The following is a 115343-nucleotide window of genomic DNA, read 5'->3' on the forward strand; positions in this document are numbered from 1 at the left end:
CGTGCCACCGGCAAAAGCGGAAAATCCATCTAACTTATTGTCCGGAATTAGTTGACCACTACACTCCGCACTCACCGTTTGTAGGGTGGGCTCCGCCCACCGGCACAGTTTGTAGGGCGGACTCCGCCCACACAGTTTTCCCGTAGGGTGGGCTCCGCACCCGCCATTTGTAGGGTGGGCTCCGCCCACCGGGCGCAGCAACAAGCACAAGAGATTGAGCCATGACCTCCTCTTTTTCCGACTTCAATCCCACCCGTGTACCATCCCCCTGCTTTGTGGTGGATACCGCCGCCGTGGAGGAAAACCTCAAACTGCTTAACCGGGTGCAGAGCGAAAGCGGGGCCAAGGTGCTGGCCGCCCTGAAGGCGTTTTCCTGCTGGCGTCTGGGAGAACTGACCGGGCGCTACCTCTCCGGCACCTGCGCCAGCGGGCTGCATGAAGCGCGTCTGGGGCGTGAGTACTATGGGGGTGAAGTGCATACCTATTCGGCGGCCTTCAAGGAAGACGATCTCAGGGAAGTATTGCGGATCTCCGACCACGTGGTGTTCAACTCCTTCAGCCAGTGGCGACGTTTCCGCCCCATGGCGCTGGCCGCCCAGCGTGAGCGCCCGCAGCTGCGATTCGGTCTGCGTATCAATCCCGAGCATTCCGAGGGTGATGTCCCGCTGTACGACCCCTGTGCGCCCGGTTCGCGCATGGGTGTGCCCCAGGCCGCCTTTGAGCCCGAGGAGCTGGAGGGGATTTCCGGACTGCATTTCCACACCCTGTGTGAGCACGATTTTCCGCCCCTGGCGCGCACGCTGAAAGCGGTGGAAGAGAAGTTCGGCCCCTGGCTGGCGCAGATGGACTGGATCAATTTTGGCGGTGGCCACCACATCACCCGCCCGGGCTACCAGCTGGACGAGTTGATCGACTTGGTGCGGGACTTTGGTCAGCGCTATGACGTTCAGGTCTATCTGGAGCCCGGCGAGGCGGTGGCCATCCATACCGGGGTCCTGGTGTCCGAAGTACTGGATATCACCTGGAATGGACTGGATCAGGCCATCCTGGATACCTCCGCCACCTGCCATATGCCGGATACACTGGAGATGCCCTATCGCGCGGACATCCTGGGAGCGGGGCAACCGGATGAGCTGGCGCATACCTACCGACTGGGCGGTATGACCTGTCTGGCCGGCGATGTGATCGGGGATTACAGCTTCAGTGAATCACTCAGAGTAGGGCAGAGGCTGATGTTTGACGATATGGCCCACTACACCATGGTGAAGACCACCACCTTCAACGGCATCCCCCTGCCCGCCATTGCGCTGTGGGATTCGCGTACCGACCGGCTTGAGGTGGTGCGCGAGTTTGGCTACGAGGATTTCAAACAGCGGCTTTCGTAAAGTCCACACCACCTCTGGCGGGGTTGTTGCGCTATCAGTGAGGGGCATTTTTTTATACAATGTCATCCTTACGGCCGCTTATTCAATGGGAGCCCAGATGACGCTGGAACAGTTCGAAAGTTGGTCCCTGATTCTCGGCATTGGCGGCCTGATCGCCTTCATGATGTTCATTGTCTGGGATCTGGCCAAGACCTCCAAAGCTGGCCGCTTCGGTACCATCATTCTGTTTCTCGCATTGGCCATGGGCCTGGTCGGCTTTGTGATCAAAACCATTCTGGTCGAAATCATCGATAAATAATTCCGGGAAGGCAGCGCATGTTGCAACTCTTTGTCCCCACCACGAAAGTTCAGAAAGACCGCAAAGTCATGCGCGATACCGACAAGCGCGTGGCCAAGTACAGCCGGCGCGGGTTGGTCGTCAACTTTATTGTCGCCGTGCTGTGCCTGACGATCGGCGATTTTTTCCGCGAGCACCAGAATCTGTCCATTACCCTGATCACCGGCCTGCTGTTGGTGACCTTGCTGCGCGCCTACTTCCTGTTCCGCTTTGATACGCTCTACGGTCGCGCACCGGCGCGCTGGCGCAACCAGTACTTTTTCGCCTCTTTCCTGGGCGCTGCCTGGTGGAGTTTCATCCTGGTAAGCCTCACCTGGCTTAACGGCATGCGCGAAGAGACCATGATCATATGGCTCTACACCGTGGTGTTCTACTCCAGTGTGGCCAACGTGTTCGCGCCCTACCGGCGGTTTCTCACCAGCTATCTGTTTATCGGTCAAGTGCCGGCGGCGGTGACCGCGATTCTCCTGGGGCATGTGGAAGGGTATTTCTACGGCAGTATCATGCTGGTGTTCTACTCCATGCTAAGCCACCAGGCCAGGGTCACCTCCAATACGTACTGGGAGCGGCTGGAAGCCAACCATGCATTGCAGGAGCGGGCCAAGGGGCTGGAGTTCGAGCAGCAGAGCTCGCGTGCGGCCATCGATCTTAAAAACGAGTTTCTGGTCAATCTCGGCCAGGAGTTTCGCGCTTCACTCAACGACATTCTCGGCACCCTTTCTCTGGTGGATGACGACCAGTTGTCCGAGCGCCATCGGGAGTTGCTCCTCTTGGCGAGCAACGCGGCTGAACGGCAACTGGATCTGGTCAATAACGTGGTGGACTTTTCCAAGATCACGACCAAGTCGTTGGTGCTGGAGGAAGCCCCCTTCAACCCCCGCCGCTTGCTGGAAAAGCTGGTTCAGGACTTTGCCCTGGAAGCGCACCAGCAGGGCGTGGAGCTCAATTACCTGTTTGATCGGGAACTGCCGTACCGGGTCAACGGCGATGCGACCCGGCTGGGACAGATTTTCAGTACCCTGATGACCTATGCCGTCAAGCAGTCGGGGATGGGTCAGATTTTCATCGAAGCGGTGTTCCGTCCCGACCAGGATGAAAACGGCGAGCTCCAGGTGGTCATCAGTGACGCCTCGCGCTCGGGCAAAGAAGCCTCCGGGCAGGATTTTGAATCGGAAGAGTCGACCCGCGGTATTGGCCTGTCGATCTGCAAAGGGTTGGCCGAGTGTATGGGCGGTAGTGTCCATCTGGTGGACAACCGGGAGTCGGGCAAACGCATCGTGATCAATGTGCACCTGGAGGTGATTGCCCATCAGACGCAAAGCACATCCCAGGAACAGAAGTTGCGCGGCAAGCGGGTGATGCTGGTTGATATCCCCGAAGTCGTGGCCCTGAGCCTGGTCGACCAACTCGCTGACTGGGGCGTCAAAGCGACTCGCGTGAACGGTCACGATCCGGCGCTCGAGCAGCTGGAGGAGGCGTTTGATAATGACAGGCCCCAGGATCTGGTGCTGATTTACAATAAGTTGAACAGCTTCAGTGCGCTGTCGCTCTCCCGGGATATCGCGGCGCACAAGAAGTTCAGCGGGTTGGGCCAGATCATTGCCATGAGCCTGTTGCAGCGCGACAGTCAGGAAGCCAAGTCCCATCTCGAGGCCTATCCCCAGGTGAGCTGTATCGAGAAACCGATCATGCACCGCAAACTCTACGAGACGCTGTGCCACCGTCTGCTCAACCAGGGACCTCACGAGCTGGCGACAGACGATGAAGATGATGGCACAGCGGTGCTGGCCGGACACCGGGTGCTGTTGGTGGAAGATCATCGGGTGAGTCAGATGGTGGTCTCGGGCATGCTGAAAAAGCTCGGCTGCCAGGTACACGTCGCCAGCAACGGGAAGGAGGCACTGACCGTACTGCGCAATGAAAAATTCGACCTGGTGCTGATGGACTGCGATATGCCGGAGCTGGACGGCCTCTCCGCGACCGAGCAGATTCGGGCCGATGAGGGTGACAACGGTGGCCGACATCTGCCCGTCGTCGCCATGACTTCCTATGTCTCGGACGAGGACAAGGCGCGCTGCAAGGCGGCCGGCATGGATGATCACATCAGCAAGCCCCTGCGTTACGAAGCCTTGCAGAACCAGCTGGAAACCTGGCTGGGCAAAGGCCGCTAGACGCCTGCGAGGCGTCGATTGATAGCGGCGCCCCGCCAGGTGGACTTGACTCGTGTAATCGGTTACCTTTGCGCTCTTTTTGTGGCAGCGGTTGGGGGGCGAGTCAGTATGGTCCGAGATTTGTTGCGCCCGGTCCCCCTGGGCATTTACTTCCTCTCCTTTGCGGTCGGCGTGGTCGGCGCGCTGGTACTGCCAACCTTCAGTGTCTTTCTCGCCAAGGAGCTGGGTGTACGGCCTCTGTTGGTGGGCATTCCCTACACCGGCCTGGCGCTGGCCAGCATCGGCTACAACCAGCTGGTCGGCCATTGGTCCGATAAACTTAATGACCGGCGCCCGCTGGTGGCTGGTTTCTGCCTGGTAGGTCTGCTGTCCTGTGCCATTTTTGCGCTCACCCGGGAGTACTGGCTGGTGGTGCTCTCGGCCGTCGGGCTGTTCAGCCTGGGCATGGTGGCGCACTCGCAGATGTTGGCCTACAGCCTCGACTATGCCGAGCGCCAGCTCCCGGTGGCCCGCATTCCGCTGTTCAATGCCATCGTTCGCGCGCAGATTGCCATCGCCTGGGTGGCGGGTCCGCCGGCGGGGTTTTTACTGGCCTCCTACTACGGCTTCAGTATCATGTACTGGGTTGCCGGCGGGTTGTTCGCGCTGGTGGGCCTGACCAGCCTCAAACTCCTGCCACGATTGGCTCCTTCGTCGACGAATTCAGAGCCAGCGGCAGGAGAATCAGCCGCGGAGGGCGAAACACAGGCGCCGGTGCTGGATGCCCAGGCACGCCGCTCTTTGTTTTTCTGTCTGGTGGCGTTTTCCCTGATGTGGTGTGTGAACAATGCCTACCTGATCAGCCTGCCGCTGCACCTGGATAACAACCTGGGCATCGGTACCGAGTGGGTAGGCTGGATCATGGGGACGGCCGCGCTGCTGGAAGTGCCGGTGATGCTGGCGGCCGGTGTGATGGGGGCGCGCATCAACCTGATGGTCATGGTGCGCCTGGCCGGGATCGCCGGCTTTGTTCTCTATGCCGGGGTGCTGCTCTCGGACCAGCTCTGGCATCTTTTTGCCTTGCAGATTTTCAATGCGATTTTTATCGGTGTGCTGGCCGGGCTGGGGGTTTCGGTGATTCAGGCGCTCCTGCCCGGGCGCTCCGGCAGTGCCTCGGCGCTCTATACCAATTCCACTCATGTCGGCAATCTGCTCAGCAGTGTGCAGGTGGCTCTGGTGGCCGACTTCTTTGGCTACCAGAGTGTTTTTGTGGTGAGCATTGTCATCGTGCTGCTCGCCATGGTGGCGTTTACCGGTGTCCGGATTAAGCGCTAGCGTCCTGGTCTTGCGGTTTGGGTACCAGACTCAGCAGCTTCCAACCAGGCTCCGGCTCGATTTTGGCGCCGGCGGTGAAAGGTATCAGCTTGCCTTTCCCGGTGATGGCAAACAGCAGCAGCGTTCCCTCATCCATCTTCTGTTGGAACGCGTCAAAACCGTACTCTTCGGTCAGCCGGGTCGCACGGATTTCGGCGCCTTCCCCAATCAGGCTGGCGAGCTTGCCGTAAGTGATGCCCTCGGCAAACAGGGTCGCGCCCTTGAGGTCGTCCGCTACCTGGTGTTTGTCGGTGGTATGTTGCTCGGACGTGTGGCGGATGGTGTACACAGAGTCGGCGCCAAACTCGTTGCGAAAGTGCATGCAGGCAATGACGTTCAGCTCCCGCAGTGGCGACAACGCCAGCAGCTTTCCGATGCCCACCAGCTCCAGGCGTTGACTGGCGTATTCGGATGTGGGGTTGCCATAAAAGGTATCCAGTCCGGCCATGCGCGCGGTGCGGATATTGTCCCAGTTGGAGTCGCTGACAATCACCGGCAACTCCTGTTCCTTGAGTGCCTTTGCCAGAGTGCGGGCGACCGCATTGGCCCCCAGAATCAGTGCGCCCCGGGGTTCCGGTTCCACCGCTTTGAGCGCGCGGGCCAGAGGCCTGGAAGTCGCGCTCTGGAAAATGACGGTGCCCAGAATCACGGTAAAGGTCAGGGGCATCAACCACTCGGCCCCCGGGTGTCCCTGTTCGGTCAGGCGCAGGGCAAAGAGCGCCGAGACCGCAGCGGCCACAATACCGCGCGGGGCGATCCAGCTGAGCACCGCCCGTTCGCGCCAGGACAGTGGCGAGCGCAGGGTGGCCATTGCCACCGAGACCGGCCGGGCAATGAACTGGACCACGAGTAGCAGTAACAGTGGGGTCCAGTTGAAGATGTCGTATAACTGTTGCTGCGGAAGTCGGGCGGCCAGAATGATGAACAGCCCGGAGATGAAAAGAATGGTCAGATTCTCTTTGAAGTTGAGAATGTTGTGGATGCGGATGTCTCTCTGGTTACCCAGCCACATGCCCATGACCGTGACCCCGAGCAACCCCGACTCATGGGCGAGGTGGTTGCAGAAGGTGAACACGAAGAACACCAGGCTCAGGGTGCCCAGGTTGTGCAGATAATCGGGTAACCACTGGCGAGCCAGAATCTTGCCCAGGGCGTAGCCGGCGCCCAGGCCGACGACCAGCCCCACGACAATGATTTCGAGAAACAGCAGCAGGCTCTGACCAAACGCCTGCGCCTGGGCCTGGGTGGCAATGAACTCGTAGACAACCACCACCAGCAGCGCCCCGATGGGGTCGATGATGATGCCCTCCCAGCGCAGAACGTTGGCGACCTTGGCGGTGGGCCGGACGCTGCGCAGTAGTGGCGTAATCACCGTGGGCCCGGTCACCACCATCAGGGCACCGAACAGAATGCTGATGTCCCAGCCCAGACCAAACAGATAGTGCGTGGCAACGGCAATGATCGCCCAGGTGATGGGCGCTGCCACGGTGATCATGCGCCGCACCACCGTGCTCAGGCTGCCCAGTTCCTGAAAGTTGAGCGTCAGACTGCCCTCAAACAGGATCACCGCCACGGCCAGAGAAATCAGAGGGAAGAGTAAATCGCCAAACAGCTGATCGGGTGCAAGCCAGCCGGCGACCGGCCCCAGTGCCAGGCCACTGAGCAGCAGAAACAGAATGGCCGGCAGACGAACCCGCCAGGCGAGCCATTGGCAGGCGAGGGCAGCGATACCGATAATGGCGATGGCGAGGCCGGTATTTTCCATAAGCAGTAGGCTCCCTGGAGCGGCGAAGGTGCTCCGGCGAACCACCGGAGTCGTGTGGATCAGTCCCGATCGGAGGTGTCAGCCTCCAGGTCCAGCAGTTGGCGCAACTGCTCCCGGCTCAGGTTGTTGAGCTTGTCTCGCAGCTGTGCCTCCAGCAGCGGCTGTAACTCCGAGAGTAACTCGTTCACCAGCTGCTCACGGTTGATATCGGCCGCTGACCGGTTGAGCGACTCTGCCGTATCAGGAGCTGGGGCCCTGTCGGGAGCAGGGGCCGTGTCGCGCGCCGGGGCGCTACTGTCACTGTCAAAGCCGGGTGGTGGCCGGTTGCCGTGCAGACGAGCCCGGATGTGGGCGGGCAGGAACGGGTTTTCGCCGCTGGCTTTGGTGGGTGCCGGGCGCCGACGGGTTGGAGCCGCTCCGCCGGCTGGTATGTTCGTGGTAAAGAGAGAGCTCTGACGGGGCGCGCCCTGCTCGAGCGGCTCGATCGACTCGATTACTTCGTGCAACACCGGAATGTCATCTTCGGGCTCCAATAGCAGGCCCTTGATGGACTCCAACTCTTCCAGCAGGGTGTCTTTGGTGTCGTCGCTGTTTGTGATGCCGTCGTTCCGGGCCATGACAATGCGCTCAATCAGAGTTTTTGATGATTCACAGGATAACCCCGGGCCTTGTAAAAACCAAAGTGCTCTCGCGTCGTCTTCAAAACATCCGGGGCCTGGATCACAATTTCGGCCAGCCGCTCAAACCGCTCGAAGGCCTCGGGCACGCTCTGGCTCAAATTGACGAGCACGCCGCTGTGCTCGCCCAGATCGTCGGCCGGGGCAATCTCCACCCCGGCGGGTGGCGCGCTGGCATCGCCCAGGACCCGATGAGGCAGAAAACTCTCCTCGGGGCGGGCCCAGAGAAAGTCGTCCAGCTGCCGGGCCGCCTCGGCCGAGTCCACCACAACCAGTACCTGGTGACCCAGGCGGCGCGCCTTGTCCGCGAGGCGTCCGGCAAACTGCCAGCGCGCCTCCGGGTCGTCGTCACGCAGTACGTAAAAGTCGATGCGATTCATGAGCCCTGCTGCAGAAGGTAGTGCATCAACAGGGGCACCGGCCGACCGGTGGCGCCTTTGGCGGCCCCGGTGCGCCAGGCGGTGCCGGCGACATCCAGGTGGGCCCAGGGGTATTTGTCGGCGTAACGGGACAGAAAGCAGGCGGCGGTGACACTGCCGGCTTCTTTTCCGCCGATGTTGGCCATATCGGCAAAGTTGCTGTCGAGCTGCTTCTGGTACTCATCCCACAGCGGCAGACGCCAGGCGCGATCGCCCGAGGTCTCACCCGCACTCAAGAGTGCCTCCGCCAGTTCGTCCTGATTGCTGAACAGGCCGCTCGCCTGGCTTCCCAGTGCGACGATGCAGGCGCCGGTCAGGGTGGCGATATCGACCACGGATTGTGGTTTGTAGCGCTCGACATAGGTGAGGGCATCGCACAGTACCAGGCGGCCCTCGGCGTCGGTGTTGAGCACTTCAATGGTCTGCCCCGACATGGAGGTGACCACATCGCCGGGTTTGGTGGCCCGGCCGTTGGGCATATTTTCCGAGGCCGCCACCACGGCCACAACGTTGATTTTCGGCTGGAGCTCGAGCAGCGTCTGCACACAACCAAACACACTGGCCGCGCCGCCCATGTCGTATTTCATCTCATCCATGCCGGGTCCCGGCTTCAGGCTGATGCCGCCGGTATCAAAGGTGATGCCTTTGCCGACCAGGGCGAATGGCGCCTGGCTTTTGGCCGCACCGCGGTATTCCATCACAATCAGTTTGGCGGGCTGATCGCTGCCGGCCGATACCGAGAGCAGCGCGCCCATCCCCAGCTCCTTCATCTGTTTTTCTTCCAGTACCTTGACCGTCAGCTTGGGTTGTTTGCGTCCCAGTCGACGGGCTTCGGTGGCCAGATAGCTCGGGGTACAGATATTGGCCGGGAGGTCCGCCAGCTCGCGGGTCAGGTTGGCGCCCCGGCCGATGGCCGAACCTTCTTTCAAGCCGGCATCGGCATCGGCCAGCTGCTTCTGCCCGGCGCAGCCAAATACGGCTTTGGTCGGTTTGAACACATTTTTGGTGGGTTTGCTCTTGCACCGGGTGAACTGGTACTGGCTCGCTTCCAGTGCCTGGGCCAATTGCAGGGCCTGCCAGCGGGTGTCGCGCGCTTCGACGTCGACCTCTCCCAGCATGAACGCCAGGCTCTTGCAGGGGGTGTTTTTGAGTGCGTCCAGCGCCTTGCCCAGCGCGCGGACAAAACCGGCGGCGCCGGGTTTTTCGGCGCCGATCCCCAGCAACAACAGACGCTGAGCCTGGGTTCCCGTCGGACTGTGGAGCAGCAGTGTCTCACCCTCCTTGCCATGGAAGCCCTCGCGCTTGCACAATGCCGCCAGATTCGCGCCGTTCTTCTCCAGTGCTTCCGCCGCGGGCGAGAGCTTGCCACCGTTGCTGAGGGTGACTATCAGACAATCACTGCGGTCTTTCTGGGCATTGATGGCTTTGGCCGAATATTGCATGGGTGAACTCCGTGGGTCGGGTCAAGACAAAAGCGGTAGAGTAGGGGATAATGCCCCGGCTCCGGCCGCTGAGCAAAGGCGTCAGTTTACGCCATAAGGGAACATCCTCCAATTTTTACCATAGGTCATAGACAAGCCGATTCAGTGATGATGAAAAAGCGCAGGCATTTCGAGTGATAATATTCCGCTACCTCAGCCGAGAAATCCTGGTCACCACCATGGCGGTCAGCAGTATCCTGCTGCTGATCATCATGAGTGGCCGGTTCGTGCGGTACCTGGCCAATGCCGCCTCCGGTGAACTGGCGGTCGAGGTGCTGTTCAGCATCATGGCGTTCAGGCTTCCGGGTTTTATCGAGCTGGTGCTGCCGCTGGGTTTCTTCATCGCGATATTGCTGGCCTACGGCCGGCTCTATACCGACAGTGAGATGGTTGTACTGTCCGCCTGTGGCATGAGCCCCCAACAGTTGGTGGGTATCACCATGGTGCCCGCGCTGCTCATTGCTCTCATCGTGGGGAGTCTGAGTCTCTGGGTGAGCCCCAACGGCGTGCGTGCCACCGAGACCATTCTGGCGGAGCAGCGCACCCGGAGCGAATTCGACATGATTCAGACCGGGCGATTCCAGTCTCTGGGGCAATCGAACTCCATGACCTATGTCGAGTCTGTGAGCGACGATCGCAATCGCCTTCAAGGGGTATTCGTGGCCGAGGGCGGACGAGAGGCGGGGCGGGACCGGCACTCGGTTCTGGTGGCCGAATCCGCTGAGCAGGCCCTGCATCCGGAATACCAACAGCGCTACTTCAACCTCTACAAGGGTGTGCGCTATGAAGGCCAGCCGGGCGAGGCCGACTACGAAGTGACCGAGTTTGAGACCTACGGTCAATACTTGAAGCCCACCGACATCCGCTCCGGCATGCGTGACAAATCCGATGCCTGGCCCACCTCGCAACTGGTCGGCTCCCAGGAGCCCGAGAGACGCGTGACTCTGCAGTGGCGGCTGTCGCTGCCCATCATGGTGTTGGTGGTCGCTTTTCTCGCCGTGCCCCTGAGTCGCACCGACCCCAGGCGGGGGCGCTACGCAAAAATGTTGCCCGCCATTATTCTTTACATGCTCTACCTGGGTACACTCAGCAGTGTGCGCGGTGCAGTGGAATCGGGCACCTGGCCCGTCATGCCGGGCCTCTGGGTAATTCACCCGGTATTTATCGGTATGGGTTGGTTCATGCTCAACTGGCATAACTTCAAACTCGCGCGACAGCGCCGGCGCCGTGAGCGGGGGGCCGCCCATGCGTAAAATCAGTCGCTACATTGCCCGTACCGTCTTCGCGGCCATCACCCTGGTGCTGTTGGTTGTCTTGTCGCTCGATCTGGTGGGCACCTTTATTGACGAGATGGCCGATCTGCGGGGCGGTTATACCCTCTCGGAGTCGTTGATTTACCTGTTGCTGACCACGCCTGGCCGGGTTTATGAGTATCTGCCCTACGCCAGCCTGATCGGCTGTCTTGCCGGGCTCGGTACCCTGGCCAACGCCAGTGAACTGGTGGTCATGCGCGCCGCCGGGGTTTCGGTCGGACGGATCACCTGGATGGTATTGAAGCCGGTATTCGCTTTTATTCTGCTGGGTCTTGCTCTGGGTGAATGGGTGGTGCCCTACACCGATCAGTTGGGCGAGAGTCGTCGCGCGGTGGCGTTGGGGCACCAGCAGGCGCTGCAGACCGAATCCGGGCTCTGGAACCGGGAGGGCGACGAATACATGTACTTCAACGCGGTGGAGCCCAATGGCGTGCTGCACGGCGTGACGCGTTACCAGTTCAACGACGAGAGGCGGCTTGAAGAGGCCAGTTACGCCCGCCAGGCCGTGCATCAGAATGGCTACTGGCAGGAAGAGGGCGTATCCGCGACCCGTTTTGAGGGGGATGCCACCAGCACAGTGGAGTACGCCTCGCGGCGATGGGAGAGCGAGTTGTCGCCGGCATTGCTGAACATCGTGGCGCTGCCGCCCGAGGCCCTGTCGATCCGGAACCTCGCCTATTATGTGGACTATCTGGACGAGCAGCAGCTGGACAACAGCGAGTATCGACTGGCGTTCTGGCAGAAGGCGCTGCAGCCGCTGGCCACGGTCAGTCTGGTGCTGATCGCCATTTCGTTCATATTCGGGCCGCTGCGCGAGGTCACCATGGGACACCGGATATTCAGCGGCGTTGTCTTCGGCATTGTGTTTCGCCTCAGTCAGACCCTGCTGGGTCCCTCCAGCCTGGTGTTCGGCTTTCCTCCCATTATCGCGGTGTTGATTCCGATCGGCGTGAGCTTTGGTATCGGGTTCTTCCTGCTCAGCCGCACCCGGTAACCGGAGCTGACCCGCACTGCGGGTCAGCCAGCCTTACAGGTTGGCTGCCTGCTTTCCTTCGAGTGCGTCGATTGCGGGCGCACCGTTGGCGGCATCGCGGGTTGCGTCCGACACTGTATCGATTCTGACCCTGTACGCCATCTGGACCCAGTCGTTTTTACAGAACAGAAGTGACCCCTGGGTGATGATCGCGTAGGAGAACAGCTCCAGCCCCTCCTGAATGGCCGATTGGGGGCGTTATTCTTTGGGTAGGAGTAACACTCGTGTGCCCGTCAGGCGACCGTGTAGGCTGTGGTGATCGGGATCGATCCAGACCCAGAAGTAGCCCAGGCCCAGGGCCAGGAGTGAGATTGGCGCCAGCAGCGCGCGACCGATGCGCTGCCCGGTCGAGGCGGGGGCCTGGGTGCGGGCGTCCACCAGCTTCAGCCGCCAGGCGCGCATGCCCAGGGTCTGGCCCGAGCGACCCCAGAAATAACAGTAAAAGCCAACCAGTACGACCAGCAGCCCGATAAACACTGGCAGGCGCCAGAGCCCCCACTCGATGGCTTCCCCCTCCGGGGGCGCGCCCTGGAGCAACACATTCAGGCCGGTGGCCAGAGCGCCGTAGGCCAGGCTGACGGCCATGAGCAGAAAGCTGTCATACACCATGGCGGCCAGGCGCCGGAAAACGCCGGCCGGTGCCGGTAGAGAAGGGGTTGTTTGATCGGTGTGAGTATCGGAGTGAGTCATGACGTGCGACGGGTCCTGATGATGAGTTCCGGTGTGGGCTTGCAGGGCAGGCGGCTCAGGCGCGGTAGTGTATCAACCAGGTGCCCGCTCTCGCCTCGGGCTGCCCGATGGAGATGGTGCCGGAGCCGAGCAACGGCAACTCTTCGCGCCGCAGGTAGATCTCCGGCTGATCCGGGCCCCAGACATAGGTGCCGTTGGTGCTGTGATCCACCAGTACGAACTTGCCGCGGCGAAACAGAATGTGGCAGTGGTCCCGGGAGGCCAGCCCCGATTTGATATGCAGGTGCGCGCGCCCTTCATCACGCCCGATGGTATAGGGCGTCTGCTCTGGGTTAATGGTGATGGACTGTCCGGCGACCTGGAGCAGCAGCTGATAGCGGCTCATATGGCCGGAAATTTCTTCGATGGACATGACCGTGGTGGCGCTGTGGCTCTGGGTGGATGACTCCCATTGCAGCCGATAGATCAGGGTGCGCTGAGTGGAGCCTTTGACCGCAACCCGGTCGAATTCCTGACAGGCGTGGCGCAGGTCACCTTCAAGCCGGTGGGCGAGTGACTGGGTCATGACAATCTGTTTGGCGCGGGCGATATGCGCCACAAAGGCGGCATCGTTCACGGTTTCGCCGAACACATCATCGGCTTCGAGCAGGGCCGGTCCATAGGCCATGCCGATACGCAGGGCCACGCCGCCAGCGCGCGATTGGCGCTGAATACTGACGGCGGCTTTACAGGCTGACTCAGCGTCGTCAAAACGGGCCATGATTTCATCGCCCAGGGTTTTGACCACTTCACCCCCGTAGTAAATGGTGATTTCGGTCATCAGGGCAATGGCGGAGTCGACGGAGCGTTTTGCCTTCAGGTTGCCCAGCCGCTTGTACAGCGCTGAGCTGCCCGATACATCGGCAAACATGATGGCCATTTCCCGGTTGAGCGAATTCATGACCAGCGTCTGGGACTCCCGCGTTTAGGTGGTGACTCATGGATAATAGGCGCATCATACCGCGCTGGTGTGACAAAACACAGTGTTGTGCCGGTGAAAAGGCCACTCAGCCAACCCGGAGGAAGGTGGTAAAGTAGTCCGTTTCCGGTTGCTTGAGAGGAGTGGGTTTATGGTCGGTGCGCCAGTGAAAGAGCGCTACTACCTGGGCGTTGACGGTGGTGGCAGTAAATGCCGAGCCAGCGTGGCAGACGCCCAGGGGCGGGTGCTGGGGTCGGCCCTGGCAGGCCCCGCCAACCCTTTTCACGGTGTCGAGGAGGCCCGGCAATCCATTGAGAGCGCGGCTCGCGGCGCGCTTGAAGAAGCCGGCTTGCACTCCGTTTCTCTGGGCCAGCTGGTGGTTGGCGCCGGGCTGGCCGGGGTGAACCTGCCCGGTCTTTACCAGGTGATGAGAGAGTGGCCCCACCCGTTTGCCGCTTTCTACCTCGCCACCGATTTGCGCATTGCCTGTATAGGAGCTCACCAGTCGGATGAAGGGGCGATCATCGTGACGGGCACGGGATCCTGCGGTTATGTCCGGGTCGGCGGCGAGGAGCGTCTGATCGGGGGGTACGGGTTTTCTTTCGGCGACCAGGGCAGTGGTGCCTGGATGGGGCTGGAAGCCGTCAAGGCAGTGCTTCTCGCGGCGGATGAGCTGGGGCCGGAGACCCGACTCACCGGCGACATTGCGGACCAACTGGGCGTGCGGGGCCTGGCCCTTGTCGAGCGCCTGTCCGGCAAACCGTCCAGCGACTACGCCAGCCTGGCGCCACTGGTATTGACCGCCGCCGAGGCCGGTGACGCGGTGGCGACATCGATTGTCGGGCAGGGCGCAGAATACATCAGCGCCATGGCCCACAGGTTATTGAGCCACAAGCCCCCACGCCTGTCGATAATCGGGGGTCTGGCCGAGCGATTGCAGCCCTGGCTGGAGGCCGATGTCGCCGCCCGCTTATCTGCGCCTCTGGGAACACCGGATGTCGGAGCGATCATGTATGCCCGTCAGGAGGAGGGCTTCGGGAGCTGACACAAAAAAGCCGCGAACTCAGAGTTCGCGGCTCAAGCGGCGCATCAATGCCAAAATCGTATTGCTGATGACTTATTGCTGGTTGAAGTCCAGAGCGGCTTCGACATCGGCTTCAATGGTGACCGAAGCCGACTGTTTGAACTCGATGTCGTCCACAGAGTCGGGCGAGTCGAGGTCCGCCTGGCAAGTCACGGCCACGGTGTAGTCGGCCGGCTCAAGGAAGCCCACTTCGTACTCGTAGTCGCCCTCGGCGGTGACCTCGATATTGGCGGTTGCCAGGGGCTCGTTGTCGCTGCCCAGTTCACCGACCGTGGCATCGGCACCCGCGAAGACATAAACCGCTGCGCCGTTTTCGCATTCCGCATCGGCCATCTCGGCGGCATCCACTTCACCTTCGAGGTGGGTGGCGGTGCTCTCGTCAACGATTCGCAGGGTGGGGCGCAGGATGGTGCCCTGTCCGCCCTGGTCCGCTTGGCCGCCCTGCTCGGGGGTGTCACCACCGGTGGCGATCACCGACTTGCGCAGGTCGAAGTCGATCACGAACTCGCTGCTGCCACCGGCTTCCACCATGAAGGGTCCGTTCATTTTCAGGCCGGTTTCGTCGCCGCTGGGAATCCAAAGCTCGCTCTGGGTACCGTCTTCAAACTCAATGTAGGAGTCCATCTCCCCATCCAGTGCGGCGGTCACCATCAGACGGACCTGCTCGTAGCTACCGGCTTCCAATGTTTCGTTGGTGAACAGGTCGGCGGAGTTGCTGCCCTGCAGGGTCAACAGGTCCAGAATCTTGGGCTCGTCGAACGCGATCAGGCGAGACTCGGTCTCTCCGGAGCCGATGATTTCCACACCGTCGAACTGAACCACGACTTTGGCGGCACTGTCGACCGGGCCGTCGGTCACGTCCATGCTCATGGTGCCGGTATCGGCTTCGGCATCGGAGGCAAAGTTGACCTCGGTGGTGGCATCGGCTTCCACAGTAGCGTTGGTGGTGCCCACAAAGGTCAGGCTGTCTTCTGCTTCCGGATCGTCGTCACTGGCGCCACAGGTGTAGGCGAGGGTGTAGTCACCTTCATCCAGGAAGCCCAGTTCATAGCCATAGCCGCCGTCGGTTTCGCTCACCAGAGCGGTGGTGATCGGGTCGCCCTCGGTGCCGCGCACGTCACTGACAGTGGCATCGGCGCCTGAGTAGACGTAAACCGCCCCGGTCTGGGTGGCCGGGTCCGCACACTGCTCGCTGAGCAGAGTCCCGTCGACGCTGCCGGAGATGTTGCCGGAGGCGGTATTGTCGATCAGGCGCAGGGCCGGCTTCAGGATGGCGCCACCAATCTGCTCGGCGGGCGGCAGTACCACAGACTTGCGCAGGTCGAAGTCAATGGTGAAGTCAACGCTGTCGTTGGCGGTGACGGTAAAGCCGTTCACCAGCTTCAGGCCGGTCTGGCTGCCGCTGGGAATAAACAACTCCAGCTGATTGCCATCGTCCATTTCAATGTAGGAGTCGACCACGCCGTCGGCTTCTGCGTTCACATGCAGACGGATCCACTCATAGTCGCCTGTGGGTACTTCTTCGCCGGAGACCAGCCCTTCGGAGGCGGAGCCCTGCAGGGCCAGCAGGTCGATCTGCTTGGCTTCGTCGAAGGTGAACTCAATCACCTCGCCATCAACCGGCTGAATGGACACACCGGTAAATTCCACAAACACGTTGCTGGCGGAATCGATGGCCGCATCGGTCACGGCCAGGTTGAAACTGCCGGTGCTGTCATTACTGCCATCGGTACCACCGGTGGAGCCGTCACCGCTGCCGCCACCACAGGCGACCAGAGCGGTGAGGGAAGAGGCCAGCAACAGCTGGAGCGGAGTATTTTTCAGGGTTTTCATAAGTCACCTCGTTGTCTCAACTTTGAGCTTGAATGTTTTAAGACCTGCTGGTTAAGGTCTGGAAGGTATTTAAGAACTTAAATGTCTTAAAAACCGTTAAATCCGTTTTCGTCTCACGTGTTTGACACTGTAGTCCCAAAAATGGGTTTATATATATGAAGTGGTTCACATCTCAATACTTTTTTTGACCTGGTAATCCCAAATTTGGCGACAGGTGAACATAAGACCCGGTCGGTCTTGCGCTCAGAGATGCCGGAAAATGGCAATAAAGTGGCGGTATGGAGGGGGCGGCTGCTTTCAACGCCAGGGGTTAGCGAAAGACGCGACAATGAAGTTGGATGGCGCCGGGGACGACGCCGTGGAAGGGGTTTGAGAGGTGCGGCGTCGGTGTCAGTCGAGTGCTGACGGATAAGAGTAAGAGACTGACACCCCGTCGATCCAGCTCTGCCGCACCTGCAAGGGCTCGTCCACCGCCAGCAGGCTGGCCCGATAGCCGGGCGCCAGCCGTCCCAGCTCCCGGTCCAGCCCCAACATCCGGGCCGGATATAGGCTTGCCATCCTGAGCGCCTCCTCCAGAGGCAGGTCGAGCCGCTGGACCGTGTTGCGCACGGCGCTGAGCATATCCAGATCCGAACCCGCGAGCGTGCCGTCGGCGGTGGCACAGCGGCCCCGCTCGGCCCGAATGACCTCCCCTTTGAGGGTGAACTGTTTGTCGCTGGCCCCGACTGTGGGCATGGCGTCGGTCACCAGAATCATCTTGCCTCGCGCCTTGGCGGCCAGTGCGACCTTGAGCGTGGCCGCGTGCACATGATGGCCATCGACAATCAGCCCGCACCAGCTGTTCGGGTCCTCCAGTGCCGCTCCCACCACGCCGGGCTCCCGGCTGGTCATGGGTGTCATGGCATTGAACAGATGGGTAAAACTGCGCACGCCGGCGGTCAGGGCGGTGCGGGTCTGTTCATAGTCCGCGCCGGTATGACCGGCCGCGACCATCACCCCGCGCTCGGTGAGCGCCCGGATCAGCTCCGGTGTGGTACGTTCCGGAGCCAGCGTCACCAGGGTGAAGCCGTTGTCCAGGGAACTGAGCAACTCCACCGCCTCGGGCGTCAGACGGCGGAACTTGTGCTCGTCGTGGACGCCCTTGCGGGCCGGGTTCAGAAACGGGCCCTCCAGGTGAATGCCCAGTACACCGGGGACCTTTTCCTTTATGGCCTGGCGCACCGCTGCAATGGCCTGCTCGACCACGGACAGATCATCGCTGATCAGGGTCGGCAGAAAACCGGTAGTGCCAAAGCGGCGATGGGCCTCACCAATCTGGCGCAGTCTGTCCACCCTGGGAGCATCGTTAAACAGAACGCCACCCCCGCCGTTGACCTGGGTATCAATCAGCCCCGGCACCAGTCGTGTCCCCTCAAGATCGACGGGTTCGTAGCCGGAGGGCCGCTCCGCCAGAGGCACCAGCGCCTCAATCCGGTCGTCTTTCAGTAGCAACGCATGGCCGTTTACCCATTCATCACCGGTAAAAACGGGAGCGTTGATCAAAGCCTGCTTCATCGGTGGGTCTCGCGGTCAGCTGTGGGAATTTGGAGTCAATGATAACCGACAACGTAGCATCAGTCCCGTAGGGCGGATAAGCGTCAAGCGCATCCGCCAGAACAAACCCCTGTGCCCAGCGCACCCACCCCAACCTTATGGCAACCCCCACAACTTCGGTACACTCCCCCGTTGGCACCGCATTCTCGATTCAAACAACAGGGACCGGCCCCATGCCCCGCTTTCTACACACCGCCGACTGGCAGATCGGCCGCCAATACAACCGCTTCGCGGAAGAGGACGCCTCGATTCTGGCCGACGCCCGCTTTACGGTCATCGAGCGACTCGCAGCCCTGGCCACCGAACAGGCCGTCGATGCCGTGCTGGTGGCCGGGGACGTCTTCGACGCCCAGACCGTCTCCGACCGCACCATCCACCGGACCTTTCAGGCCATGGCCGGCTTTACCGGTCCCTGGCTGCTGTTGCCCGGCAACCATGACGCCGCCCTCGCGGAAAGCATCTGGACCCGGGCCCAGCGCCTGGGCGCCGTGCCGGACAATGTCGACCTGTTGCTGACACCAGAGGTGCGCGTCTACCAGAACCTGGGTTTCGTCGTGCTGCCCGCGCCCCTGACCCAGCGGCAGACCTATAACGACCTCACCGAATGGTTTGATCGTGCCGATACCCCCGAAGGCCTGGTGCGCATCGGCCTGGCCCACGGCAGCGTCGAGGGCCAACTGGCCGAAGAGATTGACTCCACCAACCCCATTGCCGCCGACCGGGCGGCGACCGCCCGGCTGGACTATTTAGCCCTGGGGGACTGGCACGGCTACAAAACCATCGACGCCCGCACCCGCTACAGCGGCACCCCCGAGCAGGAGCGATTCAAAGACAACGGCGCCGGCCAGGCACTGATTGTCGACATTGAGCAGCCCGGTGCCGAGCCCCAGGTGCAGCCCCATACCACCGGCCAGTTCCAATGGATAAAACACCAGAGCACCCTGGCCGTGGCCAGCGATATCGAGCGGCTGATGAGCGAGCTGGATGCGCTGCCGCCGCGCTCAGTGGTGGATCTGACGCTGGACGGCGAAGTGGACCTGGCCGGCTATCAATCGCTGTTGCAATATTTCAGTGCCGCCGAGGCCCGGCATCGCAGCTTTCAGACCCATCTGTCCGGCCTGAACCTGGTACCCACCGAGGACGATATCGCGGCACTGCACGCGGACGGTTATGTGGGCGAGGTGATTGGCGAGCTGCGCGAGCGTCAGGAAGGCCAGGGTGACGACCCGGACACCGCGCGCACGGCCCTGGCGATATTGACCGGCATGCTGCGCGACACTAGCCCGGTTGCTGAGAACGAACAGCCGGAGAGCGCCCAATGAAGTTGACCCGTCTGCACCTGGAGCAACTCAAACAGTTTCGCCAGCCACTGGAAATCCGTGACCTGACCGACGGCATCAACCTGTTTGTCGGCCCCAACGAGTCCGGCAAAAGTACCCTGGTGCGCGCCATTCGCGCCGCCTTTTTCGAGCGTTACAAATCCAGCAGCGTGGACGATCTGCAGCCCTGGGGCGACACCTCCGCCACCCCGGAAATCGAGCTGGAATTTGATTGGCAGGGCGAGCACTGGACGCTCAACAAACGTTTCCTCGGCAAAAAGCGCTGCGACCTCAAAGTCGGCCGCCAGCACTTCAGTGGCGAAGAGGCGGAAGAAAAACTGGCCGAGATGCTCGGTTATCAATTCCCCAAGCGTGGCGGCAGCAAAGCCGAACACTGGGGCATCCCCGGCTTGCTGTGGGTGGAGCAGGGCGCGGTGCAGGACATTCAGGGCCCGGTCAACCACGCCGGCGAACACCTGCAGTCGGCACTGGGCCAGAGCCTGGGCGAAGTGGCCAGCAGCGGTGGCGACGAGCTGATCGCTCGGGTGGAAAAAGAGCGCGCGGAATTGCTGACCGGCACCGGCAAGGAAACCAAAAAATACAAAAAAGTGCTGGAGGACTACCGACACAGTCAGGAACGCCTCGACGCGCTCAACCAGTCCGTCGAACAGTATCGTCAACAGGTGGATCAGCTCGGCGTATTGATCGAACAGAAACAGAGCATTGATGCCGCCCGCCCCTGGGAAGAGCAACGCCGCAAAGCCGACACCGCCAAAAGCCAACTGAGCGAAGTCCAGCGCTGGCAGAGCGAACAGCGACAGGACCAGCAAGCACTGGACAACTGCCGCCAAAGCCAGGCGGTGTATCGCCAGCAACTGAAAGACTTTGAAAACCAGCAACACCAACTGACCCAGCGCGCCGAGGACAAAGCCAAGGCCGAAGCCCAGTTGCAGGAGTGCCGCGACCGACGGCCACAGCTGGAGCGACGCCGTGCCGACGCCGAGCAAGCCTACGAGCAGGCCCGGAACCGGCGCGAGCAAGCCCGCCACCAGGCGGAGCAAGCCCGCCACCAGGCGGAGCGAGCCCGGCTGCAACAACAGATCGATCAGCTGGCTGAGCGCCAAAGCCAGCAAACGGATACGCTCAAGCAGGCCACCGAGCTGCAAGAGGCCTTGAAGGCACTGCAATCACAACAGCCCTCTAAAGACATCGATCAGACCGCGCTGGCCCAACTGAAACGCACAGAGCAAGCACTGGCGGAGCTGGTCATCCGACAGAAAGCCCTCGCGACCCGGTTGAACTATGAGTTGGAGCCGGAACAATCCATCACGGTCGGCGCCGAGACCGTCACCGGGCAGGGAGAAACCCTGCTGGTGGAGGCCACAGAGCTGCGTATTCCCGGTGTTGGCCGTTTGCACATTCAGCCCGGTGGCACCGACGTGGCGGACCTACAGCGTCAACAGGAAGCACTGCAGGCCGAGCAGAGCAGCCTACTGCGTCGCCTCGATGTTGCCAGCCTGGAAGAGGGCGAGCAGCGCGCTGCGGAAAGTCAGCGGCTGGCCCAAGCCATCGAGCGCGATCAGGCGCGGCTGGATATCCTCGCCCCCAAAGGTGTCGACGCCTTGCGCTCGGCCGCCGAGCAGGACGACGCACGCCTGGAAGCACTGCGCGAGCAGCTGGGAAAATTGCCCGAAGTGCAAGGGGACGTGACCTCGGAAGAAAACGCCGAGGCGGACCTGGAAGCCGCCCGCGCTGAACTCAAACGAGCCGAGGACGCGCTCAACCAACACCAACAGCAACAGGGCCTGGCGGAGCAGGCCAGCACCAACGCCAATGCGGAATGGGACAAACTCAACGCCGAACTGCAAGCACCGGATCGCAAGGCACGCGAAGAACAAGCTAATAAGAAGCTGACCGAGCTCAAAGCCCGGGAGCATCAACTCACCGCCGCCATCGACGCCCGGCAACGCCAGATCGACGCCGCCCAGCCCGAGCTGCTTGAGCAGGACATCGAACGTTTCACCGCCTCCGCCCAGGCCATGGAAACCCAGGCGCGCGAGCGGGCGCAAAGCATACGCGACCTCCAAGTCCGCCTGGAGGAACAGGGCGCCCAGGGCCTGGAAGAAAAACGCGATGAAGAGGCGCAGATCAACCAACGCCTGGCACAGCGCCGGGATGAACTGACCCGGCGCGCCCAGGCGTTGGACCTGTTGCTCAACCTGCTCAAAGACAAACGCCAGGCCCTGACCCGTCAGTTGCAGGCGCCCCTGCAGAGACACCTGAACCACTACCTGAAACTGCTGTTTCCCCAAGCCCACCTGAGTGTGGATGAAAACCTCATGCCCACCACCCTGACGCGCCCCCAGGGCACGGGGGAAGAGCAGGGCGACCTGCCATCGCTAAGCTATGGCGCTCGGGAACAGATGGGCCTGATCAGCCGCCTCGCCTACGCCGACCTGCTACGCGAAGCCGGCAAACCCACGCTCATCATCCTGGACGACGCCCTGGTCCACAGCGACGCCCAACGCCTGGACCAGATGAAACGCATCCTGTACGACGCGGCGCGCCGACACCAGGTGCTACTGTTTTCTTGCCATCCGGAGAATTGGAGAGATTTGGGGGCCACGCCGAGGGATTTGCAGACGTTGAGGTTGGGGGGTCGGGCATGAAATATCCTGTAATAAGCAATTACTTGCCTATATGGCCAGCCTATTTCCGTAGAATGTCCTACACGAGGCAATTATCCGTATTTTGTGCTACTGTTTTCATCGCTATACGTTCTAAGCTAGGGAAGGCGGAAATTTCCGGGTTTAAATATGGAGACGTTCCGGCTAATAATACTGTTAGTGCAACTAAAATCAGAGAGGGAAATTAATTTTGAAAGATCTCAAGCATAAACCAGAAACGGTCGTTGAAATTCAAGAGTACTTGAGCCATTTGTACGGGGAAGTGAATAAGAATCGTGATGTAGAGTATCTATTCTCATATTTATTTAGAAATGTTTCATATCTTTCACGATCCATACCGAGAGAGTTGAATTGTGTTCAGAATTTTATCAAAACATTTTCTTGGTTATTTGCAATAGCAAACAAGTTGGAAATAAATCTTCAAGATTCATATCTGAAGAAATACCCTGACGTATGCCCTTATTGTATTGCAAAGCCATGTGTCTGCTCCAAAACTAACAAAAAGCCAGTTTCATACGTAATGGAATGGAAAATACAAGAAGAGCTGGGCTTCAAATACAATATTGCCAAGTCAGCGAACCCGAATCCATCTATGGATTCTCTGGTCGAAAGCACTAATGACCTGTATCCCGCTAACACACATATTTGGAAAGCCTCTGGGCCGACTTTTCATTTTTTTAGGCTTCTTGAAGAGCTCGGGGAAGTTCATGAGGCCTATACCTCGTTTTGTAAAGGAACGAAAAATAGAGCTGAAATTGAAAATGAGCTCGCCGATTGTTTCGCGTGGACTTTATCAGCTTGGGGAATCTACTATTTAGGAGAAAGCTTACAAGATAGCTTTATCACGTATTACTATAATTCGTGCCCTGTGTGTAATTCAGACCCCTGCAGCTGCGAACCGTACTCAGATCGAGGCGAAATGCTTGTTAAGATTGACGAGTTAAGGCTATATCGAGAAAAGGTGGCCGAATTAATCAAAGCTGCTCCTGACCACAATGATCTCTTGCAAAGCATATTGAAAGATTTAGAGTTTGCAGAAAAACAAGGTAGTACCACTGTAGCTGTTAGTGCAGTTAAGCAAAGTGATTCTGCTCTAGAGAAGCTCTCAGGAGAGCTAAATCACGCGGATAGTTCTGCAAAGTCGATAAAATCAATTATTGGATCCGCTAATGCGATAGTCCAAAGTTTCAATTGGTTTTCTTAGCTGGTGGATTAGCTGCAATGGACTTGATGTCAATTATAAGCTGGATGATTTTCCTTTGCTTTCGAAGCTAAAAACCTGTCCGGAGAAGATATCATTGAGCGCACAAGTGCTAGCAACTTATATTAGGAAACGATAAATGCCGGAATTCCCAGGAGGCTCAAAAAGCCGTGTAAATAGGGCTGGAGCTAATGTGCGGGAGGAAACCGCCACCGCTGATGATTTGCGCTGTATTGAGGAGTGGAGGGGAGCTCATCGAGCTGTACTGAATACTTTTCAGGCAAGTCTTCGAACAAGAACTAGAAATCGGTCGATTGTTGTTGCTCAAAGGCATAAGCGTAGAAATACTATATTCAACAAGCTTAGGCGTATTCCAAAAATGGAATTGGCCAGGATGGATGATATTGCTGGTTGCAGACTTATTTTTGAAAGTCTAGAGGATCTTTACCAATTTCGGAGGCAGTTTCATAAAGCAAGGTTCAAACATAAGCGTAGGAATAGTATTGATAAATATAACTACATTAAGTATCCAAAAAGCACAGGATATCGTGGAATTCACGACGTATACTCTTACGACGTAAATTCTAAGAACGGCGACAAGTACAAGGGTTTGCTAATTGAAGTTCAATATAGGACGCTAGTACAGCATGCGTGGGCTACGGCCGTTGAGGTTATTGGGTTCATTACAGAAAACCAGCCAAAGTTTCAGCAAGGGGATCAGCGCTACCTAGACTGTATGGCGCTTGCAAGCGAAATATTGGCGAGATCCTACGAAGACAGCACGGGGCCCTATCCAGACATGTCAGACGCAGACCTGCTGGGGGAGTTTGACAGCTTAGATCAGGAGTTGAATCTCATACGAACTTTAACGGGCCTAAATACAGCTGAAACTGCGACTACGAGAAACCGAAATACAATTCTTGTCTTCAAGCCCAATGGAGACTTAGAAGTGTTTTCCTATAGAGACTCCACCGAAGCACTAGATGATCTATTTAGGCTTGAAAATGAGAATCCAGAATTAGATATCGTCTTGGTAAAGGCAGATACCAGCGAAGAGATAAGAATGGCATTTAAAAACTATTTTTCTGACGCAAAAGACTTTGTTCGACTTTTGACAAAGGCCAAAAGGAGTCTCGAGTAGAGCCTTAACAAGGCATGGCTCTGGGATGGTTTTTCGCTGAAAGTTGGAAAATCTTTCAAAGCATTAGGTTTCTCGCTAGGATATCATGAGGATCGAATAGACGTAAATAAATGCAAGGTGCTTTTGGCTTCTTGAAATAGAGGAACGAAAAGTTCCCGGGTCGTTAACTATCTCCGATGGCGGAAATATTCCGTTTTTGCCCGTAATTGTTAAACACCCTCTATAGTTAAATAAACCACTATTAATGTGTTCAAAATGGCACGTAAAAGCAATCCTTTTTCGCTCGATAGAATCATATTTCACTTGCCTCGACTGTGCGGGTAGCAATAAAAGAGATGGAGATTATGAATCGATTGACGATTGGACTCGCGGCCTTGTCTGTTGCGGGATGTGGAGTAAGCGGTTTCTCCGGCGGCGAAGCTCATGAAGGCGAAACTTCCTGTGCGACATTGACCGAGTTTGAAATCGCCAACACCAAAATCACCAGCGCAGAGGGAAAACCGGGCGGTTCATTCAGCTTCGGCGATGGTCCCGGTAGCACGACGGTCGAGCTGCCCGACCATTGTTATGTCGAAGGCATCAGCAATGAACGCACCGGGGCGGGCGGCAAGACCTATGGCCTCGGTTTCGCGCTGGCAATGCCGGCGGACTGGAACGGCCGCTTCCTGTTTCAGGGCGGCGGCGGGCTGAATGGCACCGTGCACCCGCCGCTTGGCGGCAATGCCGCTGGTGACACGCCGGCTTTGGCGCGCGGTTTTGCGGTGATCTCCACCGATGGTGGACACAAGGGGCAGGGCGGTTTCGATTCGTCCTTTATGGCCGATCAGCAGGCCGCGCTCGATTTTGTCGGGCAGTCGGTGGCCAAGGTTACCGAACTGGGCAAGGAGATTGTGAATGCTCATTATGGGCAGGCGGCGCATCATACCTATATTTCCGGCTGCTCGACCGGTGGGCGCGAGAGCATGCTGGCCGCGCAGCGCTACCCCATGCTGTTCGACGGTGCCGTGGTAGGTGCCCCGGCCATGCGCACGGGCAACTCGAATTTCGCCCTGCGCAAAGCGGTGGTGGCCTTTAACCAGGTGGCGCCGCGTGACGACGAAGGAAATCCGCAGGTCGGCCGCGCTTTTTCTCCCGCAGAACGCCGCGCGGTGCACGACGGGCTTCTGGCGCAATGCGACGGTCTGGATGGCCTTGAAGACGGGGTGGTCGCCAATGTCCGTGACTGCGATTTCGACCCCAATTTGCTTGTCTGTGAGGACGAGAGGGACGATTCGTGTATCTCACAGGCGCAGGCGGACGCGATCGACAAGGCCTTCGCGCCGCTCGTCAACAGTGCCGGCTACGAGATCTATCCCGCCTTTCCCGTCGATACCGGCATGATCGAGGGGAACATGACCTATATTCCGGGTGAAAATTTCTTCTCGCCCGGCGCCAGCGCCCAGCAGGCCGAGATCGATATCGACGCCGAAGATGCACGGCTGCGCAATGATCCGATGCAGGGGCGCACCGACAGCTACGGCTGGACCAACTTTTCCACCTTCCTCGATCGCGGCGGAAAGATCCTGTTCTATCACGGCGTCAGCGACGCCTGGTTCTCGGCCTTCGATACGCTCGGGTTTTATCAGCGGGCCGCCGAAGCCAACGAAGGCTGGAGTGATGCCAGTCGATACTATCACGTACCCGGCATGGGCCATTGCGCGGGTGGGGCCAATACCTACGATTCCTTTGATTTGCTGAGCGCGGTCGTCGACTGGGTGGAAGAGGGCGAAGCGCCAGGCGATGTCATCGCCTCGCGCGAAGACCCGGAGCCCGCCAGCCGCAAGCTCTGCGCCTATCCGGAGTACCCGCACTATACCGGCGGCGACGAGGCCTCCGCCGATAGCTATGAGTGCCGATAGAGACTAGCGATTCGGGGGTCGGAATCCCGGTGGCTGTTCAAAATCTCGAAAATCTGAGAAGATGCTGGCTGACGCGCTCAAAAAAAGCGATTTTTGAGCGCGTTATCCTCTGGTCCATATTTTAATCGAAAGGGACTGCCGCTATGGCACTGAGCATCCGCGAACACTTCCCCCCTCGGGGGCCACTGGAAACTCCGGCGGTGCTGCGGGCGCTGGTGGCGGCCCATCGGCATCTGGCGGAGCTAAAAGGTGTGGCGCGCAGCATCCCCAACGAGCGGCTGCTGGTGTCCACCCTGTCCCTGCAGGAGGCGCAAAGCAGCTCGGAAATCGAGAACATCATCACCACCCAGGATGCGCTCTACCGCTATCAGGTACAACCCGGCTCGGTGGACCCGGCCAGCAAGGAGGTGGCCTGGTACGCCCAGAGCCTGGAGGTCGGTTTTCAGGAAGTGCGCGCCTCCGGCCTGTTGCGCCTGAGCACCATTCTTGATGTACAGGCCACGCTGGAGGGCAACGATGCCGGCTTGCGCCGCACCCCCGGCACCGTGCTGAAGAACGAGCGCAGCGGCGAGGTGGTGTATGAACCGCCCTCGCCGGAGCAGCTGCCCGCCCTGATGGACGAACTGGTGAACTGGATTCATGCCGCCGATACCCCTGCTGAAAGTGGCTTGGACCCGCTGGTACGCATGGCCGTGATGCACCACCAGTTCGAGACTATTCATCCTTTCTATGATGGTAATGGCCGCACCGGGCGCATTCTCAATATACTGTTCCTGGTGCGTGCCGGCCTGCTGGACTCGCCCATTCTGTACTTGAGCCGCTACATCAGCCAGACCAAGGCGGAGTATTACGCCGAGTTGCAAAAGGTCCGGGACAGCGGCGAATGGGAGGGCTGGTTGCTCTACCTGTTGCGCGGCGTGGCGGTAACGGCTCGCCATACCACCACGCTGGTGGAGCAGATCGCTCGCTTGCTGCAAAAGCAAAAGCACGATATTCGTGCCCACTACCGCTTTTACAGCCAGGACCTGATCAACAATATTTTTTATCACCCTTATACCAAGGTGGCGTTTGTTGAGCACGACCTTGGCGTATCGCGGGCTACCGCAACCCGTTATCTGGATGAGCTGGCCAAAGGTGGCATTCTCGACAAGCACCGGCTGGGGCGCGAAAATTACTACATCAACCGGGAGCTGGTGCAACTGTTGTTCAACTTGCCGCCTTTGGATATGGACGGAGCGCCCTAGCCAACGCCGAACTTCGGGTTTGAAGACACAGGCCAGGCGGTGGCTGGCGGGTTCTCGAAGCTTAAAGTGTGAAAGGGTTCACGTTCAGGAGTTAGTGCGTTCCCGCGAATTGACTTACGGGGGTGCCGGGGATAGCATTCTTTGCGTCTCAAGGAGGAGGGTGCGCTCCTCCACACATTAAGGATTGATCAAGGAGCTTCACCATGCCGGATATCCGCTTTTCACAGACCCCCGCCAATGCCAATCAGCTTTGTCAGCAGGACCCGGAAACACTCCAGCAGTTCTTGCGCTGTAATCCGCAGGTTGCCAACGGCAATACCACTATGCCGGAGCACTTCGCGTACAATATTTCACCGGAATCCGCTTTGGGTTCGAGGATAGTGACGCAACAGTTCAACAGCCTGCCAATGACGGCTCGCCAGAACCTGAACCAATGCGTCGCGGATTATGGCGAGGATGTTCATGCCCTGGCCGAATTCTACGAGCGCCACCTGGCCAATTTTGAGTTGCCTTCTCCGGCGGACGTCAACGGCGTGGCCGGTGTAGGTGTGGCGGCCGCCCAAGGTCGGACCACCAGCTTTCAGAACGCACTGGTTCAGTATCAGGCGGCGCTGATAGAGCTTCACCGGCACAACAAAGTTGGCCGGGTGGCTGGCGCACAGAAGATTCAACTTCGTCAGAAGGTGACCGAAGCCTATGATCGTTTGAATCGGCACTATGCTCAGGAAATGCGACGGATTATTCCGCCCCAGCACAGAAACCGCAATCGCGGCACCGCTCTAAGCAACGCCGAGCGTGGTATCACGCTGGCCGAGCGTAGCCGAGGTCGCGGCATTCACGTGGCGGATATGCACGAGGGGCAGAAGGTCAGCCGGTTTGCACAAGCGCTACGATACACTGGCCGTGGTATTGTGGCGCTTGACGTCGGCTTTCGCGGCCAGCGAGTGCGCAGTGAGTACCAATCCGTTGGAGAGTGGGAGCGAGAGCTGGCGGTGCAAACTGGAGGGTTTGCCGGCGCGGGCTTCGGTGGTGGCTTGGGAGCGAGGGCAGCCCTGACGGTTGGGCGGCTTGCTTTAGCGGCTACGCCGATGGGCTGGGCTTTGGTGATCGGTTCGAGTATAGCGGTCGGGGCTGTTGTTGCTTATCAGAGTGACAAACAAGTCCAAACCCTTGTGGGAAGCGTGTGGGACTATTTTTTGGGTGAGTGAAATGGACCATGAACTGCTAATAGCATTCGTCGCTGTAACAGCATTGATAATATCCAGTATTTCTTGGGTCGCATTTTTGTTCTATTCAGTGAGAAGGATTGAAAAGGGAATAGTGGCAGAAGGGAAACCTAGGCCTTGCCAATGGGATCCTATGGGATTTAGAGCCTTTTTTTATGCTTGGAAGGTTTCTTTCCCTTTAAAGTTCTTGCGATACGTCGACGATGGGGTAATTGATCCCCATGATGTTAAGCGATATTCAAACGGTGCCGACTTCTGGCTGGCCTCGATCTTCAATGTCGCTTCACATACGTTTTTGTTAATGGTTCTTGTGAGCTGGGTTTTCGGTTTATAGGCGTCTGTTCCGCGATGGCGGGGTAGGCAGTAGCCCGGATGGCCGCCTGCGGGTAGGGAGTAGCCGTTCATTCACAAGTGGTCAGGTACGCATTACGCGACCGACCCGTTCTATGTCCTTTTCGTCGACACCGGCCTGGTCCGCAAAGCTTGGCCATTGGCCGACCGCTTCGATGACCTGCTCTGCCACGCGCGCAACCAGGGGACGGGGCATGTTTAGCACCTTTCCCAGTTTAACCGCTTCGCTCGGTCGCGGCGGGTCTGGCTGGTAGCCGTAACCGGTCGCGTGGTACTCGCCAGTGGTGAGCGATGGCACCAGGTCATAGGCCGGAGACAGCCGGTAGCCTTCTCCCCGATGGATGAAACTGAAATTGCGCTCGTGGTCGTCGGTGTTGTGGATAGCGCGGTTAAACAGCATCAACCGTAGAAGTTGTTCGCTGTCGGCTTTCACGTCAATTGAGAGGCGATCGATCAGACGTTTGATATCGTCGTACCGGAAAACACCCCCGTGGTCGCGCTGGGAATTGGGGTCTTTCAGTAGGCCGTTCATGGTGATCAGATGACTCCGGCGCCCGTTGGGCGTCAGATCAAATCGGTTGAGCAGCAACACTTCCCGTCCATTGATGCCGGAAACCACGCGCCCGTTTCCGATGTCGATACCGGCTGCTTGTGCCATCAGCAAGCAGGCGAGCTCGACGCGGGCATTGTTGTAGGAGTCTCGGCTGTGGTTGAACTTTCCCAGGTAGTGTCGAGTGTCTTCATAGAACAACGCTTTAGGTCGGGCGCCGCCGACACCGGAACCGTGATTGCCCAGATACAGTAGGCCCAGCTCATTCAAATCATCGCCACTGGAAGGAAGATCGTGGAGACGATAGGCGGCGGCTTCGATGTCGGCAAGGCGCGAAAGATCACTGCCAATGTCGTAGCGGGGTGATTGGTCTTGGCGGGTGATAGAGAGGGCTCCGATATGGCTTGATCCAATCATCTGAAGAATGTCGATCACGCTGTTGGCGTTCAGCTTTTTCCGGTCCCGATAAAAAGCCAGGTGAGTCAGTACCTGGCGACCCCAGGCATCGGGCAGGTAATCGTCCAGGAACGCCGGTAGGCCCCCTCGGCCAGTGAGCTGAAATTCCCGAGATGACAAAGGCAGAGCTACCGGATCAATCGGGAAGGCATCTGGCATCGCGAGGTAGTCGGGGCGGTACCGAAAGCCGACAGTGTGGGGAGCGCCTTGCTCTTCTACTATAACGATATCGGCGGCGTGGACCACACCGAGCTTGTCAGTGTTGAGGTAGGCGTTGAGTCGGGCCTTAGTCATCGAACAGGCTCTCCTCTTTGACAAACAGTTGGTTGAAGCCCTCGGTCATTTCCAGGAGCTCGGCGGCGCGGTAATAGCGGGAGAGAGTGACGCTCAGGTCGCCTTGCTCCATGCGCTGAAGAGTGGAGCGTGCCACTCCGAGCCGGAGTGCAAAGGCGTTTAGATCGTCCATTGGGAAAGCCGCCTTGCGAGCCGCTTTCAGCCTTTGGCCCAGTTGAGGGAGGGCGGTTGGTGTTTCTGTGAGCATGGCGTTTGCCGTCTATCGCAAGTTTGAACAGAAATCGTACCGAAATAACGGTATAAAAGCCAGTTTATTGGGGTGTTATACCGAAATAAAGGTATTTACTGGCTGTCGGTTGAGCGAGTGCCAGCACCCAACATCGATTCCAGTCGGGTGAGGTAGTGTTCGAAGGCCTCTCGGCCTTTGGGACTGAGCGCAATCTCGGTGACCGGCTTGCGGCCTTCAAAACGCTTGTTCACATCAATGTAGCCGTTATCCTCGAGCTTGCGCAGATGGGTGCTCAGGTTGCCATCGGTGGTCTTGACCCGATCCCGAATAAACGTGAACTCGGCCTTATCCAGCCCCGCGAGCACGGCCATCACCGCGAGGCGAATGCGCGAGTGAATCAGCTCATCGAGCTGGTTATGATCGAAATCGGACACGCTACACCCCGCTCGCGGCTGGTGCTCTTTGCTGCCTGATCAGCACCAGACCGGGCACCACGTAAAGAACTAGCAGTAATGCACCCATCAACAAACTCACGTGGTCGCCCGGCCAGGCAAACATGCTGAAGGCGCCCAGCCACCAGGCCACGCCGACCCAGCGCAGCCAGGGTATCCCGGCCAGAACACCGGTGATAAAGATGCCGGAGCCCAGCAGGCTGGAGACGATGCCGGGCATGTATATGCCGGGCAGGGTATTGAAGCCCAGGCTGGCGACAAAAAAGATCAACTGGGTCACGCCCAACGCTAGCCACACTGTGCCCACCAACCGGCCCGCGCGACTTTGCGCCGGGCGGTGCTTGTCGCGCCATGCCAGAATGAAATGACCCAGAATCCCGAGCGCCAGGCATGGCCCCCAGGTGAGCAGGGGGCGGTAGGGTAAAAGGCCGATCACCTGCAGCCAGGTCACCAGCAGCCCAATACCGACCACCAGTCCCCAGAGCACAAAATAACCACCGCTCAGCCCCGCCGCCCGGCGGGTGTCGTCCATCAGATCGCGAATATACGCCAGGTCCTCTTGGGCGTTCGTGTGGGTGCTCATGGAGGCCTCCTGAAAAGTTATTAATATTTCAATGTACTTTGTAAAACAAAGTTAATCTATTAAATGCTTCCCGCACGTTGAAGTCAAGCAAGAGTTTGCCTGTTGATGACAAGCGCGCCAAATAGGCAGATTGGGGGGGCGCAGGGCGACCGGTTTACGGGCGCAACACCCGACCGGCAACCGACAGGAGTTGTTCGCTGTCGGCTTTCACGTCAATTGAGAAGAGCGACTACTCTACAATAACGATATCGGCCGCCAGGACCACCGAGCCTGTCAGTGTTGGTATTAGGTTCGTGGAGGAGGGGCAGGTAGTATCGCTTAGCTACCTTGAAGTGGGGCTGATACGAGTGTCGGTTAAGCTGAAGCACTCATTCAGCAGCGCGTGGGTGCTGAGCTTGACCTGACAGACATCTGTAGTGGTCAACTTAAGTCTGGACTACCACAGTTAATGTTCCGCAACGTATCCGAAGTCTCATCATTCTTGTGATTCCCTCGGCTTGGTCAATGTGTAGAGCCAACCATCATAAAGCTCCCACAGCTCATCATTAACAATTTCAAAGTAGTGCGAGGGGTCTCCCTTGGGGTTGCCTTCAGCGTACACCTCAAGCACTTTCACAGAGTCTCGCTCTACGTCTATCCCGTAAAAATTGCTGAAACGCTGATCTGGCACCTCGCCTTCATTATCAACAGCGGAATAGCATTCAATCTCGTACCGAGGCTGCTCAATAGAGGCAAAGTCGGAAATCATATGGTTTGCATCGATGCTGACTTCGCTCCCCACTCTTTCTCGCGCCGTTTCTTGCGTGGTTAGACCCCCACGATAGCGGCTAGCCTCTGTGACGTCGTAAGTTCCCAGCAGGTTTTCTAGCGGCTCGTTGGCGCATTCTGCTCTGGATTCCTCTGCGCATCCGCTGATTAACATCGTGAACACGGTCACGAGTAGAGCATTAACCGGGGGGTATCTCTTATTGGCTCTTGGCATTGGACTGATCCGAGAGTGACTCCAGTAAGTTGGAGTAGAGCGGTAATGGCTATCGAGGTTTCTTGGGTTTGCTGGCCCCAAGCGGGGTAGGTTTCTGTTTTGGGGATAGATATAAGAAGTGGTACCAGAGGCCGGACTCGAACCGGCACGGGTTTTACCCCATCGGATTTTGAATCCGACGCGTCTACCAATTTCGCCACTCTGGCAAGAGTTGCTGCAGTGCGGGGCGCGATTATAGCAGTGTCCCGGGGTTCGTCAACCAGGGATTTTGGGTGGGCGGGTGTGGGTGGTTGGTTTTTGGCGGATGCGCCTTAGGCTTATCCGCCCTACGGGTGGCTTGGGAGGTCGTGTAGGGCGGATAAGCGTCAAGCGCATCCGCCGTTGGCAAGGCGTTGCAGTGGCCATTTGTGGGCTTTTCGGGTACCCTTGCGGCCTTTTGGAACCTGCCTGAAAAGACCCTTATGCGCCGCCAGGATTTTGCCTACGACCTTCCCGAAGCCCTGATTGCCCGCGAGCCCGCCGCCGAGCGGCGCGGCAGTCGGTTGTTGGTGCTGGACGGGCCCTCCGGGGCTCTGACGCACGCCCAGTTCCCCGATCTGCTCGACCAGGTCGAGCCCGGGGACCTGATGGTGTTCAACGACACCAGAGTGATTCCCGCCCGGCTGTTTGGTCAGAAGGACACCGGCGGGCAGGTGGAGATACTGATTGAGCGCCTGCTGAGCGACCAGCGGGTGCTGGCCCATACCCGCGCGAGCAAATCGCCCAAGATCGGCAGCCATCTGGTGCTCGACGGCGGGCTGCTGGTGGCGGTCACTGGCCGGCGGGATGATCTGTTTGAATTGATGTTTCCTCCGGAGGAGACCGCGCTGTCGGTGCTGGAGCGGCTGGGCCATATGCCGTTGCCCCCTTACATCGACCGCGAGGACGACTCCCTGGATCGGGAGCGCTACCAGACCGTGTACGGTCGTCACGCCGGTGCGGTGGCGGCGCCCACGGCGGGTCTGCATTTTGATGATGAGTTCCTGGTCCAGCTGCGCCAGAAAGGGGTACAGATTGCCTTTGTCACCCTGCATGTGGGGGCCGGAACCTTCCAGCCGGTGCGGGTGGACGATATCGCCGAGCACCGGATGCACAGCGAGGTGATGGACTTGAGCCCGGCTGTGTGCGAGCAGGTCAAGGCCACGAGGGCGGCGGGGCGCCGGGTGATTGCCGTGGGCACCACCAGTGTCCGCTGCCTCGAAACGGCGGCCCAGGCGGCCCAAGCGCCCATTGTCGAGTCGGCCGAGCCTACGCCCAAGGAAATTAAGAACGACATCCAGCCCTATCAGGGCGAGACCGACATTTTCATCACCCCCGGCTATGAGTTCAAAGCCGTGGATGCGCTGCTCACCAACTTTCACCTGCCGGAGTCCACGCTCATGATGCTGATTTCGGCCTTTGCCGGCTATCAACACACGATGGAGGCCTATCGCGAGGCGGTGGCGCAGGAGTACCGATTCTTCAGTTATGGCGATGCCATGTTTATCACCCGCAACCCGGACGCTGCCCGCGAACCGGTTGGCGCTTCCCAGGTTTAGCGAGGTTTGATCTGAATGCCTTCATTTATGGAGTTTGAGCTGGACAGCCAGCAGGGTGAGGCCCGCCGAGGCCGCCTGCGGTTCCCGCGCGGCACGGTGGAAACGCCGGCCTTCATGCCCGTGGGCACCTACGGCACGGTCAAGGGCATGCTGCCGCGGGATATTGAAGAGATTGGTGCGCAGATCATTCTCGGAAACACCTTTCACCTGATGCTGCGCCCGGGCACCGAGGTGATCAAGGCCCACGGCGATCTGCACGACTTCATGCAGTGGCAGGGCCCGATCCTGACCGACTCCGGCGGCTTTCAGGTGTTCAGCCTGGGCAAGATGCGTAAAATTACCGAAAAAGGCGTGGCCTTCCGCTCGCCCATCGACGGCAGTGCTGTTTTTCTGGGGCCGGAAGAGGCCATGCAGGTTCAGCGCGACCTGGGTTCCGATATCGTCATGATCTTTGACGAGTGCACTCCCTATCCGGCCACCGAGAGCGAGGCGCGCCAGTCCATGGAACTGTCCCTGCGCTGGGCGGCCCGCTCCAAAACCGCCCATGGCGACAGCCCCTCGGCGCTGTTCGGCATCGTTCAGGGCGGCATGTACGAGTCCCTACGGCGCGAGTCTCTGGCCGGGTTGGTAGATATCGGCTTTGATGGCTATGCCATCGGCGGCCTGTCGGTGGGGGAGCCCAAAGAGGACATGTTGCGGGTGCTGAGCGAGATTGCCCCGGAGATGCCTCAGGACAAGCCGCGCTACCTGATGGGCGTGGGCAAGCCGGCCGATCTGGTAGAAGGGGTGCGCCGGGGCGTGGACATGTTCGATTGCGTGATGCCCACCCGCAACGCCCGCAATGGCCACCTGTTCACTCATGAAGGGGTGATCAAGATCCGCAATGCCCGCCACCGCCAGGATACCGGGCCACTGGACGCGCATTGCGATTGCTATACCTGCCAGCACTTCAGCCGGGGCTATCTGCACCACCTGGACAAGTGTGGCGAGATTCTGGGCGCGCAGCTGGCCACGATCCACAACCTGCGCTACTACCAGAACCTGATGGCGGGGCTGCGACGCGCGCTGGAAGAGAGCCGGCTGGATGAATTTGTGGCCGAGTTCTATCAAGCGCTGGGCCAGGACGTCCCGGCGCTTTAAAGCAATCAGAAAATGACGCCCACAGGGCCCCGATAGCAGCCAAATGTCCGCCCCGAGGGGTTGTTCATTGTTGTCACCCGCGAAATCGGTATAATCCGGGCCTTCACTGTATCCGACACCGTCTTAAAAGTTACGGAACACTCTATGCATAACCGCTACCCTTTATGGAAGTATCTGCTCATTGTCCTGGTTGTTGCCATGGGCTTCATCTATGCCTTGCCCAACCTCTATGCGCCGGACCCGGCGGTTCAGATCTCCGGCCAATCCGGTGATGTGGCAATCGACCAGGCGCTGTCGGAGCAGGTTAAGCAAAAACTGACCGAAGCCGATATCGACTTCATCGCTTTGGAGCTGGGAGAGAACAGCCTGCTGGTGCGCCTCAGCGATGAAGATCAGCAAATGGCAGCCCGTCGGCAGCTGCAGGACGCTCTGGGTAGCGAGTATGTCGCGGCGCTCAATCAGGCACCCACCACGCCCGATTGGTTGATGGCCATGGGTGGACAGCCCATGCGCCTGGGTCTCGATCTGTCCGGGGGTGTGCACTTTCTGCTGGAAGTGGATATCGCCTCCGCACTGGAAACCCGGCAGGAAATTACCGCCGATGAGATGAAGACCACGCTGCGAGAGGAGCGCGTGCGTTACGGCGCCCTTGAGGTGGACGATGAGCAGAACATCGTGGCGCGGTTCCGCTCCGCCGAGCTGCGCGATGAGGCGCTCGACCTGCTGAGCGACGAGTACGACACCCTCAACTTCACCGAGCAGGACGAGGGCGAAGACGATTTCCGGTTTACCGCCACCTTGAGCGAAACCGCCATCTCCGAAATTGAAGACTACGCGCTGGGGCAGAACCTGGTGACCCTGCGCAACCGGGTGAATGAGCTGGGGGTTTCCGAGCCCGTGGTCCAGCGCCAGGGCGGCGACCGCATTATCGTCCAGCTGCCGGGGATCCAGGACACCGCCGAAGCCAAGCGGGTGATCGGTAAAACCGCCAATCTGGAGTTCCGTCTGGAGGCGGAGCCGGATGCAATGGTCTCGATGAAAGAGTCCTTTCCCTATCGCAGTGAGGAAGATCAACGCCGGTTTGGCGATGCCGAGCTGGAGCGGCGGGTGATTCTGACCGGTGATCACGTCGCCAACGCCAACAGCAGTTTCGACGCTGAAACCAATATGCCCCAGGTGAACATCACCCTGGACGGCCTGGGCGGCACCAAGATGCACCGGGCCACCCGCGACAACGTCAACCGCCGCATGGCGGTGCTGTTCATTGAGCACAAAACCCGGATCGAGACCGAAACCAACGAAGAAGGGGAGACGGTCGAAGTCCGGGAAAATTACGTTGAGCGTGAAGTGATCAGCCTGGCCAACATCCAGAGCGCGCTGGGCAAGCAGTTCCGGATCACCGGTCTGGAATCACCGGCCGAAGCCTCTGAGCTGGCGCTGCTGTTGCGCGCCGGTGCCCTGGCCGCTCCCATGTACTTTGTGGAAGAGCGCACCATCGGCCCGTCTCTGGGTGCCGAGAATATTCAGACGGGCGTGAAGTCGGTGGTCTGGGGTATGGCCCTGGTGCTGATCTTCATGCTGTTCTACTACCGGGTGTTCGGCCTCATTGCCAATATTGCCCTGACCGCCAACCTGCTGATTCTGGTGGCGGTGATGTCCCTGCTGGGGGCTACCCTGACGCTGCCGGGCATCGCCGGTATTGTCTTGACCGTGGGTATGGCGGTGGATGCCAACGTCCTGATCTTCTCGCGAATACGCGAAGAGCTCAAAGGCGGGTCGCCCCCCCAGTCGGCCATTTACAGCGGTTATGAACGGGCGTTCGTCAGTATTCTGGATGCCAACGTGACTACCCTGCTGGTGGCACTGATTCTGTACGCGATTGGTACCGGGCCGGTGCAGGGCTTTGCTGTGACCCTGTCGATCGGTATTCTGACCTCCATGTTTACCGCCATCATGGGAACTCGGGCGCTGGTGAACCTGATTTACGGCCGCCGCCGCAACCTTAAAAAGATCTGGATTTAAGAGAGCCGCCGTTATGCTACCCGATTCAAAAGTGATCAATTTTATGGGCTGGCGGAAAACCGCCGCCGCTTTTTCATTAGTGCTGCTGCTGGTGTCCATTGGCTCTCTGGCCGTCAAGGGCCTGAACCTGGGGCTGGACTTTACCGGTGGCTCGCAGATTGAGCTGGGCTTCGATCAGCCCGCCGATCTGGGCACCATCCGCTCCGCGCTGGCCGAAGAGGGGCTGGAAAACCCGGTGGCCGTCTACTTTGGCTCCGAGTCCGAAGTGCTGATCCGCACCCAGAGTGCGCTGCAGGACGGGGCGATCGAGCGAATCGAGCGCGCTCTGGCCGGTATTTCCGAGCAGGCCGGGATTGTCGAAATCACCAAGGCCGAAACGGCCCAGGTCGGTATCGCGGAAAACATCCGGCTTGAAGGCGTGACCGTTGAGCAGCTGCAAGAGGCCAATGTCTTTGATCAGAAATACTTTGGTAACACCGAGTTCAGCTCGGACAATGGCGCCGTCACTGTCGCGATCGAGAATACGCTGGACAACGTCTACGCCGAAACTCTGATGGCCACCCTGGCTGAGGCCACGGGTTCCTCAGTGGAGCTTCGGCGCAGCGAGTTCGTCGGCCCTCAGGTGGGTGGCGAGTTGCGCGATGAAGGCGGGCTGGGCATGCTGTTTGCGCTGGCGGTGGTTATGATTTACGTGGCGATCCGCTTCCAGTACAAGTTCTCTGTCGGTGCAGTGGCCGCCCTGATTCACGATGTGATCATTGTGCTCGGCTTTTTCTCCCTCATGGGACTGGATTTTGATCTGACGGTGCTGGCCGCCGTTCTGGCGGTGATCGGCTACTCGCTCAACGATACCATTGTGGTCTTTGACCGGGTCCGGGAGAATTTCCGCAAGATGCGCCGCGGCTCAACCCACGAAATCATCAATAGCTCCCTGACGCAGACTCTGGAGCGGACCCTGATTACCTCGCTGACCACGCTGCTGGTGCTGGTGGTTCTGTTCCTGTTCGGCGGTGAGTTGATCAATGGCTTTGCCACAGCGCTGATTGTCGGTATTGTAGTGGGTACTTATTCCTCTATTTACGTGGCGTCGAATATCCTCGCGGCGATGCATCTGACCAAAGAAGACCTGATGCCCCCGGAGCGCGAGGGCGAAGAACAGGAAGAGCTCGCGCCCTGACGCTGTGTTCCCTGACCCAGATGGGTGTCTGTGGTTCGACACCCATGGATAGCTTTGAGTAGCGACTATGCCGGACCGCATCAACATCTCTGATGACGAGCTCAATACCAACGATATTGAGCGTTTGCGCTCTTTGGTCGCCCGCTACCGGCGTATTTTCAACGGTAGTGGCTACGGTTTCTGGGAGTGGGACCTGACCACCCACCGCATTGACTGGTCCGGCGGTTTCTGGGAGTCCCTCGGCTACAACGGCGAGGATATGGAGCGGGTCAGCGACGCTCACCAGCTCCCTGACTTCATCCACCCCGAAGATCGGGAGAACATGCTCGAGGCGGTGCGCGAACACCTGCGCAGCGGCGAGCCTCTGAGCACCTCCTACCGCATTCGAACCCGCGACAACGACTATGTCTGGACCCAGGTGCGGGCCAACTCCATTCGCGACGAAGTGGGCCGGGCGCTGTACATCTCGGGTGTGAACTTTGATATTACCGAGCTGAAAAACGTTGAGGCGGCGCTGCGCGAAAGTGAAGCCCGTCAGGCCCGGATCATCCAGGCCTCCAACGACGGTATCTGGGAGTGGTACGCCGATCGGGAGGGGTTCCATTTCTCCAACCGCTGCTGGGAACACCTCGGCTACGACGAGAAAGACGATATCGTCAATCGCGGTCAGAACCGCCTCGCCGTCTGGCGCTCCCATATCCACCCGCAGGATCTTCCCAAGTTTGACCAGACGCTGGCCGATCACATGGCCGGTCGGGCCCCCTTCGATATCGAATACCGCATTTTCGGCAAGAACGGCGACATCCGCTGGATCCGGGCCCGGGGTCGGGCAAATTTTGATCATCAGGGCTCGCCGGTGCGCATGTCCGGGACCAACATGGACATTACCGACATCAAGCGTGCGGAAGAGCGGGTCGTGCAGGCCAAGGATGCCGCCGAGAAAGCCAACCAGGCCAAGTCCGACTTTCTCTCCAGCATGAGCCACGAGCTGCGCACGCCGCTCAATGCGATCCTGGGTTACGCCCAGCTGTTCCAGTATGACCAAAAACTTTCAGAGGGGCAGGGGGAGAATGCCCGTGAAATCCGCAAGGCGGGCGAGCACCTGCTGCAGCTGATCAACGATGTGCTCGACCTGGCGAAAATTGAATCCGGGCGCATGACCTTCTCCATGGAGCCGGTGCTGGTCTCACGGGTCGTGGCCGAGTGCTTCACCCTGATTCAGCCCCAGGCGAATGCCCAGGGCATCAAGATTCACGCCGACATGAACCGCCTGGAAAGCACCTACGTGGTGGCCGACAATGTCCGCCTCAAGCAGGCACTGTTGAACCTGATCAGCAATGCGGTGAAATACAACAATGTCGGGGGCGAGGTCGAGGTCCGGCTGACCGAGCAGGAGGGCAATAAACTGCGCATCAGTGTGCGCGACACCGGCGACGGCATTCCCGCCAGCCGCCAGCACGAGGTGTTCCAGCCCTTCAACCGCCTGAATGCCGAGTACTCCAATGTGGAGGGCTCCGGCGTCGGCCTGGTGATCACCAAGCAATTGGTGGAAATGATGGCCGGGAAGCTGAATTTTGACAGTGCCGAAGGCGTCGGTACCGAATTCTGGATGGACCTGCCGCTCTCCACCCAGTGGAGCCAGGATCTGTTGGCCCCGGCCGACCGGCCCAGACGCGGTGAGCACGAAGCCGAGATGCTGGCGATCGAGCGCGACTGCCGGGTGCTCTATGTGGAGGACAACCCCTCCAATATCCGACTGATGCAACAGGTGTTGGGGCGCTACCCGAATATGCAGCTCGAGGTGGCCGAAGAGGCGTTTCTGGGGATTTACAAGGCCCGCAGCGAGCTGCCGGATGTGATCATTCTGGATATCAATCTGCCCGGTATGGATGGCTACGAGGCGCTATCGGTACTCAAGCGCGACCCGGTGACCGCCGGTATCCCGGTGGTGGGGCTCTCGGCCAATGCCATGCCCTACGATATCGAGCGCGGTAAAAAGGCGGGTTTTTTTGATTACCTGACCAAGCCGGTGGAAATCAATCATCTGATTCACACCCTGAACAAGCTGTTGGGCGAAAAAGTCCCGGAGTGAGGTAGGGTAGGTTTGTGGTTACGGCAGGTAAGCGAAAGCGCCACCTGCCGAAAATGGCCTTACTTGACGTGGCCGAGGTGCTTTTCCACGATCTGCAGAATCGGCTTGAAGACCTTGGGCGTGCCGCAGACGATGTGGCCGGAGTCCATATAGGATTTGCCGCCACGAAAGTCGCTGACCAGCCCGCCGGCTTCCTGTACCAGCAGAACCCCCGCCGAAAAATCCCACTCGTTCAAATGCATTTCCCAGAAGGCGTCAAAGCGGCCGGCGGCCACGTAGGCCAGATCCAGCGCGGCCGAGCCCGCCCGACGGATGCCCGAAGTCTGGCCGGCCACTTCGTTGACGCAGGCCAGAAAGGGCTGGATCTTGGCGTAGGCCGGGCCGTCGAACGGAATACCGGTGCCGATCAGTGACCCTTCCAGGCCGCGACGGCTGGAAACCCGGATCCGACGGCCGTTCAGGGAGGCTCCGCGCCCCCGGCTGGCGGTAAACTCTTCACGCTTGACCGGGTCCAGGACCACGGCGTGCTCAACCCGACCTTGGTACAGGCAGGCGATGGAGACCGAGAAGTGGGGCATGCCGTGGACGAAGTTGGTGGTGCCATCCAGCGGGTCGATGATCCAGACGTAGTCGGGGTTTTTGCCCTCAATCGTGCCGCCTTCTTCACCGCGAAAGCTGTGGTCCGGGTAGGCTTTGCGCAGGGTCTGGATGATCACCTGCTCGGCGCCGCGATCCACCTCGGTCACAAAATCGTTGGGGCGCTTGTTTTCCACCTTGACGGTGTCGAGCCGCTCAAAGGAGCGTTCAATCAAGTCACCGGCCTTGCGCGCGGCGCGCAGGGCGATATTCAGCATCGGTTCCATAGGGCAATCAGTCTTTTCTGGGCTGTGGGAAAGAACGTGGCGAAGGTCACTTCGCGAAGGGCGCACAGTATAACGGCAAGCATCCGCCCCCGCCAGTTGCACGGGGCAATTCCGTGGTAGAATGCGCGCCTTTTTAGTCCGGACGAGTTTTTACCATGACTGCCAGCTCTTTTGACAATATCCGTATCGTTCTGGTCAACACTTCCCACCCCGGAAACATCGGCGGAGCCGCCCGCGCCATGAAGAATATGGGCCTGTCGCGGCTCTATCTGGTGGAGCCCAAGGAGTATCCCTCGGAAAAGGCCCTATGGCGCGCCGCCGGCGCCATGGATGTGCTCGACAACGCCGTGGTGGTGGAAACCCTGGAAGAAGCCATTGAGGGCTGCGGCCTGGTGGTGGGCACCAGTGCGCGCGAGCGGCGCATCCCCTGGCCGCTGATCGACCCGCGCCAGTGCGGCGAGCGCTGCTGGCAGGAGTCGGGCCAGCACGAGGTGGCCCTGTTGTTCGGTCGGGAGGATCGCGGCCTGACCAACGAGGAGCTGCAGAAGTGCCAGTACCATGTGCACATTCCCGCCAATCCGGAATACAGCTCCCTGAATCTGGCCACCGCCGTCCAGGTGGTCTGCTATGAGCTGCGTATGGCCCATCTGATCGAAAAAGAGGGCACGCCGCTGGGCAATGTCGAATGGGACGTCCCGCCCGCCAAGGTCGATGCTATGGAGCGCTATTTCGAGCACCTGCAGCAGACCCTGGAGACGCTGGACTTCCTGTCGCCGGACAACCCCCGCCAGACCATGACCCGCCTGCGCCGCCTCTACCACCGCATCCGCCCGGATGAGATGGAGCTGAGCATCCTGCGCGGCGTGCTCACAGCCACCCAGAATTACATTTACCACACGGACAAGCGCCTGGCCGCGCTGGAGAAGGATTCCGGCGGCGAGAAGTAGGGGGTGAGTGGTTGTGGCGGATGCGCTTGACGCTTATCCGCCCTACGTAAACTTGATGTAGGGCGGATAAGCCTAAGGCGCATCCGCCAAAGAACCTCCAAAGTCACATCATCCGCCACAAAACCGCGGCCTCCCAAACACCCCAAAACCGAATCCGATTGGACAAATCCAAATAGTTGAGTAAAATACTCGGTTATAGGGTGACGGCTTGGCTCCAGAGCCATTCACCGTCCAAAGTCCGACTTCAAGAGGCGAATCCGACAGCGATGAGACTCACCACCAAAGGTCGCTATGCCGTCACGGCCATGCTCGACCTGGCGCTGCACAGCGATAAGGGCCCGGTCAGCCTGGCGGACATCTCCGGTCGGCAGGGCATTTCCCTGTCCTATCTGGAACAGCTGTTTGCCAAGCTTCGACGCCAGAAGCTGGTAACCAGTGTGCGCGGGCCGGGCGGTGGATATCGGCTGGCGGCCGAGCTGGAGGGCATCTCCGTCGCTCAGGTGGTGGATGCGGTCAGCGAATCGCTTGACGCCACCCGGTGCGAGGGCAAGGGTGACTGCCAGCACGGCGAGGTCTGCCTCACGCACCACCTGTGGGAGGATCTCAGCACGCAGATTCACCAGTTTCTCAACGGCATCTCCCTGGCCGATCTGGTGGCCCGGCGCGACATTCAGGCCGTTCGGGCCAGACAGGATCAGCATCAGCACTCGACCGCCGAACAGATTGCCTGCAGCCAGCTGTAGCGGCTCGTCAGGCAGCGGGTTGAACCGCTCAATTTGAACAGACCACGTTGAACAACGGAAGCAGTAGAGGTATTACCGACAATGGCCCAAAGCGCGCCGCGCCAACCCGTCTATCTGGACTACGCCGCCACCACTCCGGTTGACCCGGCGGTGGCGGCACAGATGACGGCATGCCTGACGCTGGACGGCACCTTCGCCAATCCCGCCTCGCGCTCGCACTTTTACGGCTGGCAGGCGGAAGAGGCGGTGGAGACCGCCCGCCAGCAGGTGGCCGACCTGGTGAATGCGGACGCCCGGGAAATCGTCTGGACCAGTGGTGCCACTGAGTCCGACAACCTGGCTTTGAAGGGCGCCTGGGAGGCGCGTCAATTGGCGGACCAGTCGGCCGGGCACCTGATCGTCTCGGCGATTGAGCACAAAGCGGTGCTGGATGCGGCGGGCTGGCTGGAGCAGCAGGGCGTGGAGGTCACGCGCCTGAAGCCGGACGCCGAGGGGCGGGTGAGTCCCGAGGCGCTCAAGGCCGCGCTGCGTGATGACACCTTTCTGGTGAGCCTCATGCACGTCAACAACGAGCTGGGCAGTGTCAACGATATTGCCGCGCTGGGCGCGGTCTGTCGGGAGCACCCCTGTCTGTTCCACGTCGATGCGGCCCAGAGCGGGGCCAAGGTGCCGCTGGATGTGGTCGCCCAGAGTGTCGATCTGATGTCGCTCTCGGCCCACAAAATGTATGGCCCCAAGGGCATCGGCGCGCTCTATGTGCGCCGTCACCCGGAGGTGCGCATCAGTGCCCAGATTCACGGCGGCGGTCATGAGCGCGGTATGCGTTCGGGCACGCTGCCCACACATCAGTGTGTGGGCATGGGAGCCGCAGCTCAGCTGGCGGTCGAGCGGCTGGGGGAGGAGCCCAAACATATCGCCGCTCTGCGCGATCGCCTTTGGGCGGGCATTGCCGATCTGCCGGGCGTACAGCTGAACGGTCCGCGCGAGGCCCGCGCCTGCGGCCATCTGAACATTACCTTTGCTGGCTGCAATGGCGAAACCCTGCTGCTGGCATTGCGCAAATTGGCCGTAGCCACCGGCTCGGCCTGCACATCGGCGAGTCTGGAGCCGAGCTATGTACTCAAGGCAATTGGCCTGAGCGACGATCTGGCGCAGGCGTCGCTGCGTATCAGTCTGGGGCGATTCACGACTGAAGAGGAAGTGGATTTCGCCATCGATCATATTGTCGAAGTAGTGACCAAGCTGCGTCGCAAGACGGCCTGACCGCCGCCGATGATCGAACAGGCACAACGAACAAGTTAAAAGACAAAACAGAAAAGCACCACGCAACCGAATTTAGTTAGCTAACCCACCCCTCCAACGAGGGGGATAGAGGTGAAGAGATGGCAGAAGAACACGTTGAAAAACTGATCAAACGCGAATACGCGGCCGGCTTCCATACCGACATTGATACGGACACCATACCGCCGGGTCTGAACGAAGACACGGTGCGCTTTATTTCCGCCAAGAAGGGCGAGCCGGAATGGATGCTGGAGTGGCGTCTGCAGGCGTTCCGTGCCTGGAAAGAAATGCCGGAACCCAACTGGGCCCACGTGAGCTATCCGCCGATCGATCTGCAGGCACTGTCGTTTTTCTCGGCGCCCAAGAGCATGGAAAACCGGCCCAAGAGCCTGGATGAAGTGGACCCGGAGCTGCTGCGCACCTATGAGAAGCTCGGCATTCCCGTGCACGAGCAGGAAGCGCTCGCCGGTGTGGCCGTGGACATGGTGTTCGACTCCGTCTCGGTCGTGACCACCTTCCGGGAAAAGCTCAAGGAAGCCGGCGTGATCTTCTGCTCCATCAGCGAAGCGGTCCATGAGTATCCCGAGCTGGTGAAAAAGCACCTGGGCACCGTCGTGCCCCAGAAAGACAACTATTTTGCCGCCCTGAACTCGGCGGTGTTCTCCGATGGCTCGTTTGTGTTCATCCCCAAGGGCGTGCGCTGCCCCATGGAGCTGTCCACTTACTTCCGCATCAACGAGCAGAACACCGGCCAGTTTGAGCGCACCCTGATTGTGGCGGAAGAGGGCGCCCATGTGAGCTACCTCGAGGGTTGCACCGCGCCCATGCGCGATGAGAACCAGCTGCACGCCGCCGTGGTCGAGCTGGTGGCCGAGGACAATGCTGAAATCAAATACTCCACCGTGCAGAACTGGTACCCGGGCGATGAAAACGGCAAGGGAGGTATTTTCAACTTTGTGACCAAGCGGGGTCTTTGCAACAAAAACGCGAAGATTTCCTGGACCCAGGTGGAAACCGGCTCGGCCATTACCTGGAAATACCCCAGCTGCATCCTGCGCGGTGACAACAGCGTGGGCGAATTCTATTCGGTCGCGCTCACCAACAATCATCAGCAGGCCGATACCGGCACCAAGATGATTCACATCGGCAAGAACACCCGCTCGACGATCATCTCCAAGGGGATCTCGGCCGGCCAGAGCTCCAACGCCTATCGCGGCCTGGTACGCATGAACCCGGGCGCCCAGGGCGCGCGCAACTACACCCAGTGTGATTCGCTGCTGATCGGCGATCGCTGTGGGGCGCACACTTTCCCCTACATCGAGAGCAAGAACCCGACGGCGGTGGTGGAGCACGAGGCGACCACTTCCAAGGTGAGCGAAGATCAGATGTTCCTGTGCCAGCAGCGCGGCCTGGACCCGGAAAAAGCGGTGTCGATGATCGTCAACGGCTTCTGCCGGGAAGTGTTCAAAGAGTTGCCCATGGAGTTTGCGGTCGAGGCCGGCAAGCTTCTGGAAGTGAGCCTTGAGGGCTCGGTTGGTTGATTTGGGTTGTGGCGGATGCGCTTGACGCTTATCCGCCCTACATGAACCTCGAGGGATTCGTAGGGCGGATAAGCCGCAGGCGCATCCGCCAAAGAACCACGAAGCTTCCGTAGGGCGGATCGGTCCGACGTTTCGGAGCCTAAGGCGCATCCGCCAAATACCAACAAACTATCCAACCAAATCAAACAAAGAATTCGCGATTGACTGAAAATTGGAACCAGACACTATGTTGAACGTTAAAGACCTGCGCGCCAGCGTGGAAAATGAAGAAATCCTCAAGGGCCTGAGCCTGGACATCAAGCCCGGCGAAGTGCACGCGATCATGGGCCCCAACGGCTCCGGTAAAAGCACCCTGGGCAACGTCCTGACCGGGCGCGAAGCCTATGAAGTCACCGGCGGCAGCGTGCAGTTCAACGGCAAGGATCTGTTCGAGCTGGAGCCGGAAGAGCGCGCTCGCGAGGGCCTGTTCCTGGCATTTCAGTATCCGGTGGAAATCCCCGGCGTCAGCAACATGGAATTTCTCAAGGCAGCAGTGGATGCCCAGCGTGAACACCAGGGCGAGGACGCCATTTCCTCCGTAGACTTTCTGAAACTCGCGCGCGAGACCTGCAAGCAGGTGGATCTGGATCCGTCGTTCCTCAAGCGTGGCGTCAACGAAGGTTTTTCCGGCGGCGAGAAGAAGCGCAACGAAATTCTCCAGATGATGCTGCTCAAGCCCCGGCTCTGCATCCTGGATGAGACCGACTCGGGCCTCGACATCGACGCGCTGCAAGTAGTGGCCGATGGCGTCAACGCCATGCGCGCCCAGGATCGCAGCTTCCTGGTGGTGACCCACTACCAGCGTCTGCTGAACTACATTGTGCCCGATAAGGTGCATGTGCTCGCCGGCGGTCGTATTGTCAAAACCGGCGGCAAAGAACTGGCGCATGAACTGGAAGCGAAAGGCTACAGCTGGCTCGAAGAGGGGGTAGCGTAACGCATGAGTGATTTCCAGCAACAGGCCCTGCATCTGGCGGGGCAGCAGGACAGCCCCGAGTGGCTGGCGGATGTGCGCAAAAGCGGCGCGCAGCAGTGGCTGCATGCGCCCTGGCCCACACGCAAAACCGAGCTGTGGAAATACACTCCGCTGGCGCCGCTGCAGAAAAGCGAGTTTGGTCGCTGGGCTGACGAGAGTGCGGGCAAGGCCGCCGACTGGCAGCAGACGTTTGAATGGCTCGAGCTGGACGCCACGCGTCTGGTGTTTGTCAACGGCGTGTTTGCGCCCGAAGCCTCGGATGAACTGCCACCTGAATTGGTGCGTTTCGGCGATGCCAACGCCGATCAGAAAAAAGTGATCGAGCAGCACCTGGGTCAGATCGTGGACAGCAAGCGACACCTGTTTGCGGCGCTGAGCAATGCCTGGGCGTCGGAAGACGGCGTACTGTTGCATGTGCCGCGCAATGGCGAGCTGAAGAAGCCCGTTTACGTGGTGCATGTTTCCACTCCCACCGAGACGCCGGCCACCGCCAACCAACGGTTGTTGGTAGTGCTTGAATCCGGCGCCCAGGCCAGTGTGATCGAACACTTTGTGTCCACGGAGGATACCCAGAACGGCTTTGTGAACAGCCTGGCCGAAGTGGAAGTCGGGGACAATGCCCACTTCTATCACTACCGGATCAACCTGGAAGAAGAGAACCTGCTGCACGTGGGCGGCACGCACGTCAATCTGCAGCGCGCGGCGCAGTTCCGCGGCTTCACTATTGCCCAGGGCAGCCCGCTCAAGCGCATTGATTATCAGATCAATCACTGCGGCGAGGGCGCACACCTGGACCTGCAGGGCGTGTATCTGCCGCGCAACAAACAACTGGTGGATTACCACACCAACGTCGAGCACAAAGTGCCCCATGGCACCAGCAAGGAAATCTTTCGCGGCATTATCGGCGACTCGGCCAAGGCCGTGTTCAACGGGCGGATTCATATCCACCCCAAGGCCCAGAAAACCCTGGCCGAGTTGAGCAACAAGAACCTGTTGACCTCCGCCAAGGCCGAAGTGGACACCAAGCCCGAGCTGGAAATTTACGCCGACGACGTCAAGTGCGCCCACGGCGCTACCGTCAGCCAGCTCAACCGCGAAGCGATGTTCTACCTGCAAAGTCGTGGCATCTCGCGCGCCGAGGCACAGGTGATGCTGAACTTCGGTTTTATCAACGAGCTGTTGAAAGATGTGGCCGAGCCGGCCGTGCGCGAATACCTGGGACCGAGACTGGCCCAGTTGTTCAGCCCCAATAGCGAACTTTTGAAGCATATCAGTTATGAATAAAGCCATTAGCCAAGAGCGACAGCGATGAATAAAGCTGAGGTCATATCAGACACCCAACGCTTTGACGTGGAAGCCGTGCGCCGGGATTTCCCCATCCTGCAGGAGCGGGTGAACGGGCATCCGCTGGTGTACCTGGACAACGCGGCCACCACGCAAAAGCCGCAGGTCATGATTGATGCCATCAGCCACTATTACCTGCACGATAACAGCAACGTGCACCGCGGCGCCCACGCCCTGGCCGAGCGGGCGACGGAAAAGTTCGAGGGCGCCCGTTCGACCGTGGCCGAGTTTCTCAATGCGCCCAGCCGGGAGCTGATCCTCTGGACCCGCGGCACCACCGAGGGCATCAACCTGGTGGCCAACAGCTGGGGGCGTACCCAACTGCAGCCGGGCGACCGGATCCTGGTATCGGCCATGGAGCACCACTCCAACATCGTGCCCTGGCAGATGGTGGCCGAGGCGACAGGGGCCGTGGTGGAAGCGATTCCGGTGGACGAGACTGGTACCCTCGACATTGGCGCTTTTGAACAGATGCTCGATACGCGGGTCAAAATGGTATCGGTAGGGCATGTGTCCAACGCCCTGGGTACGGTCAATGCCGTCGACGACATCATCGGCCTGGCGCACCGCGCCGGCGCGAAGGTGCTGATCGACGGGGCCCAGGCCATCGGCCACTGGAATGTGGACGTGCAGGCGCTGGATTGCGATTTTTACGTCTTCTCGGCGCACAAACTGTTCGGGCCCACGGGGCTCGGCGTGCTCTACGGCAAGCGCGAGCTGCTAGAGGCCATGCCCCCTTATCAGGGCGGCGGCGAGATGATCGAGTCGGTCAGCTTTGAGGGCACCACCTACAACCAGCTGCCCTACAAATTTGAGGCGGGCACCCCGGATATCGCCGGCGCCATCGGTCTGGCGGCCGCCATCGATTACCTCAAGGGTATCGACCGGGAAGCTGCAGCCGCGCATGAGCGCGCGCTACTGACCTACGCCGTGGAAAAAGCCCTGGCGACGCCCGGGATCAGACTGGTGGGAACCGCGGCAAACAAAGTCAGCGTCCTGAGCTTCCTGGTGGAAGGCACCCACCCCAACGACCTGGGGATGCTGATGGACCAACAGGGTGTGGCGGTGCGCACCGGACACCATTGTGCCCAGCCGATCATGGATCAGTACGGCATTCCCGGGACAGTGCGCGCGAGTTTCAGTTTTTACAACACCTTCGAAGAGGTGGATCGGCTGTTCGAGGCCCTTGAAAAAGCCCGAAAGTTTTTTGAGTAGTAAGCGATTATTATCACAGGAGTAGAGTGAGATGGCAGTAGAAGCATTTGATCCCACTCAATCGACCGTGTCGGTCACTCCGGCAGCGATTGAGCACTTCCGGCGGCAGCTGGACCAGAAACCGGATGCCCAGGCCGTGCGCCTGAGCGTCAAGGAGAGCGGCTGCACCGGCTTCATGTACGTGGTGGACCTGGTCGACCAGGCCAAAGACAGCGACCTGCGCCACCCGCTGGCGGAGGGCCTGGACCTGTTTATCGACCGCGACAGTCTGAAGGTCGTCACCGGAACCGAAATCGACTTCGTCACCGAAGGCGTCAACCGCCAGCTGAAATTCCTCAATCCCAACGCCCAGGACCACTGCGGCTGCGGTGAAAGCTTCAGCGTCAACTGAACCCTTGAGCGTTAACTGAAACCTTGCCGGACCACTCATGACAGCCAGTGAAAGACGTATGGTCGTCGCCCAGGCGGACTGCCCAGCCCGCCGGGTGCCCGATGGCACACCCCTGACCATCCCCATGGACACCTTCGTGACCATCACCCAGTCACTGGGGGGCAACTACACACTCACCTACCACGGACAGATGGTACGGGTAGACGGCACCGACGCCGCCGCCCTGGGCCTGGAACCCCAGGAGTTGAACTTCGACGCGCCGGGCGACGACCGCATCCACGAAGACCAGATCTGGCACGCCCTGAGCACCGTCTACGACCCGGAAATCCCGGTCGACCTGGTCAACCTGGGGCTCATCTACCGGCTCGACATCGACCAGGACCAACACAAGGTCCGCATCGACATGACCCTCACCGCCCCGGGCTGCGGCATGGGCCCCGTCCTGGTAGGCGACGTTGAACGCCGAGTAGGCAAAGTCCCCAACGTCCAACAGGTCGAGGTCGAACTCGTCTTCGACCCACCCTGGAACCGGGAAATGATGACCGAAGAAGCCCAGCTGGAAACAGGCATGTTCTTCTGACTCTCACGAATCTTTGAAATAGCACAAACCTGGATACACTATGTCCCAATTTGGTACCGACATCACCGCCGACGACATCGTCGAGACCCTCAGCTTCTTCGACAACTGGGAAGACCGCTACAAATACATCATCGATTTGGGCAAAGAACTCGACCCCCTCGACGACCAATACAAAACCGAAGACAACTTCGTGCGTGGCTGCCAGAGCCAGGTCTGGCTCACCCACCAGATCGACAACGGCCGCATCTACCTCCACGCCGACAGCGATGCATTCATCGTGAAAGGCCTGCTCGGCGTCGTCCTGGCCGCCTACAACGGCAAAACACCCCGGGAAATACTCGACTTTGACATCGAACAGTACTTCGAGCAGCTCAACCTGCTCAAACACCTCAGCCCCACCCGCGGCAACGGCCTCAAAGCCATGGTCGCGCGTATTCGCGACATCGCCCAGGCCGCCTGAACGGTGCGGAACTGACCGGGCGGCCCACCAGGATGTGGCCTCGCGCACAAGCGGCGCCAAATCGGGCCGGCACGGGGTGGCTTATGGCCACAACCCGCGTATAATTCCCGCAAACCTCCGCCCCGGCGGACGCCTCAATCGACGTGATTGAACCACATGGAGCACAGAATGGCTGAACAGCAGACACTTTCGATCATCAAACCCGACGCCGTACGCAAAAACCTCATCGGCGCCATCGAGAGCCGCTTTGAGCAGGCCGGCTTGAAAATCGTCGCCCTCAAAATGGTCCAACTGACCCGCGAGCAGGCCGAGGGCTTCTACGCCGAGCACAAAGAGCGGCCCTTTTTTGCGGGACTGGTCGACTTCATGACCTCCGGCCCCGTCTGCCTGCAGGTGCTGGCCGGCGAAGACGCCATCGCACTGAATCGTGAACTGCTGGGCGCCACCGACCCCAAAGAGGCGGCGCCGGGCACCATTCGCGCCGACTACGCCGAAAGCGTCGGCAGTAACGCCGCCCACGGCTCTGACTCCCCCGAGTCAGCCGCGCGCGAAATTGCCTATTTTTTTGAAACCAACGAAATTTTCGCCCGATAGAAGGGCGCACAGGGTAAACAGGTCAACATCATGACGGCTGCAACAGAATCCACATCCACGTCCGAAGCGTCGGGCGCAAGCCCCGCCAAGGTCAACCTGCTGGGCCTGCCCGAGCGCAAGCTGGTGGAATTCTTCGCCTCCCTGGGGGAGAAGAGCTTCCGCGCCAAGCAGGTGCTCAAGTGGATCCACCAGCACGGCGTCGATGACTTTGACCAGATGACCAACGTCAGCAAGGCGCTGCGGGAAAAGCTCAAGGAGCGCGCCGAGATCCGCCCGCCCCAGGTCATCGAACAGCTGGACTCCACCGACGGCACCCGCAAGTTTCTGTTCCGGGTCAGCGGTGGCAGCGTGGTGGAGACCGTCTTTATTCCCGAGGGCGAGCGGGGCACCCTGTGTGTCTCCTCCCAGGTGGGCTGCGCGCTCGATTGCAGCTTCTGCGCCACCGGCAAACAGGGCTTTGACCGGGACCTGACCGCTGCCGAGATTATCGGCCAGGTCTGGATCGCCGCCAAATCCTACAACCAGCTCAGCCCCGGCGGCCCGCGCCGGGTCACCAACGTGGTCATGATGGGCATGGGCGAGCCGCTGCTCAACTTCGACAATGTCGTCGACTCCATGAACCTGATGATGGATGACAACGCTTACGGCATATCCAAACGTCGGGTCACGCTCAGCACCTCCGGCGTGGTGCCCGCCCTGGACAAGTTGGGGCAGTACACCGACGCCTGCCTGGCGATATCGCTGCATGCCCCCAATGACGAGTTGCGTAATGAGCTGGTACCAATCAACAAAAAGTACCCCATTGCCATGTTGCTGGAGTCAGCCAAGCGCTACATCGACGGGCTGCCCGATACTCATCGGCGCATCACCATTGAGTACACCCTGATTGATCATGTCAATGATCGACCCGAGCACGCGCATCAATTGGCGGAACTGCTCAAGGATGTGCCCGTCAAAATCAACCTGATTCCGTTTAATCCGTTCAGCCTGTCCAACTACAAGCGGGTCAGCAATAACGCCATGCGTCGCTTTCAGACCATTCTGATGGAGGCGGGCTTTATCACCACGGTGCGGACCACCCGTGGTGAAGACATCGACGCGGCCTGTGGCCAGCTGGCGGGCAATGTGAATGACATGACCAAGCGCAGCCAGCGCCACCGCGAGCGCTTTGAGCAACTGCAGGCGGTCAAGTTCGTCTCGCCGCCGCAGGGCGCCGAACCGCTTTAACCAACCGATTGCGAGGGGTAACAATGATAAAGAAAAACCTGAACCCATTGGGTCCTTGGCTGCTGGCACTTAGCCTGCTGGTTACCCTGGGCGGGTGCGTTACCCGGCAGTCCGGTCCAGAGATCGACCGCGAAGCGGCGTTGAATACCTACGTCAACCTGGCGATGGCCTATATCGACAACGGCAACCGCGAATCGGCCCGCCACCACTTGCGTAAGGCATTTGAGCTGGACGAGAACTCGCCCAAAGCGCTCGGCGCGCAGGCCATGCTGTTTCAGCTGGAAGGTGAGAAAGAGCGTGCCGAGCAGAGCTTCAAGAACGCCCTGCGCCGGGACTCCGATTCCACCCAGACCCGCAACAACTACGCTGCCTTCCTCTATTCCCAGGAGCGGTATGAAGAGGCCTACGAACAGTTCAAAATCGTGAGCGAAGATGTCGATTACGACAACCGCTCCCGGGCGCTGCTCAATCTGGGGCGCTCGGCGCTGCAGTTGGGACGGGTCGATCGGGCCAAGGCCGCGTTTGAACACGCCTATACCCTGAACCGGCGGATGGCGGCGGTGCTGATTGAACTGGCGGAGATCAACTTTAACGAGCAGGAGTACGCCGAAGCCAAACGCTACCTGGACCAGTACGCCAATCTGGCCCGACACTCGGCCCGCTCGCTGCTGCTGGGCATCAAGATCGAGCGCATTTTCGATAACAAAGACAAAGAAGCCAGCTACGCGCTGGCGCTCAAAAACCGATTCCCGTACTCGGACGAGTACCTGGAATACAAACGTGAAATGAACGATTGAGGTCGGCATGACTGATGAGGAAAATCGCCCGGAAGAGAGCGAACCGGCCGCGCCGTCGGATTTCACTCCGCCGGGCGCACTGCTGAAAGCGGCGCGCGAAGAAGCCCAGCTCAAAGAAGAGGACGTCGCGCGGGAACTGCGCATGACGGTCAGCAAGGTGCGGGCACTGGAAGCCGATGATTACGCCCAGCTGCATTCCGACACCTTCGTGCGCGGTTACCTGCGCACCTACGCCAAACTGCTGAAGCTCGACGCCGACGAGGTATTGCAGGCCTACAAACAGGCCCGTCTGGCGGCGGGGCTGGAGGAAGAAGAGGAAGAAAGTCCACTGCAGATCAATGTGCCCGAGCCTTCCCGGCCACTGTGGCGCTTTGCTCTGTGGATTGTGATTCTGTTGGTGGGCCTCTGGGCGCTCTCGGTCTGGTTTCTGGGAAACCAGCCTTCTTCCACCGGTGGCGAAGCGGCCATGAACGAGCCGGTCGCCGAACTGGGTCTGGAGCAGCCGGTCGCTCCCTCGCCGGCGGACTCTGAAAGCCCGTCGGGCGAGGGCGGCCAAGTCATCGATATGGCCGCTGATCAGACTTCACTGGATGAGTCTGCGACCGGGATGGAAGAGACACCGAGTGAGTCCGAATCAGCAGACACTCCAACCGACACAGAGGCGCTCGCCTCCACCCGGGTGCAATCCGGGCAGGGCGGGCTCACCGGGCCGGAATTACTCGATCAGCTGACGCTGACCTTCGACGAAGAGTGTTGGCTGGAAGTGACCGATTCGCGCGGAGACATTCTGGCAGTTGATCTGGTGCTCGAAGGACGTACCCTGAGCTTGTCCGGAAAAGCGCCGTTTGACGTCAAAATGGGCAACGCCCGTGCCGTGAATGTCGAGCTGAACGGCGATCCCGTAGAATTTGATGTACCCCAGGGCCGTCGGACCATGACTCTGACGGTCAATTGAGCAGACAGGTTTGAATGATGCACAACGAATCACCGATTAAACGTCGCAACTCTCGCCAGATCATGGTGGGCAACGTTCCCGTGGGCGGTGGGGCCCCCATTTCGGTGCAGAGCATGACCAACACCGAAACCACCGATGTGGCCGCCACCGTCGAGCAGATTCAGCGCCTGCAGCTGGCCGGCGCCGACATCGTGCGCGTCTCCGTGCCCACCATGGAGGCGGCGGAAGCCTTTGGGGCCATCCGCAAACAGGTGAACCTGCCGCTGGTGGCCGACATCCACTTTGACTACCGCATCGCCCTGCGGGTGGCGGACCTGGGCGTGGACTGCCTGCGCATCAACCCGGGCAACATCGGCCGGGAAAAGCGCATCCGCGCGGTCGTGGACAAGGCGCGCGATCTCAACATTCCCATCCGCATTGGCGTCAACGCCGGTTCGCTGGAAAAAGACCTGCAGAAAAAATACGGCGAGCCCACCCCCGAAGCGCTGGTGGAATCCGCCATGCGCCACGTGGACATTCTCGACCAGCTGAACTTCTACGACTTCAAAGTCAGCGTCAAGGCCTCCGACGTCTTCATGGCCGTCGCCGCCTACCGCGGTCTGGCCGCGAAAATCGACCAGCCCCTGCACCTGGGCATTACCGAAGCGGGAGGGCTGCGCTCGGGCACCGTGAAATCCTCCGTCGGGCTGGGCGCGCTGCTGATGGACGGTATCGGTGATACCATCCGCATCTCCCTGGCGGCCGATCCGGTGGAAGAGATCAAAGTCGGCTGGGACCTGCTCAAGAGCCTGAAGCTGCGTAACAAAGGCGTCAACTTTATCGCCTGCCCCAGCTGCTCGCGCCAGAACTTCGACGTGATCAAAACGCTGAACGAATTGGAACAGCGGGTGGAAGACATCACCGTCCCGCTCGACGTCGCCGTCATCGGCTGCGTGGTCAATGGCCCGGGCGAAGCGAAAGAGGCCGACCTGGGTCTGGCCGGCGGCAGCCCCAACAACCTGGTCTACATCGACGGCGCGCCCAGTCAGAAAATGGGCAACGCCACCCTGGTGGACGATCTCGAGCGCCTGATCCGCGAAAAAGCCGAACAGAAAAAAGAGCGCCTGGCCAAAGAAGAGGCCAATACGATTATTCGGGCGTGATGGTTAATGGCGGATGCGCTTGACGCTTATCCGCCCTACGAAACTACGGAGCCTTGTGTAGGGCGGATAAGCGTCAAGCGCATCCGCCGAGCTAAAGCCAAATCAAACCCGAACCAAACGAAGAAAATAGAGACTTAGGATAGCCCCTTGAAAAAACTCCAAGCCATACGAGGAATGAACGACCTGCTGCCCGAGGACTCCCCCCGGTGGCAATACCTGGAAGGCACACTCAAAGCCATCCTGCAGCGCTACAGCTACCGCGAAATTCGCACCCCCGTGCTCGAATTCACCGAACTGTTCAAGCGCTCCATCGGCGAAGTCACCGACATCGTCGAAAAAGAAATGTACACCTTCGATGATCGCAACGGCGACAGCCTGACCCTGCGCCCCGAAGGCACCGCCAGCTGCGTACGCGCCTGCGAAGAAAACGGCCTGCTCTACAACCAGACCCAGCGCCTGTGGTACCTCGGCCCCATGTTCCGCCACGAGCGCCCGCAGAAAGGCCGCTACCGCCAATTCCACCAGATCGGCGTGGAAGTGTTCGGCATGACCGGCCCTGACATCGACGCCGAAGTGCTCCTGCTCAGCGCCCGGATGCTGCGCGAGCTGGGCGTGGCCGAGTACGTGACCCTGCAGCTCAACAGCCTGGGCAGCAGCGAAGCGCGCGCAGAATACAAAAAGGCACTGGTCGACTATTTGAGTCAGTACCGCGAGCAGCTCGACGAAGACAGCCAGCGGCGCCTTGAGAGCAACCCGCTGCGCATCCTCGACAGCAAAAACCCCGACACCCAGAAGCTGCTGGACGACGCCCCCCGGCTGCTCGACCATCTGGACGACGACTCGCGTCAGCACTTTGAGCAGCTGCGAAAAATACTGGACGCCAATGGGGTGGCCTACGAGGTCAACCCGCGCCTCGTACGCGGACTGGACTACTACGGCAAAACCGCCTTTGAATGGGTCACCGACCAGCTCGGCGCCCAGGGCACCGTCTGCGCCGGGGGCCGCTACGACGGGCTGGTCGAGCAATTGGGAGGAAAGCCCACCCCGGCCATCGGGTTTGGCATCGGGCTGGAGCGCTTGTTATTGTTGCTAGAGGCGACAAATAACCTGCCGGAAGGCCTGGAAAAGCAGACACAGGTCTACCTGGCGGCCATGGGTGAGGTACAATCCCACGCTCTGGTGCTGGCCGAACAGCTGCGCGATGCGCTACCGGAGCTGCAGCTGTTGAGCCACTGTGGTGGCGGCAGCTTCAAAAGCCAGATGAAAAAAGCGGACAAGAGCCAGGCCGAGCTCGCCCTGATACTGGGCGAAGACGAGGCCGAGGCGGGCAAAGTGGCCCTCAAGTACCTGCGCGAAGAGCGCCCCCAGGAGACCCTGGCGGTAGCAGACGTGATCGAGCGTCTGCGGGCACACTTTGCCAACGGGAAAGCTTGATTACACCCCGAAGACACACTTTCAATCCATTGACCGAATGACAGACTGACAATAACAGGAGAGCACCGTGAGTGAAGAAATGACCGAAGAAGAACAACTGGAAGCCATGAAACGCTGGTGGAAGGAAAACGGCAAATGGGTTGTGGCCACGGTGGTCATTGCCGTGGGTGGCTATTTCGGCTGGGGTGCCTATCAGGACCAACAGCAGGCCAAAGCGGCGGCCGGTTCTGCCCTGTATACGGAACTGTTGGATACTCTGGGAGTCCAGGAGGGCGAGTCGCTGGCCGATGAAAACCGCTCCGAAGCCCGTGAGCTGGTCGAGCAACTCAAAAATGAACACGCCGGTACCGGCTACGGAGTCAATGCCGCGCTGATTCGCGCCCGTTGGGCGGTTTCCGAAAGCGACCTGGATACCGCCGAAAGCGAATTGCGCTGGGTGCTGGAGCAGGAGCCGGGTAGCGCTGTGGAGCAGGTGGCGACCCTGCGTCTGGCACGAGTTCTGAGCGCCGCCGGTAACAGCGGCGAAGCGCTGACGCTTCTGAACGGGGCGAATCCGGGTGAGAGCATGGCGTCCGAGTACGCCGAAGTGCGCGGTGATATCCTGCTCAAACAGGGCGATGCCGACGCCGCGCGCAGCGCCTATCAGTCCGCGATGGATGGACTGGGCAGCCAGCAGCAGAACCGCCAGATGCTGCTGCAAATGAAACTTGACGACATACAACAGGCCGGCACGGGCAATACCACCGGCTCCGAGGAGAATGCTTCATGAGGTTATGCGCATTAGCGCTGTGTGCTTTTCTGTTTTCCGGGTGTGCACTGTTCTCCAGTGACGACGGGACCGAACCGATGGAACTGGTTGAGTTTGAACCCGGTGCCGAAGTGGAGATTCTCTGGCGCACCGGTGTTGGCAGTGGTCGCGATGGCGGTGTCGTCAAGCTGATACCCGCACTCGATGAGGAGCGGGTCTACGCCGCCGACGCCAAAGGGCTGGTGATGGCGGTATCCCGCGAATCGGGCGAGCGCCAGTGGCGACGCAAAACCGATGATCAGATTACCGGTGGTGTGAGCGTCAATGCGGGCCTACTCCTGTATGGCACCGGCAACGGTGAAGTGGTGGCGCTGTCCAGCGACACGGGTGAAGAGCGCTGGCGCACCACCCTGAGTGGCGAAGTGATTTCCGTTCCCCAGACTGACGGTGACGTGGTGGCGGCCCAGACCATGGATGGCAAGCTGCACGCGCTCAGCGCCGAGAGCGGCGAGAGCCAGTGGAACTATGAAAGTCCGCCCCCGGTGTTGACGCTGCGCGGAACCGCCTCGCCCGTAATCGATGGCTCTTCGATCATTGCCGGCTTTGCGTCGGGCAAGGTCATGCAGTTCAACAAGAGCAATGGTCTGGTGGAGTGGGAACACCGGGTAGCGCTGCCTGAGGGGCGTTCGGAGATCGAACGCATGGTTGATGTGGATGCATCGCCCGTGGTGCAGGGTGGCAATGTGTATGCCGCCACCTTTCAGGGGAAGGTCGCCGCTCTGAGCGCCACCAACGGCCGGCCCCGCTGGGAGCAGAGCGCCTCCACCCATCAGGACCTGGCGATTGTCGATCGGTCACTGTACCTGTCCGAAGCGGATGGCCGGGTCAGAGCCTTTTCCAGCGCCACCGGCAGCCCCCGCTGGCAGAACGAGCAGATGCTGCGTCGCGACCTGAGTGGCCCTCAGGCGCTGGGTGACTACGTTGTGGTCGGTGATTTCGACGGCTATCTGCACGTACTGAACCGCGAAGATGGCGAGTTTGTGGCGCGCGATCGTCTGGATCGCAAGGGGCTCAGCAATACCATGATCACCGATGGCGAAGTGCTCTATGTGCTGGGCAACTCCGGTCGTCTGATCGCCCTTGAGGTGGTTTCCGAAGACTGATCGATAGAAGTCGGCCCCGACAGCGCCGCCCTCCGGCCCCCATAAGCGGGCTGGGAGGCGGCGCTGTCGTTTTCGCTGTATAAAAAGCCGCCGATCCGCTATCCTGTGCCCCCTCGAACGCGCTTTTCGTTTGCCTGTTTATGTTTTGGTCTGTGATGCCACCGTTATGATTCCAGTTATTGCCCTTGTCGGCCGCCCCAATGTGGGCAAATCCACCCTGTTCAATCGCCTGACTCGCAGTCGGGACGCCCTGGTGGCGAACTATGCGGGCCTGACCCGGGATCGCAAGTACGGCGAGGGGCAGGTCGATGGCAAGCGCTTCATGGTGATTGATACCGGCGGTATCAGCGGCGAGGAAGAGGGCATCGACAGCCTCATGGCCGGCCAGTCGCTCCAGGCAATTCAGGAAGCGGACATCGTGCTGTTCATTCTCGATGCGCGCGAGGGCCTGACCGCCGCCGATGCCATGATTGCCCGCCACCTGCGCGTGCAGAACAAAAAAACCTATCTGGTCGCCAACAAAATCGACGGTGTCGACCCGGATCTGGCTCTCGCGCCGTTTTACGAGTTGGGGCTGGGCGAGATTTTTGCCACCACGGCCACTCATGGGCGCGGCGTGGCCTCCATGATGGCGGACGTGATCGAAGCGTTGCCGCCGGCGGACGATGTCCCCGAGCCCACCTCCACCGGCATCAAGATAGCGGTGGTGGGGCGCCCTAACGTAGGCAAATCCACGCTGGTCAATCGCATGCTGGGCGAAGACCGGGTGGTGGTCTATGACCAGCCCGGCACTACGCGTGACAGTGTCTATATCCACTACGAACGCTTCGACAAGCAGTACACCCTGATTGATACCGCCGGTGTGCGCCGGCGCAAGAACGTCCACGAAACCGTGGAGAAGTTTTCCATTGTCAAAACCCTGCACGCCATCGACGATGCCCATGTGGTGATCCTGGTGATGGACGCCAGTGAAGGCGTGGTGGACCAGGATCTGCACCTGATGGGCAACGTGCTCGACGCCGGTCGGGGCCTGGTGATCGCGCTCAACAAGTGGGATGGCCTGGAAGATGGTCACAAGCAGTATGTGCGCAAGGAGCTGGAGCGGCGTTTGCGCTTTGTGGATTTTGCCAATATTCACTTCATTTCGGCGCTTCACGGCACCGGTGTGGGGCACTTGTACGAATCCGTGGAAGGGGCCTACCAGTCCGCCACGGATAAGTTCTCCACCAACTTCCTCACCCGGGTACTGCAGGATGCGGTGCGCGAGCATCAGCCTCCGATGATCAATGGGCGGCGCATCAAACTGCGCTATGCCCACCCCGGTGGCCACAATCCGCCCATCGTGGTGATTCACGGCAATCAGACCGGCTCCCTGCCCAACCACTATGTGCGCTATCTGGAAAAAACCTTCCGGGAGGTATTGAAGCTCGAAGGCACGCCGGTGCGCATTGAGCTAAAGTCCAATGAGAACCCCTTTGCCGGGCGCAAGCCCAAGCCCGGGTTGAAGCAGGGTGGGCGTGGTAAGAAACCCAATCGTGGGCTTCGACGCGATGGCACCAAGGCGCCCTCCAAGGCGGCCGGCAAAGCCCCCTCAAAAGATCGCCCGACCAAACGGCGCCCCTGATAACCCCCTGGTAACGTGAGATAAGCGGCTGGCCTGATGAGCAACTTAGCCCTGATTCTGGTTTGTCTCGGTATCGGCCTGCTGCTGCAGCATGTCCGGCGCCTGCCCGAACAGGCGGCCTCGACGCTCAATCTGTACGTCATCTACGTGGCTCTGCCAGCCATGATCCTGACCGAGATCCCCAAGCTGACCCTGGATCAGAAGGCGCTGCTGCCGGTGATCAGCACCTGGCTGGTCATGAGCTTTACCGTGGCGCTGATCTGGTTTACCGCCCGTGCGCTTCAGTGGTCCCGCTCGGTCACTGGTGCCATGATGCTGATCATTCCGCTGGGCAATACCTCCTTTGTGGGTGTGCCCCTGATCCAGGCGCTGCTGCCTCCTGAGGCGATGCCCTACGCGCTGCTTTATGACCAGACCGGTACCGTGATTGCACTCAATACCTACGCGGTCATCATCGCGGCCTGGTACAGCGGCCAGCAGACCTCCTGGTCGAAGGTGGGTACCACCATCGCCACCTTTCCGCCCTTTATTGCCCTGTTGTTGGCGTTCGCCACCCTCAGTTGGACCTATCCGGACTGGATCCGCCACACAACCAGTCGCATTGGCGAGAGCCTGGTGCCGGTGGTGATGGTGGCGGTGGGGCTTCAGTGGCGACTGCGACTGGATCAGGAGCATCTCTCGCCGCTGCTGGTGGGGCTGGGCTACAAGCTGGTGCTGATTCCGGGCGTGGTGTTTGCGCTGTTTGCACTGCTGGATCTCAATTCCATCGCGGCCCAGGCGGTCGCCCTGCAGACCGCCATGCCCGCCATGATCTCGGCGGGTGTGGTGGCCATGACCCACGGCCTGGCGCCCCGGCTGGTGTCGTCGGTGGTGGGTTATGGCCTGCTGCTGTCTCTGCTGACGGTGCCGCTCTGGAGTCAGTTGCTCTGATGCCAGAACGGCTGGCCGATCGTGGGCGTACTGGGGCTCGCGGTCTGCCGCTCCTGCATCAGCCCGGCGCGGTAGGCCTTGCGCCCGGCCGTCAGGGCATCGGCAAACGCCTCGGCCATCAGTGGTGGGTTCTGCGCCTTGGCCACCGCGGTGTTCAATAGTATTCCATCAAACCCCATTTCCATGGCTTCCGCGGCCTGAGAGGGCGCGCCCAGACCGGCGTCGATGATCATCGGTACGTCTTTGATCCGCTCGCGCAGGGTTTTCAGGTTGTACCGGTTCAGCAGTCCCTTGCCTGTGCCGATGGGGGAACCCCAGGGCATCAATACCTCACAGCCCACATCCAGTAGCTTCTGGCAGACAATCAGATCGTCGGTGCAATAGGGCAGTACTTTGAAACCCTCCTTGAGCAGAATCTCCGACGCTTCCACCAGGCCGAAGGGATCGGGCTGCAGATTGTAATCATCGCCCACCACTTCCAGTTTGATCCAGGGCGTGTCGAACATCTCCCGCGACATCCGGGCGAGCGTGACCGCCTCTTTGACGGATTTGCAGCCCGCTGTATTGGGCAGCAATTTGCAGCCGCTGTCCTCAATGTATTGCCAGAAAATATCGCCATCCCGGTTGCCCGGATTCTGTCGGCGCAGACCCAGCGTCACGATATTACAGCGGGACGCCTTGATGGCATCACGCATGATGGTGGGCGATTGATACAGGGCGGTGCCCAACAAAAAGCGGCTGTCAAAATGCTCACCATAGAGCGTGAGTTGATCGGGTGTTGCCTCGGCCATATCAGCCACCTCCCACGGGTTTGACGATGTCCAGTTGGTCGCGCTCTTTCAGGCGGGTCTCCCGGTAACGGGAGCGGGGCACAAACTCCCCATTGATGGCCACGGCAATTTTCTGCTCGCCGTAGTGCCACTGTTCGAGGGCGTCGCTCAATAACGTGTCCGGCTCCAGGGTGAACGGCTCATTGTTCAGACTGACGGAAATCACTGTGGACATACGGCCTCCGTCTCTTCTTCCGGGATGCTCCGGTTCAAAAATTCACTGAATGGTGGTTCGCTTGCGCCCTCAAGTCGGGCCAGTACATGCTCGACCACGGCGGGGGCCAGGAGGTAGCCGTGGCGAAAAAGACCGTTGGCGCTGATCATTCCCTCTGTCTGCACGACGTGCGGGTTGTTGTCCATGAACGCGGGGCGCAGATTCACGTCCTGCTCCAGAATGCGCGCTTCGGCGAAGGCCGGCGACAGGGTATAGAGGGCGCTGCCCAGCTCGAGCGAAGATTGCAGGGACATGGGCGAGCGATCCTCGCTCTCGATCTGTGTGGCGCCAATCACAAAGTGGTGTTCCGGCTTGGGCACGATGTACAGTTGATAGCGCGGATGCATCAGTCGCACCGGGCGTGAGAGTTTCACCTCGTCGGTCTGTACATGGAGCACTTCGCCGCGCACGCCGCGCAGACTAGCATGCCCGGGTTTGGCGCCCAGCCCCCGGCAGTCGATCACCCAGTCGAAGGTCTCTTTCCCCTCCTCGGTGGTGATTTTTCCGGGTGCGAGCTCCACCGCGCCGTGTGAGTGGCAGTGGCCGCCGAGGCGGCGGATTTCACCGAGCAGAGTGGGCAGTAGCCGCCGGTTGTCCAGGTGGCCTTCCTGCGCCATGACCAGCCCCTGCTGAAAAGCGGTGTTCAGGTCCGGTTCCAGTTGCTGGATGCCGCGCTGATCCAGCCATTGATAGTCGGCCTCGTTGCCCACAACGTGTTGCAGTTCCTGCTCAAATTGCCGCAGCTCGGTCTGATCCTGCGGGTGCGCCACCACCAGACTGCCTTTTTGCTGCCAGAGTGTTTCCCGGGTGGCGGTGTCGGGCAGCTGCTTTATCCAGGCGGGCCATTGCGACAACGCAAAAAGCCCCATGTCGTAAACGGGGCGCTCGGAGACGACGGCTTCGCTCAGGGGTGAAACCATGCCGGCGGCGGTCCAGGCGGCCGAGCGGGGCCGGTCCAGATCGCCCGCCTCAAACAGACTGACCCGGTGACCGCGCCGCAACAGTTGCCAGGCGAGCAGTCGCCCCAGCAGGCCGGCGCCGGCAATACCAATGTGATTGTGAATATTGTGAGTGGAGCCCATATGACCTCATGCATCCGCAGGCATCTACTGACGACATCGACGGCCGAGTAGTGCGATGGTGAGATCAGGACAGCGAGCAGGGAAGGGGCCGGGTGTGGCCGGGTGACCTTGTTTCCTCCGCAGGCATCAACCTGATCAGGTTCAACGGGTTCGGCCGTACCGATCTCAGCCTCCGAACAGAGCATTCACTCCGCCAAGGCACCCCGACAAGAAGCCCGTAATATAACAACGCCCATGCAAAATGTCACCTGTCAGGAGCATGGGCGTAGGGCACGATAAGCGACAGCGCATCTGCCGCAACACAACGCGATGTAGAGCCCAATGTATTAACATGCCAACCCACTATGATTTACGCTAACCCCAATCCTTCAACTCAATTTGCAAAAAACCGGGAGCCCAACAATGCCCACCCCGAGAATCGAAATCGAATACTGCACCCAATGCCGCTGGCTGTTGCGTGCCGCCTGGCTGGCGCAGGAGCTGTTGACCACGTTTGACGGTGAGCTGGGCGAGGTGGCCCTGGTGCCGGGCACGGGCGGGATATTCGAGATCCGGTGCGACGGGGAATTATTGTATTCACGCAAAGAGGAGGGCCGGTTTCCCGAAGCCAAGGAAGTGAAACAGTTGGTGCGGGATCGGGTGTCGCCGGATAGGGATCTTGGGCATAGTGATCGGTAGGGTGGAGATGGCGGATGCGCTTACAGCTTATCCGCCCTACGGATAGCACGGAGGCTGCGTAGGGCGGATAAGCGTCAAGCGCATCCGCCACAACCCAACCCAATGCCACCTCAAGGCTTCACCTTCTCCACCCGACTCACAACCTCCCCCTTTGCCAACCGGGTGGTCATGCTGTCCCCCGGCTGCAACTGCTCCGCGGTGCGCACCACCTGGCCCGACTCGTCGCTCACAATCGCGTAACCGCGCTCCAGGGTGCTGAGCGGGCTGACGCTGTGGAGCATCCGCCCGGCCTCGCTCAGGCGCTGGCGTTTGGTTTTCAGCTGCTGTTGCATCTGCCGGTCGAGCCGGGTGCGCAACTGGTCAATGCGCTGGCGCCACTGGCGCACCAGGGGGGCGGGGTTGTGAGCTCGGTGACGCAGGGTCAGGTTCTGGAGCCGGTGCTGTTGACGGGTCAATTGCTGTTGAATGGCCCGCCCGAGACGCAGCTCCAGGCCGTCCAGGCGCTGGCTCTGTTGTTGCAGACGCTCCCCGGGGTGGCGCAGACGCTTGCTCAGATGCTGCAGGTGGTGTTTTTCGGCCAGCAGGCGCCGGCTCATGGTATGGCTCAGGCGCTGGGCGTAGGCGCGGAACTGCTGTTGCCATTCGCTGGCGTCGGGTACCACCAGTTCGGCGGCGGCCGAGGGGGTGGGCGCGCGCAGATCGGCCACGAAGTCGCTGATGGTGACATCCACCTCGTGCCCCACCGCACTCACCACCGGTAGCTCGCTGGCGAAAATCGCCCGGGCCACGGCCTCCTCGTTGAAGGGCCAGAGGTCCTCCAGCGAGCCCCCTCCGCGCCCGAGAATCAGTACGTCGAACAGTCCGGCCCGGTTGGCCAGCGCCAGCGCTCGCACAATGGCGGGTGCCGCCTCCTTGCCCTGGACCGGCACCGGGATGACGGTGACCGGGATACTCGGAAAGCGGCGCTTGAGCACGGTGAGAATATCCCGCACGGCGGCACCGGTCGGGGAGGTGATCACGCCGATATGGCGGGGCAGCGAGGGAAGGGCGCGCTTGTGCGCCGGGTCAAACAGGCCCTCACGCGAGAGCTTGAGCTTGAGCTCGTCGAAGGCGCGCTGCAGCGCCCCGTGGCCGGCCTCCTCCATATGTTCGGCAATCAGCTGGTACTCGCCCCGGTTCTCGTACAGGCTCACACGGGCGCGGATCAGCACCTGCTGGCCCTGCTGGGGCGCAAAATTCACCCGCTGGTTCCGGCCCTTGAACATGGCGCAGCGCACCTGGGCACGGTCGTCCTTCAGGGTGAAATACCAGTGGCCAGAGGAGGGGCGGGCGATATTGGAAATCTCCCCCTCCACCCAGATCAGGGGCAGGTGGGTTTCCAGCAGCTGTTTGGCCCGGCGGTTCAGCTGGCTGACGGAGAAAACCTCGCGCTCGGAGGTCGTGTGGGGCGCTTCAAAATCAAACATGGCGGCATTATATAACAAAGGGCCCGCCGAATAATCGTCTGATCATGACCTGGTGGTGACTTTATAGCGTCATTGAACTTCGAGACACTGGCAAACGTACCTATGGCGTGAGCGCGCAAGGTTTCTGGTTTACCCAAAAGCCAATGAACGTTATAATTGATGGTTTATCTGATCAAGGTTGGATGTATGCTGCGAATTGCCGAAGATGCCCTGACGTTTGACGACGTTTTACTCCTGCCGGGCTACTCTGACGTCACTCCCAAAGACGTTTCCCTCAAGACCCGGTTGACGCGCGGTATTCAACTGAATATCCCGCTGATCTCTGCTGCCATGGACACCGTGACCGAAGCCCGCCTGGCCATTGCCATGGCGCAGGACGGTGGCATCGGGATCATCCACAAGAGTATGAGCATCGAGCAGCAGGCGCAACAGGTGCGCATGGTGAAAAAATACGAAGCCGGTGTGGTCAAAGACCCCATCACCATCGATGCCAATGCCACCATCAGCGACCTGCTGGCCCTGACCCGCCAGAACAACTTCTCCGGGCTGCCGGTGCTGGAAAACGGCGACCTGGTGGGCATTGTCACCGGCCGCGACGTGCGCTTCGAGACCAACTACGACGCCAAAGTCTCCAGCATCATGACCCCGAAAGACAAGCTGGTGACCGTCAAAGAAGGCGCCGACAACGATGAAGTGCGTCAGCTGCTGCACAAGCACCGCATTGAGAAGGTGCTCGTGGTCAACGACAACTTCGAGCTGCGCGGCCTGATCACCGTAAAAGACATCAATAAAGCCGAAAAATACCCCAACGCCTGCAAAGACCCGGAAGGCCGTTTGCGCGTGGGCGCCAGCGTGGGCACCAGCCCCGACACCGACGACCGCGTTGCGGCGCTGGTGGAAGCGGGCGTGGACGTGCTCGTGGTCGATACCGCCCACGGTCACTCCAGAAACGTGCTCGAGCGTGTCCAGAGCATCAAAAACCGCTACCCGGAAGTGCAGGTGGTTGGTGGTAACATCGCCAGCGCCGAAGCCGCCCTGGCCCTGGTCGAATACGGCGCCGATGCGGTGAAAGTCGGCATCGGCCCCGGCTCCATCTGCACCACCCGCATTGTCAGCGGCGTGGGCGTCCCCCAGATCTCCGCCATCGCCAACGTGGTCGCCGCGCTGAAAGACACCGACGTACCGGTCATCGCCGACGGCGGCGTGCGCTTCTCGGGCGACCTGGCCAAAGCCATCGCCGCTGGCGCCGACACCGTCATGATGGGCTCCATGTTTGCCGGCACCGAAGAGGCACCGGGCGAAGTCGAACTCTTCCAGGGCCGCACCTACAAGGCCTACCGCGGCATGGGTTCATTGGGCGCCATGTCCCAGACCCAGGGCTCCAGCGACCGCTACTTCCAGGACGCCAGCCAGGGCGCGGAAAAACTCGTCCCCGAAGGCATCGAAGGCCGCGTCCCCTACAAGGGCCCGCTGCACGTCATCGTCCACCAGATGATGGGTGGCCTGCGCGCCTCCATGGGCTACACTGGCTGCAACACCATCACGGAAATGCGCACCAAGCCGCAATTTGTCCGTGTAACCTCAGCCGGCATGGGCGAAAGCCACGTCCACGATGTGCAGATCACCAAAGAAGCGCCCAACTACCCGGTAGGACGTTAAACACAATGAGATAACGGCGGGTCCAACCGGTACTATTGGTGGTACCCGCTCCGAACCAAGGTCCGCTGCGGGGTAACCCCATTGAAGACTGTCGAAGGCATGGATGCCGCCGACAAGCCCCCAGGGACGGGTTCACGGCGTGTCTTCAATGGGGTTACCCCGTAGGGGACCGGCTACAAAGCACCAAAGCTGAAGACTAAACGACAACCCTGTACCCCCGACTGATCACGTAAGCCCAAACACCAGAGCCCCCATGACCCAACAAAACATTCACGCCCAACGCATCCTGATCTTAGACTTCGGTTCCCAATACACCCAGCTCATCGCCCGACGCGTGCGCGAAATCGGCGTCTTCTCCGAAATCCGCGCCTTCGACATGACCGACGACGAAATCCGGGACTACAACCCCAGCGGCATCATCCTCGCCGGTGGCCCCGAATCCGTCCCCAACGAAGGCTCCCCGCGCGCCCCACAGGCCGTCTTCGACCAGGGCGTCCCCGTACTCGGCATCTGCTACGGCATGCAGACCATGGCCGAGCAGCTGGGCGGTACCGTGCAAGGCTCCAAAGTCCAGGAATTCGGCTACGCCCAGGTGCGCGTTCAGGGCGAAAGCTCCCTGCTGCACGACATCAAAGACCACCTGGACAACAACGGCGAACCGCTGCTGGACGTCTGGATGAGCCACGGCGACAAAGTCATCAAACTGCCGCCCAACTTCGAAATCATGGCCTCCACTCCGTCCTGCCCCATCGCCGGCATGTACTGGGAAGAGAAAAAATTCTACGGTCTGCAATTCCACCCGGAAGTCACCCACACCCTCCAGGGCAAGCGCATCTTCGAACACTTCATCTTCGAGCTGTGCGGCTGTGACGTCCTCTGGACCCCGGCCAACATCGTCGACGATGCCATCGAGAAAGTGCGCGAACAGGTCGGCAAGGAAAAAGTGCTGCTGGGTCTGTCCGGCGGCGTCGACTCCTCCGTCGTGGCCGCACTGCTGCACAAAGCCATCGGTGACCAGCTGACCTGTGTGTTTGTCGACAACGGCCTGCTGCGCAAGCACGAAGGCGACCAGGTCATGGACATGTTTGCCCGCAACATGGGCGTCAAGGTCATTCGCGTGGACGCGGAAGACCTGTTCCTGGGCAAGCTCGAAGGCGAGGCCGACCCGGAAGCCAAGCGCAAAATCATCGGCAACACCTTCATCGACGTGTTCGATGATGAAGCCACCAAACTGCAGGACGTCAACTGGCTGGCCCAGGGCACCATCTATCCGGACGTGATCGAGTCCGCCGCTGCCAAGACCGGCAAGGCCCATGTGATCAAATCCCACCACAACGTGGGCGGCCTGCCCGAAACCATGAAAATGAAACTGGTGGAGCCGCTGCGCGAACTGTTCAAGGACGAAGTGCGTAAAATCGGACTGGAACTGGGTCTGCCCTACGACATGGTCTACCGCCACCCCTTCCCGGGGCCGGGCCTGGGCGTGCGCATCCTGGGCGAAGTCAAAAAAGACTACGCCGATATCCTGCGCGAAGCCGACGCCATTTTTATTGAAGAGCTGCACAACGCCGACTGGTACCACAAAACCAGCCAGGCCTTCGCGGTCTTCCTGCCGGTCAAATCGGTCGGTGTTGTCGGCGATGGCCGTCGCTACGAGTGGGTCATTGCGCTGCGCGCGGTGGAAACCATCGACTTCATGACGGCCCGTTGGGCGCATCTGCCCTACGAGCTGCTGGAGAAAGTCTCCAACCGCATCATCAATGAAATTTCCGGCGTCTCCCGGGTAACGTACGACGTGTCGAGCAAGCCGCCCGCCACGATTGAGTGGGAATAGGCTGTCCATTGACAGCCGTTTATTGATCAACCAACCCGGAATTCACCCATGGGCAGAGCCTACCAGAACCGCAAAGAATCCATGTCCAAGACCTCGGACATGAAAGCGAAGATTTACAGTCGTTACAGCCGTGAAATCTATATGAGTGCCAAATCCGGCGGCACTGAGCCGGCCGGTAACCTGGCATTGGCGTCCCTGCTGGAGCGGGCAAAGAAAGAGCAGGTGCCCGGTCATGTGATTGACAAGGCGATCGCCAAGGCGGCCGGTGGCGGTGGAGAAGACTTTGCGGTGGCGCGTTACGAGGGCTTTGGGCCGGGCAATACCATGATCATTGTCGACTGCCTGACCGACAACCCGAACCGGACCTTCGGTGATGTCCGCACCTGTTTTAACAAGGTAAAAGCCAAGTTGGGTGCTTCGGGCGCGGTCACTCACCTGTTCGATCACAACGCGATTTTCAGCTTTTCCGGGTCGGATGAGGATGCTGTGCTGGAAGCTCTGGCTGAAGCGGATGTCGATGTCACCGATATTGAGGCTGAAGACGGTGTGATCACCGTGTTTGCTCCGCATACCGAATACGCCAAGACGCGCAACGCGCTCAAAGATGCCTTCGAAGGGATTGAGTTTGAAATCGAGGACATTCAGTTTGTACCCCAGATGACCACGGCGATTGATGGCGAGGATGTCGAACAGTTCGAGAAGATGCTCGAACTGCTGAACTTTCTGGACGACGTCCAGCAGGTTTACCACAACGCCGAATACTGACCGTACCCGCAAGAACAGTGAGCTCGTGACTCTGAGATGAGTGCGCATACCGTTTAGGGAGATGGACTTTGTTTAAAACGAAAATCAACCCGCTCTGGATAGCGGCCGGCCTGGTCGTTTTGTTGATTCTCTGGCTGGCGTCAGGCGATGTGCTGCAGGCGCCGGACGAAGCACCCGAAGCGACCGAGCCGACGGCAACGACGCCTGACCGGGTTCAGGTGCGTGAATTTCAGGCGCAGACGCATCAGGCCCGGTTACCGGTGCAGGGACAGATTGAGGCCTGGCAAGAGGTCGAGATACTCGCCCGGGTGGGCGGTGAAGTCCTGGCGCTGCCGGTGGAGCAGGGCACGCTGGTCGAGAAGGGCCGTGTCCTGGTGCGGCTCGATGCCGAGGACCGCCGCGCCCGGGTGAAGCAACTGGAAGCGGACCTCGCGCTGGTGGACGCCGAGGTCGAGGCCTCAGAGAAGCTTCGGGCCCGGGACCTCAACTCGCAGATCGAGCAGCTCAGCGCCGTTGCCGAACAGGCCCGGGTACGGGCCGAGCTGGAAGCGGCACAACTGGCGTTGCGCTACACCGAGCCCCAAGCGCCCTTTGACGGTATCTTTGATCGGCGCTTTGTCGATGAGGGAGACTATGCCCAGCCGGGCCAGACGCTGCTTCGCCTTGTTGATATTTCCCGGCTGCGGGTCAGCGCCCAGGTTTCCCAGCAGGACGTTCATAAGCTTGAGGCCGGCTACCCCGCCACCGTCACGTTACTTGATAACAGCCAACTCCAGGGCGAGTTGACCTACATTGCCGCCGTGGCGGACCCTGAAACCCGCAGTTACTACGTCGAGATCCAGGTCGATAATCCCGATCGGCGCCGTATCGCCGGCGGCAGTGCCAGCATCCAGATACAGCTCGCCGATGCGCAGGCGCATCATATTCCCCTCTCTCTGCTCTCGCTCGATGGTGACGGCCGGATGGTCGTCCGTTACGTGGATGACGAGCAACGGGTGCGCGAGCAGCCGGTTCAACTGCTGAGCGCCAATCGCGAGGGTGCCTGGGTAACCGGGCTGCCCGAGCGGATCGACCTGATCACCCAGGGCGCCGGCTTTGTCGAGCCGGGACAGGAAGTGGAAGTGGTCCGGGCCGGGGGCGAGTGATGGAGAGCCTCATCCGTGCCGCACAGGAGCGCAGCCGGGCGACACTGCTGCTCTTTCTGATTCTGCTCATCGGCGGGCTCAGCGCTTACCTTGCCATTCCCAAAGAAGCCAATCCCGACGTTCCCATCCCCATTATCTATGTCTCGATGATGTACGAGGGGGTGAGCCCGGAGGACGGTGAGCGTTTGATGGTCCGTCCAATGGAGCAGGAGCTGCGGGCGCTGGAGGGATTGCGGGAAATGACCTCCTCGGCCAGCGAAGGCCACGCCTCGGTCATGCTGGAGTTCGATGCCGGTTTTGATGCGGACTCCGCGCTCCAGGATGTGCGTGAACGTGTGGACCGGGCCCGCGCCTACATTCCCCAGGAGGCGGAAGAGCCGACGGTGCACGAAGTGAATGTCGGGCTCTTCCCGGTGCTGTCCGTTGGCCTCTCGGGCCCGCTGTCGGAAGCGGAGTTGATCCGGATAGCGCGGCGGCTCAAAGAGGAGATTGAAGGCATTACCGAAGTGCTGGAAGTGGAAATCGGTGGTGACCGGGAGGATCTGCTGGAAATCCTGGTGGAGCCTCAGGTCCTGGCCAGCTACGGCATAGACTACGCCGAGCTCTTCAACCTGGTCTCGCGCAACAACCAGCTGGTGCCCGCCGGCAGTCTCGATCTTGGCACGGGCCGCTTTTCCATGAAAGTGCCCAGCGTGATCGAAAACCTGGAAGATGTGATGTCGTTGCCGGTCAAGGTTGATGGCGACACCGTGGTGACCTTTGAGGATGTGGCCACCCTGCGCCGTACCTTTTTCGACCCCGAAGGCTTTGCCCGCATCAACGATCAGCCCGCCGTGGTACTGGAAATCTCCAAACGCACCGGTGCCAACATCATCGATACCGTCGGCCAGGTGCGCCACATCATGGAGCAGGCCCAGTCCCGCATGCCCGAAGATATCCGGGTGGATTATATTCTGGATGAATCCACCGAAGTCAGAACCATGCTCTCGGAGTTGCTGAACAACGTCACCACCGCCGTGGTGCTGGTGTTGATCGTCATTGTCGCCACCATGGGCATACGCTCCGCGTTGATGGTGGGCATCACCATCCCCGGTGCCTTTTTGACCGGCATTCTGGTCATCTGGGCCATCGGCTACACCATGAACATCATCGTGCTGTTTGCCCTGATTCTGGTGGCCGGCATGCTGGTGGATGGAGCCGTGGTGGTGAGTGAGCTGGCGGACCGCAACCGGCGTCACGGCGACGCCCCACCCGACGCCTGGGCCAGGGCGGCCAGCCGTATGTCCTGGCCCATTATCGCCTCAACAGCGACCACGCTGGCGGTGTTTTTTCCGCTGTTGTTCTGGCCCGGTGTGGTCGGTGAATTCATGAAGTACCTGCCGGCCACGGTCATCATCTGCCTGCTGGCCTCGCTGGCCATGGCGTTGATCTTTTTGCCCACACTGGGTGCTGTGAGCGGCACCACCCAGGGGCCCACTCAGGATGAGCCCACGCGCTTCGGCCGTTGGTACCGCTCCTCGTTGAGCTTTTCGCTCCAGCGTCCCTGGTGGACTCTGCTGGTGGTCATGCTGGCGATTGTTGTCATCTACGTGATTTACGGGCGCTTCAATCACGGGGTGGAGTTCTTCCCCGATGTCGAACCCAAGTCGGCTCAGGTGACCGTGCGCGCCCGGGGCGACCTGTCGGTCTATGAAATTGACGACAGAGTCCGGCAAGTGGAAAGCCGCCTGCGCAACATGTCCGAGGTGAAGGCGCTCTACGCCCGCTCCATCGCTGACCCTGACTGGAATACCGGAGCGGATACCATCGGTACGCTCCAGTTTCAGTTTATCGATTGGGAAGATCGACGGCCGGCGAGTGAGATCCTGGCGGAGATGCGCGCCCGAACGGATGACATTCCGGGGTTGGTTCTGGAGTTTCGGGAGCAGGAGCAGGGCCCGGGTGGGGGCAAACCCTTCCAGTTGACGGTCAGTTCGTCGGACCCGACGATTCTCGATGAGAATGTTGAAAAGATCCGTCAGACCATGGACGAGATCGGTGGCTTTACCGACGTCAGCGATGACCGGGCTCTGCCGGGCATCGAGTGGCGAGTGCAGGTCGACCGTGAAGCGGCCGCGCGCATGGGGACCGATGTCGCCACTGTCGGTAATGCCGTCCAACTGGTGACCAACGGTATCCTGCTTGCCCGGTACCGGCCCGAGGATGCGCTGGATGAAGTGGATATTCGCCTGCGCTTTCCGGAAAGCTGGCGCCACATCAATCAATTGCGACAGATCGCGGTGGAAACGCCCCGGGGGCAGATTCCCGTGTCCCAGATCGCCGAATTTCAGCCTTCGCCTCAGGTGGGCACCTTGCGACGGGTTGACGGTGAACGCGCCATCACCATTGAAGCGGATATCGAAGAAGGCTACCAGCTGGACGAGCGCCTACAGACGATGCGGGACCGGGCCCTGAACGACCTGCCCGATAACCTTCAGGTCAGCGTCGGCGGGGAAGGGGAGGACCAACAGGAAGCGGCGGAATTCCTGATGCTCGCTTTTTTCCTGGCTGTCTTCCTGATGACGCTCATTCTGGTGGTGCAGTTCAACAGCCTCTACCAGACCGCCCTGGTGTTGTCGGCAATTGTCCTCTCTACGGCGGGCATCCTGTTGGGACTGCTGATCAACGCCCAACCCTTTGGCATCGTCATGGTCGGGATGGGCGTGATTGCGCTGGCTGGTATTGTGGTGAACAACAACATCGTTCTGATCGACACCTACAATGAACACCGGGACAAAGGGCTGGAAGCGTTACCCGCCGCTCTGGAAACCGGGTGCCTGCGTTTACGCCCCGTGTTGTTGACGGCCGGCACGACCATTCTGGGTCTGCTGCCCATGGTGCTCGGCATCAACGTCAATCTCCTGAAGCCCAGTCTGGGCATCAACGCCCCCTCCACCCAGTGGTGGACACAGCTTTCCAGTGCCATTGCCGGTGGTCTGGCCTTTGCGACCGTGTTGACGCTACTGTTGACTCCCGCACTCCTTGTGCTGGGGGACCGGGTTCATAGCGCCTGGAGACGGCGGGGGAAATCCTGACAGACAAAGCCCCTCTGCCATGAGGGGCCTGTCTGGCCGGTGTTCATTCCCTGAACTTCGTTGTGGTTTATTTTTTTGTCTGCTTGGCCTCGCCATTCATATCGCCCACCTTGGCTCCGTCCCGGTCGACTTTGTCGCTTTTGCTTTTCGGTTGCGTGCTGCTGTCGTCTGCTTTTCCCTTCGTATCGGCCGAATAACGTTTAAACGGTTTGTTGCTCATGAGTGTATCTCCAGGTAGTGATAATTGTCAGTTGTTGCCTCTGACCGAAAGGCCGCCGGTCTTCGCGTCCCGTTTCTATCGATTCGCAAAGACCAGACACCCTTATTACCGGCCTTGGGGCCGGTAGTTCATCAGTGCTTCGCGACGCGCCGGAAGAGGGTCAGAAGTGCGAGTAAGATGATCGCGCCGATCAGTGACACCACGAAGCTCATGACACTGATACCTTCGTTGATGGAGCCCGCGCCCAGTAGTGGCCCAATCAGCCATCCACCGACCAGTGCACCAACAATACCCACAACGATGTTGAGAACAATGCCCTGCTGGGCGTCGGTGCCCATGATCATGCTGGCGATCCAGCCGACCAGGCCACCCATAACGAGCCATACAATGATACTGACTATGCTCATGGTTCTTGCCTCCATTTGATTCGACGCGCCTGGCGCCAGTCATTGAATTATAGGATCGTCTTACGTCCGTCTCAGTTCGGTAGCGCACCCTGAGTCACACAATGCCAAGGTCTGTTGGAGTCAATCCCCTGTGCTGAACGCCGGCGCAGATTCCAGCTCATCAAGAGAGACATCGATTCGAAGTTTCATTTCTTCAGAGGTTATCGACCGCTTTACATCCTGCCAATTGACGGCAACGTTCTTCTGGCTCAGGCCCAGTAAACCATCGACGCCGACGATAACCGCCACGATCTGTCCCTCCTCGCCAATGATCAGGTCGTTCACTGAGCCTACATCCTCATCGCCCGTGGTCCTGACTTCCGCGCCAATCAGGTTGTTCGCCTGCATTCCTCTGTTGGGAGTCGACTGTAAATAGCCACTTCGTCGGGTTTCAGCCTGGGTGAGCTGGGCACTCGGTCGCTCGCGCTCGACCTCCTGTTGAGTTGATTTCTGCGCCGGAACACACCCGGAGCCCAACGTCAGAAGTGGAGTGATCAGTGCGGCTACCGCACAAGTCTGTGTTTTTTTCATGGGGTTCTCCTTAGGCTGAACTGACAAAATGCCTGTCTACCCGTGCCTGCGCTAACGACAAGCTTACCTATTCCTAAAAGTGCTAACTGGTTCTCGCCTTTATAATTGACTTCCACTTTGGTTGCCGGTAACGTCCTGTTGACTCTCGGGCGGTTCGCGATAAACGCAATTGCCCATAATCATTCTGAGCATAAACGAGTTGCTTGTCGGTGCGTTGTCGCACCGAGACGGTGTTCGTTCGCCTGTGAAGGAGTCCCACACGCCTTCGGGCGCGCATGCAAGGTCGCATCCAGTATTTTCAGTTGTCCTTTCAGGAGACTACGGTGCGATCAGTCAGTTGTACAAATCCCCTTATGCTGCCGGCAATGCTGGCAATCTCTCTGCTACTGATGTTGTCGCTGCCAAGCGATGCCAGCGACGGTGGTTACCGACTGCTCGAGCTGGATGGCCACAAGGTCAAATGGGGCGATCGACGGCTGGGGGTAGGGGCGAGGATCAGCTATGCCTTCGCGCGTGAAACGCTGCGGTTTGATGAGGCGCGCAACTGCCGTGAGCTGGCACCAATAACAACGCTTGTGGGAAAAGGCCTCTCCATGGATGCGTTCACAAGGGAGGCGGCGGCCGCGTTTCGGGTGTGGGAGCAGGCGGCCGGTCTGTCTTTCTACGAGGTAAGCGACGCACGTGAAGCGGACATCATCCTCGGAACCCAGGGTGAGCCGCGCGGTAAGGCCTTCGCCAATGTGTCCTACGCGCCCGACCCAAAAGAGGGAGTACGCGCCATTGATCGGTCGCTGGTGTGCCTGAACCCCAATCACAAATGGAAGATCGGTTTCGACGGCGATGAGGATGTATACGACATCCGCTATACCCTCATTCACGAAATCGGTCACGCCATCGGTCTGGATCATCCCGGGCCTTCCGGGCAGGTGATGGGGTTTCGTTACACCGAAGCGTTTGAAGGTCTTCAGAACGGTGATTTACGTGGCATCCGATTGCTTTACGGGCATGCCACGGATGACGGTGGGCCAGCGCTCGGCCCGGAAACCCGGCTGGCCCAAAAGCAGAGCGAGGAGTATCACGCCAACAGTCTGACCGGCCGTCCCGAAGTAAGCGGGACCGGGGCCGAGTAGCAAAAAAAGCGGCAGAGGCTTTCGCCCCTGCCGCTCATTCAATTCACCAACGGTATCTCACCATCGGTGAGGCTGTGGGAGTTCAATCCTGCTCTTCAAATGCCGGAGCTGAACTCAATTCTTCACGGGTTGCGTCAATCCGCAGTTCCTGCTCGTCAGCCGAGCCTGAGGTTTTCACGTCATCCCAGCCGATGGCGACGTTTTTCTCACCCATGCCCAGGAATCCGCCGACACCGACGACAATGGCCACAACCTGACCGTTCTCGTCGATCAGAAGATCACTGACCGAGCCCACCTCCTCGTTACCAGAGGTTGTTACTTCAGAGCCGATCAGGCTACTTGCCTGTCTGCCATTGGCCGGCGTCATGCTCATGTAGCCGCGGTTCTGCTGTTGAGACTGGCCACGCATTGCCTGGTGATCACCCGCATTGCGCGAGTCAGACATTCCTTTGTGCTGGGATTTTTTGTCGTCCCGATCATACTCGGCACTGCTCTTTTCATGGCCGACACCTGTGTCTTCAGAGGGTTCGGCGATCAACGCACTTGAGCTTAATGCAATAACGGGTGTGACCAGTGTGTAAAAGGCCAATGTATGTAACTTTTTCATAGGAATCTCCTTCGAATCGAATATGTTCCGGACAAAATGTCCTGTTGAACCGTCTCATCAAAACTTCCTTTCACGGCATCATTACCGGTTAGTAGACTGAATGGCGACATAATCGGACATTCAGGATGAGATTTTTAGCGTACGCTCAGCGAACGGGTCTGTCGGTTCGGTGACGCACTCAAATGGAGGAATTGATTGCTAAATACGCAGTGGATCAGTTGCCGTCGGTGGCATCTTCAATCGCATAGCCAGAGTCTTCGACCGATTCGTCAATGTTTTCTCCGGCCTCCTCAAGGGGACCGTCGTCCTCACAGGCGGTAAGCCCGAGCATAAAGGTACTTGCGAGCAGGGCGGCTGCAATGGTTCCGGTGATTTTCATGGTCTTTCGCTCCGTGTCGATTACACATCAGGGCAGAGATCGAATTTTGGATCATGATCCATACCTGAGAAGATAATGTCATTCGGTTCCTGCTTCTTTCCCGGAAATCGCTCGACTTCCTAGTGTGCCCCTAAGATAGCCGAAAGCTAAAACCTTAGTCTGTGCGCTGTCTAACTTACGCGCCGGTAGGCTGTCTTCGATCTCAAGGTCGTCAGGATCGGAATAGCCCGCTGGGGCGAGCACTCCAAGATGAGCCGAGTGTTGGATACCGCACAGATTGGATTAATGGGCGTGTCAATAATGTGCGTTGGGTCCTCCGGATCTGGACGTATTGAGGCAACCCGTTACCTTAGGCTAGGAGAAAGAGTTATGAATAGATTAAAACGAACCACCGGCGCGCTTATGCTCATGTTTGTTACAGTTGCGGTCATCAGTGCGACGACGCTCGCAGATTCGGCGAAAGACTCTGCGTTGTCCAATAAGCAAATGACATCTGACAACGACGCGGTGAAAAAGCTAAGCATGTGGTCCCCGGGCCCCCGACTCGCCGGTTACGAAATGATCGAGAAGTACGGTGCGCCCCAGGAGGTCACCGACGAGCGTATGATCTGGCACAATGCCGGTCCCTTCAAGCGCATCCTACTGACGCGAGAGCAGCGGCCACACCACTTCCCAATTGTCCACATGGACTATCTTCAGCACACGATCAGCTACGACGTGCCGGCCAACAAGGCGGACGAGGTGCTCGCATTCGATGGCGCCATTTCGATCTATCGCGTCGGTGGTGAGCTGTCCGCGCGGTGTGACCTCGAGAGTAATAACGTCCTGACGCTCAACCTCGCGCACGAGATCATTGAAGGCGATAAGAGCGTTGAGCAAGCCCGCAAGGAGTTCGGCGAAGCGGTGATGGCGCGTACCACCGCCAAGAGTCCCGCCATCACCGCGGAGCTTCAGTTCAAGCCGCAGGCCCCCAAGGTGGCAGCTGACACTGACACCGTCTCGATCCCGGGTGCACCCAGGCCGGAGGCCGCAGAGGGCGAGTCCGTGGGCCCGGACGCCGAGACGCTCGCTCTCTTGATTGCCTCCGACATGGACGAGGTTCACGCCGCCATGATCGCCAAGAATAAAGAGGTTGCCGATCCGATCCTGGACTATGCTCGCACTATGCACGAATCACATGGTAAGCACATCAAGGCAACTGTCGCCCTCGGCCTGAACAGCAACGTTACGCCGGTCGTTACCAAGAATGTCAGCGAGCTGCGCGAAAAGCACGCGGCCGCGCTAGCCGAAATAGTGATGCTTGATGGCGATGCGTTCGGTCACGCGTACATTGATTTAATGGTCAAGGCGCATTCCAACGCCCTGAACTTGATCGAAAAGCGGATCACGATGACCAAGAATGAGGAAGTCAAGAGCCATCTTACCGAAACTCGCAAGACGATTACGATGCACCTGCAGCAGGCCAAAGACCTTCAGAGCAATGCGACATAAACGTTGCCACGCTGACGGCCTGGTCGGACGGTCGAGTGCCCTTGCGTGGCGTCGCCCGTCTACTCCGCGGCCAGGTATGTATATCAGAAAGCATACGTCAGGAAGGGGCGACGGCGGAATCACCCGGCCGTGTGATTGAAGTATTCGCGGGTGCCTTGGTGCGCCATGGCATGCGCGATGCGTTCGGTGATAGCGTTCTCAATGGCGCCGAGTACCAATACATCCACATCCATCGCCAGCAGGTTCTCGTTTGCTAGTTGTTCGACATCGGCCTGCTCGTAGCCCGCAACAACCGCATGGCCCAGCCTTCCGGTTGCTAATTAGCTAATCAGATCTAGCGTTTTTACCATTGCAGCGCAGCGACCGCCAGTGCGGCGGTTACTGCGACGGCTATGGTCAGGTTAGTTTTCGCCGCCTTCAAACAACCCGTTAAAGGCGTCGGAGTTTTGCTCGTCGTCAAAGGTAAACTGCCTGTCGTCCACCGGTTGCGAGTCAGTTTCGTCAGACGTGGCGGCGAACTGGTCGATGACAAAGCTGGAGAAGCTGTTGTCGACGGGATCCGTTTCGGGGGTGGGGTCCAGTTTGGGAGTGGGATCCGGAGCTGGTGGCTCGGCCACGCCCCCGGAGTGGTCACTGCCCCCGGAGCCGCCACAGCCCACCAGCATCAACGGCAATGAGACCATGAAAATGCGCAGGTATTTGATAATAGCCATATGCCACCTCCAGATCAATTGGGCGAACCGGGCAACGGCGTTACCAAGTAGGGAAAAGTCTCGTCAAATTGAAGTGCATCCACGTAGGCGCCATCAGTGAACGCTGCCTGACCGGCGGGGGCTACTTCCTCGTCCAGCAGTACACCCATCACTACGCGCAGGGAGATGTCTACCACGTCGTCACCAGGGCGCCGACCATTGGGGAAACCCGCGATATCACCAGCAATTACTCCCAGCGGATCCTGTGAGGCCGCCGCCACGGCGGGAATTTCCGTGTTGAGACGCAGCATTTCCGAGGCCTGTACATTTACGGGCTGGTTGAGGCCTTTCACGCCAGTAAGAAACACCGACACCAAGTCTCCCCGAGGGAATTGGGTGGGTGCCGGAGCGGAGGGAAAAAGCAATTCGATCAGGGCCGGCAGCGTCGGATTCGTCACATAAGTGGCGAACTGGCCGTCGTCCTCGGGCTCACTGTGATTGAACCTGTCCTTGTCCGGCAGCCCGATTACCAGTTCGTTCACCAGTGGCGAGCCCAGCCGCGAGACCTGGGTGTAAGATCCACCGTGGATCACCGCAGAGCGTTTGACTGGAGAGGGATTCACCACATTAACCTGACGCACACTGGCGGTTGTCCAGGCTCCAATTACCGGGTCGCTGCCATTGGTGAGACAGGTGGCCGGTACTTCTAAAGCCAGGGTGGTCACGTTTTTTTCTGCCAGGGTGTTGGGCTCACCGTCCACCGGTCCCAGAGGATTGGTGTTGATCAGGTCGAAGGTCTCACCCAGGTTGACTACAAAGCTCTCTTTGCGCTGGCCAACAAATAGACGACCGTCGCTGCAGTTGGGAATGGACACATCGTAGGTGTGACCGTTGGCGTAAGAAGCGTAAACCGGCAGCGTCTTGTTGCCGATGTTGTCTACTGGCTTGGCGAAGTCTTCAGATGAACTGAAGAGACCCGTAATGGCGCTTGCACGTCCGTTGTCACGATTTTCGTCAATCATGGTGACAGTGTAGGTTTCCAGTACATTAAGGTTCTGCGTGTCGTTGATCCCGGGTCCAATAACGCCGGCCTGGATCAGAGGAATGGCTACCGGCTCGCCGTTGATATCCAGCTCCACGCCGCGTACGGTGGTGGTGAAGTTGAAGCGGAAGGTGATGTCCTCTTGGGCGTCGCCATCGTTATCGATATGGATTTCGTAGATGGCGTCGTCGTCCAGGGTGAAATAGTTGGGCCCAGCGTAGGGATCCTGTAGCGGAAGGTAGTTGGCAATCAGGGTGACGTAGTCCTGCCGACCCGCCTCATAGCTCTTGAACATGTAGAAGTCGGTGGCATCCACCTTGGGGGTCTCGGTAATCTGTGGCGCCTCTCTGTGGCTGGAAGCCTGTACTCCCAGGCAAAGCACCAGCCCTGCGGCGGTACCTGAAATTAAAATCAACGGTTTCATGTCAGTCTCCTGGTTTGTGGTCTTGGTTTACTCTGCCCCTTTGCCTGTTGAAAGATAATTAGAACTTCCGTTTACTCTATCGACACGCTCTGACGAGAGCTGGATATCATCGTCAGCATAAAGCGTGCCCTAAAATACTTATTCCATAAAAATCAGAACCTCAGCCGATATTGACAAGTTGAACTACGTTAATTTGTAAGATGGATCGACATATAGGCTGAACAGGAGTTTCAGGTTGAGGGCCGCCTTAAGCACTCTTCGTCGTTCAACTTCTCCAGGTGTCGATTTTCGTCCTGAAGCTCCTTCAAACCGGCTCGGTTCAGTTGCCGTCGGTGGCATCTTCAATCGCATCGCCAGAGTCTTCGACCGACTCGTCAATGTTTTCTCCGGCCTCCTCAAGGGGACCGTCGTCCTCACAGGCGGTAAGCCCGAGCATAAAGGTACTTGCGAGCAGGGCGGCTGCAATGGTTCCGGTGATTTTCATGGTCTTTCGCTCCATGTCGATTACAGATTTGGCAGAGGTGGAAGCTTTGTGCATGAATCAGAATGAATGGGATCATGTCGTTGGGTTCCACTTCTTCTCCAAAAAGTCGAGAGACTCCTTGGTAGGTTTTCACGGTAGCGCAAAGGTAAAGCTCCAGTCTGTGCGCTGCCCAACTTACAGGGGGCGATTTGTCTTTCGCGCCACAGAGCCGTAGACCCAGCCCAGAATGGCGCCGTAGGTAAGGTGGATAATGATGACGTCCCAGCCACGAGCCATGTTCAACCCGGGAAGCATCGGGGCCACACTATAGAAACCGATCAGGTACACAAGCAGGCCGAAAAGGATGCCCAGGAAGATTACCATGCCAAAAGTGCGGCCCCGGACGATAAGCGCGAATAAAAAGGCAAGAATCAGCGACAATCCGGCGTAGATCGCCGTTGTAATCGTGATGGCAGCCGCACCCAGGTTTGCGGGCAGCGGCAAGGCACCTTTGTCCATCCCGATGGCCGCGAGCCGGTGCGCGGGGCTCCAGGAGCTGTCGTCCACAAAGACAGGGGCTACGACCATTAGCAGTATTCCAAGCATAATGAATGCGGCGCCAGCGATGAAGGCGGCAAAGAGTGCGGCTTTGGCGTTGATTTCGGGAGCAACGGCAGAATGGTCGGGCATTATATCTCCTTGTGTATGCCTGGCCGGGCAGCCGTCCGCTTGCCCACCAGAACCCTACACGAGCGATTGGACGTGTCGAAATGGAGGAAGTCAGTGTTCATGCGAATGTTCTGAACAGCTGATATCATGGTGATGGAGAGGTGGTCGGTCGGTTCGCTATCGCACAGACGAGGTGCTCCCGACGGCTGACCATCATCAGCCCCGGAATCCGCATACGAAGTGACCCCATGAACAGCTCTGAGTCCCCCAACTCCATAACACCTGAAACCCTGGCGAAACTCCAGAAACTGTCCCGATTGATGGACAAGGCGTTTGTCATCCCGGGAACAGGTATCCGTTTCGGGGTCGATTCCATTGTTGGGCTGATACCCGTGGTTGGGGATTCATTGACCGCTGCGGTTTCAGGGTACATCTACAGTTTTTCCAGGCAGGCCGGTGTGCCCTGGCATCAACGACTGTTGATGATCTGGAATATCTTTATCGATTGGCTCATTGGTCTGATCCCCTTTTTCGGGGATATCTTTGATGTCGGATTCAAAGCCAACAGCAAGAATGTCGATATCATTACGACGCATGTTGAGCGTCAGCTCAATACCCGTATTGTTGACAGAGATTAGGCCGGTTCGGTCACGAGCCGGCCCATCGCGTCAGGTTTGATTGAATGACTTACCGCGTTCGTGCGTGTTCGCGAACGCCGTCGTACTCTTTGGCGGCTTTGGACTTGGCAACATCCACGCTGTGATCGCTTGCCTCACCGACCATGTCGTCCTCCATTTCGGTGGGCGGTACCAGCGCACCCAGGGCGGCACCGATGGCGATGCCCAGGCTCCCCGCAATTAATGGCTGGTCGCGGTAAAACCGCATCAGGCTCTTCCGGGCGCTCTGCGCGGAGTCCCTCAGGTTTTCCGCTGTATCCTGAATGCCGTCTCCCACAGCGGATGCCGCGTCCTGCGATTTTTCGGCGGCATCGTTCAGGGTGTCCTTGACTCCCCGCCCGTTCTGGCTTGAGCTCGTGGCGTGCCTGTTGTGGTCGTGCGCCGCGCCAGTTTTACCGGACGAGAGCATCAGCCAGGACATGCCGACGCTGGTAAGAATCATCGGCATTGGGTTGCTTTTGACCTGGGATCCGAGGTTGCGGCCAAACTCCCCGCCGTGCTCTCGAGCCATGCCGATCGCCTGATCGACAAGCTCTCCAGGCGAAAGCCGGTCAGACAGCTCACTGGCGGTCCTGCCAAACCGGGTGCGGGCCTGATCGACTTCCTGCTCCAGCTGTCTGGGAGTTTTCCTGCTGTCATGTTTCCCACTGTCAGGCTGATCGTGGTTCTGGCCTCTATTATCGTTTCGGGTATCGGTAGCATTGCTCATTGGGTTGCCCTCTCGAGAGTCTCTTTATCTTTCTTTGCGGATTCCATCGTGCGCTCCGGCACGATGGTGTTCGCACTCAATTTTTTCTTGGCCGAGTGGACCATCAGGTAGCCGACCAGGAGTGCAGCGGCGCCGGCGATCAGTGCCGCAAGCCAGGGGTCCATGACGTTACTGAGCCCGTACACTGCGCTCATCAGCAGGATGACGAGCCCTGCGGTGGCGAGGGCCGTACCCGTCGCGATAGCGCCGACGGCGGTCTGTACTTCCGAGACGGATTCCCGCACTTCAGATTTCGCCAGCTCGACCTCTTTGCCGAGAAGCGAAGACAGGTCCGTGGCGAGGTCCCGAATCAGGTCGGTAATCGACTCGGCACTGCGCTGACGGCTTGGTGCTGGTGCCGATGAAATCGGTGTGGGTTGTTGTTCCTGTTTCATGGCATGTCGCTCCCGTGGCCGTTGTGGGGGGTTGCTGTCGTGGTGTTGGTTCCCGTCACATCCCTTTCTCGCTGGTGCGCTGGCATGCCTTCCCAGACGTCATCCTCCCGGGTGCTATCCGTGTTCCGGTCTGCCTGATCTTGGTCCTGGTGGTCGCGCTCCGCGCTCGCCTTGAAAAACCGTGACAGCCCAAAGCCGACGGAAATGCTGCCCAGCATGAACAGCGCTGGGTTATTCCGTGCCAGGCGCTTGGCATCGCCTGCGAGCTCATCGACGCTGCGGTTTTCAAGTTGCCCGGCCGCCGTAGAGAGGTGACGGCTCAGCTCGCGCGCATAGCGGGCCAGTCCTTCGCGGTCGTCATCATCGAGATTGGAGGCGGCGGCATCAATGGCGTCCGACAACGCATCGGCTTCATCGGCGATCCGGTGCTGGCCGGCTTCGGCTTGCTCTCGCGCCTGGGCGCCGGCTTCACGCTTGGCGTCCCGTGCATCTTCCTCAAATTTCTGTTTCGACGTCCCGTTATCGGCGTCGTCGGACATAGGGTCCGTGTTGCGTTGATCGGGGTAGGGGTTCGATGGTGTCATTACACACTCCTGGGCATTCGGTTGAATGCTGGCAGTTGATGGATTTTCCCTGGCTGGCACATCATTATCGAAGTGCTTTCAATCTGAGTCTTTCACGGTGTCGGCATCAGTTCTGTGCGTTAGCGGACGCAGCAGCGGCATTGCCAAGCGCTGACCGATACGCAGGGGCAACAGGCAGGGTAGGGGGGGCAGCCACTGTTCGCCATATTCTTGCCCGCTATTGGTCCCGGACGGCGGTTGTCGGGGTTGATTCCGCAAGAGGAGAAAGGCGTCACAATTCGGCCGCTGGACCTGTGCTAGGCTTGGAAGATTGACCGGCACAGACAGGGGGCCCTATGCCGTACATCCACCACCAGCTCAACGGTTCCAGCATTGGCTACTACGAGCTTGGCGACCAACCACTGACCATCGGCCGCGGCGCCGACAACCACCTGGTGGTGGATGATCCCACCGTGAGCAGCCGTCACGCCGTTATCGAGGCGGCTGACGCTGGCTACCGTATTCGTGACCTGGAGAGCACCAACGGCGTCTGGGTCAATGAAAAGCGCCTGCCCGAAGCGACCCTGAGCCCAGAGGATAATGTGCGTATCGGGACTCACAATCTGCAGTATGCCGAGCAGATATCAGACGAGTTGCAGCGCACCCTCAAAATCAAGAAGAGCTGGATCCCCGGCGTTTACTACACCGCCGAACGATAGCCCGTCTCCATGAATTCAACACTCACGGAACGACTTGCCGACTGGATCAGCCTGCGCACCCTTGTGCTGGTTCTGGGTGCCTGGCTGATTCTGGCGCCCTCATCGTTTCCGTCGCTGTTCTGGCTGGATGAGGTGGTGTTTGAGACGGCGGTCAGTCTGACCCCGGCTCGGGTTCAGTATGCCTATCCAGACAAGCCTCAGGCGCCACCGTCCTGGCAGCGCGCTTGGCCCGACGTGACCGACCACTGGGCGGAGCCATCATTCAGCGATCAATATCGGACGCCCTGGTGGTTTTACCCCGGTTTCTCAGGGCTGATTCTGTTGTTGATGCTCTTTCTGCTCTGGCTGGTGCCCGGCATTGGCCGAATGGCATCGCTACTGCTGGCTGCGATGTTCACCCTGGCCCTGATGGCCGGGCAGTTGGGCGCTCAGATCAGCCAGGGCTACTGGCTGCCTCTGGGGCTTTCGATCCAGTACCTCTGGCTCGGCCTCTTTCTGGTCGGCGTGTATGGCCGGCAGCGCCGCTGGTATCGACAGGCGCACTACCTGCGTCGGCAGCTGGGTACCGAGCGTTTCCAGAATGGCCATTGGGGGGAGGCGCTCGAGGCGCTGAAGCTCTGTCCTACCACTGACTCCCTGCTGGATCAGCTGTACGACCAGGGACGCGAACACCAGCGGCGCCACCGAAGGCAGGAGGCCCAGGCCTGTTATCGCGAGCTCAGCCGGCGCAAGCCGACCTATCGCGATACGGCGGAGCGGCTCAAAGCCCTGGAAGCTGGCCAGGCGCGAACGGCGGGCCAGACCCTGGCTCAGACCCAGGTGTTGGAGGAGCTGTCGGTGCCCCAGACCCTGGGGCGCTACAAGATTGAGCACGAACTGGGCCGGGGGGCCATGGGTGTGGTTTATCTCGGACGGGACCCGCACATCGCGCGCGAAGTGGCGATCAAGACGCTCAATGTCGCCCCCTTTGATGCGAGTGAGCGCGAGAATCTGAAAAAGCGTTTTTTCCGGGAGGCGGAAGCGGCCGGGCGACTGCGCCACCCCAATATCGTGACCGTGTATGACGTGGGCGAGGAAAATGAACTCGCCTTTATTGCCATGGACTATGTGCGCGGTGAACCCCTGAGCCAACACACGCCCGCTGTGCAGCTGCTCCCCATCGCCCGGGTGTACCAACTGGTGGCCGACGTGGCCGAGGCGCTGGCCTACGCCCATGAGCAGCAAGTGGTCCATCGGGACATCAAGCCGGGCAACATACTGTATGACTCCGATGAGGGACGGGTAGTGGTGACCGACTTTGGCATTGCCCGGGTGGCCAACAGCGCCCGCACCCAGACCGGGGAAATCATGGGCAGTCCGCTCTATATGTCGCCGGAGCAACTGAGGGGTGTTTCGGTGGGGCCGGCGAGCGACATATTCAGTCTGGGTGTGACGCTGTATCAGTTATTGACCGGCGCTCTGCCGTTTCGTGGGGACACCATTGCCGAGCTGAGCTATCAGATTGTGCAGAGTCGTCATCGCCCGCTGCGCGAAGCGCGCAAGGATCTGCCCCGCAGTGCGACGCGGATCGTCAACAAGGCGTTGCAGAAAGAGTCCCAGAAGCGTTATGCCAATGCGGCCGAAATGGCGAAAGCGTTGCGCTCGGCTCTGGCACGAGAGTTTTAAATCATTCACGCTGACAGAAGGTGTTAACACATGGCCTGGTTAATCCAACTGGTGGACGATGTCGCGGTCCACAAATTTGAGCTTTCCCGTGGCGAGCTTCGCCTGGGGCGGCACCCCGAGTGTGACGTTCTGATTGATGATACCGCGGTCAGTGGTCAGCATGCGCGCCTGACCGCCAAGCGCAACCCGGATTTTCCGGACTTCCGGGAGTATTATCTGGAAGATCTGGGCAGTACCAACGGCACCTTTGTGAACGATCAGCGGGTGCTCAAGCGCCTGCGGCTGCATCACAATGACAAGGTCCGCCTGGCCTGGAATGAGTTCAAGTTTGTCGATGATGACGAGCAGGACCTGGAGAAAACCCGCCATATGGTCTCGGGATAGGTCGGCGGGAGTGGATTCTTTTGCGTCAATTGTATTATGATAATCCAATACTGATGATTTCATAACAATGTTAAGCAGGAGAATCTTCATGGCTACAACCTTCAAACGCACGCTGGGCGCTACCCTGGTCGGTCTGACCTGTGCGGCCGGCGCGCAGGCCGACAACCCGATCATCACCGAGCGCTTCACGGCCGACCCGGCCGCGCTGGTCCATGACGGCCGAGTCTATCTGTACGTCGGCCATGATGAAGCGACCGAAGAGGGCGATTTTTTTGTCCTGAAGGAATGGAACATCTACTCTTCAGATAACCTCGAAGACTGGACCCTTGAGGGCGCCGTGCCGCGCACCATCTTCGAATGGGCGGAACACGATTCGGCCTGGGCGTCCCAGGCGACCGAGCACGACGGCAAGTTCTACTGGTACACCACCGTGCGCATGCCCGAGCCCGAAGATGGCGAAGGCATGGGGGGGTATACCCTGGGCGTGGCCGTCTCTGATGATCCGGTCACCGGCTGGAAGGATGCGCTGGGCGAGCCCATGCTCGACCCGAATGAGACCGAGCCGGCCGAGCACATGATCGAGCACAGCCACAGCTGGGACGATATCGACCCAACCGTGTTTGTGGACCACGACGGCCAGGCCTACCTCTACTGGGGCAACTCCCACCTGTACTATGCCAAACTCAAAGACAACATGATCGAGTTCGACGGCGAAATCCACCGCGTGGACATCGAAGGCATGCCCGGCACCTTCACCGAGGCACCCTGGATTCACGAGCACGAGGGCATGTACTACCTGACCTTTGCCATGAACTACCCGGAAGAGCTGGCCTACGCCATGAGCGACAGCCCGGCGGGGCCCTGGGAGTACAAGGGCAAGCTGATGGAAGTCATCGAAGACAGCGGCACCAGCCACCAGGCGATCCTCAAGTACGAGGGTAAGCAGTATTTCATTTACCACACTGCGGCGCTGCCCACCGGGGGCAACTTCCGCCGCTCCGTGTCGATGGAGCACCTGCGCTACAACGCTGACGGCACCATCAAGAAGCTGACACCCACCGCCTCCGGCATCACCCACGCCGCTCAGGCGCTGCAGAGCTTCGCCGATACCGATCACTATCTGCGTTACGGCAGCGACGAGGCAGTCAGCGCCACCGGCCTGGAAGCCGAGGACCACTACAACTTCAAGTGGCACGTCAAAGCGTTGGTAGAGCAGGGCGGCAATACCGTCTCCTTCCAGCCGGAGACCCGCCCGGGCTACTATCTGGTGGCCGAGGACGGCGAGGCTTCCATCGTGGAGCACGACGGCACCGACGCCTTCGCCCGCAACGCCACCTTCGAGCAGGTCAGCGGCCTGGCCGACGGCGACTGGTCCTCGTTCCGCTCCATCGAGAACAAAGACCATTACCTGATGGTGAAAGACGGCGAGTTGATCCTGGGCAACCCCGATTCCGCGGCCGAGCGCAAAGCCGCGACGTTTCAGGTGACTCCGACCGAGTAGTGATGGATGTGGCGGATGCGCCTTCGGCTTATCCGCCCTACGTATACCTCGAGGTCCATCGTAGGGCGGATAAGCGTCAAGCGCATCCGCCGCAACCCTTTAATAATCCCCCACGGTGGCATCTACGCCACCGTTTTTATATACTGCCCGCCTTCAAGCCGTTCCGGGAGCGACTCCCGGCGACATTTTTGTTTCAAGATGAGCCGACACCGACCGGTGTTACGCGCTGATCTCAAGTGGCCTTTGGTAGGGGTCACCACTGACACAGAGGATACACATGCCTGTAGTAAGTCTTCCCGATGGTTCCAATCGCGAGTTTTCCCAGCCGGTAACCCTGATGCAGGTGGCCGAGGACATTGGTCCGGGCCTGGCCAAGGCGACCGTCTGTGGCCGTATTGACGGCCACCTGGTCGATGCCTGTGAGCTGATTGAGAACGACGTCAAGGTCACCCTGATCACCGGCCGCGACGCCGAGGGGCTGGAGGTCATCCGCCACTCCTTCGCCCACCTGGTCGGTCATGCGGTCAAGCAGCTGTTCCCCGAGGCCAAAATGGCCATTGGTCCGGTGATTGAAGACGGCTTCTATTACGATATCGATTTTCCGCGCCCGCTCACCCCGGAAGACCAGGACGCGATCGAGCAGCGCATCAAGGAACTGATCAAGACCGATTACGACGTGATCAAAAAGGTGACCCCCATCCAGGAGGCGCGCCAGCTCTTCGCCGAGCGCGGTGAAGACTACAAAGTCGAGCTGATCGACAACCTGATTGAAAACGGCGAAACCGAGGTGGCGCTCTATCACCACCAGGAATACGTGGACATGTGCCGTGGGCCGCACGTGCCCAATACCCGGGTCATGCGCCACTTCAAGCTGATGCGCGTGTCGGGGGCCTACTGGCGCGGCGATGCCAGCAACAAGCAGCTGCAGCGCATCTATGGGACCGCCTGGAATGACAAGAAAGAGCTCAAGGCCTACCTGCACCGCCTGGAAGAGGCGGAGAAGCGCGATCACCGCAAGCTGGCCAAGAAGCACAACCTTTTCCACATCCAGGAAGAGGCGCCGGGCATGGTGTTCTGGCACCCGCGCGGTTGGTCCATCTACAAAACGCTGGAAGACTACATGCGCTACCAGCAGAACCGCCACGGCTACCAGGAAATCCGCACCCCTCAGGTGGTGGATATGTCCCTGTGGCACAAATCCGGCCATGCCGAGAAGTTCGGCGAGGGCATGTTCACCCTCAAGTCCGAAGAGCGGGATTTTGCGGTCAAGCCCATGAACTGCCCCTGCCACGTGCAGGTGTTCAATCAGGGCCTAAAGAGCTACCGGGACCTGCCCCTGCGTCTGGCCGAGTTCGGCTCCTGCCACCGCAATGAGCCCTCCGGCTCACTGCACGGCATCATGCGGGTGCGCGGCTTCGTCCAGGACGATGCCCATATTTTCTGCACCGAAGAGCAGATCCAGCCGGAAGTGTCCGATTTCATCGATCTGCTGCACCAGGTGTACGAGGACTTTGGCTTCGACGAGGTCATTTATCGGCTCTCCACCCGCCCCGAGCAGCGGGTGGGCAGCGACGAGAGCTGGGACAAGTCCGAAAAGGCCCTGGCCGACGCGCTCAACGCCAAGAACCTGGACTGGGAAGAACTGCCGGGTGAGGGCGCCTTCTACGGCCCCAAAATCGAGTTCTCCCTCAAAGACTGCATCGGCCGGGTCTGGCAGCTGGGCACCATTCAGGTGGATTTCTCCATGCCGGGGCGTCTGGATGCACAATTTGTGTCGGAAGATGGCTCGCGCCAGGTGCCGGTCATGTTGCACCGGGCCGTTCTGGGCTCCTTCGAGCGATTTATCGGTATTTTGATCGAACATTACGAGGGTGCCTTCCCCGCCTGGTTGGCGCCGGAACAGGCCGTGGTGCTCAATATTACCGACAATCAGGCCGAATATGCCCAAAAAACCGAAAAAACCCTGCGAGATAAAGGATTTAGGGTCATTTCGGACTTGAGAAACGAGAAGATCGGCTTTAAAATCCGCGAGCATACTCTACAACGGATTCCGTACCTGCTCGTGATTGGCGACAAAGAGATGGAATCCGGCTCCCTGGCCGTGCGGACGCGCGGTGGGGAAGACCTGGGTATTATGAGCGTGGAGTCCTTTGCCGAGCACTTGGCCGCCGATGTGGCCCGGCGCGGGCGAGGCGAATCACAGTAGGCGCGGGCCCCAAGGGGCCGGCGCCGCTGGCGATAACACCTCACTTTTTTAAACAGACAGGAGAAAACAGCTATCAAACGACCAACAGCTGCGAAAGGCAAATCCAAAAAAGCCCGTATTAACGACCAGATCGAGGCCAACGAAGTTCGACTGATTGGGGCTGATGGTGAGCAAGTGGGCATTGTTCCCTTTGATGAAGCACTGCAGACAGCACAGTCCGCTGACCTGGATTTGGTGGAAATAGCCTCCGATAGTGACCCGATAGTCTGCAAGGTGATGGACTACGGCAAACACCTGTTTGAAATCAAGAAAACCAAAGCCGCTGCCAAGAAGAAGCAGAAGCAGCAGCAGATCAAAGAAATGAAGTTTCGTCCAGGGACGGAGTCCGGAGACTATCAGGTCAAACTACGCAACCTGATACGTTTCCTTGAGAACGGGGACAAGGCCAAGGTAACCCTGCGTTACCGCGGCCGGGAAATGGCTCACCAGGAGCTCGGGATGGATGTGCTGCATCGCATCGAAGAGGATCTGGTTGATCTGGGCACCGTGGAGCAACAGCCAAAAATGGAAGGCCGGCAGCTCACCATGGTGATCGCCCCGAAAAAGAAGAAGTAGCTGGGCTTTTTAGCTGCCTGAGTTACTGTTTAATCACACTTTGAATGCGGAGTTTTATCCCATGGCATCAAAAGCTAAAGTACACAGTGGCGCCGCCAAGCGCTTTAAAAAGACGGCGGCTGGTTTTAAGCACAAACACGCTTTCAAGAGCCACATCCTCACCAAAATGACCACCAAGCGTAAGCGTCAGCTGCGCGGCACCAGCATCCTCAACGATGCGGATGTTCCGGCGGTTAAACGGCTGTTGCGCACCAACTAATCGGTTGATCGCAGACACTTATTTTTTGAGGAGGTTTTAAATGGCTCGAGTAAAACGTGGTGTGGAGGCTCGTCGCCGCCACAAGAAAGTTCTTAAAGCAGCAAAAGGTTATTATGGAGCCCGGTCACGGGTATTCCGCGTAGCCAAACAAGCGGTTATCAAGGCCGGTCAGTACGCGTATCGCGACCGTCGCAACAAGAAGCGTAGCTTCCGTCAGTTGTGGATCGCGCGTATCAACGCTCAGTCTCGTGCTGAGGGTGTGACTTACAGCCAACTGATTGCCGGCTTGAAGAAAGCCGACATCGTTCTGGACCGTCGCGTTCTGGCCGATCTGGCCGTGCACGACAAAGCCGCTTTTGCGGTCGTTGTTGAAAAGGCTAAATCAGCTCTGGCTGCTTAATCGTCAACAACGTCCTGCACCCCCGGGTGTTTGAACGAGCGCGATGAAAAGGAGGGGCTGATGCAGTCCCTCCTTTTTTTATGGCCAAGATGAACGGTATACCGCGAACGCGTGGACGCCCCACAGGGATGTGGTAAGTGTCCCGGAGCGCCGGGAGCGCGAAGGGGACCAAGCAGGAGCGGTAGCGTTCCGCCACAAATAGATGTGTTTAGGGCAAGTTGCTCTCAAACTAGATGGGTTTGACTGATGGATAATCTTACTGCGCTGACCGAAGCAGCGCTTAAACAGGTACAAGAAGCCGACGATCTGGCGGTCCTGGACAAGGTGCGGGTGGAGTACCTGGGCAAGAAGGGCAGTATCAGTGCCCAGATGAAGTCCCTGGGCAAACTCCCCGCCGAGGAGCGACCCGCCGCCGGCGCGCAGATCAATGAAGCCAAAGGCCAGGTGCAGGAAGCGCTCAGCGCCCGCAAGGCGGAGCTGGAGCGCGCGGCCATTGATGCCCAACTGGCGGCGGAGACCCTGGATGTCACACTGCCGGGGCGGGCGAACAGCACCGGCGGTCTGCACCCGGTCACGCGCACCCTGGAGCGCATCGAAGCCATCTTCGCCGCCGTGGGGTACACCGTGGAAGAGGGTCCGGAGATCGAAGATGATTACCACAACTTCGAGGCCCTGAATATTCCCTCCCATCACCCGGCGCGGGCGATGCACGATACCTTCTACGTGGACGATACCCACGTGCTGCGCACCCACACCTCGCCGGTGCAGGTGCGCACCATGGAGCACCAGAAGCCGCCCATCCGCATCATCTGCCCCGGGCGGGTCTATCGCTGCGACTCGGATCTGACCCACACGCCCATGTTCCATCAGATCGAAGGGCTGGTGGTCGATCGGGGCATCAGCTTCGCTGACCTCAAGGGCACCGTGGATGAGTTCCTGAAGTCCTTCTTCGAAGCCGACGTGCCCGTGCGCTTTCGGCCCTCTTACTTCCCCTTTACCGAGCCCTCGGCCGAGGTCGACATCGGTTGCACCCACTGCGGCGGCAAGGGTTGCCGGGTGTGCAAACAGTCGGGCTGGATCGAGGTGATGGGCTGCGGCATGGTCCACCCTGAAGTCTTCAGCGCAAGCGGCGTGGATTCCGAGGAATTCACCGGTTTCGCCTTCGGCATGGGGGTCGAGCGCCTGGCCATGCTGCGCTACGGCGTGAACGACCTGCGCCTGTTCTTCGAAAACGATCTGCGCTTCCTCAAGCAGTTTTAAGAGTCTTTTAAGAGTCCGACTATGAAATTAAGCGAATCCTGGTTGCGGGAATGGGTGAATCCCGCCATTACCACCGATGAACTGGCCGCCCAGCTGACCATGGCGGGTCTGGAAGTGGACGCCGTGGATCCCGTGGCTGGCGACTTCACCGGTGTGGTCGTGGGCGAGATCGTCTCGGTCGAGCCCCATCCCGACGCGGACAAGTTGCGTGTGTGCAAGGTCGCGGGCGATGGCGAGGAGCTCAGGCAGGTGGTCTGCGGCGCACCCAATGCGCGCGAGGGCATCAAGGTGCCGTTTGCCGTGGTCGGCGCCCAACTGCCCGGCAACTTTAAGATCAAAAAGGCCAAGCTGCGTGGCGTGGAGTCCTTTGGCATGCTCTGTGCCCAGACCGAACTGGAAGCGGGGGAGGACGATGACGGCCTCTGGGAGCTGCCGCTGGATGCGCCCGTGGGTACCGACCTGCGCGATTACCTGAGCCTCAACGACCAGATCATCGAAGTGGATCTGACCCCCAATCGCAGCGACTGCCTGAGCCTCAAAGGCGTGGCCCGCGAAGTGGGCGTCCTCAACCGGCTGCCGGTCACCGAAGTGACAACCGCGCCGGTCAAACCGCTGACCGATGACAACCTGACCGTGACCCTGAGTGCGCCGGAGGCCTGCAGTCGTTACATCGGCCGGGTGGTGCGCAATATCGATATCAGCCGCCCCAGCCCCCTGTGGTTGCAGGAGAAGCTGCGGCGCGCGGGCCTGCGCAGCATCGATCCGGTGGTGGATGTCACCAACTACGTGCTGCTCGAGCAGGGCCAGCCCATGCACGCCTTTGACCTGAACACCCTGCGCGGCGGCATTGATGTTCGTATGGCTGATGCCGGGGAAACCCTGGTGCTGCTGGACGAGCAGGAAGTCACCCTGACCGAGGGCACGCTGGTCATTGCCGACCACGATCGGCCCCTGGCCATGGCCGGCATCATGGGTGGTAAAGACAGCGCCGTCGGCCCCCAGACCAGAGACATCTTTCTGGAGAGCGCCTTCTTCAACCCCATCGCCATTGCCGGTAAAGCGCGCGCCTACGGCCTGCATACCGACTCCTCCCACCGCTTCGAGCGCGGCGTGGATTACGAGTTGCAGGAAGCCGCCATGGAGCGCGCCACCGAGCTGCTGCTGAGCATTGTCGGCGGCGAGCCGGGTCCTCTGGTCAAAGCCTGGGACGAGGCGCACCTGCCCCAGAACCGGCAGGTCACCCTGCGCCGCGAGCGCATTGTCAGCGGCCTGAGCCTGGAGCTGCCTGACGAGGAGGTGGAAGCCATTCTGGAGGGCCTGGGCCTGACCCTGGTCGAGCGCACCGAGCCCGGCTGGACCTTCGCCGTGCCCAGCTATCGGTTCGACCTGGCCATCGAGGCCGACCTGCTCGAAGAGCTGGCGCGCATCTACGGCTACAACCGTCTGCCCACCCGCAGCCTCTCGGCCGCCATGGCCATTCCCGCGCGGCCGGAAGGGCAGTTAGCGCTGGAGACCATCCGGCGTGAGCTGGTGGCCCGTGACTTTCAGGAGGCCATCACCTACAGCTTCATCGAGGCCGGCCTGAGCAAACAGTTTGAGCCGGATCTGGATCCCGTGCCGCTGCAGAACCCCATCAGCGCTGATATGGGCGTGATGCGGCCGACCCTGCTGCCCGGCCTGGTCACCACGCTCCAGTACAACCTGAACCGCCAGCAGGAGCGGGTGCGCCTGTTTGAAACCGGCCAGCGCTTTGTGCCGGGCGAGGGCGGGCTGCGCCAGGAGCCCATGCTGGCAGGTCTGATCTACGGCAGCCGTCAGCCCGAAGGCTGGGCCAACGCCAAAGAGAACGTGGACTTTTACGACCTCAAGGGCGATCTGGAGGCCGTGCTGGCGCTGACCGACGCCGCCGACGAGTTCCGGATGCAGCCCGAGAGCCACCCGGCGCTGCACCCGGGCCAGTCGGCCGCCGTCTACCGCGGCGACACCCGGATCGGCGTCATCGGCACCCTGCACCCGCAATTGCAGCGCTCGCTGGACATCCCGGGGCCGGTGTTCGTGTTCGAGCTGGCGCTGGATGCGCTCAAAGACGCCAGAGCGCCGGCCTTCGAGCCGCTCTCGCGCTACCCCTCGGTGCGCCGCGACCTGGCACTGCTGGTGGATCGTGAGGTTCCGGCCCAGAGCCTGTTCGATTGCGTCAAAAACAACGCCGGAGAGCAGCTGCGGGACTTAAAGGTGTTTGACGTCTATGTGGGCAAAGGTATTGATCCGCATAGAAAAAGTGTGGCGCTGGGCTTGACCTTTCAGGATCCTTCCCGCACTCTTAACGAAGAAGAAATCAACGCCTCCGTGGAGCGTGTGGTTAAGCGCATGGAGGAAGACTTTAGTGCCACCCTCAGATAGGGACACAACGTATGACGGGCGGGGCTCTCACAAAAGCCGACTTAGCCGAAAAACTCTACGAAGAGCTGGGCCTCAACAAGCGTGAGGCCAAGGAGCTCGTCGAGCTCTTTTTCGAGGAAATCCGGCGGTCACTGGAAACCAACGAACAGGTAAAACTGTCCGGTTTCGGCAACTTTGACCTGCGAGATAAAAGCCAGCGCCCCGGGCGCAACCCCAAGACCGGGGAAGAAATTCCCATCAGTGCCCGTCGCGTTGTCACCTTTCGTCCAGGACAAAAACTTAAGGCCAAAGTAGAAGCCTATGCTGGAACCAAGCCATAACGACGAATTGCCGGTCATCCCCGGCAAGCGCTACTTCACCATCGGTGAGGTCAGCGAACTATGCGCGGTGAAACCCCACGTACTGCGCTACTGGGAGCAGGAATTCCCCCAGCTCAAGCCGGTCAAGCGCCGGGGTAACCGACGCTACTACCAGCGCCAGGACGTGCTCACCATCCGCCAGATCCGGGCGCTGCTGTACGACCAGGGCTTCACCATCGGCGGCGCCCGCCAGCAGATGGAGGGCGAAACCGCCCAGCACGACGCCAGCCAGTTCAGCCAGCTGGTCAACCAGATGATCGCCGAGCTGGAAGAGGTGCTGGAAGTGCTGAAAACCCGCTAAATCCAGCAGGTTAGACGGTTGCAAAATCACAAAAATCGGGTATTATGCCCATCCCTGTGACGGACAGCCCCAAAAGGCACCGGCCACAGTGAACCACAATCGGAGCGTAGCGCAGTTTGGTAGCGCACTACACTGGGGGTGTAGGGGTCGCAGGTTCAAATCCTGCCGTTCCGACCAAATACCCACGTTTAAGCCCTTGATTTTCCTAGAGAAAGTCAGGGGCTTTTTCGTTGTAGGGGATTATTTTGCCCCTTTTTTTGCCCCTCCGCTATTTCTTCAGTTTTGGACGGTATTGAACCGCCTCTTGCAGATGCTCCGGCGCCAGGTGCGAATACCGCATCGTGAGCAGGTCCTGCGGGTGTTTCTGGAAGATCTGGCGCTGCCTGCCCCCAAAACTGGACGCCAAAATCAACCCCGGGGCAGTAAGCTCGATCCCTTCAAGTCGTTCATCGAGCAGCCGTTACCTGAAGGTGTCTGGAACGCCGAAGTGATTCTCCACAAAATCAAAAACTTAGGGACACTCTGATTAGTTCCCAAAATTTGCGATAATACACGCGTTGTCAAAATCCCTGACCGTGAGGTTTAAAAATGCGTCAACAATCTCTGGCCGATGGTTTTGAAAAACATCGCAAGAAAACCCGTAAAGAGCGGTTTCTCGAGGAGATGGACGAAATTATCCCCTGGCAGTGATTTTCTGAATCTCGATAAAGCAATCGAGTGATTAATCACAGTTTCCTTAAGGAAGACTTAGTATAAGGAGAAGAATGATGTTTTTTTCAAGCCGGTCCCTGGGGCTTTTTACTTTATTTTTAACGTTAGGCGCCTGCGTTTTTCTGCCATTTGAAGGGAGACGGACAATACACATTCACCCTGGAGGCCTTGAGGGCGGTTCACTTGAACGTGTGGTGAGTGAGCTGGAGGAGAAAGGTTACAGTGTATCAGTCAGGGATAATCAGTCACCGTTCACGGGAATGGGGAATACCCTGGTTCACGACGCGAGTTTCAATCGTGATTACGATATCGACCAAATTGATGCCGTGCTTCGTCGACATGGCGAGAGTATTAGTACGGTGATCGCCCGTGAGGGGCAGAACCATCGCTATACACAAGGGAATGTTGGGCTTTACCTTGATTCTGGTGCTGTGGGGGATGACGCTCAGGTGCTGAAGGAGCAGCCTCCCGTGTCTTTGAGGGACGTCGAATTCTCCTCTCAGGACTGCGGTGCCACAACAGTGCTTAACTTTGACGAAAACACGGCGGTATTTGCCACTCTCGGCGTCGAATCGCAAGTAACTGTGCCGTGGAAGCAGCCAGATGAATCCACGGTGCGAGTGACGGCGGGTCAGAATAACCGCTTTGAAATTCACCAGCGGACGGCTCTTGATGAGCGGAAGCGGATCACTACGTTAGTGTTGATACCGAAGGGGTACTACCGTAACCCGTTTGGGTGCGTTTACGTCGGACGCATGACTGAGTCTGTTCTTTAAATGCAACCGGTAACGGACAGCCAAATCGATGAGCTGCTCCGTTCGCCCCGCCTGGAGCGGGCAATCGGGGTACTGTACCTTCCGGAAACCGAGCGCCAGAGCCACTATTTTCGCTGTACGCTGTCAAAGCAGTTCGACGCGGTGTTTCATTTCGATCGCACCCGTGCTCTGGAACCGTTGGACAATGTATCGAGGTGGACCGGGACCAGTCCCGAAACCTATCCATTCGGTGTGTAAATTTTTAGTCAATCTGGATGAGAGGTATCACATGAAACCCATTATGCGGACCCTGGGCGCTGTCATGACCTCAGTCATGCTGTTTGCCACTCTGTCATGCAATTCGGAAACTCCCGAAGACGAATCCTCGGCCGAGGAGGTCAAACGGGAGACCCGGGAGCTGCTTGATTCGCTCGGCTCCTACACCGCTGATCAGCGGGAAGAGGCGCTTGAACGCTCGAGAGACGCCCTGGATCGACTGGATGAGCGCATTGAGGCGTTGGACGCGAAGGTTCGTGAAAACTGGAGCGAGATGGACGCGGAGACCCGTGAGCAGACCCTTGAGAGCCTGGAGGCGCTGCGCGAACGGCGCATGAAGCTGGCCGAATGGTATGGCGGTATGAAAAACAGCGCCGGCGAGGCCTGGCAGCACGTGAAAGGCGGTTTCTCCGACGCCTATCGGTCGTTCAGCGAAAGTCTGCAGGAGTCGGAGGAGGAGCTGGGCGACGAATCGCAATAGTGGCCGCTTTGGGTGTTGGGACTGAAATGTCCATAGCTGGATCATTTCTCGAAAATGGTCTATAATGAGACCTGATCGGAAGAGGTGATCCCATGGCCAATATTCAGTTCAGTCCCGAGGCCGATCAGGCCCCCATGCAGGTGGCGGGCCTGAAGGCGGCGTTTAATATCCTGGAGCGGTGGGGCTGCACCAAGACGCAGCAGCAGGCCATTTTGAGCCTGCCGCGGGCGACTTACTACAAGTATCGCCAGGCGCCGGAGAGTGCGCAGCTGAGTCACGATCATCTGGAGCGCATCAGCTATCTGCTCAACATCCACGCCAGTCTGGGGATGGTGTTTGAGAACCCGGAGAACCGCTATGGGTTCATGAAGATGGCGAATCACAACCCCTACTTCAACGGCCGGAAGCCGCTGGAGCTGATCAGCACCGGGTCGTTTGCCGCGCTCTATGAGACCTTCAAGCGGATTGATGCCTTGCGGGGCGGGCAATGGTAAGGCTGCCTGAAATCGAGGTGGATGAACCGAAGTCCTACCGGCTGGTGAGTTCACGCTATCCCACCATTGCGTTATTTGAGGATGTCGCCAGCGCCGAAGACTTTGAAGATCTGTACGCGCTGCAGGCGATGACCAATCCGCGTCTGTTGACCCAGGCCGGTGATCTGAATCTGGTCCCCCGGGAGGAGATTCCGTTCGGGATTACCGGCTGCTCCTATGCCATGGCCTCGTTTACCCATGTGAACCCCGAGGGCAGCCGGTTCAGTGATGGCACTTTCGGAGTGTTGTATCTGGCCGACTCGATGGAGACGGCGATCCGCGAGATCAGTTACCATCAGAACCGCTATCTCTCGGGTGTGGAAGGGCTCAAGTACGACCGCCTGGTGTTTCGGGGGTTGCGCTGCGCCTTCGGGGGCAGCCTGAGTGACGCCACCGGGCTCGATGAAGACGACCCCATTTATGCCCCGGATGATTACAGCCACAGTCGCGCACTGGGGTTGAGTCTACGCAAGCGCGGCGGGGAAGGCTTGAAGTATCGTTCCGTGCGCAACGCCGGCGCCCTGTGCTGGGCGCTGTTCACCCCGAAAGGGGTGCGCCGCGTGGTTCAGGCGGCGCACTATGAGTTCATCTGGGATGGCGAGGCGATCTCCAGTATCAACAAGATCAGTCTGCAGCACTCCTAGTTTTCAGTACTTTTAGCTTTCAGTACTCATCGAAAGACCGCCGTTTAATGATGGGCGGCGGTCTTTTGCTTTTGAGCAAACTTTCCTACTGCTTTTCCATGATCCGCACAGTCTCCGTCGGGCTTCGTCCAAAGGTCTCGGGTTGATACATCTCTTCGGCTTTGGCCGGCGGGGCGATAAATTCGCCGGGCGTGGTGGCCAGGGCGGTGTATTCATACTGATAGACGCCGCCCTCCAACTGGGTGGCAAACACTTCCACGCGTTCGTCCCGCATCTGCTGATGGTTGTACCAGTGGGGTTGCCAGTAGCGGGTGCGGCCTTCGACCGCTCTTGAAGGCTCGACGCTGGCGGTGCCTTCAAGGTTCGGGTTCATGGGCTCCAGGCCGGCGGGCAGATAGTCGGCCAGAGCCACGTGATGGCGCCGGGCCGGGGCGGTCAGTGTCAGTTTGACGCGAACCGCCGCGCCGGCGCGAATTTCCCAGACGCCGTCGGAGCCCTTGCGAACATCGTCGTCGCGGTTGATGGCCTCGTACTCCCGCTTGACCCGAAAACCGTGAGAGGCGGCGTCCAGTTGCAGGTCGTCGGGGGCGTAGCGAAGTCCGAGCCGGTAATAGAGCCGTCCGGTACCTTGATGTTGCAGCGCCAGTGTCGGATTTTTCGGCCCTTTGAGCAGGTGCTGCATGGGCACTTCTATGGCGTTGGTTTCGGTGGTCCGGCCCTGGTACTCGTGCTCTCCCAAAAACAGATCGCCCAGCCAGGCGCGGGCGGTCAGTTGCGGCTCCTCGGCCTCGCGCTGGTGGAAGTAATGTTTCAGCGCCTGCAGTACAAACACGTTTTCCTGGGTGTTGCCCCAATGGCCCTTGTGGCGCTGGTTCAGTAATCCCCGGGCGAGTTTTTCCACCAGTGTCTGATCGGGGTCGGTGCGCAGGAGGGCGTCGAGGACAACGGCATCGGTGCGGCGGGCCCCGTGCAGCACCCAGTGGCCACCCTCGGGGTAATCCTCCACAAACTGTGCGGTGGCCGCGGTTTCGCGCACGCGGTTATTCAGGCGTCGCTCGATTTCCGCTCGCATTTCAGTGGTGTCGGGTGCATCGTGGGTGACCGACAGCAGCCAGCCCAGAGTTTCCGTGCTCAGCTCGTCTTCCTTTGCGTTATCAAACAACTGTTGCGCCGCTTTGGGTTGCGGGTTGCCGGCGAGTGTCTGCACATAAAAGCCGTATGCCAGGACCGCATGCTGTTGTCTTGAGTCGAGTCCATCCGGCAGCTGTTGGTTCAGGTCGGACAGATACTGAATCGCCCGTTTGAGCATCTCGTCATCCACGGCGTAGCCGGCATCACGCGCGCGAAGCAGGGCGTGGGTTGCATGCACGGATACATAGGCCTGGGAGTTCTCACTGGCGCGCCAGAAACCCCAACCGCCGTCGGCGTTCTGCAGTTTCGCCATTCGCGTCAAAATGTCTTTCACGCGGGTTTTGATGGTTTCTCCCGAGGGCATCTCATCGCCGGCGAAGGCCGTCATCAGATCGCCCAGGGCCGCAATCGACATCAGTCGGGAGGCCAACTGCTCGGTGCAGCCGTAGGGGTAGTCGAGCAAGTAACGATAGGCGTCGGTCAGTGATTGAAACTGGGTGGAGCTGGTGCTCAGGTTCAGGCCGCCGAAGTCCGGATAGACGTTGCCGGGCACGCTGACCGGATGGAAATCGGCCCCCTCGGTCAGGCTGCCGTACTGGGCAAAGGCCTCGGTGGTGGCCGGGGTCAGCACGGGGATTTCCAGCTCGGCGGCGTCCTGCAGGTTATCGGACTGGGCGATTACCTGAAGGCGGGCGGTGCCCGCCGATTCCGGGCGGGCGCTGAACCGGACTTCGCGCCGGTCGTTGGCGGGCACGGTCAACCGTCGGCCCGCCGCATCGGTGAGTTCCAGGTTACTGGCGCGCAGGGCCAGCTCGACGGTCATGGGTTGGGCGGTGGTGTTCTGCACCACCACCGGCAGCTCGACAGTATCGCCCAGGTTCAGAAAACGCGGCAGGGAGGGGCGGACCATCAAGGGCAGGCCGACTTCCAGTTCGGTTTCTCCGGTGCCGAATTGCTGTTCCCGGTGAACCACCGCCATGACCCGGTAGCGGGTGAGGTTGTCGGGCAGGGTGAAGGCGGCTTCGGCTCGGCCGTCGTCGCCCAGGTCGATGGATGCCGAATAGGTGGCCAGTGCATCAAAGTCGGTTCTCATCGATGCTGTGGAAGATTTGCCAGATGGCGAACCTCGTTCCGATGCTTCGTAGCGGGTCACGATATCGCTGCTACCCAAAGCGACCATTTCTTCCAGTCTTTCTGGAGGGGGCGTTTGCTCAACAACACGCAGGTTGTCCCGCAATCGATAGTCCACCACACCCTCTTCAATGAAGCCGTAAAAAATCGGCAGAGGCAGTGGAAGCTGATAACCGGCCAGCGTCAGAACTGATTCGTCGACCGCGTAGAGCGTCACCTCTCCGGCATCGACCGCGGCTCCCTGATGGTCTTTCACTTCAATCTGCACGCGAGCCTGTTCGCCGGGTTTCAATTGCGCGGACTCCAGGGTGAGTGCCACATCCAGTTCGCGACTCTCGCTGCTGACCGGCAGGTCAAGGCGGCCTTGGGACTGAACGGGTCTGGAATCGATTTGACCCACGGCCTCCACATCCACCACCAGCTTGGGGATCGAATGTTCTGCAATCGGAACTTCCAGGGTATGGGTGCCGTCTTCCAGGCGGATGCGCTCGTAGGAGGCAATACCCTGTCGGCGTACAGTCACCAGCGCCTCGGCCGGCGCAAAGGGCGTGGTGATCTGGATGCTGGCGGTATCGCCCGGGGCATAGCGTTCCCGGTCCGGTATCAGTCGAATCTCTTCCTGGTCGGCGTCATCGATCGGGGGTGCGTCGGGGCGCTCGCCACTGACCCAGAGATCCATTCGGGTCTGGTTCCGGCGTCCCTCTGAGTCGGTCACCTGGGCGGTCAGTCGGTACTTGCCAGCCTGCTCGGTGTTGAATTGGCATTGCTGTACCTTTTTGTCCGACTTGCCCGACGTAAAAGTGCAGGTCTGTTTTGAGGTGGGTTGCCAGTCGCCGTCGTGCCGCTTCATGTGCTCGGCGGTAACTTCGGCTTTCTGATCGGGCAGGGGATTACCCTGAATATCAACCACCATCAGATCCAGTTCTATCATCTCCCCCTTCTGTGCGAACAGGCTCTCCGGTTTGACACCAATGTAGGCATTGGCCGGATGGATCAACAGCTCGCTGGTTGAGGCCCACTGCTGGCGATTGACATCGGTCACGCTCGCCTCGGTGACAAGCCGGTGGGGATACACCATCGGTTCGAATTCCAGCTCGGCATTGGGAACAATGGGCAGATGGTGTTGACCGTTTTCGTCGGTCTGGCCGCTCAGCGATTGCCGCCATTGCTCTTCGTCATAAAAATGGCTTCGAAGCCAATAGGGTTGCCAGTGGCCAAAGGTATAACCGTCCCAGTCGGGAGGTGAATAATGCCCGGTATGCAGGCTGACCTGCCAGTTGACCTCGGCGTTGGGCAGTGGGCCACCGGCGTAGTATCGCGCCGAGACACTGGCTTCCAGATCGGTCCCGGCAATATAGGGTTCGGTCGGCAGGGCCGTGGTCACTTCATATTCGGGGCGACGAAACTCTTCAATCTGAATCTCATGGTAGTGCTCACCGCGATCGACGGTGTTGTCATTGCTGATCAGATCGACCACCAGCGCGGCCCGTCCCAATGACGCCGTGGGCGGGATGGGAAGGGTCACTTCAAAAGCGCCCGACTCTCCGACCGTCTCACGTCCCCGGGCCAGTTCATTGCGCTGGCTGTCGTGAAAGCGCCACTCCAATTGGGTCACATCGTCCGGAAGGTGAATGTCTCCCTGCGGACCCGGGGTCAGTTCCCGGACGATCCCTTTGATGCGGGCGGTTTCGCCGGGACGATAGAGACCCCGGTCATCAAAAATCAGCGTCGGATAACGGTAGCCTTTTTCGCGAGAGCTATACCAGGAAGAGCTCCAGGTTCCAGAGTGACGACCGAGGGGCAGGAAAGCCGCGTCCTGTTCCTGTCGCGCGACCAACAGCGGGTCTTCGATTTCCTTCTCGATCAATGCCAGTGAGGCCATACCCTCGCTATCGGTAGAGGCCGAGGTTTCTCCCAGAGTGACAGAGACATCGGAGAGCGGGGTGCCCCGGTTCAGGTCCGTGGTCCACACCAGTGCCTGCTGTTGGTCCAACTGGGCACTAAGTCCGAGGTTGGTCACCTGTACCCACAGGGCTTTGGAAGCATGGCGATAGCGGTGTCGCTGAGGGACCTCGGTTTCCGGGTCGGGCGCACTGATCAGAATGACCAGGTGTCCCAGGCCTTGCTCGTTCAAGGCGTCCCTGAGGGGCAGTCGGTTCTGCACAAGAGTATTGAGCTCGCCGGGCACTGTTTTCGTGTATTGCTCGATCAGGGTCCCGGGCTTGGAGGCTTTTTCCTCGTCCGAGGGAGGGTTCAGACCGCGACGACGAATCTGTTGTTGGTAGCGAACGAACGACGACCAGTCCTTCGGCTCAACCCGCCGGATTTCCACATCGAACTGGTTTATGTTGCGCGTCACCACCGGCAGCTCAAGCAGCGTTTCTCCTGACAGAACCAGCAGGTCATTGCCGGGAACTTCCAACAGGGGGAAGTGGTTTTTGACTTCAAAGGAGAGCGTTACGTCCTCTGATAGCGACTGGCCAAAGCGATCTTGGGTTCCGGCTTTCAGTGTGACGGTATAGTCGGTGGCCGGTTCGGTACTTCCCTGAATTGATATTCTGTTTTCGTGTTGCCAGATGTTGGCGTCAGGGAGTGCCGGCTCGATGCTCAGTTGCTCTTCCGACCAGTCGTCCGTCAGGGGGTTGTTCAGGATGATGGACCAGCTGTCGCCCGGCCGGCAGGGCTCATTGTTCCAGTTGCACTGGGTCTCGGTGACTTCCAGGGGGGCTGCGATGCTGATGGCCCGGCTCTGGGCCCTGGGGGCTTTACGTGCACCTTCGACGGCTGGGGCACCGGCGGCCAAAGTCAGCTCGGCTTTGCTGGCTCGCGGCAGCGGTGTGGTCGGACGCAGGGCCAGCCAATGCCCCGACGGGAGGGAATCAATCCGATCGGAGGCGCCATTGCGGTCGCCCGCAATCTGTTGGTCGCTGGCCACCTCCAGCGAATACCTTTCTCCCTTTGCCGTCAACTCAATAAACGGGAGCAGTGTCTCGGGATCGATCGGCTGATTGAACACCAGGACCAGTACCGGCTGCCGGGAGACTGGCTCATCCGCACCCGGATGCGTCTGCTCGATCTGCAGGGGCGGCGTCGCGAAGTGCCAGTCGGTGTCTTCACCCAGCGGCAAACCGGCGGCGGAGGCGAACGCACCATCCACCTCGACAGTGTACTCCGTTGCCATGGGGAATCGGCCCGCTTCCGGCTCGAACACCAGCGTGCGGGTATCCACCCAACGCCAGTCGCCCTCAACGGCGGGGGTGATCGTCACGGGCGGCTTCTCGGTCAATTGCTCTGAATGGGCGCTCAGGGCCACCATGGGCGTCGAAAACGTCAGGCTGACCAGAGAGGCGCTCTCAAGCTCGCCTTCGGGCGCAAAGCGGGTCAGTCTGGGAGCCTCAGCCGTCTCTGTGGGTGGGTCCCGATCAGTGGCCGGGGGCGGGAACGCGCTCTGAAGGATTTCTCCGGGGGGCGGTGGGGGCTGTGACTCGGGACGCCGCTGGAACGCCTGTCGGTCCTCGGGGGCCTCCTGCAGAGGTGGAAGGCTCTCCAGCAGAGCCCGGGTTTCGTTGACGGTCAGCGTCCCGGTGGCATCCTCGCCCCGGTGTTGGCAGCCGCTGCCCAGCAGCGCTGCGGCGCTCAGCAGCAATAAGAGAAGTCCTGTCACCCTGTTGTGAGTCATATCCTGGCCCTGTTTTTTAGCGGTATTGGCAGTGCCCAATTCTTGCACCCGACTCCAGTCGCGGCAAGCGACTTGTGCCCCGCCAGTGGGCCAAATCCGCCGGGAAGCAGTACACTGTCTTTACTGTGTCTGAAAGGAGAGTGCGCATGCGCTTGCTCACAACCGCTTTTGCATTGTCAGTGATTCTGCTGAACGCCTGTAGTTCCGAGGCGCCGGAGTCGGAGGCCGAGCTGCCGGGCGCCCAGCCCGGCTACATTGAGACCGGGGACCTGGAGGCGATCAAAAAACGAGGTGAGTTTCGCATTCTGGTGCATCAGGCCGCCGATGATTACCTGCCGCGCGCGGGTTACCCCCTGGATATCGAACAGCGGATGGCGGAGCGGTTTGCCCGGGAAGAGGGGCTGAAACCGGTGTTGGTGCCGGTGGCCAACTATGGTGGGCTGCTCGAGGCGCTGTTGGCAGGACAGGGGGATGTGGTGGCCGCCAACCTGACGGTCACGCCGTCCCGCTCGGAGAAGGTGGGCTTTACCATCGGCGTGGATGAAACCCGCGAAGTGGTGGTGGGGCTCAGCGAGGGCCCTCAGGTCCGTTCCCTTGAGGATCTGGGAGGGCACACAGTGGGCGTGATGCGCGACACCAGTTTCTGGGAGCTGTCGCAGTCGCTGCTGGCCGGGCGGGATGAGGTGTCGATTGTGCCCCTGGATCCTACCCTGACCAGTGACGATGTGCTCGATGGACTGGTGGCGGGGAAGTATGACTTTGCGCTGCAGGACAGCAATGTCATGGACGTGGTGCGCACTTACCGGGAGGATGTCAAAACCCACTTCGCTCTGGGTGAGGAGCGTCCTCTGGCCTGGGCCGTGCGCCCGGATAGCCCGGAGCTGCTCAAGGAGCTCAATCGCTATCTGACCCGCGAGCGTCTGACCCGGGCCGAGGTGGACGCTCATACGGAGGACCTGGAGGGTATTCGCGAGCGCCGGGTTCTGCGGGTGATCACTCGCAACAATGCCGCCAATTACTATCTCTATCGCGGCGAGCTGGTGGGGTTTGAGTACGAGCTGGCCCGCCGCTTTGCCGAGAGTCTGGGTGTGCGCCTGCAGATGGTGGTAGCCGATAACCACGAGAGCATGATCCCCATGCTGCGCGAAGGCCAGGGCGATATGATCGCCTCCTTCATGACCCGCACCGAAGGGCGTCAGTCGCGCGTGGCTTTTTCCCGTCCCTATCACTACGCGACCGAGACCGTCGTGGGCCGCGCCGATGAGCCGGCGATGGACAACCCCGAAGCACTGTCCGGTCGCACGCTGCATCTGCGTCGCTCCAGCAGTTACTGGGAAACCGCCGAGGCGCTGGTGGACGAGGGGGTGGATCTGACCCTCGAAGCGGTGCCCTCCAATGTCGAGACCGAAGAAATCATCGCCCGGGTGGCACGGGGGGCCTACGACCTGACCATCGCGGACAGCCATATCCTCGAATCCGAGTTGACCTGGCGGGACGATATCCAGGGGCTGCTGTCGCTGGGCGAGCCGATCAGCCACGGCTGGGCGGTGCGTCAGGACAATCCTGAACTGCTCGAAGCGACCAACGAATTCTGGAACAGCGAGTATCGCGGCCTGCATTACAATATTCTGTATAAGCGTTATTTCCAGGACGATTCGCGCATCCGCAAACACCGGGATGGCCGGGTGGATGTGGTCGGCGGTGGTCAGCTCTCGCCCTGGGACGACCTGACCCGAACCTACGCCGAGCAGTACGGCTTTGATTGGCGGCTGGTGTTGTCGCAGATGTATCAGGAAAGCGAGTTTGACCCCAATGCTACCTCCTGGGTGGGGGCCAAGGGCCTGATGCAGGTCATGCCCCGCACGGGTCAGGAGCTGGGGCTGACGCCGCTTGATGACCCCGAGGTGAGTGTGCATGCCGGGGTAAAGTATATGGAGTGGCTGCGCCATCGCTTTCCCGAGCGTCTGCCCGTGGATGAGCAGATGTGGTTTTCCCTGGCCGCCTACAATGCCGGTGTGGGTCATGTCAGGGACGCGCGCCGATTGGCCGAGCAGCAGGGCCTGGATCCGGACCGCTGGTTCGGTAATGTGGAGGAGGCGATGTTGTTGCTCTCCGACCCGCAATACCACCGTCACGCGCGTTTCGGGTTTGTGCGCGGTCGGGAACCGGTAAATTATGTCCGCCATATCCGGGATCGATACCGGGCCTACGCGCGCCTGGTTGAACGCGAGCCCTAGGGGTATCCCCTCAGGGGTAGTGCCAAACAATTGACTTTGGGTGGCCGCTGCCCTAAATTGCCGCCCTGACATACGGTGCCTGCTGCCCCCGATGGACTCATCGGTCGGGGCTGAGCAGGTTAAACGGGAAGTCTGGACAATCCAGCGCTGCCCCCGCAACGGTGATCAGAGCGAGGTGTTTTTACGCCGACTCTGTCAGCCCGATACCGGCCCTATGTCGCATTCGTTGATGGAGCGGAGGGCTACCATCCGGCAATTCTTCACGCGCTTTTGGTTCGATCGTTCCAACAGTGCCGCGTCGCTTTGCTTCTCCTCCCTCGATCCCAGTTTAATCGTTTAAACCTCAGGGGTTGATCGTGAACAAAACACTGCTTTCCTCGGCCATCGTGGCCGCCACTCTGGCACTGCCTGTTCAGGCACAAGACACCGATTCTGACGACTACGCCGCGCCCGGCCTGGAGACGCTGACCGTGGTTTCCTCGCGCACCGAAACCGAACAGCGCCAGTTGGGTTCCTCGGTCTCGGTACTGACTGAGACCGACATCAAAGCGCTGGGCTTTCAATCGCTGGCCGATGTCCTGCGTACGCTGCCCTCGGTCTCGGTGACCAATAACGGTGGCATGGGCAAGGCCACCTCGCTGCGGGTTCGTGGCGAGGCGGGCTTTCGCACCCTGGTGCGGGTGGACGGAGTGGATATTTCCGACCCGACCGCCACCCAGGTCAGCAGCCAGGTCCATCATCTGCTCAGCAGTAATGTCGCCCGGGTGGAATTGCTTCGGGGCCCCCAGGGCATGATGTACGGCGCGGACGCCGGCGGGGTGCTGGACATCACCACCGATCACGTCGATGAGGGCCTCAAAGGCGGCGCCAGTCTGGAAACCGGGCGCTACAACACCAAGACCTATTCGGGTCATGTGGGCGGTGGCAATGAGCGCGGAGACTTTTATCTGTCTGGTGCCCGCGCCAGCACTGAAGGTTTCAATTCCCACACCGACGACACCTCGGGCGAAGCCGATGGCTATGAAAACACCACCTTCCATGCCCGGGGCGGTCTCAACCTGAATGACGACTGGCGCGCGCAGGCGGTGTTGCGCGAGACGGACGCCGAGTCGGAGTTCGACCGCTGCGGCTTCCCTGCCATTGACGACTGCATCGGTAACTTTGATCAGCGCAACAGTCGGGCGAGTGTGACCCATACCAATGAACTGGGGAAGAACACTCTGGCCTTTTCCAGAACCGATGTGGCCCGTAAAAATTACGCCGGTGGTGAAGTTTCTTACGATACCGAGGGCGAAATCGCCAAGTGGACGTTCAATGGCAATGCGCAGCTGACCGAGGCCCACGGCGTTGTTTATGGCCTGGAGCAGCGCACCGATCAGGTGCGGGAATTAAAGCGCGATCAGAGTGGTGTCTACCTGGAGTATCAGGGGCAGTATGAGGAGAGCTTTTTTGTCACCGCCGGCGTACGCCGGGACGACAACGACGATTTTGGCGGCTTTACCAGCTACCGCCTGAGCGGCGCCTACCTGATCCCGGAGGTGGGGCGGGGCACGCTCAAGTTGAAGTCCAGTCTGGGCACGGGCTTTCGGGCGCCCAGTCTGTTCGAGATTGATTACAACCGTTCCGGGGATACCCCGATGGAACCCCTGAGCCAGGAAGAGAGCCGGGGCTTTGATATTGGCCTGGAATATTTTGGCGAGACCGGTCTGCACATGGAAGCGGTGCTGTTTGACCAGAAAATCGATGACGAAATCTATTTCGATCTTGAAGGTTTCACCGGTTATCTCCAGGGCGGGCAGGAGAGTGAATCCCGCGGGCTCGAGCTGATTGCCGAAGTGCCGTTGGACGATACCCTCTGGCTCAATGCCAACTACACCCGTGTGGATGCCGAGGCCTCGGACGGCAGCCCCCGGTCGCGCCAGCCCAAGCATCTGTACAACGTCGGCTTCCGCTACTTGCCGCTGGACACCCTGACAGTGTCGCTTAACTGGCGTTCCTCGCAGGATCGTATGGAGGGTGATACCGAACTCAAGGACTACCGGGTGGTGGATGCGAGCGTCCGCTATCAGGCCTTCGATGGCGTGGTGGTATTTGTGCGCGGGGAAAATATCCTGGACGAGGACTATGTGGAAGTGCCCGGCTACAACACCTCGGGGGCGGCCGCCTATGCGGGCGCGGAATTGAGCTTTTAACTTGAGTTGAGCTTTTAACCGGAGAAAGCACCATGACCGACGACTCCAGAAAAGACGCCCGCCACGAAGCGGCGATGAAAAAACAGAAGGCCAAGGTGGATGCCCGCATTGCCGAGGCCGACACCGAATGCGGCGTGGCGGTGCTGCTCACCGGCAATGGTAAGGGCAAATCCAGCTCCGCCTTTGGCATGGTGATGCGCGCGTTGGGCTACGGCCAGAAGGTTGGCGTGGTGCAGTTCATCAAGGGCGAGCAGCTCTCGGGCGAAGAGATCTACCTGCGCGATCACTGCCCCCAGGCGACCCTGTATCAGATGGGTACCGGCTTTACCTGGAACACCCAGGATCGCAGCGGCGACATCGCCGCCGCCGAGCGCACCTGGGCCCAGGCCGAGGCAATGCTGTCCGATGCCAGCATCGACCTGGTCGTGCTGGATGAGATCACCTATATGCTCGCCTACAAATACCTGGACGAACAGAGAGTGATCGATGCCATTCAGAGCCGGCCTCCGGAGCAGAGCCTGGTGGTGACCGGCCGGGGCGGTGGCAGCGCGCTGCAGGAGGCCATGGACACCGTGTCGGAAGTCAAAGACATCAAGCATGCCTTCCGCGCTGGCATCAAAGCGCGCCAGGGTGTGGATTACTAGGGATGCCCACCCTGATGGTGCAGGGAACCAGCTCCGACGCCGGCAAGAGTACGCTGGTGGCGGGGCTGTGCCGTCTGCTGGCCCGCCGTGGCCTGTCTGTTGCGCCTTTCAAACCCCAGAACATGGCACTCAACAGTGCGGTAACCGTCGATGGCGGTGAAATCGGCCGCTCTCAGGCCCTGCAGGCGCGCGCCTGCCTCCTGGAACCGCACACCGACATGAACCCCGTGCTGCTCAAGCCCAACAGCGATACCGGAGCTCAGGTCATCATTCACGGTCATGCGCTGTCGAATATGGAAGCCGGCCGCTACCACGACTACAAACCCCGGGCCCTGGAAGCCGTACTCGCCTCTCACCTTCGCCTGCGCGAGCATTGCGCGCTGGTGTTAGTGGAGGGGGCCGGCAGCCCGGCGGAGATCAATCTGCGCACCAACGACATCGCCAATATGGGCTTTGCCGAGGCGGTGGATTGCCCGGTGGTGCTGGTGGCGGATATCGACAAGGGCGGCGTGTTTGCGCAGTTGGTGGGCACGCTGGAGCTGCTGTCCGAGTCCGAACGCGCCCGCGTCGCCGGCTTTGTGGTCAATCGGTTCCGGGGCGATCTGGCGTTACTGCAACCGGGTCTGGACTGGTTGGAACGCAAGACCGGCAAACCGGTATTGGGTGTATTGCCTTATCTGCATGGCCTCTACCTGGATGCCGAAGACGCGTTGACGGCCAGTCAAAAGCGCCCGGACGCCCGGCTGCGCATTGCGGTGCCGACGCTTTCACGCATCAGCAACCACACCGACTTTGACGCTTTGCGTCTGAACACGGCCATCGAACTGGAATGGGTGCCGCCGGGCCAGCCTCTGCCGGCCTGTGACTGGGTGATTCTGCCCGGCAGCAAAAGTGTGCGTCGCGACCTCGAGCTGCTGCGCGCCCATGGCTGGGAGCGGGACTTGCAACGCCACCTGCGCTATGGGGGAAAGTTGATGGGTATCTGCGGCGGGTTTCAGATGCTGGGCAACCGCATCGACGATCCCGAGGGCATCGAAGGCCAGCCCGGTTCCACTACTGGACTGGGGCTGCTGGATTTCGACACGCGCCTGGAGCGGGGCAAGCAGCTCTGTCGGGTCATCGGGCAGTTGCATCTGCCCGGCGCCGAGCCGGCCGATCTGCGCGGCTATGAAATTCACTGTGGCCGTTCCGACGGTCCGGACTTGGCGGAGCCCCTCTTGCAGTTGCACAAGCGCGGGGGCGATGGCGCCATCAGTCGCGATGGCCAGGTGCTGGGCACTTACGTCCATGGCATTTTTGATCACCCCCTGGCTCAGCGCGCGCTGCTGCAGTGGGCGGGCCTGGATGATGCGCCCACGCTGGCCATTGATGAGCTGCGCGAGCAACAGCTGGAGCGCCTGGCCGACAGCCTGGAGCGGCATCTGGATGTGGATTGGCTGGCGCAGCTGTACCGGGAAGCTCAGCCCCGGTCCGGGCAAAGCCGCCGGGAATTGGGCGATGCATCTGCCGCCGTGACGGTCAACGGGGAGGGCCGCTGACATGGCCGCGCTCGCTCATCAGATTGATCGGCGTCTCTCGCGCCGACGCCAAAGCCTCTGGCTGCTGAGTCTGGCGCTTCTGGTGAGCTTTGTGTTGGCCCTGCTGTTGGGCTCTGTATCGCTGGCATCGCTGGATGTGGCCCGAGCGCTGCTGGGGTTGGAGCTGCCCGGCTATACCGCGCAGATCATCCAGTCGATACGCTTGCCGCGTGCGCTTCTGGCGGCCGGTGTGGGGGCGATACTGGCCATCTGCGGCGCCATCCTGCAGGGGTTGTTCCGCAACCCGCTGGCGGACCCCTCACTGATCGGGGTCACGGCCGGAGCGTCGGTGGGCGCCAGCCTGATGATCGTACTGGGCGCCTCGCTCGGTGGGGCACTCGGTGGCCTGGCCGGCATGTCGCTGGTGTCCATCGGTGCGTTTCTGGGCGGGTTGCTGACGGTCTGGCTGGTGTACCGGGTGGCCACCGGCATCAACGGCACCTCGGTGGCGACCATGCTGCTGATGGGCATTGCCGTTTCGGCGCTCTCGGCCAGCATGACCGGGTTGATGGATTACTTTGCCGACAATGAAATGTTGCGGCGCATGAGCCTCTGGCGCATGGGCGGGCTGGACGGCGCGAACTACCCGCGGGCGCTGTTGGCCGGCGCTGTGCTGGCTCTGTTGTTGTTTACCATCCCCGCTTTCGGTCGGGCACTCAATACCCTGCTGCTGGGTGAATCCCAGGCGCGCCATCTGGGTATTGATGTGGAGCGTCTGAAAACCCGTCTGATTGTGCTGGTGGCGGCCGGCGTGGGCATGGCCGTGGCGGTCTCGGGCAGTATTGCCTTTGTCGGTCTGGTGGTGCCGCACATGGTGCGCCTCTGGGTGGGCCCGGATCACCGCATATTGCTGCCTCTGTCGGCCCTGGGCGGCGCCGTCCTGCTGTTGCTGGCCGATACCTTTGCCCGCACCGCCCTGGCGCCCGCCGAGCTGCCCGTGGGTCTGGTGACGGCGCTGCTGGGCGCGCCTTTCTTTATCTCTCTGCTGCGTCGCCGGCGCGACTTTGAATAAGGGTGACGAATGACCAGACTGCTGGACGTTGAGAATCTGAGCGTGCGCATCGACCGGGCGGAACTGGTCAACGGTGTGTCCTTTGCTGTGGAGCCGGGGGAGGTTCTGGCAATCATAGGCCCCAATGGTGCCGGCAAAACCACGGTGCTGCGCGCCATCAGCGGAGACCTGTCGCCCTCGGCCGGGCAGGCCCGGTTCAACGGTCGCCCCCTGCCTGACTGGTCACCCGCCGAGCGGGCTCTGGCGCTGGCGGTACTGACCCAGTCCAACCCTCTGACCTTTGCCTTTACCGTGGCGGAAGTAGTGGGCCTGGGGCGCACCCCGCACAGCACCGGCGTGGTGATTGACGATCAGGTGTGCCACGACGCCATGGAGGCGCTGGACGTGGCGCATCTGGCCGGGCGGTTTTATCCGTCTCTGTCCGGAGGCGAGAAACAGCGGGTCCAGCTGGCCCGGGTGATGGCCCAGATCTGGCGCCCGGACAGCACTGCCGACCGCCTGTTGCTGCTGGACGAGCCGGTGACGTCGCTGGATCTGGGCCATCAACGCCAGCTGATGCAGGCGGTGCGCACCTTTGCCGACAGCGGTGTGGGTGTGGTCATGGTGGTGCACGACATCAGCCTGGCGGCCGCCTACAGCGATCATCTGCTGGCGTTGAACAAAGGCCAGCGTGTGGCCTATGGTCCGCCCGAACAGGTGGTGACCCAGTCGCTGATCGGGGAACTGTTCGGGACCGAGGTGGAGGTGATCCGCCACCCGCGTACCGGCAAGCCGGTGGTGCTGGCAGACTGAATCGGGAAACAGATCTATGAGACAACTGATACTGGGTGGCGCCCGCAGTGGCAAAAGCCGGCTGGCTGAAGAGCGCGCGCTGGCCTGGGCCGGGCGCGAGGGCGCCGAACGGATCTACCTGGCCACCGCCCGGGTGGGCGACGAGGAGATGGCCCGCCGGGTGAATGTTCATCGGCAGCGCCGCGACGCGAACTGGCTGCTGCTGGAGGAGCCGGAAGATCTCGCTGGCGCCATCGCCCGTCTGAAGCACCGTCGGGCCTGCGTGCTGATCGATTGCCTCACCCTTTGGATCAGCAACTGCCTGCATGCAGGCAACTGGGAAACCCAGCGGGACCGTTTGCTCGAACAGGTGGCGCTATTAGAGGCCGAGCGCTCGCCCCTGGAGTTGATCCTGGTCAGCAATGAGGTGGGATCGGGCATTGTGCCTTTGGGCGCACTGTCGCGCGAATTTGTCGATGCCAGTGGCTGGTTGCACCAGGTGTTGGCCCGACACTGTGAGACGGTCACCCTGGTGGTGGCCGGGTTGCCTCTGGCGCTGAAACAGCCGC

The 115343-nt window shown here is 59.9% G+C and carries 105 protein-coding genes, 2 tRNA genes and 2 riboswitches (1 of these 109 running past the window's edge); of the genes, 75 read left to right on the top strand and 32 right to left on the bottom strand.

What is annotated here, in order from left to right; genetic code table 11:
• Nucleotides 1-221: 221 nt before the first annotated feature.
• From nspC to AAE484_RS11615, 4 genes are all read left to right on the top strand, one after another.
• Nucleotides 222-1385: a carboxynorspermidine decarboxylase gene (nspC, locus tag AAE484_RS11600; RefSeq protein WP_341938560.1), complete on the top strand. Its 1164-nt coding sequence runs from the start codon at nt 222-224 to the stop codon at nt 1383-1385.
• Between the two features lie 97 nt (nt 1386-1482).
• On the top strand, nt 1483-1683 hold the full coding sequence (locus AAE484_RS11605; protein ID WP_341938561.1) for a DUF2788 domain-containing protein: 201 nt from the start codon (nt 1483-1485) through the stop codon (nt 1681-1683).
• Between the two features lie 17 nt (nt 1684-1700).
• On the top strand, nt 1701-3893 hold the full coding sequence (locus AAE484_RS11610; protein ID WP_341938562.1) for a response regulator: 2193 nt from the start codon (nt 1701-1703) through the stop codon (nt 3891-3893).
• 108 nt (nt 3894-4001) lie between these two features.
• Nucleotides 4002-5207: a sugar efflux transporter gene (locus AAE484_RS11615; RefSeq protein ID WP_341938563.1), complete on the top strand. Its 1206-nt coding sequence runs from the start codon at nt 4002-4004 to the stop codon at nt 5205-5207.
• On the opposite strand, the gene AAE484_RS11620 is transcribed toward AAE484_RS11615, so the two are convergent.
• From AAE484_RS11620 to AAE484_RS11635, 4 genes are read right to left on the bottom strand one after another with little or no spacing between them, the layout of a single operon-like run.
• Entirely contained in the window at nt 5197-7011 is a 1815-nt protein-coding gene (locus AAE484_RS11620) for a cation:proton antiporter (protein ID WP_341938564.1), read from the bottom strand. The two genes, AAE484_RS11615 and AAE484_RS11620, sit on opposite strands and share 11 nt — an antisense overlap.
• A gap of 59 nt (nt 7012-7070) precedes the next feature.
• Nucleotides 7071-7628, bottom strand: a complete 558-nt coding sequence (locus AAE484_RS11625; protein WP_341938565.1) for a hypothetical protein — start codon at nt 7626-7628, stop codon at nt 7071-7073.
• Nucleotides 7629-7642: 14 nt separating this feature from the next.
• Nucleotides 7643-8068 (bottom strand): DNA polymerase III subunit chi, encoded by a 426-nt coding sequence (locus AAE484_RS11630; protein WP_341938566.1) that lies wholly within the window; start codon nt 8066-8068, stop codon nt 7643-7645.
• Nucleotides 8065-9549, bottom strand: coding sequence for a leucyl aminopeptidase (locus AAE484_RS11635; protein WP_341938567.1), 1485 nt, complete (start codon nt 9547-9549; stop codon nt 8065-8067). Before AAE484_RS11635 ends, AAE484_RS11630 begins: the two co-directional genes overlap by 4 nt.
• Before the next feature lie 173 nt (nt 9550-9722).
• Between AAE484_RS11635 and lptF the strand changes: the two genes are divergently transcribed.
• Nucleotides 9723-10841: an LPS export ABC transporter permease LptF gene (lptF, locus tag AAE484_RS11640; protein WP_341938568.1), complete on the top strand. Its 1119-nt coding sequence runs from the start codon at nt 9723-9725 to the stop codon at nt 10839-10841.
• Nucleotides 10834-11895, top strand: a complete 1062-nt coding sequence (gene lptG, locus AAE484_RS11645) for an LPS export ABC transporter permease LptG (protein ID WP_341938570.1) — start codon at nt 10834-10836, stop codon at nt 11893-11895. The genes lptF and lptG overlap by 8 nt, the downstream gene beginning before the upstream one ends.
• A gap of 237 nt (nt 11896-12132) precedes the next feature.
• Here lptG and AAE484_RS11650 read toward each other — a convergent pair whose 3' ends face one another.
• Both AAE484_RS11650 and AAE484_RS11655 read right to left on the bottom strand, forming a co-directional pair.
• A complete protein-coding gene (locus AAE484_RS11650; protein ID WP_341938571.1) occupies nt 12133-12624 on the bottom strand; it encodes an RDD family protein in 492 nt (163 codons plus the stop codon).
• Between the two features lie 55 nt (nt 12625-12679).
• A complete protein-coding gene (locus tag AAE484_RS11655; RefSeq protein ID WP_341938572.1) occupies nt 12680-13564 on the bottom strand; it encodes an adenylate/guanylate cyclase domain-containing protein in 885 nt (294 codons plus the stop codon).
• A gap of 169 nt (nt 13565-13733) precedes the next feature.
• On the opposite strand from AAE484_RS11655, the gene nagK reads away from it, so the two are divergent.
• The gene (gene nagK, locus AAE484_RS11660) at nt 13734-14627 is read left to right on the top strand and encodes an N-acetylglucosamine kinase (RefSeq protein ID WP_341938573.1); all 894 of its coding nucleotides are present in this window, start codon (nt 13734-13736) and stop codon (nt 14625-14627) included.
• A 72-nt stretch (nt 14628-14699) separates the two neighbouring features.
• Here nagK and AAE484_RS11665 read toward each other — a convergent pair whose 3' ends face one another.
• Nucleotides 14700-16499, bottom strand: a complete 1800-nt coding sequence (locus tag AAE484_RS11665) for a DUF4382 domain-containing protein (protein ID WP_341938574.1) — start codon at nt 16497-16499, stop codon at nt 14700-14702.
• A 390-nt stretch (nt 16500-16889) separates the two neighbouring features.
• On the bottom strand, nt 16890-18053 hold the full coding sequence (gene nagA / locus AAE484_RS11670; protein ID WP_341938575.1) for an N-acetylglucosamine-6-phosphate deacetylase: 1164 nt from the start codon (nt 18051-18053) through the stop codon (nt 16890-16892).
• Nucleotides 18054-18265: 212 nt separating this feature from the next.
• On the opposite strand from nagA, the gene AAE484_RS11675 reads away from it, so the two are divergent.
• From AAE484_RS11675 to AAE484_RS11710, 8 genes are all read left to right on the top strand, one after another.
• On the top strand, nt 18266-19414 hold the full coding sequence (locus AAE484_RS11675) for a metallophosphoesterase family protein (protein WP_341938576.1): 1149 nt from the start codon (nt 18266-18268) through the stop codon (nt 19412-19414).
• The gene (locus AAE484_RS11680) at nt 19411-22080 is read left to right on the top strand and encodes an AAA family ATPase (protein ID WP_341938577.1); all 2670 of its coding nucleotides are present in this window, start codon (nt 19411-19413) and stop codon (nt 22078-22080) included. The genes AAE484_RS11675 and AAE484_RS11680 overlap by 4 nt, the downstream gene beginning before the upstream one ends.
• A gap of 208 nt (nt 22081-22288) precedes the next feature.
• The gene (locus AAE484_RS11685; protein ID WP_341938578.1) at nt 22289-23302 is read left to right on the top strand and encodes a hypothetical protein; all 1014 of its coding nucleotides are present in this window, start codon (nt 22289-22291) and stop codon (nt 23300-23302) included.
• Nucleotides 23303-23438: 136 nt separating this feature from the next.
• The gene (locus AAE484_RS11690; RefSeq protein ID WP_341938579.1) at nt 23439-24440 is read left to right on the top strand and encodes a RelA/SpoT domain-containing protein; all 1002 of its coding nucleotides are present in this window, start codon (nt 23439-23441) and stop codon (nt 24438-24440) included.
• Nucleotides 24441-24784: 344 nt separating this feature from the next.
• Complete coding sequence (locus tag AAE484_RS11695; protein ID WP_341938580.1) at nt 24785-26338, top strand: DUF6351 family protein; 1554 nt, start codon at nt 24785-24787, stop codon at nt 26336-26338.
• A 143-nt stretch (nt 26339-26481) separates the two neighbouring features.
• A complete protein-coding gene (locus AAE484_RS11700; protein WP_341938581.1) occupies nt 26482-27582 on the top strand; it encodes a Fic family protein in 1101 nt (366 codons plus the stop codon).
• A 203-nt stretch (nt 27583-27785) separates the two neighbouring features.
• Nucleotides 27786-28790, top strand: coding sequence for a hypothetical protein (locus AAE484_RS11705; RefSeq protein WP_341938582.1), 1005 nt, complete (start codon nt 27786-27788; stop codon nt 28788-28790).
• Nucleotide 28791: 1 nt separating this feature from the next.
• Nucleotides 28792-29142: a hypothetical protein gene (locus AAE484_RS11710; RefSeq protein WP_341938583.1), complete on the top strand. Its 351-nt coding sequence runs from the start codon at nt 28792-28794 to the stop codon at nt 29140-29142.
• 81 nt (nt 29143-29223) lie between these two features.
• Here the strand turns inward: AAE484_RS11710 and AAE484_RS11715 are convergent, their stop codons facing one another.
• The 6 genes from AAE484_RS11715 to AAE484_RS11740 all read right to left on the bottom strand — a co-directional run bounded on the left by AAE484_RS11715 (nt 29224) and on the right by AAE484_RS11740 (nt 32911).
• Complete coding sequence (locus AAE484_RS11715) at nt 29224-30459, bottom strand: type II toxin-antitoxin system HipA family toxin (protein WP_341938584.1); 1236 nt, start codon at nt 30457-30459, stop codon at nt 29224-29226.
• Nucleotides 30452-30631 carry a helix-turn-helix domain-containing protein gene (locus AAE484_RS11720; RefSeq protein WP_341938585.1) on the bottom strand — a complete coding sequence of 60 codons (180 nt, stop codon included), beginning with the start codon at nt 30629-30631 and terminating at the stop codon, nt 30452-30454. Before AAE484_RS11720 ends, AAE484_RS11715 begins: the two co-directional genes overlap by 8 nt.
• A gap of 170 nt (nt 30632-30801) precedes the next feature.
• A complete protein-coding gene (locus AAE484_RS11725; RefSeq protein WP_341938586.1) occupies nt 30802-31122 on the bottom strand; it encodes a winged helix-turn-helix domain-containing protein in 321 nt (106 codons plus the stop codon).
• A gap of 1 nt (nt 31123) precedes the next feature.
• Entirely contained in the window at nt 31124-31723 is a 600-nt protein-coding gene (locus tag AAE484_RS11730) for a hypothetical protein (RefSeq protein ID WP_341938587.1), read from the bottom strand.
• 475 nt (nt 31724-32198) lie between these two features.
• Complete coding sequence (locus tag AAE484_RS11735) at nt 32199-32660, bottom strand: hypothetical protein (protein WP_341938588.1); 462 nt, start codon at nt 32658-32660, stop codon at nt 32199-32201.
• A gap of 164 nt (nt 32661-32824) precedes the next feature.
• Nucleotides 32825-32911, bottom strand: a tRNA-Leu gene (locus tag AAE484_RS11740).
• A gap of 255 nt (nt 32912-33166) precedes the next feature.
• Here AAE484_RS11740 and queA point away from each other — a divergent pair.
• From queA to AAE484_RS11765, 5 genes are all read left to right on the top strand, one after another.
• The gene (gene queA / locus AAE484_RS11745; protein WP_341938589.1) at nt 33167-34282 is read left to right on the top strand and encodes a tRNA preQ1(34) S-adenosylmethionine ribosyltransferase-isomerase QueA; all 1116 of its coding nucleotides are present in this window, start codon (nt 33167-33169) and stop codon (nt 34280-34282) included.
• Between the two features lie 27 nt (nt 34283-34309).
• Nucleotides 34310-35422, top strand: a complete 1113-nt coding sequence (tgt, locus tag AAE484_RS11750) for a tRNA guanosine(34) transglycosylase Tgt (RefSeq protein WP_341938721.1) — start codon at nt 34310-34312, stop codon at nt 35420-35422.
• A gap of 144 nt (nt 35423-35566) precedes the next feature.
• Nucleotides 35567-37444 (top strand): protein translocase subunit SecD, encoded by a 1878-nt coding sequence (gene secD, locus AAE484_RS11755; RefSeq protein ID WP_341938590.1) that lies wholly within the window; start codon nt 35567-35569, stop codon nt 37442-37444.
• Between the two features lie 13 nt (nt 37445-37457).
• The gene (gene secF, locus AAE484_RS11760) at nt 37458-38621 is read left to right on the top strand and encodes a protein translocase subunit SecF (RefSeq protein WP_341938591.1); all 1164 of its coding nucleotides are present in this window, start codon (nt 37458-37460) and stop codon (nt 38619-38621) included.
• A 67-nt stretch (nt 38622-38688) separates the two neighbouring features.
• Nucleotides 38689-40713, top strand: coding sequence for a PAS domain-containing protein (locus AAE484_RS11765; protein WP_341938592.1), 2025 nt, complete (start codon nt 38689-38691; stop codon nt 40711-40713).
• A gap of 59 nt (nt 40714-40772) precedes the next feature.
• Here AAE484_RS11765 and AAE484_RS11770 read toward each other — a convergent pair whose 3' ends face one another.
• Nucleotides 40773-41576 (bottom strand): inositol monophosphatase family protein, encoded by an 804-nt coding sequence (locus AAE484_RS11770; RefSeq protein ID WP_341938593.1) that lies wholly within the window; start codon nt 41574-41576, stop codon nt 40773-40775.
• A 155-nt stretch (nt 41577-41731) separates the two neighbouring features.
• On the opposite strand from AAE484_RS11770, the gene trmJ reads away from it, so the two are divergent.
• From trmJ to AAE484_RS11870, 20 genes are all read left to right on the top strand, one after another.
• Nucleotides 41732-42523 carry a tRNA (cytosine(32)/uridine(32)-2'-O)-methyltransferase TrmJ gene (gene trmJ / locus AAE484_RS11775; protein WP_341938594.1) on the top strand — a complete coding sequence of 264 codons (792 nt, stop codon included), beginning with the start codon at nt 41732-41734 and terminating at the stop codon, nt 42521-42523.
• 266 nt (nt 42524-42789) lie between these two features.
• Nucleotides 42790-43266 (top strand): Fe-S cluster assembly transcriptional regulator IscR, encoded by a 477-nt coding sequence (gene iscR, locus AAE484_RS11780; protein WP_341938595.1) that lies wholly within the window; start codon nt 42790-42792, stop codon nt 43264-43266.
• 81 nt (nt 43267-43347) lie between these two features.
• On the top strand, nt 43348-44529 hold the full coding sequence (locus tag AAE484_RS11785; RefSeq protein ID WP_341938596.1) for an IscS subfamily cysteine desulfurase: 1182 nt from the start codon (nt 43348-43350) through the stop codon (nt 44527-44529).
• 119 nt (nt 44530-44648) lie between these two features.
• Entirely contained in the window at nt 44649-46088 is a 1440-nt protein-coding gene (gene sufB, locus AAE484_RS11790; protein WP_341938597.1) for a Fe-S cluster assembly protein SufB, read from the top strand.
• Between the two features lie 226 nt (nt 46089-46314).
• The gene (gene sufC / locus AAE484_RS11795; RefSeq protein ID WP_341938598.1) at nt 46315-47064 is read left to right on the top strand and encodes a Fe-S cluster assembly ATPase SufC; all 750 of its coding nucleotides are present in this window, start codon (nt 46315-46317) and stop codon (nt 47062-47064) included.
• Between the two features lie 3 nt (nt 47065-47067).
• On the top strand, nt 47068-48387 hold the full coding sequence (sufD, locus tag AAE484_RS11800) for a Fe-S cluster assembly protein SufD (RefSeq protein ID WP_341938599.1): 1320 nt from the start codon (nt 47068-47070) through the stop codon (nt 48385-48387).
• A gap of 24 nt (nt 48388-48411) precedes the next feature.
• Nucleotides 48412-49662 (top strand): cysteine desulfurase, encoded by a 1251-nt coding sequence (locus AAE484_RS11805; protein WP_341938600.1) that lies wholly within the window; start codon nt 48412-48414, stop codon nt 49660-49662.
• 31 nt (nt 49663-49693) lie between these two features.
• A complete protein-coding gene (locus tag AAE484_RS11810; RefSeq protein ID WP_341938601.1) occupies nt 49694-50053 on the top strand; it encodes a HesB/IscA family protein in 360 nt (119 codons plus the stop codon).
• 37 nt (nt 50054-50090) lie between these two features.
• Nucleotides 50091-50633 (top strand): putative Fe-S cluster assembly protein SufT, encoded by a 543-nt coding sequence (gene sufT, locus AAE484_RS11815; RefSeq protein WP_341938602.1) that lies wholly within the window; start codon nt 50091-50093, stop codon nt 50631-50633.
• Nucleotides 50634-50673: 40 nt separating this feature from the next.
• Nucleotides 50674-51093 carry a SufE family protein gene (locus AAE484_RS11820; RefSeq protein WP_341938603.1) on the top strand — a complete coding sequence of 140 codons (420 nt, stop codon included), beginning with the start codon at nt 50674-50676 and terminating at the stop codon, nt 51091-51093.
• A 168-nt stretch (nt 51094-51261) separates the two neighbouring features.
• Nucleotides 51262-51687 carry a nucleoside-diphosphate kinase gene (gene ndk / locus AAE484_RS11825; protein ID WP_341938604.1) on the top strand — a complete coding sequence of 142 codons (426 nt, stop codon included), beginning with the start codon at nt 51262-51264 and terminating at the stop codon, nt 51685-51687.
• A 30-nt stretch (nt 51688-51717) separates the two neighbouring features.
• Complete coding sequence (rlmN, locus tag AAE484_RS11830; protein ID WP_341938605.1) at nt 51718-52914, top strand: 23S rRNA (adenine(2503)-C(2))-methyltransferase RlmN; 1197 nt, start codon at nt 51718-51720, stop codon at nt 52912-52914.
• A 23-nt stretch (nt 52915-52937) separates the two neighbouring features.
• Nucleotides 52938-53711, top strand: a complete 774-nt coding sequence (gene pilW, locus AAE484_RS11835) for a type IV pilus biogenesis/stability protein PilW (RefSeq protein ID WP_341938606.1) — start codon at nt 52938-52940, stop codon at nt 53709-53711.
• Nucleotides 53712-53718: 7 nt separating this feature from the next.
• Nucleotides 53719-54666, top strand: coding sequence for a RodZ domain-containing protein (locus AAE484_RS11840; protein WP_341938607.1), 948 nt, complete (start codon nt 53719-53721; stop codon nt 54664-54666).
• A gap of 17 nt (nt 54667-54683) precedes the next feature.
• The gene (ispG, locus tag AAE484_RS11845) at nt 54684-55808 is read left to right on the top strand and encodes a flavodoxin-dependent (E)-4-hydroxy-3-methylbut-2-enyl-diphosphate synthase (RefSeq protein ID WP_341938722.1); all 1125 of its coding nucleotides are present in this window, start codon (nt 54684-54686) and stop codon (nt 55806-55808) included.
• A gap of 147 nt (nt 55809-55955) precedes the next feature.
• Nucleotides 55956-57242, top strand: a complete 1287-nt coding sequence (gene hisS, locus AAE484_RS11850; RefSeq protein WP_341938608.1) for a histidine--tRNA ligase — start codon at nt 55956-55958, stop codon at nt 57240-57242.
• Between the two features lie 67 nt (nt 57243-57309).
• Nucleotides 57310-58011 carry a YfgM family protein gene (locus tag AAE484_RS11855; RefSeq protein ID WP_341938609.1) on the top strand — a complete coding sequence of 234 codons (702 nt, stop codon included), beginning with the start codon at nt 57310-57312 and terminating at the stop codon, nt 58009-58011.
• On the top strand, nt 58008-59153 hold the full coding sequence (gene bamB, locus AAE484_RS11860) for an outer membrane protein assembly factor BamB (protein ID WP_341938610.1): 1146 nt from the start codon (nt 58008-58010) through the stop codon (nt 59151-59153). The genes AAE484_RS11855 and bamB overlap by 4 nt, the downstream gene beginning before the upstream one ends.
• 166 nt (nt 59154-59319) lie before the next feature.
• A complete protein-coding gene (gene der, locus AAE484_RS11865; RefSeq protein WP_341938611.1) occupies nt 59320-60777 on the top strand; it encodes a ribosome biogenesis GTPase Der in 1458 nt (485 codons plus the stop codon).
• A 36-nt stretch (nt 60778-60813) separates the two neighbouring features.
• Nucleotides 60814-61707, top strand: coding sequence for an AEC family transporter (locus tag AAE484_RS11870; protein WP_341938612.1), 894 nt, complete (start codon nt 60814-60816; stop codon nt 61705-61707).
• Here the strand turns inward: AAE484_RS11870 and AAE484_RS11875 are convergent.
• Genes AAE484_RS11875 through thiO form a run of 3 tightly spaced genes read right to left on the bottom strand, consistent with a single transcriptional unit; the run spans nt 61695 to nt 63833 of the window.
• A complete protein-coding gene (locus tag AAE484_RS11875; protein WP_341938613.1) occupies nt 61695-62498 on the bottom strand; it encodes a thiazole synthase in 804 nt (267 codons plus the stop codon). The two genes, AAE484_RS11870 and AAE484_RS11875, sit on opposite strands and share 13 nt — an antisense overlap.
• A 1-nt stretch (nt 62499) precedes the next feature.
• On the bottom strand, nt 62500-62712 hold the full coding sequence (gene thiS, locus AAE484_RS11880) for a sulfur carrier protein ThiS (protein WP_341938614.1): 213 nt from the start codon (nt 62710-62712) through the stop codon (nt 62500-62502).
• Nucleotides 62700-63833 (bottom strand): glycine oxidase ThiO, encoded by a 1134-nt coding sequence (gene thiO / locus AAE484_RS11885; protein ID WP_341938615.1) that lies wholly within the window; start codon nt 63831-63833, stop codon nt 62700-62702. The genes thiS and thiO overlap by 13 nt, the downstream gene beginning before the upstream one ends.
• Nucleotides 63834-63928: 95 nt before the next feature.
• A riboswitch (TPP riboswitch) is annotated at nt 63929-64049 on the bottom strand.
• A 186-nt stretch (nt 64050-64235) separates the two neighbouring features.
• Between thiO and AAE484_RS11890 the strand changes: the two genes are divergently transcribed.
• The gene (locus tag AAE484_RS11890; RefSeq protein WP_341938616.1) at nt 64236-64511 is read left to right on the top strand and encodes a SelT/SelW/SelH family protein; all 276 of its coding nucleotides are present in this window, start codon (nt 64236-64238) and stop codon (nt 64509-64511) included.
• Between the two features lie 110 nt (nt 64512-64621).
• On the opposite strand, the gene xseA is transcribed toward AAE484_RS11890, so the two are convergent.
• On the bottom strand, nt 64622-65977 hold the full coding sequence (gene xseA / locus AAE484_RS11895) for an exodeoxyribonuclease VII large subunit (RefSeq protein ID WP_341938723.1): 1356 nt from the start codon (nt 65975-65977) through the stop codon (nt 64622-64624).
• A 186-nt stretch (nt 65978-66163) separates the two neighbouring features.
• Here xseA and guaB point away from each other — a divergent pair, with 186 nt between their 5' ends.
• The 5 genes from guaB (at nt 66164) to AAE484_RS11920 (ending at nt 74454) form a co-directional block, all read left to right on the top strand.
• A complete protein-coding gene (gene guaB / locus AAE484_RS11900) occupies nt 66164-67636 on the top strand; it encodes an IMP dehydrogenase (RefSeq protein ID WP_341938617.1) in 1473 nt (490 codons plus the stop codon).
• Between the two features lie 253 nt (nt 67637-67889).
• Nucleotides 67890-69470, top strand: a complete 1581-nt coding sequence (gene guaA, locus AAE484_RS11905; protein ID WP_341938618.1) for a glutamine-hydrolyzing GMP synthase — start codon at nt 67890-67892, stop codon at nt 69468-69470.
• 48 nt (nt 69471-69518) lie between these two features.
• Nucleotides 69519-70235 (top strand): YebC/PmpR family DNA-binding transcriptional regulator, encoded by a 717-nt coding sequence (locus tag AAE484_RS11910; protein ID WP_341938619.1) that lies wholly within the window; start codon nt 69519-69521, stop codon nt 70233-70235.
• A 68-nt stretch (nt 70236-70303) separates the two neighbouring features.
• Nucleotides 70304-71380, top strand: a complete 1077-nt coding sequence (locus AAE484_RS11915; RefSeq protein WP_341938620.1) for an efflux RND transporter periplasmic adaptor subunit — start codon at nt 70304-70306, stop codon at nt 71378-71380.
• On the top strand, nt 71380-74454 hold the full coding sequence (locus tag AAE484_RS11920; protein ID WP_341938621.1) for an efflux RND transporter permease subunit: 3075 nt from the start codon (nt 71380-71382) through the stop codon (nt 74452-74454). The genes AAE484_RS11915 and AAE484_RS11920 overlap by 1 nt, the downstream gene beginning before the upstream one ends.
• A 67-nt stretch (nt 74455-74521) precedes the next feature.
• Here the strand turns inward: AAE484_RS11920 and AAE484_RS11925 are convergent, their stop codons facing one another.
• The 3 genes from AAE484_RS11925 to AAE484_RS11935 all read right to left on the bottom strand — a co-directional run bounded on the left by AAE484_RS11925 (nt 74522) and on the right by AAE484_RS11935 (nt 75651).
• Nucleotides 74522-74674, bottom strand: coding sequence for a hypothetical protein (locus tag AAE484_RS11925; protein WP_341938622.1), 153 nt, complete (start codon nt 74672-74674; stop codon nt 74522-74524).
• Between the two features lie 131 nt (nt 74675-74805).
• On the bottom strand, nt 74806-75081 hold the full coding sequence (locus tag AAE484_RS11930; RefSeq protein WP_341938623.1) for a GlsB/YeaQ/YmgE family stress response membrane protein: 276 nt from the start codon (nt 75079-75081) through the stop codon (nt 74806-74808).
• A 120-nt stretch (nt 75082-75201) separates the two neighbouring features.
• Nucleotides 75202-75651, bottom strand: coding sequence for a PRC-barrel domain-containing protein (locus AAE484_RS11935; RefSeq protein WP_341938624.1), 450 nt, complete (start codon nt 75649-75651; stop codon nt 75202-75204).
• 365 nt (nt 75652-76016) lie between these two features.
• On the opposite strand from AAE484_RS11935, the gene AAE484_RS11940 reads away from it, so the two are divergent.
• Entirely contained in the window at nt 76017-76781 is a 765-nt protein-coding gene (locus AAE484_RS11940) for a matrixin family metalloprotease (RefSeq protein ID WP_341938625.1), read from the top strand.
• Between the two features lie 82 nt (nt 76782-76863).
• On the opposite strand, the gene AAE484_RS11945 is transcribed toward AAE484_RS11940, so the two are convergent.
• Together AAE484_RS11945 and AAE484_RS11950 are read right to left on the bottom strand one after the other, a co-directional pair.
• The gene (locus AAE484_RS11945) at nt 76864-77388 is read right to left on the bottom strand and encodes a PRC-barrel domain-containing protein (RefSeq protein WP_341938626.1); all 525 of its coding nucleotides are present in this window, start codon (nt 77386-77388) and stop codon (nt 76864-76866) included.
• Between the two features lie 214 nt (nt 77389-77602).
• Nucleotides 77603-77767, bottom strand: a complete 165-nt coding sequence (locus AAE484_RS11950) for a hypothetical protein (protein WP_341938627.1) — start codon at nt 77765-77767, stop codon at nt 77603-77605.
• A gap of 369 nt (nt 77768-78136) precedes the next feature.
• Between AAE484_RS11950 and AAE484_RS11955 the strand changes: the two genes are divergently transcribed.
• Nucleotides 78137-79258: a DUF4142 domain-containing protein gene (locus AAE484_RS11955; RefSeq protein WP_341938628.1), complete on the top strand. Its 1122-nt coding sequence runs from the start codon at nt 78137-78139 to the stop codon at nt 79256-79258.
• Between the two features lie 401 nt (nt 79259-79659).
• On the opposite strand, the gene AAE484_RS11960 is transcribed toward AAE484_RS11955, so the two are convergent.
• The 4 genes from AAE484_RS11960 to AAE484_RS11975 form a co-directional block, all read right to left on the bottom strand.
• Nucleotides 79660-79971 (bottom strand): hypothetical protein, encoded by a 312-nt coding sequence (locus AAE484_RS11960; protein WP_341938629.1) that lies wholly within the window; start codon nt 79969-79971, stop codon nt 79660-79662.
• Nucleotides 79972-79985: 14 nt separating this feature from the next.
• Nucleotides 79986-81416, bottom strand: a complete 1431-nt coding sequence (locus AAE484_RS11965; RefSeq protein ID WP_341938630.1) for a DUF4331 domain-containing protein — start codon at nt 81414-81416, stop codon at nt 79986-79988.
• Between the two features lie 319 nt (nt 81417-81735).
• Nucleotides 81736-81900 carry a hypothetical protein gene (locus AAE484_RS11970; RefSeq protein WP_341938631.1) on the bottom strand — a complete coding sequence of 55 codons (165 nt, stop codon included), beginning with the start codon at nt 81898-81900 and terminating at the stop codon, nt 81736-81738.
• Between the two features lie 174 nt (nt 81901-82074).
• A complete protein-coding gene (locus tag AAE484_RS11975; protein WP_341938632.1) occupies nt 82075-82569 on the bottom strand; it encodes a hypothetical protein in 495 nt (164 codons plus the stop codon).
• Nucleotides 82570-82796: 227 nt separating this feature from the next.
• On the opposite strand from AAE484_RS11975, the gene AAE484_RS11980 reads away from it, so the two are divergent.
• The gene (locus AAE484_RS11980; RefSeq protein ID WP_341938633.1) at nt 82797-83186 is read left to right on the top strand and encodes a DUF4112 domain-containing protein; all 390 of its coding nucleotides are present in this window, start codon (nt 82797-82799) and stop codon (nt 83184-83186) included.
• Between the two features lie 49 nt (nt 83187-83235).
• Here the strand turns inward: AAE484_RS11980 and AAE484_RS11985 are convergent, their stop codons facing one another.
• From AAE484_RS11985 to AAE484_RS11995, 3 genes are read right to left on the bottom strand one after another with little or no spacing between them, the layout of a single operon-like run.
• Nucleotides 83236-83934, bottom strand: a complete 699-nt coding sequence (locus AAE484_RS11985; protein WP_341938634.1) for a DUF3618 domain-containing protein — start codon at nt 83932-83934, stop codon at nt 83236-83238.
• Nucleotides 83931-84368 (bottom strand): phage holin family protein, encoded by a 438-nt coding sequence (locus AAE484_RS11990; protein ID WP_341938635.1) that lies wholly within the window; start codon nt 84366-84368, stop codon nt 83931-83933. The genes AAE484_RS11985 and AAE484_RS11990 overlap by 4 nt, the downstream gene beginning before the upstream one ends.
• Entirely contained in the window at nt 84365-84952 is a 588-nt protein-coding gene (locus AAE484_RS11995; protein WP_341938636.1) for a hypothetical protein, read from the bottom strand. Before AAE484_RS11995 ends, AAE484_RS11990 begins: the two co-directional genes overlap by 4 nt.
• Before the next feature lie 335 nt (nt 84953-85287).
• Here AAE484_RS11995 and AAE484_RS12000 point away from each other — a divergent pair, with 335 nt between their 5' ends.
• The 19 genes from AAE484_RS12000 to AAE484_RS12090 all read left to right on the top strand — a co-directional run bounded on the left by AAE484_RS12000 (nt 85288) and on the right by AAE484_RS12090 (nt 100400).
• The gene (locus AAE484_RS12000) at nt 85288-85650 is read left to right on the top strand and encodes an FHA domain-containing protein (RefSeq protein ID WP_341938637.1); all 363 of its coding nucleotides are present in this window, start codon (nt 85288-85290) and stop codon (nt 85648-85650) included.
• Between the two features lie 9 nt (nt 85651-85659).
• On the top strand, nt 85660-87315 hold the full coding sequence (locus AAE484_RS12005) for a serine/threonine-protein kinase (protein ID WP_341938638.1): 1656 nt from the start codon (nt 85660-85662) through the stop codon (nt 87313-87315).
• A 30-nt stretch (nt 87316-87345) separates the two neighbouring features.
• Nucleotides 87346-87699: an FHA domain-containing protein gene (locus tag AAE484_RS12010; RefSeq protein ID WP_341938639.1), complete on the top strand. Its 354-nt coding sequence runs from the start codon at nt 87346-87348 to the stop codon at nt 87697-87699.
• An 88-nt stretch (nt 87700-87787) separates the two neighbouring features.
• A complete protein-coding gene (locus AAE484_RS12015; protein WP_341938640.1) occupies nt 87788-89200 on the top strand; it encodes a family 43 glycosylhydrolase in 1413 nt (470 codons plus the stop codon).
• A gap of 277 nt (nt 89201-89477) precedes the next feature.
• Complete coding sequence (gene thrS, locus AAE484_RS12020; protein WP_341938641.1) at nt 89478-91406, top strand: threonine--tRNA ligase; 1929 nt, start codon at nt 89478-89480, stop codon at nt 91404-91406.
• A 72-nt stretch (nt 91407-91478) separates the two neighbouring features.
• On the top strand, nt 91479-92021 hold the full coding sequence (gene infC / locus AAE484_RS12025; protein WP_341938724.1) for a translation initiation factor IF-3: 543 nt from the start codon (nt 91479-91481) through the stop codon (nt 92019-92021).
• A 61-nt stretch (nt 92022-92082) separates the two neighbouring features.
• Nucleotides 92083-92280: a 50S ribosomal protein L35 gene (gene rpmI, locus AAE484_RS12030; RefSeq protein WP_341938642.1), complete on the top strand. Its 198-nt coding sequence runs from the start codon at nt 92083-92085 to the stop codon at nt 92278-92280.
• A gap of 40 nt (nt 92281-92320) precedes the next feature.
• Complete coding sequence (gene rplT / locus AAE484_RS12035) at nt 92321-92680, top strand: 50S ribosomal protein L20 (RefSeq protein WP_341938643.1); 360 nt, start codon at nt 92321-92323, stop codon at nt 92678-92680.
• Nucleotides 92681-92926: 246 nt separating this feature from the next.
• The gene (gene pheS / locus AAE484_RS12040) at nt 92927-93940 is read left to right on the top strand and encodes a phenylalanine--tRNA ligase subunit alpha (RefSeq protein ID WP_341938644.1); all 1014 of its coding nucleotides are present in this window, start codon (nt 92927-92929) and stop codon (nt 93938-93940) included.
• A gap of 21 nt (nt 93941-93961) precedes the next feature.
• On the top strand, nt 93962-96340 hold the full coding sequence (pheT, locus tag AAE484_RS12045) for a phenylalanine--tRNA ligase subunit beta (RefSeq protein ID WP_341938645.1): 2379 nt from the start codon (nt 93962-93964) through the stop codon (nt 96338-96340).
• A gap of 11 nt (nt 96341-96351) precedes the next feature.
• Entirely contained in the window at nt 96352-96660 is a 309-nt protein-coding gene (gene ihfA / locus AAE484_RS12050; protein WP_341938646.1) for an integration host factor subunit alpha, read from the top strand.
• Nucleotides 96641-97000, top strand: a complete 360-nt coding sequence (locus AAE484_RS12055; RefSeq protein WP_341938647.1) for a MerR family transcriptional regulator — start codon at nt 96641-96643, stop codon at nt 96998-97000. Before ihfA ends, AAE484_RS12055 begins: the two co-directional genes overlap by 20 nt.
• 100 nt (nt 97001-97100) lie before the next feature.
• A tRNA-Pro gene (locus tag AAE484_RS12060) sits at nt 97101-97177 on the top strand.
• A gap of 19 nt (nt 97178-97196) precedes the next feature.
• Entirely contained in the window at nt 97197-97526 is a 330-nt protein-coding gene (locus AAE484_RS12065; protein WP_341938648.1) for a hypothetical protein, read from the top strand.
• Between the two features lie 238 nt (nt 97527-97764).
• Complete coding sequence (locus AAE484_RS12070) at nt 97765-98487, top strand: hypothetical protein (protein ID WP_341938649.1); 723 nt, start codon at nt 97765-97767, stop codon at nt 98485-98487.
• Complete coding sequence (locus AAE484_RS12075) at nt 98488-98724, top strand: erythromycin esterase family protein (protein WP_341938650.1); 237 nt, start codon at nt 98488-98490, stop codon at nt 98722-98724. It abuts the gene before it with no gap.
• Nucleotides 98725-98755: 31 nt separating this feature from the next.
• Nucleotides 98756-99223 carry a hypothetical protein gene (locus AAE484_RS12080; RefSeq protein WP_341938651.1) on the top strand — a complete coding sequence of 156 codons (468 nt, stop codon included), beginning with the start codon at nt 98756-98758 and terminating at the stop codon, nt 99221-99223.
• Nucleotides 99224-99315: 92 nt separating this feature from the next.
• The gene (locus AAE484_RS12085) at nt 99316-99717 is read left to right on the top strand and encodes an MbcA/ParS/Xre antitoxin family protein (protein WP_341938652.1); all 402 of its coding nucleotides are present in this window, start codon (nt 99316-99318) and stop codon (nt 99715-99717) included.
• Nucleotides 99711-100400 carry an RES family NAD+ phosphorylase gene (locus AAE484_RS12090; protein WP_341938653.1) on the top strand — a complete coding sequence of 230 codons (690 nt, stop codon included), beginning with the start codon at nt 99711-99713 and terminating at the stop codon, nt 100398-100400. Before AAE484_RS12085 ends, AAE484_RS12090 begins: the two co-directional genes overlap by 7 nt.
• Before the next feature lie 85 nt (nt 100401-100485).
• Here AAE484_RS12090 and AAE484_RS12095 read toward each other — a convergent pair whose 3' ends face one another.
• Nucleotides 100486-106326, bottom strand: coding sequence for an alpha-2-macroglobulin family protein (locus AAE484_RS12095; protein ID WP_341938654.1), 5841 nt, complete (start codon nt 106324-106326; stop codon nt 100486-100488).
• A 161-nt stretch (nt 106327-106487) separates the two neighbouring features.
• Here AAE484_RS12095 and AAE484_RS12100 point away from each other — a divergent pair, with 161 nt between their 5' ends.
• The 7 genes from AAE484_RS12100 to cobU all read left to right on the top strand — a co-directional run.
• Nucleotides 106488-108578, top strand: coding sequence for a transporter substrate-binding domain-containing protein (locus AAE484_RS12100; RefSeq protein WP_341938655.1), 2091 nt, complete (start codon nt 106488-106490; stop codon nt 108576-108578).
• A 56-nt stretch (nt 108579-108634) separates the two neighbouring features.
• A riboswitch (cobalamin riboswitch) is annotated at nt 108635-108807 on the top strand.
• Between the two features lie 127 nt (nt 108808-108934).
• Nucleotides 108935-110770 carry a TonB-dependent receptor plug domain-containing protein gene (locus AAE484_RS12105; protein ID WP_341938656.1) on the top strand — a complete coding sequence of 612 codons (1836 nt, stop codon included), beginning with the start codon at nt 108935-108937 and terminating at the stop codon, nt 110768-110770.
• Between the two features lie 32 nt (nt 110771-110802).
• Complete coding sequence (gene cobO, locus AAE484_RS12110) at nt 110803-111414, top strand: cob(I)yrinic acid a,c-diamide adenosyltransferase (protein WP_341938657.1); 612 nt, start codon at nt 110803-110805, stop codon at nt 111412-111414.
• 2 nt (nt 111415-111416) lie between these two features.
• Nucleotides 111417-112952 carry a cobyric acid synthase gene (locus AAE484_RS12115; protein WP_341938658.1) on the top strand — a complete coding sequence of 512 codons (1536 nt, stop codon included), beginning with the start codon at nt 111417-111419 and terminating at the stop codon, nt 112950-112952.
• 1 nt (nt 112953) lies between these two features.
• The gene (locus AAE484_RS12120; protein ID WP_341938659.1) at nt 112954-114003 is read left to right on the top strand and encodes a FecCD family ABC transporter permease; all 1050 of its coding nucleotides are present in this window, start codon (nt 112954-112956) and stop codon (nt 114001-114003) included.
• A 9-nt stretch (nt 114004-114012) separates the two neighbouring features.
• Complete coding sequence (locus AAE484_RS12125; protein ID WP_341938660.1) at nt 114013-114795, top strand: heme ABC transporter ATP-binding protein; 783 nt, start codon at nt 114013-114015, stop codon at nt 114793-114795.
• 16 nt (nt 114796-114811) lie between these two features.
• On the top strand, nt 114812-115343 hold the 5' portion of the coding sequence (gene cobU, locus AAE484_RS12130) for a bifunctional adenosylcobinamide kinase/adenosylcobinamide-phosphate guanylyltransferase (RefSeq protein ID WP_341938661.1). Its footprint extends 5 nt past the window's final position; the window shows 532 of its 537 coding nt (coding positions 1-532); the start codon lies at nt 114812-114814; its stop codon lies off the right edge, out of view.

The sequence above is a fragment of the Marinimicrobium sp. C2-29 genome, assembly GCF_038419845.1.
Lineage (GTDB): Bacteria > Pseudomonadota > Gammaproteobacteria > Pseudomonadales > Cellvibrionaceae > Marinimicrobium.

Bases quoted from the DNA above. Each gene is read 5' to 3' on its own strand.
- nspC (WP_341938560.1), top strand. From the start codon at position 222: ATGACCTCCTCTTTTTCCGACTTCAATCCCACCCGTGTACCATCCCCC.
- AAE484_RS11605 (WP_341938561.1), top strand. From the start codon at position 1,483: ATGACGCTGGAACAGTTCGAAAGTTGGTCCCTGATTCTCGGCATTGGC.
- AAE484_RS11610 (WP_341938562.1), top strand. From the start codon at position 1,701: ATGTTGCAACTCTTTGTCCCCACCACGAAAGTTCAGAAAGACCGCAAA.
- AAE484_RS11615 (WP_341938563.1), top strand. From the start codon at position 4,002: ATGGTCCGAGATTTGTTGCGCCCGGTCCCCCTGGGCATTTACTTCCTC.
- AAE484_RS11620 (WP_341938564.1), bottom strand. From the start codon at position 7,011: ATGGAAAATACCGGCCTCGCCATCGCCATTATCGGTATCGCTGCCCTC.
- AAE484_RS11625 (WP_341938565.1), bottom strand. From the start codon at position 7,628: ATGGCCCGGAACGACGGCATCACAAACAGCGACGACACCAAAGACACC.
- AAE484_RS11630 (WP_341938566.1), bottom strand. From the start codon at position 8,068: ATGAATCGCATCGACTTTTACGTACTGCGTGACGACGACCCGGAGGCG.
- AAE484_RS11635 (WP_341938567.1), bottom strand. From the start codon at position 9,549: ATGCAATATTCGGCCAAAGCCATCAATGCCCAGAAAGACCGCAGTGAT.
- lptG (WP_341938570.1), top strand. From the start codon at position 10,834: ATGCGTAAAATCAGTCGCTACATTGCCCGTACCGTCTTCGCGGCCATC.
- AAE484_RS11650 (WP_341938571.1), bottom strand. From the start codon at position 12,624: ATGACTCACTCCGATACTCACACCGATCAAACAACCCCTTCTCTACCG.
- AAE484_RS11655 (WP_341938572.1), bottom strand. From the start codon at position 13,564: ATGAATTCGCTCAACCGGGAAATGGCCATCATGTTTGCCGATGTATCG.
- nagK (WP_341938573.1), top strand. From the start codon at position 13,734: ATGGTCGGTGCGCCAGTGAAAGAGCGCTACTACCTGGGCGTTGACGGT.
- AAE484_RS11665 (WP_341938574.1), bottom strand. From the start codon at position 16,499: ATGAAAACCCTGAAAAATACTCCGCTCCAGCTGTTGCTGGCCTCTTCC.
- nagA (WP_341938575.1), bottom strand. From the start codon at position 18,053: ATGAAGCAGGCTTTGATCAACGCTCCCGTTTTTACCGGTGATGAATGG.
- AAE484_RS11675 (WP_341938576.1), top strand. From the start codon at position 18,266: ATGCCCCGCTTTCTACACACCGCCGACTGGCAGATCGGCCGCCAATAC.
- AAE484_RS11680 (WP_341938577.1), top strand. From the start codon at position 19,411: ATGAAGTTGACCCGTCTGCACCTGGAGCAACTCAAACAGTTTCGCCAG.
- AAE484_RS11690 (WP_341938579.1), top strand. From the start codon at position 23,439: ATGCCGGAATTCCCAGGAGGCTCAAAAAGCCGTGTAAATAGGGCTGGA.
- AAE484_RS11695 (WP_341938580.1), top strand. From the start codon at position 24,785: ATGAATCGATTGACGATTGGACTCGCGGCCTTGTCTGTTGCGGGATGT.
- AAE484_RS11700 (WP_341938581.1), top strand. From the start codon at position 26,482: ATGGCACTGAGCATCCGCGAACACTTCCCCCCTCGGGGGCCACTGGAA.
- AAE484_RS11705 (WP_341938582.1), top strand. From the start codon at position 27,786: ATGCCGGATATCCGCTTTTCACAGACCCCCGCCAATGCCAATCAGCTT.
- AAE484_RS11710 (WP_341938583.1), top strand. From the start codon at position 28,792: ATGGACCATGAACTGCTAATAGCATTCGTCGCTGTAACAGCATTGATA.
- AAE484_RS11715 (WP_341938584.1), bottom strand. From the start codon at position 30,459: ATGACTAAGGCCCGACTCAACGCCTACCTCAACACTGACAAGCTCGGT.
- AAE484_RS11720 (WP_341938585.1), bottom strand. From the start codon at position 30,631: ATGGACGATCTAAACGCCTTTGCACTCCGGCTCGGAGTGGCACGCTCC.
- AAE484_RS11730 (WP_341938587.1), bottom strand. From the start codon at position 31,723: ATGAGCACCCACACGAACGCCCAAGAGGACCTGGCGTATATTCGCGAT.
- queA (WP_341938589.1), top strand. From the start codon at position 33,167: ATGCGCCGCCAGGATTTTGCCTACGACCTTCCCGAAGCCCTGATTGCC.
- tgt (WP_341938721.1), top strand. From the start codon at position 34,310: ATGGAGTTTGAGCTGGACAGCCAGCAGGGTGAGGCCCGCCGAGGCCGC.
- secD (WP_341938590.1), top strand. From the start codon at position 35,567: ATGCATAACCGCTACCCTTTATGGAAGTATCTGCTCATTGTCCTGGTT.
- secF (WP_341938591.1), top strand. From the start codon at position 37,458: ATGCTACCCGATTCAAAAGTGATCAATTTTATGGGCTGGCGGAAAACC.
- AAE484_RS11765 (WP_341938592.1), top strand. From the start codon at position 38,689: ATGCCGGACCGCATCAACATCTCTGATGACGAGCTCAATACCAACGAT.
- AAE484_RS11770 (WP_341938593.1), bottom strand. From the start codon at position 41,576: ATGGAACCGATGCTGAATATCGCCCTGCGCGCCGCGCGCAAGGCCGGT.
- trmJ (WP_341938594.1), top strand. From the start codon at position 41,732: ATGACTGCCAGCTCTTTTGACAATATCCGTATCGTTCTGGTCAACACT.
- iscR (WP_341938595.1), top strand. From the start codon at position 42,790: ATGAGACTCACCACCAAAGGTCGCTATGCCGTCACGGCCATGCTCGAC.
- AAE484_RS11785 (WP_341938596.1), top strand. From the start codon at position 43,348: ATGGCCCAAAGCGCGCCGCGCCAACCCGTCTATCTGGACTACGCCGCC.
- sufB (WP_341938597.1), top strand. From the start codon at position 44,649: ATGGCAGAAGAACACGTTGAAAAACTGATCAAACGCGAATACGCGGCC.
- sufC (WP_341938598.1), top strand. From the start codon at position 46,315: ATGTTGAACGTTAAAGACCTGCGCGCCAGCGTGGAAAATGAAGAAATC.
- sufD (WP_341938599.1), top strand. From the start codon at position 47,068: ATGAGTGATTTCCAGCAACAGGCCCTGCATCTGGCGGGGCAGCAGGAC.
- AAE484_RS11805 (WP_341938600.1), top strand. From the start codon at position 48,412: ATGAATAAAGCTGAGGTCATATCAGACACCCAACGCTTTGACGTGGAA.
- AAE484_RS11810 (WP_341938601.1), top strand. From the start codon at position 49,694: ATGGCAGTAGAAGCATTTGATCCCACTCAATCGACCGTGTCGGTCACT.
- sufT (WP_341938602.1), top strand. From the start codon at position 50,091: ATGACAGCCAGTGAAAGACGTATGGTCGTCGCCCAGGCGGACTGCCCA.
- AAE484_RS11820 (WP_341938603.1), top strand. From the start codon at position 50,674: ATGTCCCAATTTGGTACCGACATCACCGCCGACGACATCGTCGAGACC.
- ndk (WP_341938604.1), top strand. From the start codon at position 51,262: ATGGCTGAACAGCAGACACTTTCGATCATCAAACCCGACGCCGTACGC.
- rlmN (WP_341938605.1), top strand. From the start codon at position 51,718: ATGACGGCTGCAACAGAATCCACATCCACGTCCGAAGCGTCGGGCGCA.
- pilW (WP_341938606.1), top strand. From the start codon at position 52,938: ATGATAAAGAAAAACCTGAACCCATTGGGTCCTTGGCTGCTGGCACTT.
- AAE484_RS11840 (WP_341938607.1), top strand. From the start codon at position 53,719: ATGACTGATGAGGAAAATCGCCCGGAAGAGAGCGAACCGGCCGCGCCG.
- ispG (WP_341938722.1), top strand. From the start codon at position 54,684: ATGCACAACGAATCACCGATTAAACGTCGCAACTCTCGCCAGATCATG.
- bamB (WP_341938610.1), top strand. From the start codon at position 58,008: ATGAGGTTATGCGCATTAGCGCTGTGTGCTTTTCTGTTTTCCGGGTGT.
- der (WP_341938611.1), top strand. From the start codon at position 59,320: ATGATTCCAGTTATTGCCCTTGTCGGCCGCCCCAATGTGGGCAAATCC.
- AAE484_RS11870 (WP_341938612.1), top strand. From the start codon at position 60,814: ATGAGCAACTTAGCCCTGATTCTGGTTTGTCTCGGTATCGGCCTGCTG.
- AAE484_RS11875 (WP_341938613.1), bottom strand. From the start codon at position 62,498: ATGGCCGAGGCAACACCCGATCAACTCACGCTCTATGGTGAGCATTTT.
- thiS (WP_341938614.1), bottom strand. From the start codon at position 62,712: ATGTCCACAGTGATTTCCGTCAGTCTGAACAATGAGCCGTTCACCCTG.
- thiO (WP_341938615.1), bottom strand. From the start codon at position 63,833: ATGGGCTCCACTCACAATATTCACAATCACATTGGTATTGCCGGCGCC.
- AAE484_RS11890 (WP_341938616.1), top strand. From the start codon at position 64,236: ATGCCCACCCCGAGAATCGAAATCGAATACTGCACCCAATGCCGCTGG.
- xseA (WP_341938723.1), bottom strand. From the start codon at position 65,977: ATGTTTGATTTTGAAGCGCCCCACACGACCTCCGAGCGCGAGGTTTTC.
- guaB (WP_341938617.1), top strand. From the start codon at position 66,164: ATGCTGCGAATTGCCGAAGATGCCCTGACGTTTGACGACGTTTTACTC.
- guaA (WP_341938618.1), top strand. From the start codon at position 67,890: ATGACCCAACAAAACATTCACGCCCAACGCATCCTGATCTTAGACTTC.
- AAE484_RS11910 (WP_341938619.1), top strand. From the start codon at position 69,519: ATGGGCAGAGCCTACCAGAACCGCAAAGAATCCATGTCCAAGACCTCG.
- AAE484_RS11920 (WP_341938621.1), top strand. From the start codon at position 71,380: ATGGAGAGCCTCATCCGTGCCGCACAGGAGCGCAGCCGGGCGACACTG.
- AAE484_RS11925 (WP_341938622.1), bottom strand. From the start codon at position 74,674: ATGAGCAACAAACCGTTTAAACGTTATTCGGCCGATACGAAGGGAAAA.
- AAE484_RS11930 (WP_341938623.1), bottom strand. From the start codon at position 75,081: ATGAGCATAGTCAGTATCATTGTATGGCTCGTTATGGGTGGCCTGGTC.
- AAE484_RS11935 (WP_341938624.1), bottom strand. From the start codon at position 75,651: ATGAAAAAAACACAGACTTGTGCGGTAGCCGCACTGATCACTCCACTT.
- AAE484_RS11940 (WP_341938625.1), top strand. From the start codon at position 76,017: ATGCTGGCAATCTCTCTGCTACTGATGTTGTCGCTGCCAAGCGATGCC.
- AAE484_RS11945 (WP_341938626.1), bottom strand. From the start codon at position 77,388: ATGAAAAAGTTACATACATTGGCCTTTTACACACTGGTCACACCCGTT.
- AAE484_RS11950 (WP_341938627.1), bottom strand. From the start codon at position 77,767: ATGAAAATCACCGGAACCATTGCAGCCGCCCTGCTCGCAAGTACCTTT.
- AAE484_RS11955 (WP_341938628.1), top strand. From the start codon at position 78,137: ATGAATAGATTAAAACGAACCACCGGCGCGCTTATGCTCATGTTTGTT.
- AAE484_RS11960 (WP_341938629.1), bottom strand. From the start codon at position 79,971: ATGGCTATTATCAAATACCTGCGCATTTTCATGGTCTCATTGCCGTTG.
- AAE484_RS11965 (WP_341938630.1), bottom strand. From the start codon at position 81,416: ATGAAACCGTTGATTTTAATTTCAGGTACCGCCGCAGGGCTGGTGCTT.
- AAE484_RS11970 (WP_341938631.1), bottom strand. From the start codon at position 81,900: ATGAAAATCACCGGAACCATTGCAGCCGCCCTGCTCGCAAGTACCTTT.
- AAE484_RS11975 (WP_341938632.1), bottom strand. From the start codon at position 82,569: ATGCCCGACCATTCTGCCGTTGCTCCCGAAATCAACGCCAAAGCCGCA.
- AAE484_RS11980 (WP_341938633.1), top strand. From the start codon at position 82,797: ATGAACAGCTCTGAGTCCCCCAACTCCATAACACCTGAAACCCTGGCG.
- AAE484_RS11985 (WP_341938634.1), bottom strand. From the start codon at position 83,934: ATGAGCAATGCTACCGATACCCGAAACGATAATAGAGGCCAGAACCAC.
- AAE484_RS11990 (WP_341938635.1), bottom strand. From the start codon at position 84,368: ATGAAACAGGAACAACAACCCACACCGATTTCATCGGCACCAGCACCA.
- AAE484_RS11995 (WP_341938636.1), bottom strand. From the start codon at position 84,952: ATGACACCATCGAACCCCTACCCCGATCAACGCAACACGGACCCTATG.
- AAE484_RS12000 (WP_341938637.1), top strand. From the start codon at position 85,288: ATGCCGTACATCCACCACCAGCTCAACGGTTCCAGCATTGGCTACTAC.
- AAE484_RS12005 (WP_341938638.1), top strand. From the start codon at position 85,660: ATGAATTCAACACTCACGGAACGACTTGCCGACTGGATCAGCCTGCGC.
- AAE484_RS12010 (WP_341938639.1), top strand. From the start codon at position 87,346: ATGGCCTGGTTAATCCAACTGGTGGACGATGTCGCGGTCCACAAATTT.
- AAE484_RS12015 (WP_341938640.1), top strand. From the start codon at position 87,788: ATGGCTACAACCTTCAAACGCACGCTGGGCGCTACCCTGGTCGGTCTG.
- thrS (WP_341938641.1), top strand. From the start codon at position 89,478: ATGCCTGTAGTAAGTCTTCCCGATGGTTCCAATCGCGAGTTTTCCCAG.
- rpmI (WP_341938642.1), top strand. From the start codon at position 92,083: ATGGCATCAAAAGCTAAAGTACACAGTGGCGCCGCCAAGCGCTTTAAA.
- rplT (WP_341938643.1), top strand. From the start codon at position 92,321: ATGGCTCGAGTAAAACGTGGTGTGGAGGCTCGTCGCCGCCACAAGAAA.
- pheS (WP_341938644.1), top strand. From the start codon at position 92,927: ATGGATAATCTTACTGCGCTGACCGAAGCAGCGCTTAAACAGGTACAA.
- pheT (WP_341938645.1), top strand. From the start codon at position 93,962: ATGAAATTAAGCGAATCCTGGTTGCGGGAATGGGTGAATCCCGCCATT.
- ihfA (WP_341938646.1), top strand. From the start codon at position 96,352: ATGACGGGCGGGGCTCTCACAAAAGCCGACTTAGCCGAAAAACTCTAC.
- AAE484_RS12055 (WP_341938647.1), top strand. From the start codon at position 96,641: ATGCTGGAACCAAGCCATAACGACGAATTGCCGGTCATCCCCGGCAAG.
- AAE484_RS12070 (WP_341938649.1), top strand. From the start codon at position 97,765: ATGATGTTTTTTTCAAGCCGGTCCCTGGGGCTTTTTACTTTATTTTTA.
- AAE484_RS12075 (WP_341938650.1), top strand. From the start codon at position 98,488: ATGCAACCGGTAACGGACAGCCAAATCGATGAGCTGCTCCGTTCGCCC.
- AAE484_RS12080 (WP_341938651.1), top strand. From the start codon at position 98,756: ATGAAACCCATTATGCGGACCCTGGGCGCTGTCATGACCTCAGTCATG.
- AAE484_RS12085 (WP_341938652.1), top strand. From the start codon at position 99,316: ATGGCCAATATTCAGTTCAGTCCCGAGGCCGATCAGGCCCCCATGCAG.
- AAE484_RS12090 (WP_341938653.1), top strand. From the start codon at position 99,711: ATGGTAAGGCTGCCTGAAATCGAGGTGGATGAACCGAAGTCCTACCGG.
- AAE484_RS12100 (WP_341938655.1), top strand. From the start codon at position 106,488: ATGCGCTTGCTCACAACCGCTTTTGCATTGTCAGTGATTCTGCTGAAC.
- cobO (WP_341938657.1), top strand. From the start codon at position 110,803: ATGACCGACGACTCCAGAAAAGACGCCCGCCACGAAGCGGCGATGAAA.
- AAE484_RS12115 (WP_341938658.1), top strand. From the start codon at position 111,417: ATGCCCACCCTGATGGTGCAGGGAACCAGCTCCGACGCCGGCAAGAGT.
- AAE484_RS12120 (WP_341938659.1), top strand. From the start codon at position 112,954: ATGGCCGCGCTCGCTCATCAGATTGATCGGCGTCTCTCGCGCCGACGC.
- AAE484_RS12125 (WP_341938660.1), top strand. From the start codon at position 114,013: ATGACCAGACTGCTGGACGTTGAGAATCTGAGCGTGCGCATCGACCGG.